Source organism: Geobacter sp. AOG1, assembly GCF_019972315.1.
GTDB lineage: Bacteria > Desulfobacterota > Desulfuromonadia > Geobacterales > Geobacteraceae > Geomobilimonas.
This window is the reverse complement of sequence record NZ_BLIZ01000001.1, coordinates 1-114,435: the sequence shown is the minus strand read 5'-3', so window position 1 is coordinate 114,435 and position 114,435 is coordinate 1. Positions and strand designations below refer to the sequence as shown.

General features: G+C 59.7%; 102 protein-coding genes, 1 pseudogene and 1 riboswitch. Of the genes and pseudogenes, 33 read left to right on the top strand and 70 right to left on the bottom strand.

All coding sequences use genetic code 11. The features are described from left to right. Positions 1–619 precede the first annotated feature (619 nt). The 15 genes from LDN04_RS00515 to LDN04_RS00445 form a co-directional block, all read right to left on the bottom strand. Positions 620–784, bottom strand: a complete 165-nt coding sequence (locus LDN04_RS00515; RefSeq protein ID WP_223905276.1) for a hypothetical protein — start codon at positions 782–784, stop codon at positions 620–622. A 104-nt stretch (positions 785–888) separates the two neighbouring features. Next, positions 889–3,858: a hypothetical protein gene (locus LDN04_RS00510; protein WP_223905274.1), complete on the bottom strand. Its 2,970-nt coding sequence runs from the start codon at positions 3,856–3,858 to the stop codon at positions 889–891. Positions 3,859–4,016: 158 nt separating this feature from the next. Next, a riboswitch (cyclic di-GMP riboswitch) is annotated at positions 4,017–4,095 on the bottom strand. 197 nt (positions 4,096–4,292) lie between these two features. Continuing rightward, complete coding sequence (locus LDN04_RS00505) at positions 4,293–4,454, bottom strand: hypothetical protein (protein ID WP_223905272.1); 162 nt, start codon at positions 4,452–4,454, stop codon at positions 4,293–4,295. Positions 4,455–4,467: 13 nt separating this feature from the next. Further along, the gene (locus LDN04_RS00500) at positions 4,468–6,078 is read right to left on the bottom strand and encodes an ankyrin repeat domain-containing protein (protein WP_223905270.1); all 1,611 of its coding nucleotides are present in this window, start codon (positions 6,076–6,078) and stop codon (positions 4,468–4,470) included. A gap of 10 nt (positions 6,079–6,088) precedes the next feature. After that, positions 6,089–6,979, bottom strand: a complete 891-nt coding sequence (locus tag LDN04_RS00495) for a hypothetical protein (protein ID WP_223905268.1) — start codon at positions 6,977–6,979, stop codon at positions 6,089–6,091. Beyond that, a complete protein-coding gene (locus tag LDN04_RS00490) occupies positions 6,976–8,211 on the bottom strand; it encodes a hypothetical protein (RefSeq protein ID WP_223905266.1) in 1,236 nt (411 codons plus the stop codon). The genes LDN04_RS00495 and LDN04_RS00490 overlap by 4 nt, the downstream gene beginning before the upstream one ends. 372 nt (positions 8,212–8,583) lie before the next feature. Then, positions 8,584–8,931 carry an ATP-binding protein gene (locus tag LDN04_RS00485; RefSeq protein ID WP_223905264.1) on the bottom strand — a complete coding sequence of 116 codons (348 nt, stop codon included), beginning with the start codon at positions 8,929–8,931 and terminating at the stop codon, positions 8,584–8,586. Between the two features lie 82 nt (positions 8,932–9,013). Beyond that, positions 9,014–9,478: a cystatin domain-containing protein gene (locus LDN04_RS00480; RefSeq protein ID WP_223905262.1), complete on the bottom strand. Its 465-nt coding sequence runs from the start codon at positions 9,476–9,478 to the stop codon at positions 9,014–9,016. 30 nt (positions 9,479–9,508) lie between these two features. Then, positions 9,509–10,273: a mechanosensitive ion channel family protein gene (locus tag LDN04_RS00475; protein WP_238482217.1), complete on the bottom strand. Its 765-nt coding sequence runs from the start codon at positions 10,271–10,273 to the stop codon at positions 9,509–9,511. 251 nt (positions 10,274–10,524) lie between these two features. After that, complete coding sequence (locus LDN04_RS00470; protein WP_223905260.1) at positions 10,525–11,313, bottom strand: CBS domain-containing protein; 789 nt, start codon at positions 11,311–11,313, stop codon at positions 10,525–10,527. A gap of 90 nt (positions 11,314–11,403) precedes the next feature. After that, on the bottom strand, positions 11,404–12,066 hold the full coding sequence (locus LDN04_RS00465) for a VacJ family lipoprotein (protein ID WP_223905259.1): 663 nt from the start codon (positions 12,064–12,066) through the stop codon (positions 11,404–11,406). A 119-nt stretch (positions 12,067–12,185) separates the two neighbouring features. Next, positions 12,186–13,463, bottom strand: coding sequence for an alpha/beta fold hydrolase (locus tag LDN04_RS00460; RefSeq protein WP_223905257.1), 1,278 nt, complete (start codon positions 13,461–13,463; stop codon positions 12,186–12,188). A 143-nt stretch (positions 13,464–13,606) separates the two neighbouring features. After that, entirely contained in the window at positions 13,607–18,034 is a 4,428-nt protein-coding gene (locus LDN04_RS00455; RefSeq protein WP_223905255.1) for an efflux RND transporter permease subunit, read from the bottom strand. 26 nt (positions 18,035–18,060) lie between these two features. Beyond that, entirely contained in the window at positions 18,061–19,287 is a 1,227-nt protein-coding gene (locus LDN04_RS00450) for an efflux RND transporter periplasmic adaptor subunit (protein WP_223905252.1), read from the bottom strand. A gap of 130 nt (positions 19,288–19,417) precedes the next feature. Then, positions 19,418–20,050 carry an FMN-dependent NADH-azoreductase gene (locus LDN04_RS00445; RefSeq protein ID WP_223905251.1) on the bottom strand — a complete coding sequence of 211 codons (633 nt, stop codon included), beginning with the start codon at positions 20,048–20,050 and terminating at the stop codon, positions 19,418–19,420. A gap of 194 nt (positions 20,051–20,244) precedes the next feature. Between LDN04_RS00445 and LDN04_RS00440 the strand changes: the two genes are divergently transcribed. Next, entirely contained in the window at positions 20,245–21,843 is a 1,599-nt protein-coding gene (locus LDN04_RS00440) for a sigma 54-interacting transcriptional regulator (RefSeq protein ID WP_223905249.1), read from the top strand. A gap of 55 nt (positions 21,844–21,898) precedes the next feature. Here LDN04_RS00440 and LDN04_RS00435 read toward each other — a convergent pair whose 3' ends face one another. Both LDN04_RS00435 and trxB read right to left on the bottom strand, forming a co-directional pair. Next, on the bottom strand, positions 21,899–23,428 hold the full coding sequence (locus tag LDN04_RS00435; protein ID WP_223905247.1) for a YifB family Mg chelatase-like AAA ATPase: 1,530 nt from the start codon (positions 23,426–23,428) through the stop codon (positions 21,899–21,901). 74 nt (positions 23,429–23,502) lie between these two features. Continuing rightward, positions 23,503–24,453, bottom strand: coding sequence for a thioredoxin-disulfide reductase (trxB, locus tag LDN04_RS00430; protein WP_223905245.1), 951 nt, complete (start codon positions 24,451–24,453; stop codon positions 23,503–23,505). A gap of 146 nt (positions 24,454–24,599) precedes the next feature. On the opposite strand from trxB, the gene LDN04_RS00425 reads away from it, so the two are divergent. From LDN04_RS00425 to ilvA, 3 genes are all read left to right on the top strand, one after another. Beyond that, on the top strand, positions 24,600–25,349 hold the full coding sequence (locus LDN04_RS00425; RefSeq protein ID WP_223905243.1) for a hypothetical protein: 750 nt from the start codon (positions 24,600–24,602) through the stop codon (positions 25,347–25,349). Positions 25,350–25,387: 38 nt separating this feature from the next. Next, complete coding sequence (locus tag LDN04_RS00420; protein ID WP_223905242.1) at positions 25,388–26,386, top strand: cation diffusion facilitator family transporter; 999 nt, start codon at positions 25,388–25,390, stop codon at positions 26,384–26,386. Between the two features lie 169 nt (positions 26,387–26,555). Continuing rightward, on the top strand, positions 26,556–27,764 hold the full coding sequence (gene ilvA, locus LDN04_RS00415; RefSeq protein ID WP_223905238.1) for a threonine ammonia-lyase: 1,209 nt from the start codon (positions 26,556–26,558) through the stop codon (positions 27,762–27,764). Between the two features lie 46 nt (positions 27,765–27,810). Here ilvA and LDN04_RS00410 read toward each other — a convergent pair whose 3' ends face one another. From LDN04_RS00410 to LDN04_RS00395, 4 genes are all read right to left on the bottom strand, one after another. Beyond that, positions 27,811–28,497: a TIGR04282 family arsenosugar biosynthesis glycosyltransferase gene (locus LDN04_RS00410; protein ID WP_223905236.1), complete on the bottom strand. Its 687-nt coding sequence runs from the start codon at positions 28,495–28,497 to the stop codon at positions 27,811–27,813. Positions 28,498–28,738: 241 nt separating this feature from the next. Beyond that, positions 28,739–29,509: a GTP cyclohydrolase FolE2 gene (gene folE2 / locus LDN04_RS00405; RefSeq protein ID WP_223913311.1), complete on the bottom strand. Its 771-nt coding sequence runs from the start codon at positions 29,507–29,509 to the stop codon at positions 28,739–28,741. 74 nt (positions 29,510–29,583) lie between these two features. Next, a complete protein-coding gene (gene queC / locus LDN04_RS00400) occupies positions 29,584–30,270 on the bottom strand; it encodes a 7-cyano-7-deazaguanine synthase QueC (protein ID WP_223905234.1) in 687 nt (228 codons plus the stop codon). Next, positions 30,267–31,652: a DEAD/DEAH box helicase gene (locus LDN04_RS00395; RefSeq protein ID WP_223905232.1), complete on the bottom strand. Its 1,386-nt coding sequence runs from the start codon at positions 31,650–31,652 to the stop codon at positions 30,267–30,269. The genes queC and LDN04_RS00395 overlap by 4 nt, the downstream gene beginning before the upstream one ends. 312 nt (positions 31,653–31,964) lie before the next feature. On the opposite strand from LDN04_RS00395, the gene trmB reads away from it, so the two are divergent. From trmB to LDN04_RS00365, 6 genes are all read left to right on the top strand, one after another. Then, positions 31,965–32,585: a tRNA (guanosine(46)-N7)-methyltransferase TrmB gene (trmB, locus tag LDN04_RS00390; protein WP_223905230.1), complete on the top strand. Its 621-nt coding sequence runs from the start codon at positions 31,965–31,967 to the stop codon at positions 32,583–32,585. Positions 32,586–32,848: 263 nt separating this feature from the next. Then, positions 32,849–34,039: a tRNA pseudouridine(13) synthase TruD gene (gene truD, locus LDN04_RS00385; RefSeq protein ID WP_223905228.1), complete on the top strand. Its 1,191-nt coding sequence runs from the start codon at positions 32,849–32,851 to the stop codon at positions 34,037–34,039. A gap of 135 nt (positions 34,040–34,174) precedes the next feature. After that, entirely contained in the window at positions 34,175–34,501 is a 327-nt protein-coding gene (locus tag LDN04_RS00380; protein ID WP_223905226.1) for a DUF4212 domain-containing protein, read from the top strand. Continuing rightward, complete coding sequence (locus tag LDN04_RS00375) at positions 34,494–36,023, top strand: VC_2705 family sodium/solute symporter (RefSeq protein WP_223905224.1); 1,530 nt, start codon at positions 34,494–34,496, stop codon at positions 36,021–36,023. Before LDN04_RS00380 ends, LDN04_RS00375 begins: the two co-directional genes overlap by 8 nt. A 12-nt stretch (positions 36,024–36,035) precedes the next feature. After that, a complete protein-coding gene (locus tag LDN04_RS00370; protein ID WP_223905222.1) occupies positions 36,036–37,262 on the top strand; it encodes a putative nucleotidyltransferase substrate binding domain-containing protein in 1,227 nt (408 codons plus the stop codon). Between the two features lie 7 nt (positions 37,263–37,269). Beyond that, positions 37,270–38,064: a sugar phosphate isomerase/epimerase gene (locus tag LDN04_RS00365; protein ID WP_223905220.1), complete on the top strand. Its 795-nt coding sequence runs from the start codon at positions 37,270–37,272 to the stop codon at positions 38,062–38,064. Here the strand turns inward: LDN04_RS00365 and LDN04_RS00360 are convergent. Continuing rightward, positions 38,054–38,509, bottom strand: coding sequence for a universal stress protein (locus tag LDN04_RS00360; protein ID WP_223905217.1), 456 nt, complete (start codon positions 38,507–38,509; stop codon positions 38,054–38,056). The genes LDN04_RS00365 and LDN04_RS00360 overlap by 11 nt on opposite strands. A gap of 414 nt (positions 38,510–38,923) precedes the next feature. Here LDN04_RS00360 and LDN04_RS00355 point away from each other — a divergent pair, with 414 nt between their 5' ends. Further along, positions 38,924–39,706, top strand: coding sequence for an IclR family transcriptional regulator (locus LDN04_RS00355; RefSeq protein ID WP_223905215.1), 783 nt, complete (start codon positions 38,924–38,926; stop codon positions 39,704–39,706). 73 nt (positions 39,707–39,779) lie between these two features. Here the strand turns inward: LDN04_RS00355 and coaE are convergent, their stop codons facing one another. Further along, the gene (coaE, locus tag LDN04_RS00350; RefSeq protein WP_223913310.1) at positions 39,780–40,388 is read right to left on the bottom strand and encodes a dephospho-CoA kinase; all 609 of its coding nucleotides are present in this window, start codon (positions 40,386–40,388) and stop codon (positions 39,780–39,782) included. Between the two features lie 86 nt (positions 40,389–40,474). Then, positions 40,475–41,605, bottom strand: a complete 1,131-nt coding sequence (locus tag LDN04_RS00345) for an aminopeptidase (protein WP_223905213.1) — start codon at positions 41,603–41,605, stop codon at positions 40,475–40,477. Positions 41,606–41,841: 236 nt separating this feature from the next. Between LDN04_RS00345 and LDN04_RS00340 the strand changes: the two genes are divergently transcribed. Both LDN04_RS00340 and LDN04_RS00335 read left to right on the top strand, forming a co-directional pair. Beyond that, complete coding sequence (locus LDN04_RS00340) at positions 41,842–43,863, top strand: FAD-dependent oxidoreductase (RefSeq protein WP_223905211.1); 2,022 nt, start codon at positions 41,842–41,844, stop codon at positions 43,861–43,863. 116 nt (positions 43,864–43,979) lie between these two features. After that, positions 43,980–46,499 (top strand): molybdopterin-dependent oxidoreductase, encoded by a 2,520-nt coding sequence (locus tag LDN04_RS00335; protein ID WP_223905209.1) that lies wholly within the window; start codon positions 43,980–43,982, stop codon positions 46,497–46,499. Positions 46,500–46,576: 77 nt separating this feature from the next. Here the strand turns inward: LDN04_RS00335 and LDN04_RS00330 are convergent, their stop codons facing one another. The 9 genes from LDN04_RS00330 to LDN04_RS00290 all read right to left on the bottom strand — a co-directional run bounded on the left by LDN04_RS00330 (position 46,577) and on the right by LDN04_RS00290 (position 56,352). After that, positions 46,577–48,517 (bottom strand): response regulator, encoded by a 1,941-nt coding sequence (locus LDN04_RS00330; RefSeq protein ID WP_223905207.1) that lies wholly within the window; start codon positions 48,515–48,517, stop codon positions 46,577–46,579. Continuing rightward, positions 48,486–49,571 carry an endolytic transglycosylase MltG gene (mltG, locus tag LDN04_RS00325; protein WP_223905205.1) on the bottom strand — a complete coding sequence of 362 codons (1,086 nt, stop codon included), beginning with the start codon at positions 49,569–49,571 and terminating at the stop codon, positions 48,486–48,488. The genes LDN04_RS00330 and mltG overlap by 32 nt, the downstream gene beginning before the upstream one ends. A gap of 165 nt (positions 49,572–49,736) precedes the next feature. After that, complete coding sequence (gene plsY / locus LDN04_RS00320) at positions 49,737–50,324, bottom strand: glycerol-3-phosphate 1-O-acyltransferase PlsY (protein WP_223905202.1); 588 nt, start codon at positions 50,322–50,324, stop codon at positions 49,737–49,739. A gap of 79 nt (positions 50,325–50,403) precedes the next feature. Further along, positions 50,404–50,832: a MauE/DoxX family redox-associated membrane protein gene (locus tag LDN04_RS00315; RefSeq protein ID WP_223905201.1), complete on the bottom strand. Its 429-nt coding sequence runs from the start codon at positions 50,830–50,832 to the stop codon at positions 50,404–50,406. Next, positions 50,829–51,347, bottom strand: coding sequence for a rhodanese-like domain-containing protein (locus LDN04_RS00310; protein ID WP_223905199.1), 519 nt, complete (start codon positions 51,345–51,347; stop codon positions 50,829–50,831). The genes LDN04_RS00315 and LDN04_RS00310 overlap by 4 nt, the downstream gene beginning before the upstream one ends. Before the next feature lie 20 nt (positions 51,348–51,367). Further along, on the bottom strand, positions 51,368–53,764 hold the full coding sequence (locus LDN04_RS00305) for a heavy metal translocating P-type ATPase (protein WP_223905196.1): 2,397 nt from the start codon (positions 53,762–53,764) through the stop codon (positions 51,368–51,370). Continuing rightward, the gene (locus tag LDN04_RS00300; RefSeq protein WP_223905193.1) at positions 53,745–54,812 is read right to left on the bottom strand and encodes an AI-2E family transporter; all 1,068 of its coding nucleotides are present in this window, start codon (positions 54,810–54,812) and stop codon (positions 53,745–53,747) included. The genes LDN04_RS00305 and LDN04_RS00300 overlap by 20 nt, the downstream gene beginning before the upstream one ends. A gap of 2 nt (positions 54,813–54,814) precedes the next feature. Then, positions 54,815–55,861 (bottom strand): AI-2E family transporter, encoded by a 1,047-nt coding sequence (locus LDN04_RS00295; RefSeq protein ID WP_223905191.1) that lies wholly within the window; start codon positions 55,859–55,861, stop codon positions 54,815–54,817. 53 nt (positions 55,862–55,914) lie between these two features. Continuing rightward, a complete protein-coding gene (locus tag LDN04_RS00290) occupies positions 55,915–56,352 on the bottom strand; it encodes a UPF0158 family protein (protein WP_223905189.1) in 438 nt (145 codons plus the stop codon). Positions 56,353–56,459: 107 nt separating this feature from the next. Between LDN04_RS00290 and LDN04_RS00285 the strand changes: the two genes are divergently transcribed. Then, positions 56,460–57,182, top strand: coding sequence for a UDP-2,3-diacylglucosamine diphosphatase (locus tag LDN04_RS00285; protein WP_223905187.1), 723 nt, complete (start codon positions 56,460–56,462; stop codon positions 57,180–57,182). On the opposite strand, the gene LDN04_RS00280 is transcribed toward LDN04_RS00285, so the two are convergent. From LDN04_RS00280 to LDN04_RS00220, 13 genes are all read right to left on the bottom strand, one after another. Continuing rightward, entirely contained in the window at positions 57,173–57,418 is a 246-nt protein-coding gene (locus tag LDN04_RS00280) for a YkgJ family cysteine cluster protein (protein ID WP_374045116.1), read from the bottom strand. The genes LDN04_RS00285 and LDN04_RS00280 overlap by 10 nt on opposite strands. A 105-nt stretch (positions 57,419–57,523) precedes the next feature. Continuing rightward, entirely contained in the window at positions 57,524–58,882 is a 1,359-nt protein-coding gene (locus LDN04_RS00275) for a penicillin-binding transpeptidase domain-containing protein (protein WP_223905183.1), read from the bottom strand. Between the two features lie 95 nt (positions 58,883–58,977). Further along, positions 58,978–60,336 (bottom strand): YhjD/YihY/BrkB family envelope integrity protein, encoded by a 1,359-nt coding sequence (locus tag LDN04_RS00270; RefSeq protein WP_223905181.1) that lies wholly within the window; start codon positions 60,334–60,336, stop codon positions 58,978–58,980. Positions 60,337–60,414: 78 nt separating this feature from the next. Then, positions 60,415–60,729, bottom strand: a complete 315-nt coding sequence (locus tag LDN04_RS00265; RefSeq protein ID WP_223905179.1) for a YtxH domain-containing protein — start codon at positions 60,727–60,729, stop codon at positions 60,415–60,417. Positions 60,730–60,731: 2 nt separating this feature from the next. Beyond that, positions 60,732–61,124: a DUF948 domain-containing protein gene (locus LDN04_RS00260; protein WP_223905177.1), complete on the bottom strand. Its 393-nt coding sequence runs from the start codon at positions 61,122–61,124 to the stop codon at positions 60,732–60,734. A 209-nt stretch (positions 61,125–61,333) separates the two neighbouring features. Next, positions 61,334–62,209 carry a succinate--CoA ligase subunit alpha gene (sucD, locus tag LDN04_RS00255; protein WP_223905175.1) on the bottom strand — a complete coding sequence of 292 codons (876 nt, stop codon included), beginning with the start codon at positions 62,207–62,209 and terminating at the stop codon, positions 61,334–61,336. 78 nt (positions 62,210–62,287) lie between these two features. Further along, entirely contained in the window at positions 62,288–63,445 is a 1,158-nt protein-coding gene (gene sucC / locus LDN04_RS00250; RefSeq protein WP_223905173.1) for an ADP-forming succinate--CoA ligase subunit beta, read from the bottom strand. 273 nt (positions 63,446–63,718) lie between these two features. Then, positions 63,719–64,546 (bottom strand): RCKP-type rubredoxin-like domain-containing protein, encoded by an 828-nt coding sequence (locus tag LDN04_RS00245; protein WP_223905171.1) that lies wholly within the window; start codon positions 64,544–64,546, stop codon positions 63,719–63,721. Then, a complete protein-coding gene (locus LDN04_RS00240; protein WP_223905169.1) occupies positions 64,543–65,886 on the bottom strand; it encodes an acetate--CoA ligase family protein in 1,344 nt (447 codons plus the stop codon). Before LDN04_RS00240 ends, LDN04_RS00245 begins: the two co-directional genes overlap by 4 nt. Next, positions 65,883–67,067, bottom strand: coding sequence for a dihydrolipoamide acetyltransferase family protein (locus tag LDN04_RS00235; protein WP_223905167.1), 1,185 nt, complete (start codon positions 67,065–67,067; stop codon positions 65,883–65,885). The genes LDN04_RS00240 and LDN04_RS00235 overlap by 4 nt, the downstream gene beginning before the upstream one ends. A 146-nt stretch (positions 67,068–67,213) precedes the next feature. Beyond that, positions 67,214–68,176, bottom strand: a complete 963-nt coding sequence (locus tag LDN04_RS00230) for an alpha-ketoacid dehydrogenase subunit beta (RefSeq protein ID WP_223905165.1) — start codon at positions 68,174–68,176, stop codon at positions 67,214–67,216. Between the two features lie 87 nt (positions 68,177–68,263). Then, positions 68,264–69,322 (bottom strand): pyruvate dehydrogenase (acetyl-transferring) E1 component subunit alpha, encoded by a 1,059-nt coding sequence (gene pdhA, locus LDN04_RS00225; protein ID WP_223905163.1) that lies wholly within the window; start codon positions 69,320–69,322, stop codon positions 68,264–68,266. A gap of 197 nt (positions 69,323–69,519) precedes the next feature. Next, complete coding sequence (locus LDN04_RS00220) at positions 69,520–69,729, bottom strand: hypothetical protein (RefSeq protein ID WP_223905161.1); 210 nt, start codon at positions 69,727–69,729, stop codon at positions 69,520–69,522. A gap of 199 nt (positions 69,730–69,928) precedes the next feature. On the opposite strand from LDN04_RS00220, the gene dapF reads away from it, so the two are divergent. The 9 genes from dapF (at position 69,929) to LDN04_RS00175 (ending at position 77,108) form a co-directional block, all read left to right on the top strand. Then, positions 69,929–70,768 (top strand): diaminopimelate epimerase, encoded by an 840-nt coding sequence (dapF, locus tag LDN04_RS00215; RefSeq protein WP_223905159.1) that lies wholly within the window; start codon positions 69,929–69,931, stop codon positions 70,766–70,768. Between the two features lie 72 nt (positions 70,769–70,840). Next, positions 70,841–71,257: an HIT family protein gene (locus LDN04_RS00210; protein ID WP_223905157.1), complete on the top strand. Its 417-nt coding sequence runs from the start codon at positions 70,841–70,843 to the stop codon at positions 71,255–71,257. Between the two features lie 326 nt (positions 71,258–71,583). Beyond that, positions 71,584–72,435 carry a deoxyribonuclease IV gene (locus tag LDN04_RS00205; protein WP_223905154.1) on the top strand — a complete coding sequence of 284 codons (852 nt, stop codon included), beginning with the start codon at positions 71,584–71,586 and terminating at the stop codon, positions 72,433–72,435. A gap of 11 nt (positions 72,436–72,446) precedes the next feature. Further along, positions 72,447–72,965 (top strand): O-acetyl-ADP-ribose deacetylase, encoded by a 519-nt coding sequence (locus tag LDN04_RS00200; RefSeq protein ID WP_223905152.1) that lies wholly within the window; start codon positions 72,447–72,449, stop codon positions 72,963–72,965. Next, positions 72,962–73,408, top strand: a complete 447-nt coding sequence (gene dtd, locus LDN04_RS00195; RefSeq protein ID WP_223905150.1) for a D-aminoacyl-tRNA deacylase — start codon at positions 72,962–72,964, stop codon at positions 73,406–73,408. The genes LDN04_RS00200 and dtd overlap by 4 nt, the downstream gene beginning before the upstream one ends. Positions 73,409–73,417: 9 nt before the next feature. Next, on the top strand, positions 73,418–74,284 hold the full coding sequence (locus LDN04_RS00190; RefSeq protein ID WP_223905148.1) for a TIGR02757 family protein: 867 nt from the start codon (positions 73,418–73,420) through the stop codon (positions 74,282–74,284). Beyond that, on the top strand, positions 74,281–76,065 hold the full coding sequence (gene pabB / locus LDN04_RS00185; protein ID WP_223905146.1) for an aminodeoxychorismate synthase component I: 1,785 nt from the start codon (positions 74,281–74,283) through the stop codon (positions 76,063–76,065). The genes LDN04_RS00190 and pabB overlap by 4 nt, the downstream gene beginning before the upstream one ends. 12 nt (positions 76,066–76,077) lie before the next feature. Further along, on the top strand, positions 76,078–76,941 hold the full coding sequence (locus LDN04_RS00180; protein WP_223905144.1) for an NAD(P)-dependent oxidoreductase: 864 nt from the start codon (positions 76,078–76,080) through the stop codon (positions 76,939–76,941). Further along, positions 76,938–77,108, top strand: a complete 171-nt coding sequence (locus LDN04_RS00175) for a hypothetical protein (protein ID WP_223905142.1) — start codon at positions 76,938–76,940, stop codon at positions 77,106–77,108. The genes LDN04_RS00180 and LDN04_RS00175 overlap by 4 nt, the downstream gene beginning before the upstream one ends. Before the next feature lie 36 nt (positions 77,109–77,144). Here LDN04_RS00175 and LDN04_RS00170 read toward each other — a convergent pair whose 3' ends face one another. After that, positions 77,145–78,218 carry a GGDEF domain-containing protein gene (locus tag LDN04_RS00170; protein WP_223905140.1) on the bottom strand — a complete coding sequence of 358 codons (1,074 nt, stop codon included), beginning with the start codon at positions 78,216–78,218 and terminating at the stop codon, positions 77,145–77,147. A gap of 331 nt (positions 78,219–78,549) precedes the next feature. Here LDN04_RS00170 and typA point away from each other — a divergent pair, with 331 nt between their 5' ends. The 3 genes from typA (at position 78,550) to LDN04_RS00155 (ending at position 81,648) form a co-directional block, all read left to right on the top strand. After that, a complete protein-coding gene (gene typA / locus LDN04_RS00165) occupies positions 78,550–80,352 on the top strand; it encodes a translational GTPase TypA (RefSeq protein WP_223905138.1) in 1,803 nt (600 codons plus the stop codon). 139 nt (positions 80,353–80,491) lie between these two features. After that, entirely contained in the window at positions 80,492–81,247 is a 756-nt protein-coding gene (locus tag LDN04_RS00160; protein ID WP_223905136.1) for an outer membrane protein assembly factor BamD, read from the top strand. Further along, on the top strand, positions 81,247–81,648 hold the full coding sequence (locus tag LDN04_RS00155) for a nuclear transport factor 2 family protein (protein WP_223905134.1): 402 nt from the start codon (positions 81,247–81,249) through the stop codon (positions 81,646–81,648). The genes LDN04_RS00160 and LDN04_RS00155 overlap by 1 nt, the downstream gene beginning before the upstream one ends. Here the strand turns inward: LDN04_RS00155 and LDN04_RS00150 are convergent. Next, the gene (locus LDN04_RS00150; RefSeq protein WP_223905131.1) at positions 81,643–82,890 is read right to left on the bottom strand and encodes a sensor domain-containing diguanylate cyclase; all 1,248 of its coding nucleotides are present in this window, start codon (positions 82,888–82,890) and stop codon (positions 81,643–81,645) included. The genes LDN04_RS00155 and LDN04_RS00150 overlap by 6 nt on opposite strands. A 271-nt stretch (positions 82,891–83,161) precedes the next feature. Between LDN04_RS00150 and LDN04_RS00145 the strand changes: the two genes are divergently transcribed. Continuing rightward, a complete protein-coding gene (locus tag LDN04_RS00145) occupies positions 83,162–84,370 on the top strand; it encodes a hypothetical protein (RefSeq protein WP_223905129.1) in 1,209 nt (402 codons plus the stop codon). A gap of 179 nt (positions 84,371–84,549) precedes the next feature. Here the strand turns inward: LDN04_RS00145 and LDN04_RS00140 are convergent, their stop codons facing one another. From LDN04_RS00140 to LDN04_RS00110, 7 genes are all read right to left on the bottom strand, one after another. Then, positions 84,550–86,172, bottom strand: coding sequence for an ammonia-forming cytochrome c nitrite reductase subunit c552 (locus tag LDN04_RS00140; RefSeq protein ID WP_223905127.1), 1,623 nt, complete (start codon positions 86,170–86,172; stop codon positions 84,550–84,552). 193 nt (positions 86,173–86,365) lie between these two features. After that, positions 86,366–87,751 carry a NarK family nitrate/nitrite MFS transporter gene (locus LDN04_RS00135; protein ID WP_223905125.1) on the bottom strand — a complete coding sequence of 462 codons (1,386 nt, stop codon included), beginning with the start codon at positions 87,749–87,751 and terminating at the stop codon, positions 86,366–86,368. Positions 87,752–87,775: 24 nt separating this feature from the next. Further along, on the bottom strand, positions 87,776–88,456 hold the full coding sequence (gene narI / locus LDN04_RS00130; protein WP_223905123.1) for a respiratory nitrate reductase subunit gamma: 681 nt from the start codon (positions 88,454–88,456) through the stop codon (positions 87,776–87,778). Further along, positions 88,450–89,004: a nitrate reductase molybdenum cofactor assembly chaperone gene (gene narJ / locus LDN04_RS00125; protein WP_223905121.1), complete on the bottom strand. Its 555-nt coding sequence runs from the start codon at positions 89,002–89,004 to the stop codon at positions 88,450–88,452. Before narJ ends, narI begins: the two co-directional genes overlap by 7 nt. Further along, positions 89,001–90,452: a nitrate reductase subunit beta gene (gene narH / locus LDN04_RS00120; RefSeq protein ID WP_223905119.1), complete on the bottom strand. Its 1,452-nt coding sequence runs from the start codon at positions 90,450–90,452 to the stop codon at positions 89,001–89,003. The genes narJ and narH overlap by 4 nt, the downstream gene beginning before the upstream one ends. A gap of 4 nt (positions 90,453–90,456) precedes the next feature. Continuing rightward, complete coding sequence (locus LDN04_RS00115) at positions 90,457–94,032, bottom strand: nitrate reductase subunit alpha (protein WP_223905117.1); 3,576 nt, start codon at positions 94,030–94,032, stop codon at positions 90,457–90,459. Next, positions 94,033–94,821 (bottom strand): c-type cytochrome, encoded by a 789-nt coding sequence (locus LDN04_RS00110; protein WP_223905115.1) that lies wholly within the window; start codon positions 94,819–94,821, stop codon positions 94,033–94,035. Positions 94,822–95,131: 310 nt separating this feature from the next. Between LDN04_RS00110 and LDN04_RS00105 the strand changes: the two genes are divergently transcribed. Continuing rightward, on the top strand, positions 95,132–95,668 hold the full coding sequence (locus LDN04_RS00105) for a DUF4337 domain-containing protein (protein WP_223905113.1): 537 nt from the start codon (positions 95,132–95,134) through the stop codon (positions 95,666–95,668). Between the two features lie 102 nt (positions 95,669–95,770). On the opposite strand, the gene LDN04_RS00100 is transcribed toward LDN04_RS00105, so the two are convergent. The 12 genes from LDN04_RS00100 to LDN04_RS00045 form a co-directional block, all read right to left on the bottom strand. Next, positions 95,771–96,244: a dihydrofolate reductase gene (locus tag LDN04_RS00100; RefSeq protein WP_223905111.1), complete on the bottom strand. Its 474-nt coding sequence runs from the start codon at positions 96,242–96,244 to the stop codon at positions 95,771–95,773. A 37-nt stretch (positions 96,245–96,281) separates the two neighbouring features. Then, positions 96,282–96,941 (bottom strand): phosphatase PAP2 family protein, encoded by a 660-nt coding sequence (locus tag LDN04_RS00095; protein ID WP_223905109.1) that lies wholly within the window; start codon positions 96,939–96,941, stop codon positions 96,282–96,284. 28 nt (positions 96,942–96,969) lie between these two features. After that, positions 96,970–97,365, bottom strand: coding sequence for a hypothetical protein (locus tag LDN04_RS00090; protein ID WP_223905107.1), 396 nt, complete (start codon positions 97,363–97,365; stop codon positions 96,970–96,972). A gap of 91 nt (positions 97,366–97,456) precedes the next feature. Beyond that, positions 97,457–99,817, bottom strand: a complete 2,361-nt coding sequence (locus LDN04_RS00085; RefSeq protein ID WP_223905105.1) for an endonuclease MutS2 — start codon at positions 99,815–99,817, stop codon at positions 97,457–97,459. A 207-nt stretch (positions 99,818–100,024) separates the two neighbouring features. Then, positions 100,025–100,423 (bottom strand): peptide chain release factor-like protein, encoded by a 399-nt coding sequence (locus tag LDN04_RS00080; RefSeq protein ID WP_223905102.1) that lies wholly within the window; start codon positions 100,421–100,423, stop codon positions 100,025–100,027. 124 nt (positions 100,424–100,547) lie between these two features. Beyond that, a complete protein-coding gene (locus LDN04_RS00075) occupies positions 100,548–100,913 on the bottom strand; it encodes a polymer-forming cytoskeletal protein (protein ID WP_223905100.1) in 366 nt (121 codons plus the stop codon). A gap of 32 nt (positions 100,914–100,945) precedes the next feature. Continuing rightward, positions 100,946–101,782 (bottom strand): M23 family metallopeptidase, encoded by an 837-nt coding sequence (locus LDN04_RS00070; RefSeq protein ID WP_223905098.1) that lies wholly within the window; start codon positions 101,780–101,782, stop codon positions 100,946–100,948. A 232-nt stretch (positions 101,783–102,014) separates the two neighbouring features. Then, positions 102,015–103,082, bottom strand: a complete 1,068-nt coding sequence (gene lpxD / locus LDN04_RS00065; protein ID WP_223913309.1) for a UDP-3-O-(3-hydroxymyristoyl)glucosamine N-acyltransferase — start codon at positions 103,080–103,082, stop codon at positions 102,015–102,017. A gap of 384 nt (positions 103,083–103,466) precedes the next feature. Further along, positions 103,467–105,059 (bottom strand): glucose-6-phosphate isomerase, encoded by a 1,593-nt coding sequence (locus tag LDN04_RS00060; protein ID WP_223905096.1) that lies wholly within the window; start codon positions 105,057–105,059, stop codon positions 103,467–103,469. A 223-nt stretch (positions 105,060–105,282) separates the two neighbouring features. Then, positions 105,283–106,242 carry an arsenosugar biosynthesis radical SAM (seleno)protein ArsS gene (gene arsS / locus LDN04_RS00055; RefSeq protein ID WP_223905094.1) on the bottom strand — a complete coding sequence of 320 codons (960 nt, stop codon included), beginning with the start codon at positions 106,240–106,242 and terminating at the stop codon, positions 105,283–105,285. 78 nt (positions 106,243–106,320) lie between these two features. Beyond that, positions 106,321–107,007 carry a TVP38/TMEM64 family protein gene (locus tag LDN04_RS00050; protein ID WP_223905092.1) on the bottom strand — a complete coding sequence of 229 codons (687 nt, stop codon included), beginning with the start codon at positions 107,005–107,007 and terminating at the stop codon, positions 106,321–106,323. Positions 107,008–107,009: 2 nt separating this feature from the next. Then, positions 107,010–108,536, bottom strand: a complete 1,527-nt coding sequence (locus tag LDN04_RS00045; protein ID WP_223905090.1) for a mercuric reductase — start codon at positions 108,534–108,536, stop codon at positions 107,010–107,012. A gap of 139 nt (positions 108,537–108,675) precedes the next feature. Between LDN04_RS00045 and LDN04_RS00040 the strand changes: the two genes are divergently transcribed. Both LDN04_RS00040 and LDN04_RS00035 read left to right on the top strand, forming a co-directional pair. Further along, positions 108,676–109,152: a MaoC family dehydratase gene (locus tag LDN04_RS00040; protein WP_223905088.1), complete on the top strand. Its 477-nt coding sequence runs from the start codon at positions 108,676–108,678 to the stop codon at positions 109,150–109,152. Between the two features lie 125 nt (positions 109,153–109,277). After that, the gene (locus tag LDN04_RS00035) at positions 109,278–109,622 is read left to right on the top strand and encodes a hypothetical protein (RefSeq protein WP_223905086.1); all 345 of its coding nucleotides are present in this window, start codon (positions 109,278–109,280) and stop codon (positions 109,620–109,622) included. A gap of 74 nt (positions 109,623–109,696) precedes the next feature. Here LDN04_RS00035 and LDN04_RS00030 read toward each other — a convergent pair whose 3' ends face one another. The 3 genes from LDN04_RS00030 to LDN04_RS00020 form a co-directional block, all read right to left on the bottom strand. Further along, on the bottom strand, positions 109,697–110,980 hold the full coding sequence (locus LDN04_RS00030) for an O-acetylhomoserine aminocarboxypropyltransferase/cysteine synthase family protein (RefSeq protein WP_223905084.1): 1,284 nt from the start codon (positions 110,978–110,980) through the stop codon (positions 109,697–109,699). Positions 110,981–111,137: 157 nt separating this feature from the next. After that, the gene (locus LDN04_RS00025) at positions 111,138–111,395 is read right to left on the bottom strand and encodes a hypothetical protein (protein ID WP_223905082.1); all 258 of its coding nucleotides are present in this window, start codon (positions 111,393–111,395) and stop codon (positions 111,138–111,140) included. A gap of 220 nt (positions 111,396–111,615) precedes the next feature. After that, entirely contained in the window at positions 111,616–111,816 is a 201-nt protein-coding gene (locus LDN04_RS00020; protein ID WP_223905080.1) for a hypothetical protein, read from the bottom strand. 250 nt (positions 111,817–112,066) lie between these two features. Between LDN04_RS00020 and LDN04_RS00015 the strand changes: the two genes are divergently transcribed. The 3 genes and pseudogenes from LDN04_RS00015 to LDN04_RS00005 form a co-directional block, all read left to right on the top strand. Further along, complete coding sequence (locus LDN04_RS00015; protein WP_223905078.1) at positions 112,067–112,519, top strand: PAS domain-containing protein; 453 nt, start codon at positions 112,067–112,069, stop codon at positions 112,517–112,519. A gap of 44 nt (positions 112,520–112,563) precedes the next feature. After that, positions 112,564–112,896: a cupin domain-containing protein gene (locus LDN04_RS00010; RefSeq protein WP_223905076.1), complete on the top strand. Its 333-nt coding sequence runs from the start codon at positions 112,564–112,566 to the stop codon at positions 112,894–112,896. Between the two features lie 391 nt (positions 112,897–113,287). Further along, positions 113,288–114,435: pseudogene (locus tag LDN04_RS00005) on the top strand (CxxxxCH/CxxCH domain-containing protein); the annotation flags it as partial.

Sequence of the window (114,435 nt, the reverse complement as noted above, 5' to 3'; positions counted from 1 at the left end):
CGTGGACAAGACAACGTCGGTGGCAAATATGCTGACGATTGACAGACCGGGCAGAACTATAATGACAGTCTCGATGTCAAGAATCGTGCTGCCGACGACTGCCACGATCAGTCACGTCGGTTGCCTGAGCGACCGACCATACGTCTTAATTCAGCAGGGACTTCCGGGTACTGATACAACCTATGAGGTTACATCAACGTTGGATTTGTTTCAGGAAAGGTTCTGCGGAGGGACAACAATCCTGTCCATAAGCCGTGGCAGTGCAAGATGGGGTTCATATGGCGGTTGCTTGGCTGCCAAGTCGGCAGAGGGGATTTCTGGGAATGGGGGTAGAGGAACGTGCCCGGCGCAGCAGCAGGTCGTTTCGCAGTAGTCTGAATCGTGGTCGAGCATACTATCACTGGAAGCATCAGGTGCAATAGTACTAAGGTGTGAATTAGATGAAAGCGTCTCACACGGGTGCGCGAAGCAGATTGCAGGTAGCAAGAGATAGGAGATTATGAGAATTACGGATATGATTTTCATAGTGTGGCTCGCGACCACGTTCTTAGCATAGACGCCCAGGAGTGTCAATTTCTATAAGGATGCATTATGGAATAATGGGGACAGAAATGATAGATCACATGGTCTTCCTGTCCAGGCTCCGGTACTGGATCGCCTCGGAGATGTGGTTCTCCCGGATGCCGTCGCTCCCCGCCAGGTTGGTGATGGTGCGTGCGACCTTGAGGATGCGGGTGTAGGAGCGGGCGGATAGGCCGAGAAGGTCAGTGACCAGCTCCAGCATCCGATGGCCTTATTTGTATAGTTGCAAATTACACTTCAGAAACAAATAAGCCATGAAAAAGGGCTTGGCAATTGCCAAGCCCTTTACGGCAGTCATTGTTTCTTTTACCAGTTCCCAACCACCGGGACCGCGTTCGGCACGCCGATGCCGAAGACGCCATAGGTGTCGGTTGGCTCACCGTCCCAGGCCCAATTGTTGTTCTTGTCCAGGTACCAGTTCCCATCGCTGTACACGCCGATCTTGGCGATGCCATCGCCGTTCCAGTCTCCGGTCACCGGGACCACGTTCGGCAGGCCGTTGCCGAATACGCCATGCGTGTCCGTAGGCTCGCCGTCCCAGGCCCAGTTTCTGTTCTTGTCCAGATACCAGTGTCCTTCACTGTACACGCCGATCTCGGTTATGCCATCGCCGTTCCAGTCCCCTACGACGGGCTTGGCATTGGGAAGGCCGAGGCCGAACACACCCCGCACATCTATCACTTCGCCATCCCAGGCCCAGTTCCGGTTTACGTCCAGGTACCAGATGCCGTCAGCATAAATACCGATCTTGGTCTTTCCGTCACCGGTCCAGTCTCCGACCACGGGGATTGCATTAGGAATTCCTGTGCCGAACACCCCCCGGACGTCGATCCCTTCGCCGTCCCATTGACCGTTGCCGTTCATGTCGAGATACCAGATGCCGTTAATGAACACACCAATCTTGATCTTGCCGTCACCGTTCCAGTCCCCGACCACCGGGATTGCTCCGGGAATGTTCAGTCCGAATATGCTGAGAGTGTCCGTGGGGGGACCATCCCAGGCCCAGTTGCGGTTTGTATCGAGGTACCAGTAGCCATTGCTGAAGATGCCGATCTTGGCGGCAACTGCAGAGACGAGAGGCGAAGTGGCATCAAGGTTTATCAGCGCCGGGTGGGGTGTGATTTTCACCGCGACCCCCAGCTGGCCGTTGCCGTTATCCCCGCAGGCCCAGACCGTGCCGTCGATTTTCAGCGCAACGGTGTGCATACCACCCGCGGCGATGGCGGTTATGCCGGAGAGGCCGCTCACCTGCACTGGCGTCGTGTGGGTGGTAGTGGTGCCATCCCCCAGCTGGCCGGAACTGCTACTCCCCCAAACCCAGACCGTGCCGTCGTTTTTCAGCGCCACGGTGTGGTACATACCTGCGGCGATGGCGGTTATGCCGGAGAGGCCGCTCACCTGCACCGGCGTAAGGCGGTTGGTAGTGGTGCCATCCCCCAGTTGGCCGGCACTGTTATCACCCCAGCCCCAGACAGTGCCGTCGTTTTTCAGCGCCACGGTGTGGGATCCACCCGAGGCGATGGCGGTTATGCCGGAGAGGATGCTCGCCTGCACAGGCGTCGTGCGGGTGCTGGAGGTGCCATCCCCCAGCTGGCCTTTGCCGTTATACCCCCAAGCCCAGACCGTGCCGTCGTTTTTCAGCGCCGCGGTGTACGAAAAACCTGCGGCAATGGCGGTTACGCCGGAAAGGCCGCTCACCTGCACCGGAGTCCAGCGGTCGGTAGTGGTGCCATCCCCCAGCTGGCCGGAGACGTTATACCCCCAAGCCCAGACCGTGCCGTCGTTTTTCAGCGCCACGGTGTGGGATCCATCTATGAATCCACCTGCAGCGATTGCGGTTATGCCGGAAAGGCCGCTCACCTGCACCGGAGTCCAGCGGTCGGTAGTGGTGCCATCCCCCAGCTGACCGTTGCTGTTCCAGCCCCAGGCCCAGACCGTGCCGTCGTTTTTCACGGCCACTGTGTGATACAGACCTGCGGCGATGGCGGTTATGCCGGAGAGGCCGCTCACCTGCACTGGCGTCGTGCGTATGTAGGTAGTGGTGCCATCCCCCAGCTGGCCGGAGCTGCTACTCCCCCAGGCCCAGACCGTGCCGTCGTTTTTCAGCGCCACGGTGTGGTACATACCCGCGGTGATGGCGGTTATGCCGGAGAGGCCGCTCACCTGTACCGGCGTCCAGCGGGCGGTAATAGTGCCATCCCCCAGCTGGCCGTTAATGTTACCCCCCCAGGCCCAGACCGTGCCGTCGTTTTTCACGGCCACTGTGTGATACAGACCTGCGGCGATGGCGGTTATGCCGGAGAGGCCGCTCACCTGCACCGGCGTCCAGCGGGCGGTAGTGGTGCCATCCCCCAGTTGGCCGCTGCTGTTCAACCCCCAGGCCCAGACCGTGCCGTCGTTTTTCAGCGCCACGGTGTGGTAATTACCCGCGGTGATGGCGGTTATGCCGGCGAGGCTGCTCACCTGCACCGGCGTCAGGCGGTCGGTAGTGGTGCCATCCCCCAGCTGGCCATCGCTGTTCCAGCCCCAGGCCCAGACCGTGCCGTCGTTTTTCAGCGCCACGGTGTGGGACCAACCCGCGGCGATGGCGGTTATGCCGGAGAGTCCGCTCACCTGCACCGGCATCCAGCGGGCGGTAATGGTGCCATCCCCCAGCCGGCCGTACATGTTATACCCCCATGTCCAGACCGTGCCGTCGTTTTTCAGTGCCACGGTGTGGGACATACCCGCGGCGATGGCGGTTATGCCGGAGAGGCCGCTCACCTGCACCGGCATCCAGCGGGCGGTAATGGTGCCATCCCCCAGTTGGCCATCGCTGTTCCAGCCCCAGGCCCAGACAGTGCCGTCGTTTTTCAGCGCCACGGTGTGCATATCACCCGCGGCGATTGCGGTTATGCCGGAGAGGCCGCTCACCTGCACCGGTGTCAGGCGGTTGGTAGTGGTGCCATCCCCCAGCTGGCCGTAGCGGTTATACCCCCAGGCCCAGACCGTGCCGTCGTTTTTCAGCGCCACGGTGTGGTACCAACCCGCGGCGATGGCGGTTATGCCGGAGAGGCCGCTCACCTGCACCGGCGTCCAGCGGTCGGTAGTGGTGCCATCCCCCAACTGACCGTTGTTGTTATACCCCCAGGTCCAAACCGTGCCGTCGTTTTTCAGCGCCACGGTGTGCACACCACCCGCGGCGATCTGGGGAGTGACAGCGGCCTGTGCCGGGTTCGACAGCGCGAAGCCAAGAACCAGTAAGACGAAGCAAATCAGGGTGTAGACAACTTTCATCCTGGGTAACCTCCTTTTAAGCAGCAATAGAGAATGTATCGTAAGGTAGTGATGTCGCTGTTCCAGGCGTTATGAACGAAAACGCCCGTCTCCCTCTCGCCAGTAAGAAAAAAGCCCTCCGTCAAAACGGTGGGCTTTCATTCACTTCTCCCAGCCATTTCGACAGCCCCGCTATCCAGCAATAACTGGATGGTAGCTTTGTGTCCCACGGTTACCCGTGGTTTACCCTTTCGATGGCAATACCAGAAAACAATTTGTAAATTATGCAAATTTCATTCCTATTTTATTAACTGTCGGGAATACCTGTTCCCCTGCGACTACTCTTGATTTTATAGATAATTCATTAGCATTATTAAATAGATAATGAATTGTCATATGGCAATTTACCGGCCATTGCACGGTTGATTCCCGCGGAGCAACGCTTCCCCCCCCTCTCACGTCTTCCGATCCAAACTCCGGTACTGTATCGCCTCGGAGATGTGGTTCTCCCGGATGCCGTCACTCCCCGCCAGGTCGGCGATGGTCCGGGCTACCTTGAGGATGCGGGTGTAGGAGCGGGCGGAGAGGCCGAGACGGTCGGTGACCAGCTCCAGCATACGATGGCCTAGTTTAGCGCGTCCTGGCTGCCTGGTCCCGCTTGTATTCCAGCTTGTAAATCATGTCTTTTACCGCCTGGGCATCGCCTGCCGCAGCCGCGAGCCGCAGGTACTCACGCAGGTTCTGAATCGCATCGCCGTAGGCTCCCGCCTTGTCCTGGACGAGCCCCAGGTTGTAGTAGATCTCAGCTGTGTCGGGGGCGACCCTGCGGGCGATTTCGTACTCCTGGATAGCGTTCTGATAATCCGCCGGAGTCTGGGCGGTCTCCACGGCTGCCTGCGCCCTGAGCATCTGACGACGGAGCACTTCCGGCCGGATGAGGGCCGTTATCTCCGGCAGGTTGACCTTCGGGTGGTAGGTGTTGCCGCCGCGGGAGAGGATTACAGCAGCGGCGTCCGGCTGGGCGCCCCGGTCGAGCAACTCCTTGACGGTGGTGGTGTCGGTGTAGGCGATGGCGTACATCAGCGCTGAGAAGCCGGAAGGATTCGTGGCGTTGACGTTGGCTCCCCGGTCGAGCATCAGCTTGACCATAGGCCGATCGTTCTTCATCAGCGATATGAAAAACGGGCTGATGCCGCTGTCATTGGCGAGGTTGGGGTCGGCCTTGTTGTCCAGCAACAGGTTCGCCATGGCCAGGTCTTTTTTGTAGACGGCATAGTTCAACAGGGGCGAGTTGTAGCGGTAACGGGAGTTCACATCAGCCTTCTGCGCGACGAGGGTAGCGATCTTGTCCCGGTCGCCCATAAGGACGGCGACGAGCAGGTCGTCCTTGACCTCGCCGGTATAGGACATCTTCACGCCTGCCATAGCGAATGCCTTGAGCGTCTCCGTCTGGTTTTCCATTGCGGCATGCATCATGGCGGTCCAGCCATCGCGGTCCAAATCATTGGCATCGGCCCCTTTTCCGAGGAGCTGCGCCACGACATCGGGCCAGTTGGCGTCAACGGCGGACGTGAGCAGATGACGGTCTTCCTCGATCTCACTATTGGGATCGATACCGGCTGCGATGAGTTCAAGCACCTTTCCCTTGTCTCCCGCGATCGCGGCGATTACGACGTCCCTGTCCGCTTTTCCCGTATAGGGTACTGTCGCACCAGCCTTACGGAACACGCCGAGAACGTCCAGTTTCTTGTTGTCGGTGGCATAGTAGACCGCGGTCCTGTTGTCCTTGTCTTTCGCTGTCAGACTCGCGCCGGCGGCGATAAGGAGTCGGGCCATCTCGGCGTTGCCGTACTCGCCGCATATCATGAGCGGCGTGGTCCCGTAAACAGGATTGACGTGGTTCACATTGGCACCGCGCCCAATCAGGAACCGTACTAATTGGGTATGGCCTCGCCAGATGGCAGTCTCAAGCGGTATCACTCCGTCATCTCTCTGCGGGTTGATCGGCGCACCGTTATCCAAGAGAAATCGGGCCACTGGCACCTCGCCCCTGTATGCCGCATCGTCTAACTCCGAGTAGCCGTAGATGCGCTGGGCGTTCACGTCGACACCCTGCGCCACCATGGACTGCAGCCTCGCAAGATTGCTGTTTGAGACCGTATTGTTGACGGCGCAGCTTGTAAGGGAACCGCAGCCGGTCGCGGCAAAAAGGATAACGAGCAAAGCTTTCCTGACGCGCATATTAGACTCCTTATTTGGGTTGTTCGAGCATGTTGTGGATACCGTCGAGCCTGAGCACGCCGAGGCTCTCGGTCATAAAGAGATAGAGCGCGTCGCCCCGAACCGCAACCTGGGTCCAGTTGGATTTGACGAACTCAAGGCCGTTAACCGCCCCGATTCCGCGGGCAGTGGCGTAAAACGGGCCGGCGCCAGTGCCACAGGCAAGGCCGGTAATGTTGTCCAGGGGATGGGCAAAGATGACCGCTGCCTTGTTATCCTCCGGGCGCAGGCGGTAGACCGTCCGTCCGGCCGCGATATACAGCGTCTGGCCGTCGACGCAGACATCGGCAATCTTGTCAGCGGCAACAAACAGCTTCCGCCAGCCGGAAAACCCCTTCAAGAGCTCAAAGAGGGCGTAGCCCTTAATCTGTGGGTCGTAGCCGTAGGCAAAAATGATGTCCTTGCCGTCGGTTGCAAGCATACACTGCTGGGCTGGCAGGTTGACGACCGGCTGGAAGGGAACCAGCGGCACCTCCGGTGCCGCCGCCTTGTCTGCTGTGAGCGGCGGGATGATGCCGATGGCGGTCTCGCCGGCGAGAAATAGCGCGCCGTTATCCAGCCAGATGAAATCGTTGATCGGTCGGGCCAGGGAGAAGCTGTGGCCGGAGTCGAGGTCAGTGATGGTCTTTTTGCCGTGCAGCATCCAGGTTGCGGCATGACGGTCGAGGCGAAAGCGCTGGCCGGTGAGGCGGGCGGCGGCGACCTCGTCGGTGGCCAGCGGCGGGGCGACCCAGGCGGCCTGCACCTTGCCGTTTGCCGGAAGCACGAGCTCCAACTCGGCGGGGAGGATGAAGTTATCTGCGGCGCCAAGCGCAGCGGTCGCGGTGCTGACGAACAGGCAGAAGGTGATAAGTAGTCTCATTTGAACTCCCCGGCGCCGACTCGGTCCAGGGCTGCCTTGGTCCATTCGCCCTGGTCGGCGTACCAGCCATTCCATTTCTGCATCGAGAGCTCTCTGGGGTTCGGAACATACTCGCTGCCGCTACTGGCCTTGGCCGCCCAGTAGCGGACGAACCCCTGGCGGACGACGGCGCCCCCCGCGTTAACGCCAGCATCGACAACGGTCGTCCAACCCGGCGCCTTGGTCAGCGCGAAATCGCCCAGCGCCACTACCTTGCCGGCAGTGGTTTGGGGATAATCCGCCGCGGTTTTGCTGGCGGACAACAGCTCGTCATAGCCGTGGATGACGTTTTGCGCCTTGAGGTAGCCCTTGCCTTTCTCCTCGACAAGTGCGATGGACAGAGTCGTCGCACCGGCCTTTGCCCCGGCGGTTGCCAGGTCGAGGTAGAGGTCTGAGTAGCGCTCCTTCTCAATAAAAGCGCGACTGTCGATCATGGGGTGGTCGTTTTGCGGCCCGGGCGCGACCTGCGTCCGGATAAAGAGGCGCTCGCGCTCCTCTTGAGTCAGGCCAGATTTGCTGATTGCCTTGAGATAAGCATCCTTGCTCAAGAGCCCTTCGCCTGCCCCGACCTGCGGCTCGCGCAACAGCGCCACGCTCGGGTTGGCGGCCCCAGACTGGCCGAAAAATGCGTTGTGGACATCGCCTGCCGACGCTGCTGTCGCTGCCGGAGGAGCTGTGGGAAGGCTCTTCAGTGCCAGTCCGCCCGTCGTGACAACGTTTCTGTCCTCGACGTAGGTCGTGCCTGGCCCGCGCAGCCGGCCGGTCAGTTCCGACTTGGAGCGCAGGAATGCCTGGTGCCGCCGTTCGTCCTCGATACGCTGTAGTTCGGCACGCTGCCGTTCAGCCTCGATTTCCGCAGGAGTTGGTCCGGCAGGGGCCGGTGGTGGCGCGAAGAGCCCCTCGAGCAGACCGCCGACGATACCGCCGATGAGGGCCGAACGGACCATCGACGCCGTGCTGGGGACGCTGACCTGCGGCGCCTTCACGGCGGGCGCGCGGTTTGGCGTCTGTTGGTCATTGCTGCCGGAAGTTGTCGGGCTAACCCGCCCGATGCCGGTCGGCATGGGGACGTTGCCGCCGGACCCCACTTCTATGCAGCGTCCGTTGCCGTCAAAATCTACACAGACCGCAAAACAGGCGTTTGCGCTAAGAACGAGTGAGGTGACAACTGCGGAAGCAAAAAATAATTTCATGTCTACTCCAATCTTTGCGTACCGCAATTGCTCTTTTCTCTATGATGGCAGAGCCATCAGTTGCGGCCAGTTGCCTTGTCTCCCAGGACAGACCTGCAAAACTGATTCATTAAACACATAAACGAAAACTACGTCATAGTGCGTGACAACATGAGTCGTTTGACGAAGGCTGGATATAAATCCACTGACAGACATCCATGTGTGTAGCTTATGTTGCATGCATTGTTAACTTGTTGAAATTACGGTGCAATTTTGTTGCCAATTAATAATTGCTGAGAAATTGCGGGGTGGGGGTAAAAAACTACCAGTTCGACTGCGTCGAAAGCCAGCTTACGTATGCATTTATGGAACAATGGGGACAGAAATGATAGCTCACATAGTCTTCCGGTCCAAACTCCGGTACTGTATCGCCTTGGAGATGTGATTCTCCCGGATGCCGTCGCTTCCCGCCAGGTCGGCGATGGTCCGGGCCACTTTGAGGATGCGGGTGTAGGAGCGGGCGGAGAGGCCGAGCCGGTCGGTGGCGAGTTCCAGCATCCGGTGGCCGGCGGCGTCCGGCTCGCAGAACTTCCGGATGAAGCGGGGGGGCATGTGGGCGTTGCAGTGGACTTTCGTCCCCCGGAACCTTTCCCGCTGGATCTCCCGCGACTGTTCCACCCGTTCCCGGATCGCCGTGGAGCTTTCCCCCTCGCGCCGGTCGGCCAGTTCGCTGTATTTCACCGCCGGCACCTCAGCCAGACGATGATGGTAGCGACCATGAAGAACAGTTATGACTATGAACAGGTTGTTGGTTATCTGACGGTCACTGCCAATTCCACGATGTCAACTGATAAGGCTCGGGCTTTCTCCATGGCTGCCACCAAACGACTGCTTCCGCGTCTTTCTCGACGCCATCGACCTTCACCTTGAGCCTGAGCCGGTAATTCATCCCTGCAACGACTTGTTGTTCTGCCTCTACGATAGCTGTCAGCTCCAACTTCGCCGGCGGCTCTCCCTCTGGACGTTGCATAACTTTCTGCTGAATTTTGACCGCGAAGACTGCCGCATCTGTCACCTCTTTGTTGGTTACCGCTAAAGCGGTGTACCCGCCCACCATCGGGTGTTGCGCCAAACACCCGAGCAGACCGGATGTGGCAAACAAAACGCATGCCGCAATAAGTGTACGCCTCACTTCTCTATCCTTTTGCGAGGAGCCATGCTCGCTGTAGAAATGATCATTCTTGCCCGCCTTTCCCCCACTCGGGAAATCCTCTCTGAGCGGGGCCATCTCTGCTGATCTGATTTAGACATTGCTCATTCACCGGTGCTCTGTATTTGGGTCATGCGCATACGTCGGCGGCTTTGCCCTGGTTCCGCGCTTACCCTCGGTGACATTGCTGTAAGAGCGCGACGTCGGGTATGCGAAATCTATATCATCACATTCGGCAAATCTGGCAAGCACGTCTTCCCATATCTCTTGAGTGCTCTCCCGCCTGTGGCGGGATCGACAAACATGACGCACAGTCAGGAGTATGCCGCTTGCCTCGACGGTGGTGAAGACCATCGGAGTCAGATCGACCGGTACTACCAGGAAATCCCGCGCATACTCCTTCAGTTTGCTTTCCGCGGGCTTGGCCAGATGCCCGGCATGGTTGACTGCTATCTCATTCAAGATATCCTTGGCTCTCTTCCAGTTGCTTTCGAAGGTAACGAGGACGGCAACCTCGTTCCAGATGAAGTCGTGCATCCCCCTGCTATAGATTGCCAGGGGTTCGACGAACACTTTGCCGGTGGGGATATGCACGATTCGCCCGGTGATCTGGTCCGCATGGACCCAGTTGCCGATCTCCGCGAGGGTAAACCGGGAAATCGTCAAGTCCATAACGTCTCCCGCGTGAATGCCGATCTGGATGCGGTCCCCCACGACGAAGGGCCTCCGCCAGATAATTAACATCCATCCCACCAGGTTCACCAGGGGGTCTCTCAAGGCAATTGCAATACCCGCCGTCAAAAGCCCGAGAAATGTAGCCGCGCCGTGAAATCCCTCGAACACAACCCGGACCACCAGCACTACGGTCAGCAAGAACGCAGCATAACTGGAGATTCTCCGCCACTGGTAACGAACCTGCAAATTCTCCGTTTGCCACCATACCAACTTCAATATCAGCCATCGCAAAGACCAGAGGAATGCAATACATGCCAGCGAGCTGAACATAAGGATGTAAAGTCCGACAGAAACACCGGTGGCTTTGCTAAGCCATACAACGAGATTTTGCAATATTTCCCCAAACTTTCCCATGGTTCTATCTTCCTCAACTGTCTGTGTGACCTTACTTAAACATTTATTACATCAATAATATGTAGCCTCTGAAGGAAGCGGGCAAACTCACGAAGTGTTGTCAAGTCCTTTTCGGGAATTCCGTCCGGGTCAAAATGCATGACGTCATTTCTGATTCTCCGTACATTCTCAAACTTCTCTATACAGGTTTTACGATCAACGGTAATGTTCAGCTTGTCCCATCGTTCCGGGTTTTCAAGCAACCTTATGTACTCTCCGTAAGTAAGATCTGCAACGGAGGTTACTACGCGTTTCGAGTCTGTCGGGTCTTTTGCAGATTCTAACTCTGTGGGAGTAAACCGTTGGCTGATAACTCGTCGCACGTGGTTTTCTATTTCTCCAAGCAACAGGAATGGCTCTGCCAGTTGTTGAAACTGTAAGCTCAGATCACTTGCTGTCACGATGCCGGTAATCTTCTGATCGTGTCCACGAACCAACACATACTGGTGTTCAGCGATTATACTGATTGCAGAAAAAAGCGATGCATCAGAACGAATCTCATGGTGTTGTTCCATTACTTCGCGAGCTACGGAACAATTCTTGCCCATAGCCAGGCGACTACCGATAGATGTCCACGTAATCACACCTTTGACGTCTCTTCCACTCGTCATCACCGGCAACTGAGAAAAGTCATTTGTGAGCATATGAGTGACAGCTTCTTCCAATTTAGTGTCAGGTGATACGGAAAGAGGCTTGCGAGCTGAAGAAGCAAGTTTGCTAATGCGATATATCGGGTCGGCGTATGCTGAAGGTGACACCTTTTCTTCTCCCCTTCCACTTTTCATGCAGATCACTCCTTATTCCGCGATTTCATTTCCCACCCGTACCTACAGACACACAACGAACGAAAAGCTTACGTGGAATTCGGCTGCCGTCTACCTGATGGTTGTCAACTCTCGCCGCTCACTGAAGATGTAGCGAACCATGTAGTATTCGAAGGGATAGTCGCTGTCGTAATACCGGAAACTTTCCCGGTAACGCAGATCCACCGTTTCAAGACCGGTTATACCTGTTTCGATCTCAGTGGGAGCCCCTGTCCCGCCGAAGGGATCGATAGCGTTGGCGATTGCCCAGCGGACCCCACCGTCGACCGCAAATCCGCCCGCGCTCCTTACCGTATTGGGACCAAGAATGGGCAGAACCAGATACGGTCCGGTGCCGACCCCCCAGCTTTCCAGGGTCCGATCGAAGTCTTCGTGCTCCCTCCTCATCCCGAAGGCGGTTGCCGGGTCAAAGAGCCCCCCGATCCCGATGGTCGAGTTCGTCACAAAACGCCCGAGGGTCACAAGTGACTTCTTTCCTTTTGCTTGCAGGATACAGTTGTAAAAGGTCCTGATCTCACGGAGGTTGCCGAAAAAGTTGCTGACACCGGTCCGGGCAAACCCTGGGACAGCTTTTTCGTATCCGGTCACAACCGGAAGCAATACGAACCGGTCCACTTCATAGTTGAACTTGTACATGCTCCGGTTGAGGCCTTCCCATGGATCCCGAGTGCGCGAAACATTCTCGTCGTCGCTGAATTCGCTCACTGTGTGCATTGGAGGCACCTCGCCCGGGAGGAGAGCGACTCTACCGGCACAGCCGGAAAGTAGCAGAACCTGAAATGTGATGATGATCAACTTAATCGCGTTGCTGTACATACCGTCCCCCACTTTACTTACCACGTTGATGAGCGCAGCCGATCGATCAGAAAGGCCATGTTATCCCGATATTCGAGATTGCCGAGGTGTCCGCCCCGGGGATAGACCTTGAGACGGGGGCCGAAAACCCGGCGCAGATAGTCGAGTTCGCCCGGAGCCAGGATGAAATCATCTTCGTTGGTAATCACCCCTATCTTGGCGGAGGAGGCGAGGTAACTTTCGATGCTCTTGAGGCTCAACGCTTCGAGGAGTTCCTCTTTGGTGAGGCCGGGGCGCCTGTTTTGCAAATAGGGGATGAAATACTCGTTGAAGTAGTCCAGGAAGGAAAGATGTAGACAGGTCCAGAAGTAATCTTCAAGCAAATCGCTGTTTTTCAACTCCCTGTTTTTCGGCACCACGTAGCCGCCATGGGTCATAACGTCGGAAGCGAAAATCATCCCGGCGGAGCTGATGCGGAAAGAGACTGCAATCATCCCCCCGGCTTCGTCCCGGTTCAGGATCTGAGCCTTGTACGCTGCAAAAAGGAAATCGTCGTCGATGGCAACAAAGTCACCCTTGCGATAATATTCGGTGCTTTTCTCCATGACGCGGTTATAAAAAGCTCCGATCCTTCTGGGGCCTCCGGGGATGCGCTCCAGCAAGCCCTCTATCCTCGAAGCGGAAGTGTAGAGGCTTACCGCCGGGTTGAGCATCAGCACCCTGCGGAAATCGAAGACCTTACGCTCCTCGTCCAGTCTGGCGATGAAGGCGGCCTCGGTCCCGCCGAGACTATATCCGGCAAGGGAAAAATCGGTGACGTCGATGCGCCCCTTTGATTGGCTCCAGATCTGCTCCATGACCCGATAGAGATCATTTGCATCCTCGGGCAGATTTCCCGGGACATGGGTGGTAGAGGCATTGATGATGAAGTTGGAAAAGGTCGGAGAGGGAAGCGCGATTACGTGGAACCCCGCGTGGTACAAGTTTGTTATGAGGGCGACTATTTTCGCCGACTTGCTGCTGCCGCCGGTCCCCGCAATGAGGAAGATCAGAGGAGCCTTCCGGTCCTGAAACGCCACTGTGTAGCGCAGCCCCCGGTCGTAAAAGAAGATCTCCGGTTTTTTCTGGTCCGTTTCCAGGACCATGGTCTTGACCGGAACCTCAACACGAGTATCCGGCCTCAAGTTCTGCGGAGTGCCCAGAATCGTCGCCGCGTAGGAGTCGTCGATCGGGTAACGGTAAACAGCATCGTCGGCCCATGCAAAAGCTGGCATAAGCAGGAGGAAGACAATGAGGACACTTCTTGCAATTTTCATAGGTAATCCCTTCTCTCAGCTGACCACGCCGTTATCAACCTTGGGCACTTTGGTTGCGATTCACCTTCATTCGACGATTTACCTTCCACTTCTGTCTCCAGTCACTACGTGGCATGCCTCTTCGCCTCACTCAGCTGATATCCCTACCGTCTTGATGCGAGCATGCCTGTGATGCGGTCGAGTTCGGCCCGGGCCAGCCGGTATTCCAATGAAGCCTGCAACTCCTCCATCTCCGCCTTTCTCAGTGCAGCAACCGCTTCGGCATGCTTTGCTGTCGTGACAGTCCCCGCCTTGATACCGTTTTCGCTGAGCCGCGCATTCTCCTTCGATAAGGAAAGCGCCTCATTGGCGACTTCCACCATCTGTTTCGAGCGCTCCAGCTTCCGGTACACCTTGTCAATTTCGATTCCGATCCGCTTGTCTATCCGGGCCAGGTTCTCTTTCGCCTGTGACTGTTGGGCAACCCGCTGGCCGATTTCGCCTTTCCGTTTCCCCCAGTCGAAGATGTTCCACGTCAGTTCAGCCCCGAAGATGCCGACGTTCTTCTCGACAAACGGCGCTCCATCCTGGTAGCCGTGTTTGGCAAAGATCGTCACGTCGGGAATGTACTCGTACTTTGCCGCTCGCACGGCGTGGCGCGACTTTTCCAGCGTTTCACGAGCGGAAAGCAGTTCGCCGTTTCTGGCCCGCGCCTCCTCATAAGACTGGTCCTTTGCCAGTGCCGTCAACTCCGGCAAACCTGTCTCGGTCACTTCAAGGATAGCGTCGCTTGGCAGCCCCAAGAGATCGTTGAGCTCCGAGGTCACATCCGAGATGCGGTTCTCAGCCGCAATGAGCGCCTGTCTGCCCTGGAGATGATTGGCCTTCGCCGAGATTACTGCAACATCGAGCACGTTCCCCGCCTTTACCGCCTCCCCGGCCTCGCGCAGGTTCTCTTGTGCCGCAGTCAGTGAGGCCTGGGCAGCATCCCTCTCCTTGTGCGCAACCAGCAAGGCATAGTAGAGCTGGTGCACTGTAAGAACCGTCTCGTTTGCCGCCTTGTTTAGTTCGGCATCCGCAATGCCCCGATCTGCCCGGGCAATCTGATTGGCCTCATGTATCTTGAGCAGCTGCGTTATCGGTTGAGCGAGGGTCGTTTCGCTGTAGAGGACGGAAGAGCGGCTCTGGCTTAACTTCACATCGTTGCTGGGAAATTGCCCGCCTCCGACATTTCCCAGGCTGCCCGCCGGTATGTTTATCTGCTGTTTGTCGGACAACGCCATGAACTTCGTGTTGTTGGAAAGTTGAGGGAAATACTGCGACCGTGTTGACACGATTTTCTGGTCGTTCTCCGTCACCTTTGCCCGGCCGATTTTGAGCACCGAGTTCTGCTTAAGAGCCAGTTCAACCGCCTGCGACAGCGTCAGGGATTGCTTCACCGGCTCTGCCGAGGCCTCCCCTCCCGTTGCGAGAAGGGCACATAGTGCGATCACCGCAATGACGGCAACCGCCGGCTTGCAGTCCCCACCCCTGGCAGAGCGGGATTTAACGACCACGAAGATGACAGGGACGACCAGGAGCGTGAAGAACATCGAGAAGATGAGGCCGAAGGCGATGACGCTTGCCAGCGGGCTCCAGAGGCTCGACCCGGAGATGATCATCGGGGTCACCCCCACCGCGGCGGCCATGGTGGTGAGGAAGATCGGGCGCAGCCGCCTGGTCCCCGCGTCCCGTGCCGCCTGCTCCAGGGTTTCTCCCTCGGCGACCCGTTCGTTGCAGTAATCCACCAGGATTATGCCGTTTCTCACCACGATGCCGCACAGGCTGATGAGACCCATGAACGCGGTGAAGCCAAAGGGGTTGTGGGTGATGAGGAGCCCGAAGATCGCCCCGAACAGGGTGAGCGGGATTGAGGCCATCACCACAAGCGGGTCGGAAATATTCCTGAACTGCACCAGCAGCACCAGGAAGATCACCACCAGGCTGATCCCAAGGGCGCCGACCATCTGCGGGAAGGTCTCGTCCTGGTTAAATTTCTCGCCGCCGTAGTCGATCCGGTAGCCAGCCGGTAATTCCAGCGCATTGATCTTCGGCATTGCTTCCTCCAGTATTTTCGAGGCGTAGTGCCCAGGCTTTGCGAAGGCCCGGATCGTCAGGGTGCGTACGCCGTTCCTGCGCACGATCCTGCTGGTCTGCCACTCCGGTGCAAGTTGGGCAACGGCGCGGAGCGGGACCCTGGCGCGGGTCAGTTCCGAGTTGAGATAGGTATTGCCGATATCCGAGAACTTCGAGCGGGAGGACTGATCCAGCCGCAGTTTTATGCTGACCGGCCGATCCCCTTCCCAGAAGGTGCTCACCGCACTGCCGTCGAATGCCCCGGCCATGGTCTGCGATACCGACGCGTCCGTGATGCCGAGACGGTTGGCCAGTTCGTCGTTGACCTTCACGTCCACCATGTACGAGTCGTTGAAGTAGTCGCGGAACACATACTGTGCATTCGATACGCCCTCCAGAATTCCCTGCACCTGTTCCCCCAGCCGCTTCAATTCGCCGATGTCATCGCCGGAGATGCGCACCTCGATGGGTGCCTCCGTCTGGGCTCCCTGCTGGAGCTCCTTCACGATCACCATCGCCTCCGGCGCCACTTTCGCCAGCGCCGGGCGCAGTTCCTTCACAAGTCGCGTGGTGTCCTCTATCGAGGCGGTATTGACGATGAACTGTCCGTAGGCGCCGTCGGGCTGTTGGGGGTTGACGTTGTAGTAGAATCTCGGGGAGCTCTGCCCGACGAAGGTGGCGTAGTGGGCGACACCTTTGCTCGATGCAAGAGTTTTTTCGATCCGCCCCATGACCGCGTCGGTGGCCTCAATCCTCGACCCCTGGGGCATCCAGACATCGATCACGAACTGGTCGCGCTCGGCCGAAGGGAAGAACTGTTGCGGCACCAGGGCAAAGAGCATGATCCCGAAGGCGAAGGCACACCCCCCGAGGGTGAAGGCGAGCCACTTCCTTTTCATGAAGATGTTGATCCAGACCCCGTAGGTATCCTGGAGCCGGTCCAGCAGGCTCTTCTTCTCCTTGCCGTGGGTCTCAGCGGCATCATGGTCATGCAGCCCCTTCTTGATGAAGAATCTGCAGAGCAGGGGGGTCAGCATGACCGCCACGATGAAGGATACCGCCAACGCGATCGCCACGGCGATGGGAAGCGCCATGATGAATTCGCCGGACGAGCCGGTGATGATCAGGAGTGGCAGGAAGGAGGCAATGATGGTGATGGTCGCGGTAAGGACCGGGACAAAGACATCGCTGGCGCACCGCCAGGCCGCCTCGGCCTTCGGCACCTTATGGTCCAAAAGTTCGACGTAGTTGTCGGCAATGACTATAGCGTCGTCCACCACGATCCCCAGGACCATGATGAGCGCAGCAATGGATACCTGGTGCAGCGCAATCCCCACCGCGCTCATGACGCCGAGGGTGCCGCACAGGGTCACCGGTATGGCCAGCGCGGCGATGAGAGCGACCCGCAGCGGCAGGAGTAAGATGGTGACGATAACCACGGAAATGATGGCCAGCAGGAATTCGTGGCTCAGGTTCGTGATCCGTTCCTTGACCACCCCCGGCTGGTTGGCGACCAGGTCCAGCTGCACGTCGGGGGGAAGGAGCACCTTGAGGCGCTGGAAGACCGTATCCAGCTGTTCACCCAGTTCGACAATGTTCTTCCCCTTCTGCATCTCGACGGAGAGGAGCAGGCACGGGTCGCCGTCGTAGCGCACCATGAAGGTCGGGTCCTGATACCTGCGCTCCACGTTGGCGAAGTCCTTGATATAGAGAGGGTGGCCATCCTTGGAGACGTCCACGAGCACGTTCCGTATCTCGTTTTCGGTATTGAAAATCCCCGTGGTCCTCATGGGGATCTTCGACCGGTCGGCCTCGAAATTCCCTCCGCTCTGGATGGCGTTTCGTGCTCTCAGGGCGTTCGCTATCTGGCGCGGATCGGCAAAATACTGCGAGATCCTTTCCAGGCTGCCGGTGATCAGGATCTCTTCCGATTGATTCCCGTTGGTGACAAGTTTCCCCACCTGGCGGACGGTGCGCATCTCATCGTGGATCTTGTCCGTAAAGTCCTGCAGTTCCCGATATCCGTACCGCTTGCCATGGACGGCAACCAGCATGGCGACCGTATCGCCGAAATCGGAGTCCACCACCGGCCCCATGACGCCGGCGGGGAGTTCGGTGCTCTTCACCACATTCAACTCGTGGCGCAGCTTGGCCCAGAAGACGTCGGAGTTCTTGACGTTGTCCTCCAGTTCCACGTTGATGATGACCACGCCGGGACGGCTCGTGGAATAGGTCTTTTCCTTCCTCACCTCGGGAAACTTGAAGATATGCTTCTCAAGGGTCTTCGTGACCTGTTTTTCCACCTGCTCGGAGGTCGCTCCAGGATACATCGCGGCCACCAGCCCGGTTCTGATGGTGACCGTCGGATCTTCAGTCCGTTGCATTTTCAGGAAGGCATGAATGCCGACCATGACAACCAGTGCCGTCAATATGAGGGTAACGGCGGGATAGCGAAGCGAAAACTTTATCGGTTTCATACAATTAATCCTCTCGCTATTGCGGTTTATTTCCGAACCGTCTGTTCTGTTGCTGTTACGGTCAGCCCATTTCTCAGTTTGCTCTGGCCGGCCAGAACAATCAGTTCATTACCGGAAAGCCCGCTCTTTATCTCGACGTTCCTGTTGACTGCCGCTCCGATTTCCACGCGTTTGGCGTACACGCGCTTCTGGTCGGGGTAGTAGACGTACACCTGCGTTGCTCCCTGCGGATCGCGTACCACGGCATCACCGGGGAGGGTCACCATGGACACCATTTGATCACCGCGGATGGTTGCTTCCGCTACCATCCCCACCCGCAGGGAGTGTTCTGGATTCGCCACTATGACCCTGGTCATGTAGGTGCGGGTGCTGGAGTCTGCGGAAATATTTATGACCCGTACCGTCCCCTGAAACGTCTTCCCGGGGAGGGCAGGAACGGTTATGTCCGCTTTCTGGCCGATCCTGACGAGGTGCACATCCGTTTCCGGCACCCCGACGTTAACCTCTACCGGGTCTATCTGCACGATCTCGAATACGGGACGCCCCGGAGCGGCGGTATCGCCAGGCTCCATGGACCGTTTTGCTATGTAACCGCTGATAGGGGCACATAGGGTTGCATCGGATAGCGCTTTTCTGGCGACCTCAAGATGAGCGGCAGCCTGGTTGTAGCTCGCTTTCGCCAGGGCCTTGTCTTCCTTCTGCCCTCCGGCCTTGGCCTGCTCGTACTCCTGTTTTGCGCGCTCATAGGCGGCCTTGTATTTCTGGAAGTCATTCGGAGCCAGGCTCTTGGAGTCGTACAACATCTTCATGCGCCGATACTCATCCTCAGCCCGTTCAAAGCCGATACGGACCTGCTCCAGCAACTCAGGCCTTGCGGAGTTCATTGCCTTTTCCAGAACTGCTTGAGCGGTGGCCGCCTGAGCTGCGACTCCCTTTACAGAAAGGTTAAAATCGGTGGGGTCGGTTCGAGCCAAAACCTGCCCCTTTTTTACGTATTCCCCTTCGCGCGGGCCCACGAACACGACTTTGCCGGAAACAAGAAACGAAACGCTTGCCGGAGAGTTTTGTGTGGAGACCGTCCCGCTTACGGAGATCGTCTCCCGCTCCTGAATCTTCTGGACCCTTCCCACGGCCACGGGGACTGCATCGCTGCTCGCTTCCTTCTTGTGCGGCTCACCGGTGCAGGCAGTCATTGAAACTCCCAACAGTGACAGGCCTACGGCCTTGAGAACGGAAGTAAGATTACTTTTCATTGCTGATACTCCTTTTCCTGAATTTCTCTATTGCTTCGACAACTATTTGTGCCAGTCCAAAAGCGATGATTACGACCAGAAGCCCTATGATAAAGGTGGATCAAACGACAAATCCCATTCCGTGCTCCTCTCAGAAACGCCGGGCCAGTTCCAAAAGCCTGTGCCGAACCGCTTCGTACTCCTCATTCGACCCTTGTTCCGGGTCGTCCCCCTCAAGGAACACCGTTTCATGATGTGCCACCCCGAGAAAACCGAGCACTGAGCGCAGATAGGGTGCGCTCAGGTCATGCTCCTGCCCGAACTTGAAAGGCGGACCGGCATGCAAATGCAGAGATTTCCTGTGCCGGTCGGAAAGTATTCCTTCCGCCCCGCCAGGCGTCAGACGATAGGTCCGATCGGGGATACAGATCGCATCAATGTACATCTTGAACTCGGCCGTGAACCAGAGGTTGAGGCTGTGGGTCACAAAGACATATTTGTCGCACCGGCCGAACTGGTCGGCGAGACGCCAGAGCCGGCTCATCTTGCGCCGCTCTTCTTCCGAAAGGAGGAGAACGTAGTCCTTGCCTTGCTCGATTCGTCCCAAGGCGTTGAACACGTCCTGATCGACGCGCTGGATACCATCGCGGTACAGGTCGAGAAGTTGCACCTCGTCACGTGGATTCCTGCGCAGATATTCATCAAGGAATTCGTACCCCAACGAAAGGGAACGAGATCTATCCCGAGGTCTGACATTGCAGGTGACATAGAGCAGATTGGCCATGATGTGCTCCTTTGTATTGATAGTGTTCTCGTAATAGCGATATGCGTGCCAACCAGTTTAATTGCATTATTTCAGGTAGTTACACAGCGAGAGTTTACATGTCTGCGATATTTCATGTTTTGGTATTGCGAAATATCAAGGAAGACTGGTATAATGCGAAATGTCGTGGATTTTGGCGGGAGGTCTAAAAGCAGATGGGGACAATAACGGAAGGAAGGGGAACCGCCAGCGTGGAAAGCGACATGGGTATGGTCGGCCGCGACGAATTTATCAGGGAGATAACCCTCAGAATCTGCAGCAGCCTGGAAATAAAAAAATCGTTGCTCAGTGCCTTCGAGTATCTGAAGGAGCAATTCCCCCTCGAAGCGTTGGTCCTCTTCATCATAGACGAGCGGCTGGGAGCGATCCGGCGCATTGAACATGCCTCTGAAAATGTCGCTCTTCCTCCCCAACTCGTCCCACTGCCGGAAGGGATGCTGCGGAAGATTGCCGCCCGGAACTTTTCAGAGCCATTTATCGTGGACATCGAAAAGGATGAGATTCTTGGCGCGCTCGCACCAATGATGAAAGTAGAAGGGAACACGCACTTGATCGTCCCTTTGCGCATCAGGGGGGAGCTGGTCGGGGGGCTGACCCTGCACGCATCGGGAGAGGGACGCTACGGTGAAAAACATCTTGAGCTCGCCGGCTGCCTTGCGGAGCCGTTTGCTATTGCCCTTGCCAACACCCTCGCTCACGAGGAGGTACTCCGCTACCAGGCCATCCTATTGGACGACAAGCGCTTCCTGAACCGGGAGTTGTACGGTGACGCCGCGGACGGGATCATCGGCGGCAATACGGGGCTGCGCAATGTAATGGAGATGGTGCGCCAGGTGGCGCCGCTCAACAGCACCGTGCTCATCCTTGGCGAGACCGGGACCGGCAAGGAGATGATCGCCAACGCGATTCATTTCTCCTCGCCGCGCAGGAATGGACCTTTCATCACGGTGAATTGCGGCGCTTTGCCGGAAAACCTGATTGACAGCGAGCTCTTCGGGCATGAGAGAGGGGCATTTACCGGGGCGGTGGCCGAGAGCCGGGGGCGTTTCGAGCGGGCCGATGGCGGGACGATCTTTCTGGATGAAATCGGCGAGCTCCCGCCGAACGCACAGGTACGGCTGCTACGGGTGCTGCAAAACCGCGAAGTGGAGAGAGTTGGCGGAAAGCGCCCGATCCCCGTCGATATACGGGTGATCGCGGCAACGCACCGCAACCTGCAAAGCATGGTGGTGGAGGGGAGCTTCCGCGAGGACCTCTGGTACCGATTGAGCGGCTTTCCCATCATAGTGCCGCCGGTGCGGCAGCGGAAAGAGGACGTGCCGGCCCTTACACGCCACTTCGTGACGGTCAGGAGCATGGACCTCGGCATCGGGGTGCCCCCGTCAATCGCGCCGGGGGCATTGCAGCGGCTCATGGAATACGATTGGCCCGGCAACGTTCGGGAGTTGGAGAACCTGGTCGAGCGTGAGCTCATTCTACATCGTGGCGGACCATTGACCTTCAGCACGATTCTGCCAGTCTCGGAACACAGGAATTTGCCGCTCGACGCCGGCAATAACCGCTCACTTTATCCACTCAACCTGGACGAGGCAAACGCAGTGCATATCTCTGAGGTACTTAAATTGGCAAAAGGAAAGATCGATGGTCCCGGAGGCGCGGCTGAGATGCTGGGCATCAACCCAAGCACACTGCGTTCGCGCTTGGACAAACTCGGCATCAGCTATCGTCGCCGGGGCCGGGAAAGCAAGGGATGAAGACTTTGCAAGGGTTGTGATGGGCCTAGATAAAGCGCAAGTTTACATGAGAAACTCAATAACTTTTCCGGTCCAGACTCCGATACTGTATCGCCTCGGAGATGTGGTTCTCCCGGATGCCGTCGCTCCCCGCCAGGTCGGCGATGGTCCGGGCTACCTTGAGGATGCGGGTGTATGAGCGGGCGGAGAGGCCCAGTCGTTCGGTGACCAGTTCCATCATCCGGTGGCCGGCGGAGTCCGGCTCGCAGAACTTCCGGATGAAGCGGGGGGGCATGTGGGCGTTGCAGTGGACTTTCGTCCCCCGGAACCTTTCCCGCTGGATCTCCCGTGACTGTTCCACCCGCTCCCGGATCACCGTGGAGCTTTCTCCTTCCCGCCGGTCGGCCAGTTCGCTGTATTTCACCGCCGGGACCTCGATGTGGATGTCGATCCGGTCCAGCAGTGGCCCGGAGATACGGGAGCGGTAGCGCTGGATCATGATGGGGGTGCAGGAGCACTGGTGCTGGGGATCGCCGCTGTAGCCGCAGTGGCAGGGGTTCATGGCGGAGACGAGCATGAGGCGGGACGGGTAGGTGATGGACATGAGCGCTCGGGAGATGGTGACTCGTCCGTCCTCCAGGGGCTGGCGCAGAACTTCAAGGACGTGCTTCTTGAACTCGGGAAGCTCGTCGAGGAAGAGGACGCCATTGTGGGAGAGGGAGACCTCCCCCGGCCGCGGGGTATTGCCGCCGCCGATGAGACCGATATCGGAGATGGTGTGGTGGGGGGCGCGGTAAGGGCGGTTGGCGATAAGGGCGCGCTCCCGTTCCAGGAGCCCCATGACGCTGTAGATCTTGGTGGTTTCCAGCGCCTCGTCGAAGGACATGCGCGGCAGGATGGAGGGGATGCGGCGCGCCAGCATGGTCTTGCCGGAACCGGGAGGCCCGAGAAGCAAGATGTTGTGGGCCCCGGCGGCGGCCACCTCCAGTGCCCGCTTGGCGTGCTCCTGCCCCTTCACCTCGGCGAAGTCCTCGCTGTAGTCCGAATTCTGCCGGAACAGCTCCTCCACATTCACCGTGCAGGGGGGGATGGCCCGGGTGCCGTTGAGAAACTCCACCACTTCGGCCAGTTCACCCACGCCGATGACCTCCACCCCTTCCACGACCGCACCTTCGGGGGCGTTGTCCCGCGGGACGATAATGCCGGCGAAGCCTGCCCTGCGGGCGGCAACGGCCACGGGGAGGCAGCCCCGGACCGGCTTGATGCTTCCGTCCAGGGAGAGCTCCCCCAGGATAAGGTAGTCGTTCAGGCGCGGACTCTTGATGACGCCGGTGGCGGCGAGGATGCCGATGGCGATGGGGAGGTCGAAGGCGGTTCCTTCCTTTTTCAGGTCGGCAGGGGCGAGGTTGACGGTGATTTTTCGCTGGGGGAAGTCATAACCGGCGTTCTTGAGGGCAGACTTGACGCGGTCCTTGCTTTCCTTGACCGCGCCGTCCGGGAGGCCAACGGTGGCGAACTGGGGAAGCCCCTGGGCGATATCCACCTCCACGTCGACCGGAATGGCGTCGATGCCGAGCAGGGCGCTGCTTAAGACCTTGGCGAGCATGTCACCTCCCTGAAAATAGTGAGAGGCGGCTAATGTACACTAGCGTGGGTGGTTTGCCAAGGCTTTTGTATTCGTCAGGGCTTGAGCATCTCCAGATAGCGGTCAGCGTCGAGGGCTGCCATGCAGCCGGTGCCGGCGGAGGTGATGGCCTGCTTGTAGAACTGGTCTTGGACGTCGCCGGCGGCGAATACACCCGGGACGCTGGTGGCGGTAACGTTGCCTTCTGTTCCGCAGAGGGTGCGGATGTAGCCGTTATCCATGTCGATCTGGCCGTCGAATATCTGGGTGTTGGGCTGGTGGCCGATGGCAATGAAGCAGCCGTGGACCGGGATGTCCTTGGTGGAACCGCTCGAGTGGCGAATTCGGACGCCGGTTACGCCGCTCTCGTCGCCAAGCACTTCATCAAGGGTATGGTGCCATTCGATGGTGACGTTTCCCCCCTTGGTCTTCTCGATCAACCGGTCGGCGAGAATCCTTTCCGCCCGGAACTTGTCGCGGCGGTGGATGACGGTGACGTGGCTGGCGATGTTGGCCAGGTAGAGAGCCTCCTCCACCGCCGTGCTTCCGCCGCCGATGACCGCTACCGGTTTCCCCCGGTAGAAGAAGCCATCGCAGGTGGCGCAGGCCGATACCCCTTTCCCCATGAATGCCTTTTCAGAGGGGAGCCCCAGGTAGCGGGCGGAGGCGCCGGTGGCGATGATGAGAGCGTCGCAGGTGTAGATCCCCGCGTCGCCGGTCAGGACGAACGGCCGCTGGGAGAGGTCGGCCTTGCCGATCTGGTCGAGAATGAAGGTGGTGTTGAAGCGCTCGGCGTGGCGGCGCATCCGCTCCATGAGATCGGGCCCCTGGACTCCGTCCGGGTCGCCTGGCCAGTTGTCCACCTCAGTGGTGGTCATGAGCTGTCCCCCCTGTTGAAGACCGGTGATGAGGGCGGGTTTAAGGTTGGCGCGGGCTGCGTAAACGGCGGCGGTATAGCCGGCGGGGCCGGAACCGAGGATGAGCAGGCGGTGATGGGTTGTTTCCATGGGGTGTCCTCCGTGATGTGTCGTGTAAAGATAGCAGCAGGGGATGCAAATTGCAAGACCGCTCCGCCGGGAAAGGATTGACCCGCGGGGAGCGGTTTGATACACTCCAGGCAGTATTTGCAAACAATTAGTCCTGGAGGGAATTTATGACGAAAAGAGTTCTTGCGGCCCTTGGTCTGACCCTGCTGATGGTCGGTCAGTCGCTGGCCGCCGATATCAGCTTTACGTCCGCTATTGAACAGGGGGCCTTCAGCAGCCTCAGCAAGGAAGCCGGCGTCGCCCTGGCCTACAAGAATGTGGCGCCGCCCCATCCCCTGGGGATCACCGGGTTCGACATCGGCGTGGAGGCGGAGGCGGTCGATATCAACAAGGAGAGTACCTACTGGAAAGCGGCGTTCAACAACGACGCTCCGTCCTACCTCGTTCTTCCCAAGCTGCGGATTCGTAAGGGGCTTCCCTTCGGGATTGACATCGGCGGGATGTACTCCAATGTCTCCAACACCAACGTCCAACTCTACGGTGCCGAAGTGAGCAAGTCGATCCTCGACGGTGGCGCCGCGACCCCCGCCCTCGGCGTACGGGCCACCTACACCAGGCTGGCCGGCCTGAAGGACCTGGATATCCAGACCTACGGGGTGGACGCCTCCATCGGCAAGGGGTTTCTCTTCCTGACCCCCTATGCCGGGGCCGGCTACCTCTGGATCAATAGCAAGGCCACGGGTGACCTGCAGCGGCTGGCGACTGTCGCCGGCGCGCCCCTCAGGGCTGAGAAGCTGTCCCAGGGGCGTGTCTTCGCCGGACTTGAGATCAAACCGCTCCCTCTGGTCCGGATCACCGGTGAATTCGAGTATGCCCTCCGGCCGATCTACTCCCTGAAGGCGGCCATAGGGTTCTAACAATAGGGTGCCCCTCTGCGGGTGCCCGGAGTTAACGCATGCACGCTGAAGCACACCTGGACAGGAGTATTGCCGGCCGTTTCAAGTACGCCATCGTCCTGACGGCGCTCACCCTGGTGGCCGAGGTGATCGGCGGATTCTGGACCAATTCCCTGGCCCTCCTTTCCGACGCGGCCCACGTCTTTCTCGACCTGTTCGCGCTCCTCCTGTCGCTTGTGGCCATCAAGCTCGCCGCCTATCCGGCGTCCGACACCCGCACCTTCGGCTGGCACCGGGCCGAGGTGTTCGCCTCCTTCATCAACGGTGCATCGGTCTTCCTGATTGCCGTCGGGATATGCTACGAGGCGTGGGGAAGGCTCTTTGCGCCGGAAGAGGTGAAAAGCCTTCCCATGTTCATCATCGCCGCCATCGGCCTGGTCATGAATCTGGTGGCGGCATCGGCGCTCCACAGCCATTCCCACGACGACCTCAATGTGCGGAGTGCGTTTCTCCACGTCATCGGCGACGCGGCCGCGTCAGTAGGGGTCATTGCCGGCGGCATCGTCATGTACTTCACCGGCTGGTATGTGGTGGACGCCATTATCTCGGTGGGGATCGGCGTGGTGATTTTCTGGGGGGCTTGGCGGGTCCTGCGGGAGTCGACCCATATCCTGCTGGAGGGGGTGCCGCGGGGGATGAGCACCGCCGACGTGGCCGAGGCGATCCGCTCCGTCGAGGGGGTGAACGACGTCCACCACCTCAACCTCTGGACCATCTGCTCCCATATCCTTGCCCTTTCGGCCCATATCGACGTCGAGCCCGAGTACAAGGGGAAACAGGCGATGGTGCTGCGGGAGATCGAGGAACTGCTCCTGACGTCGTACCATATTTCCCACACCACCCTGCAGGTGGAGTGCACCATGTGCATCGAGACCCCTGTCCTCAAGGAGTTGCGCCACCGGCCGCGCAAGGGGCTCCATGGGCATGGTCACGGCCATGGCATGGGTCATGGCCACCATGATCATGACCACGACCACGACCACGACCATGAAAAGTGAAAAGTGAAAAGTGAAAAGTGAAAAGTGAAAAGTGAAAAGTGAAAAGTGAAAAGTGAAAAGTGAAAAGTGAAAAGTGAAAAGTGAAAAGTGAAAAGTGAAAAGTGGGCCGTTGCGTGCAACGTTTCTACGGATCTGAATCCATGACCAGGGGATCTTCCCCGGAGAATTCATGCTTGACTATTCCCTCATCCAGGAAGCAGCCGACCGGCTGAAGAAGCGGGTGCGCCGCACCGAACTGATCCATTCCCACCACTTCAGCGATACACTCGCCTATCCCATCTATTTCAAGTGCGAGAACCTGCAGCGCACCGGTTCGTTCAAGATCCGCGGAGCCCTTAATTTCATGACCTCTCAGCCGCGGGAATCCCTGCGGAATGGGGTGATTACCGCTTCGGCCGGCAATCACGCCCAGGGTGTGGCCTTTTCCGCCGACCTGCTGGGGGTGAAGGCGACGGTCTACATGCCCGAGGCGACCCCCCTGCAAAAGGTGCTCGCCACTCGTGACTATGGGGCGGAGGTGGTCCTGACCGGGAAAAATTTCGACGAGGCGTATGCCGCGGCAGTGCAAGCCGGCAAATCGAGCGGTGCACTGTTCGTCCACCCCTTCGACGACCCGCTGGTCATGGCGGGGCAGGGGACCATCGGCCTGGAGGTGCTGGAGGAAATTCCCGACCTGGCCAACATCCTGGTTCCCATCGGCGGCGGCGGGCTGATCGCCGGGATCGTCTCCGCCATCAAGGAGACCCACCCCCATGTGCGGGTGATCGGTGTGGAGTCGGCAGCGGCCCCTTCCATGCACTATTCCCTCAAGAAGGGGAGCATCATGACGGCCCCCCTGACGGTGACTCTGGCTGACGGCATCGCGGTGAAGCGGGTCGGGAAGAAGACCTATCCCATCGTGCGGGATCTGGTGGACGAGGTGGTGCTCGTGGAGGAGGAGGAGATCGCCCAGGCGATCGTGGCGCTCCTGGAGCGGACCAAACTGCTGGTGGAAGGGGCGGGGGCGGTGACCCTGGCGGCGCTTCTGAACCAGCGGGTCAGGGATATCGCCGGCAAGACCGTCTGCGTCCTGTCGGGGGGGAATATCGACGTCAAGACCATCGCGCTGGTGGTGGAACGGGGGCTGCTGGCGGCTGGGCGCTATCTGAAGCTTAAGGTGGAGCTGGACGACGTCCCCGGCTCACTGGCCCGCCTCTCGGCGGACATCGCCGAAACCCGCGCCAACATCTCCCTCATTACCCATGATCGGCGTTCCAAAGCGCTCCCCATCGGTCGGGCGGAAGTCCTCCTTGAGCTCGAAACCCGCGGTTTTGACCACATCCAGCAGGTAGTGGGTTACCTCAACAGCCAGGGGTACGAGGTCGAGGTGATGAAATAACACAAGGCAAGGGGCGATAGGTAATAGACGATAGGCGGATTTCCCCCTAAAGCCCAGCGCCTCGTGTGCCGAGCCTGCTTTCGATGAACTCCCTCGTCAGGGGGGCGTCGTTTGCCCCATTCCGCAATTCAGGCCTCTGCAGGTCCTCAACCGTATCCACGTCGTACCAGCCGGGGAGGAGTGCCACCCGGATACCCGCTTCCGCTGCCTTGCCAAGACTCCTTGCCAGTACATCATTCCGTGACCATTCGATCCCGTCGAACAGTTCAGCGTGCATCTGCCCCAGGGCGACGAGATAGTACCCGCCGTCCTCGCTCGGGCCGAAGACAGCCTCCTCGCCGTTTGTCAGGTGGGCGAAGGCGTTTTCGATGAAGGCGAGGGGGAGGTCCGGTGAGTCGCTGCCGATGATGGCCACATCCTGGTAACCGCGGGCGAAGGCGGTGCTGAAGGCACTTGCCATGCGTGCGCCCAGGTCCTCCCCCTGCTGGGGAAAGAGGGGTATCCCGGGGGCAAGCCGGCGGAAGTAGGTGGTCGCGGCAGGTTCGTCCGTGTTGAAGATGAGCCGGTCCATGCCGGTCAGCCGCGAGGTCCGGCGGAGGATATCCCGGAGCATGCATTCGTAAAGCCTGGCGGCTTCAACGGCGGTCAGGGGGGGGATGAGACGGGTCTTGACCCGGCCGGGAACGGGGCGTTTGGCGAAAATGATGAGGGCCTGCTTGCGGGGTGAGTGCATAAGATGTTGTTTTATAAGGAAATGGTAATATGCTGATAAAAGTCCGTAAAGCCGCTGCTGTCAAGGTTTTAATTGGGGGGTGGGAAGCAAAAAGCCTAGCGTTTTCCACAATTTCGGAGCTTTTCAACAGAGTTTTCAACAGGTGCTGTTGATCCACGGTTGATAACGGACTACGCACTGCGGCATCCGTTTTCCCCCGTTGTGTCGGTAACTCCGAGGATTCATTGCCGTTATGCCGCTGTTACCGCTTATCCCGCTCCACTGCCGCATAGGCTGAATGGTTGTGGATCGACTCGAAGTTTTCCGCCTCAACCGAGAACCAGCTGATGTTTTCGTCGGCGGTGAGGCGCAGGGTCGCCTCCCGGACCATGTCCTCCACGAACCGGGGGTTTTCGAACGCCTGCTCGGTGACAAATTTCTCGTCCTGGCGCTTGAGCAGGGAATAGACCGGGGAACTGCCGCAGGTTTCTATGAGCGCGATCAGGTCCTCGATCCAGAGAAATTGCCGGTAGCGGACCTGGACGGTCATGACGGAGCGCTGGTTGTGGGCGCCGTAGCGGGAGAGCTCCTTGCTGCACGGGCAGAGGGAAGTCAGCGGTACCCGCACTTCGAGAAGGAAGTCAAAGACATCGTTCATGCTTGCCCGGAAGGCGCACGTGTATTCCATGAGGCTCCGGGCGCCGGAGACCGGTGCCCGCTTCTCGATGAAGTAGGGAAACTCGATTTCCAGGTGGGCGCTGGAGGCCCCCAGTTTCAGCTTCATCTCTTCCAGCATGATTTCCATCTTGTCCAGGGCGATCTGTTCCCGGTAGCTGTTGAGGATCTCCACGAACCGGCTCATGTGGGTCCCCTTGAACTGGTGGGGAAGGTCGACGTACATGTTGACCCGGGCCACGGTGTGCTGGACCTTCTTCAGCTTGTCCATCACCACGATGGGATAGGAGATGTCCTTCACCCCGACCTTGTTGATGGGAACCCGGCGGGTGTCGCGGGATTTCTGCACGTCACTCAGAGGCCGGGACTCGGGCCCAAGAGGCGGGCCTGAAGGATTCGGGACTCGGGACGGCGGGGTTGTGCCTTTACTTTTCACATTTCACCTTTCACATACTTCACCGGGTCCGTAATCCCCGCCTCTGCGAATCCCTTGAGCCGCAGCCGGCAGGAATCGCAGCGACCGCAGGCGAGCCCCTCCGGGGTCGGGTCGTAACAGGAGTGGGTCCGGCCGTAGTCTACGCCGAGGTCGATTCCTTTCCTGATGATCTCGGCCTTGGTGAGATGGATGAGCGGCGTGCGGATTTTGAACCGTCCCGTACCTTCCACTCCCGCCTTGGTGGCCAGGTTGGCCATCTGCTCGAAGGCGGCGATGTATTCCGGTCTGCAGTCCGGATAGCCGGAGTAGTCCAGAGCGTTGACACCGATGAAGATGTCGTAGGCGCCGAGCGCTTCGGCCCATCCCAGGGCGAAGGAGAGGAAGATGGTGTTGCGGGCCGGCACATAGGTGACCGGGATGTCGCTTCCCACCCCATCCTTCGGGACAGCCACGTCGCTCGTCAGAGCGCTCCCCCCCACCTGCCGGTAGTCGAACTCCACCACCAGGTGCTCAATCGCACCGGCCCCCTTGGCGTTTCGCCTCGCCAACTCCAACTCAACGCTGTGCCGCTGGCCGTAGGCGAAGCTCATGGCGTACGGCTCATACCCTTCTGCACGGGCGATGGCCAGGCAGGTGGTGGAGTCGAGACCGCCGCTGTAAAGGACCACTGCCTTTTTCGTCATGCCGGAGCCCCTTCACCAGCCGGCTTCTTCTTTCGCGGCCGGCGGCGTTTCTTCTTTGCTTCCCCTTCACCCGCTTCGGCCGGCGGGCTGGCTTGAGTCGCCGCCGGTGCCGGGGAACCCTTCTTCTCATGCCGAGTTCGCTCGCCGCTCCGGTTCCGGTCGCTGCCGCGTCCCTGCCCGGGCTTTCCCCTGCCTGCCGGCTTCTCTGCCCGCGGTCGCGCCTTGACCCGGACGTAGTCGTGGACGAACATGTCGTCCTCGGCCCATTCGACCGGGACCTTGTGCTTGATGTACTCCTCGATCGCCTCCAGGTAGAAAGCGCCGTCCTCGTCGGCGAGGGATATGGCCATCCCCTCGGCGCCGGCCCGGGCGGTGCGGCCGATGCGGTGGACGTAATCCTCCGCGTCCTGGGGAAGGTCGTAGTTTATGACGTGGGAGACCCCCTCGATGTGGAGTCCGCGGGACGCCACATCGGTGGCGATCATGATCGGAAGCTTGCCGCTCTTGAAGTCCTCCAGGATCTTCAGGCGTTTTCTCTGTTCCACGTCGCCGGAGATGACCTTGGCCGGGAAGCCGTTGGCGTTCAGGCGGTCGTAGAGAAATTCTCCCTCCCGCTTGGTGTTGATGAAGATCATGGTCCGCTCCATCCCTGTCTTTCTCAGGAGACCCAAAAGAAGCGGGAACTTCTCCTTGCGGGAGGCGTGGTAGAGGACCTGCTCCACGTTGTCTGCAGTCATCTTCTCCGGGGTGACCGAGACCTTGGTAGGCGCGTTCATGAACTCGTAGGCCAGTTCCATGACCCGCTGGTTGAGGGTGGCGGAGAAAAGCATGTTCTGTCGCTGGTCATAGGGAGGGAGGCGGCGAAGGATGAAGCGGAGGTCGGCGATGAACCCCATGTCGAACATCCGGTCCGCCTCGTCGATGACGAGTGCCTCGACGCTCTTGAGGTCGTAGACCTTCTGCTTCAGGTAATCGATGAGCCGTCCCGGCGTGCCGATGACCACGTCAGCTCCTTCCTGGAGGGCGTTTTTCTGGAGCATGTAGTCAACCCCACCGTAGATGGCCTGAATGGTGAAACCGGCATGTTTGCCGAGAGCCTGGGCGTCTGCTTCGATCTGCACCACCAGTTCCCTGGTGGGGGCGAGGATCAGCGCACGTGGTTGGCGGTCCTTTCCTTGCCGTGGTCGCTGGAGGAGTTTGGTGAAGAGGGCGATGAGAAAGGCGGCGGTCTTGCCGGTGCCGGTCTGGGCCTGGCCGGCCACGTCCTTGCCGGCAAGGGCGAGGGGGAGAGTCTGTTCCTGGATCGGGGTGCAGTCGGTGAAGCCGGTTTCAGTAATCCCCTGCTGTACCGGTTCCGGCAGGTTGAGTTCGCTGAATTTCATGAATGACGTTTCCTTTATTTCGTTATTTCAAGAGGATAGCTATATCACAGCGGGCGGGAAATAGCAAGCCGCGCCGGGCCTTTCGATGGGTTCCCCTCATCATGTAAATTAACCTGATATCAGTAGATTGCCACTGCAGCCACGAATAAATGACGAATGTTTTGGAGGCACGAATACGTGCCCATTCGTGAAAAATACGTGACTAACGGATTTTCTCCAGTTTTTTCTCCCTGCCAACACTTCCGGACTTCCGCTTTTCCGCACAGTTGTGCTATGGTACGCCCACAAATAACATGTTATAAGGACGCCGAGATGCAATCCTTCATCCACATCGACTCCCCCAACTATCTCCGTGAGGAGCAGCTGCCCGCGCCGCTGGACTGGTCGGCGGTATTCGGCAACGACCACCCCATTGCGCTGGAGATCGGCTGCGGCATCGGCGATTTCATTGTTAAGACTGCCCTCGAAGCGCCGGAGCGGAACTTCATCGCCATCGACTTCTACAACAAAGGGTGCTACAAGACCTGCCGCCGTATCGACCGCCACGGGCTGACCAACGTGCGGGTACTGCGGGTCGAGGCGCGCCAGTTCATCCAGGAGCGGCTGTCGAAGGGTCTTTTGGCGGCGGTTTACATCAACTGCCCCGATCCCTGGCCGAAAAAAAAGCACCGGAAGCGGCGGCTGGTGAACCGCCAGTTTCTGGAATTCCTCCGTGACTACCTGGCGCCGGAGGGGGATTTCTTTTTCGCCACGGATTTCGACGATTACGGTATTGACGTGGCGGGGCTCCTGCCGGGGATAGCGGGGTACGGAAACTGTCTTGCTCCCGATCTCTACCGCCATGAGCTCGAAGGATACCACCTCTCCAAGTACATGCGAAAGTTCATGGCAGAGGGGAAAAGAATCTACTTCGTCCATTATCACAAGATATGAAACGCCGCTTTTTCCCCCAGGCTGCGTAAGTCTTTGCCTCGCTCTTGTGGACTCGGCCTGCGGCCGCCCCCTTCGGGGCGCCTTCGTGGTCCAATTTCGCAAGTGAAATTGTGCGGCGTAGCGCTGTTTATGCCCGATGTTTGGGTACTACGCCTCCGCGGTTCGGCTCGACAGCCTTGCCTGGAGAAAAAATCAACGTTTCTTGGGATAACTTACATGGCATTACTTCGTATGTCCGTGGCGGATTATAAAGAAGGTTCACTGTGAATTCATATCTGACAGCCCACATCCCCGGTACCGGCGGGACTATCAAGGAGACGCCGGAGGATTTCCAGGTGACGGAGATTCCCCTGTACCACCCCTGCGGTACCGGCGAGCACACCTACGCGGAGATCGAGAAACGCGGAGTTACTACCCTGGATGCCCTGCGGCGGATCGCCCGGGCTCTGGAGGTGTCCGACCGGGACATGGGGTACGCAGGGATGAAGGATGCCCGGGGGATTACCCGCCAGACTGTCTCCATTCCGCGGGTGGACCCCCAACGGGTGCTCGACCTGGAACTGCCCGGCATCAGGGTCCTGGCGGCGGTGCGCCATACCAACAAGCTGAAGCTCGGTCATCTGGCCGGTAACAGATTCCTCATTCGACTGCGTAATGTTGAGCCCCTTGCCCTGGAGCGGGCCGGGGCGGTGCTTCGGGTCCTTACGGAGAGGGGGGTCCCCAACCGGTTCGGCGAACAGCGCTACGGCGCCCAGGGCAATTCACATCTGATCGGCGGCTCCTGGCTGCGGGGGGATTACCGGGGGGCGGTGGATGCCCTCATGGGGGAACCGGAACTGGTGCGTGACGAACGGTGGCAAACCGCAATCGCGGCCTACCGGCGGGGGGAATTGGAGGAAAGTCTGCGGCTCTTTCCCGGCCACTGCCGAACCGAACGGGATGTTCTGCAGCGCCTGGTCAAGAATCCCGGGGCGTGGGGCAAGGCCCTCAATGCGGTCCACCCCCGCCTGAAGAAGCTCTACCTCTCCGCGTACCAGTCCTTCCTGTTTGACCGGCTGCTGGAAACAAGGCTGGCAGGCTTTGACCGGGTCATGGCCGGCGACCTGGCCTTCAAACACGACAATGGTGCCTGTTTCCTCGTTACTGACCCGGTGGTGGAGGCGCCCCGTGCCGAACGCTTCGAAATATCGCCGAGCGGGCCGCTTTTCGGCTGCAAGATGACGTCTCCCGAGGGAGAGCCGGGGGCCATGGAAGCATCTCTCCTTGCCGGGGAAGGGCTCACTCCGGCCAGCTTCGACCTGCCAGGAGGAATGCGGCTCGAAGGGGAGCGGCGATCCCTGCGGGTGCCGCTACGTGAACCACTGCTGAAGGGGGATGGGGCTGATCTGGTCCTTGAATTCTCCCTTCCCAAGGGATCCTATGCTACGGCGGTTCTGCGAGAGATTATCAAATAGGGCCGTATGGAAATGTGACACTTTCTTGTTAGAATCAGTAAGGGAAAACCGTGGGTTTGTCCCTGATGGAGGCAACCATGGCGGGCGATCACGGGGATCGCTCCTGCAGAGCCGAGTGCTCTTGGAGGCTTACGCATGAACCGGCATGAAGAGAACTACACAGTCAACCTGTTCAATCCCAAACAGGGGTACATGCGCGGCGAGGTGGTGATCATCCTGGCCATCCTCGTCGGCTGGGGTGTGATGAACTTCGGGTTCCAAGCGGTACTCTGGCTTCTGGCCGAGAATCCCCTTGGCGAAGGAATTTTTACCCGGCTCACTTTTTTCAACCTCCCCTACCATTTCTGGTTCACCGCCCAGTTTCTCCCCCTCTGGTTCATTATTCTCTGCGTGATTTTCAACATCTACCTCGACCGTCTCACCGAGCGCCACAGCAGAAGGAGAGACAGGACCTATGAGTAACGATCCGGTTAAATTCTGGCCGCTCCTTATCGTCACGGGAGTGCTGGTCTCCTTCGTAGTGGCCGGCCTGCGCGCAAAATCCAAGGAAATGTCCGATTACGGATTTTCCGGTCGCTATATCGGTCGTATCGGCGGCGGGGCAGCAATCGCCAGCAACTGGATGAGCGCTGCCAGCTTTCTCGGCATGGCCGGCCTTCTCTATCTCCAGGGTTACTTTGCCCTTGCCTACGTCATCGGCTGGACCGGCGGCTACGTCCTGCTTCTGGTGCTCATGGCGGGTCAGATCCGGCGATTCGGCAAATATACCGCCCCCGATTTTGTCGGCACCCGTTACGATTCCGACGTCGCCCGACTCCTGGCGGCGCTCATCTCCATTACCATATCCGTCATATACTGCGTCGCCCAGTTCAAGGGGATCGGCATGCTTTTCGGCTGGCTGTTCGGCATCGACTACGGGCGGGGGGTCGTCCTCGGCGGGATAATAGTTGTCTGTTACGTGGTGGTCTGTGGCATGCTCGGGGTGGCCCGCAACCAGCAGATGCAGTACTTCGTCACGATCGTCTCCTTCATCCTCCCCCTCATGTTTCTGGCCCACCGGTTCGGCTATTTCTGGCTCCTTCCCCAGTTCGGCTACGGCGAAGGGATTCAGGATCTGGCGACGGAGTTCAATATCAACTTTTCGGCCCCCTTTGCCAACGGTTCCCTGTTTCAATGGGTCGCCCTCTGCTTTACCCTCATGGTCGGCACGGCCGGGCTCCCCCATGTCCTTTCCCGCTTCTACATTCTTCCCAATGTCCGGGATGCGCGGTGGAGCGTGGTCTGGGGGCTTTTCTTTATCGCTCTCATCTACTGGTCCGCGCCTGCCTATGCCGTTTTCGCCCGCCTTCTGGAAGCCCGGGGGGGGTATATCCCCGCGCCGGAGGCGGCCCACAAGATGGCCGACATCATGGTGCTCAAGACGGCAGTCATGGGAGGTGTGCCGGTATGGCTGACCGGTTTGCTGGCCGCCGGCGCTGTAAGTGCCGCGTTCTTCACGGTAACAGGGCTCCTTATGACCGGTGCCGCCTCTCTTTCCCATGACATCTACTATCGGCTTATCAACCCTCGTGCTTCGGAGTCGCGGAAAATGGCGATTGCCAAGGGGGGAACCCTGGCCCTGGCTGCCCTGGTACTCATCATTGCGCTCAAGCCTCCAGCGCTCATAGCGGAAATAACGGCGGTCGCCTTTGCCCTCGCCGGCAACACCATATTCCCCGCTTTCCTGCTCGGTATCTGGTGGGGGCGTGCCAACCGTCACGGGGTCATTGCCGGCATGGCGCTGGGGGTCATAATAACCTTTGCTGCACCCCTCTGGGGGAATGTCATCCCCTTGGTTGCCACACTCTTCCCGATTACGTCGTCGGCCTTCTGCGGGGCGCCTCTGGTGGTACTCGTCATGGTGGTGGTGTCGCTACTTACTCCACCTCCCCCGGATGAAATGAGACGTTTCCTGGCAGAGCAGGTCCACGGCCATCTCGATTAGGAGGAGTATTCCATGTCAATGTTTCCGGTGAACAGGGGGGGGGACATTCTTGCCTGGCGTGACACGGTGGAACTGGTTGATGGGGTGAAGCGGCAGCTGTCTCAGAAGATGGCCTATCTCCTCGACGGTGACGAGCTTGTTTTGTTACGTGGGCTGCAGGAGCGGCTCGGGGAGGAAATGGCTGTCGAGTCCCGGTTTGCTGAGGATGTTGAGCAGGTCCTGTCCGCACTGGAGACGGCAGGCTCGGCAGACGAGATGGCTGCCGGTTATCGGCACGGCAAGCAGCTGGCGGCCGACTATTTCGAACAGCGGGGGTCGGTTCTGGTGGTACAGTCGTTCTGCTCTACCCTGCAGGATCTACTGATCCGCCGTGCGCTGGTCCTTGCCGGCGAATGGATGGCGCGGAGCGGGTTTGGCTCGCCTCCCGTACCCTATTGCTGGTTTGCCTTCGGAGGGGCGGGGAGAGCGGAAGGGACTATTGCCGGTGAATGCGACGCCCTGCTCGTACATGGCGAGCTGAATGGAGAGCATGCCGCGTATTTTGCCGGGTTTTCCCTGCGGGTCATTGCCATTCTCGAAAATTGTGGCGTCAAGAGTGTGGCCGGCATTACGCCGGTCCATCCGTCCTGGCGGGGGAGCATAAATGAATGGCGATCACGCCTGATCGAGGGAGCGGCGGGGGAAAAGATGCTTGAAGACCACTCGTTCCTTGCGCGATTTGCCGATCTGCGCCTGGTTAGTGGAGATTCGGCCCTCTATGGGGAGACGATGAACCTGATTCGCAGTCTGTTCGATTTCAATCGTCGTGGCTTCGACGAGGTAGCCCGCGGTGCGGCGGAAATGGCGACAGGGCTCGACTTTTTTGGCCGTCTCCGGGTAGCGAAGGGGGGGGAGCATCGAGGGGAATTCAACCTGGAGCAGCTTGCCCTGGGGCCGCTGGTGGAAAATATCAGGATTCTGGCGGTGCGCGCCGGTCTGCCGGAAACCGCCACCGTCGAGCGGATCAAGTCGCTTCTGGGAAGAGGGGAGCTTGATGTCGATTTGTCCCAGCGACTGCTGCGTGCCTACCACGACTTTGTCAGCCAGAAGCTGCGGTTGGAAATTCGTCGCAATGGAGAGGGTGCGTTCTTCAAGCCGGAAGAGCTCGATGAGGCCAAGATCGAGTCATTGAAGGAGGGTGTGGAAGCGGTGGTGAACCTGCAGCGGATAGTCTACCAGCGCTGCGTCGTCAACGGCTAGGAGAACTATGCGGATATCCATCTCGTCAGGAACCCTGTTCACCTACCCGCTCCAGAAGGTGTTCGAGATCGCCCGCGATGTCGGCTTCGACGGACTGGAGCTGATCATCAACCAGGATTTCCAGAAGGTCAATCCGCGTCTGGTGGTTCGGGAGCTTTCCCAGATCCTCCCCGTACTTTCCATCCACGCACCATTTATGCCGCTGGACGGCTGGGGGGGGCCGATCGACTCCGTCAGGCGGTCTGTGGAGATTGCCGCAGACTGTGGCGTGCCGCTGGTCAATTTTCATCCCGCATCCTGGCTCGGATTCGAGCTCAAGTTCTGGCGCTGGATGTACCGGATTCTCGATTTTCAGAAGGAGGTGGGTGAAGAGGGGGTGACGCTCACCCTGGAGAACATGCCGTGGGTCGGGAGGTTCAGGATCAACCAGTATATCCTCTCCCACACCGGCAAGATGATCGATTTTCTTGAGGAGCGGAATCTCTACATGACCTTCGACTGCACCCACATGGGGTCGGGCAAGACCAACTTCATCAACGATTTCTACCTTTGCTACAATACCGGCCGGATTCGCAACGTCCATTTCTCCGACTATGGTCACGGCCGTGAACACCTTCTTCCTGGTCACGGGATCCTGCCGCTGACCCGTTTTCTCAATCACCTGCGCAATACCGGTTACAACGAGACCCTGACCCTCGAACTGTCTCCCCACGAGTTTCCCCGTGACGAACGGATCATGGTGGAGAGCCTGAAGGAAATCCTCCAGTATCTGAGGCGGGAAACCGCGATAATTACCCCCTGACCACGTAGACCGAACATTTTGCGTTCTTGACGACCTTGTTGGATACGCTCCCGAGCAGGTTCCGCTTGAGAAAACCCTTTCCTGTACTCCCGATAATGATGACGTCGATCTCTTCCCGGTCGGCAAAGGCGATGAGTTCATCGGCCGGGTCACCGTAAACCACTTTTGTTGTCAGGGGGATATCCAACTCCCTGGCGTTCTTCTCGATAACGTAGAAAATGCGCTGCCTGCGCTCTTCCCATTCCTTTGCCTCGGTGATGGGAGGGGCGGGGACGAAGTCGGTGAAGGTGGTACGCGGTGCGTTGGGGAGGACCAACATGGCGTAAATGGTGCTTTTGAACTGGCTCGGATTGCCGGCTGCCATTCGTACCGCTTCTTCCGCCGCCTTGTCGGAGAGGGGGGAGCCATCGATGGCAACCAGTATTTTTTTCGGCAGATTAAGCATGGAACGTTCTCCTTGGGGGTTGTGTTGTGAAGTATAGACTCTTTTGGGTCGAAGCACCAGTTTCGTGCTATCGAATCAGGCGAAAGAGCCGTGCAGGGTGTTGGGGTGGGCGGTGTAAACGAATTATAACCCCATAATATTTCTTTCTTGACAATTATAAAACATTATTCTATATTTTTTGAAGTAATTTTGCATAATTTTTCAAAGACATCAACTGGGTTGTTATTTTCGTTCCCCTATCTAGAAAGTACAACAACTATTTAATAGAACACTAATCACGTTGTTTTTTTCTTAGGATGAGAATTAGTTTGGAACAGGCAGGCTCTTTTTTTCGTGCAGCAAGAAACCCCTTGACTTATTCGGCCGAAAGGCATATTAAAAGCGGTTGGAATCTAACTAATTACAGGTGTAACCATGGCCAAAAAAGAAAAATCGGAGTACCTTATCCAGGCTGTTTCCCACGCTCTCGACCTTCTGGAACAGTTCCATGACGACATCGACGAGCTTGGCGTAACTGAACTTTCCAAGCGTCTCAAGCTGCACAAGAACAATGTTTTCCGGTTGCTGGCGACTCTTGAGTCGCGCGGTTATATCGAGCAGAACAGGGTGACCGAAAACTACCGGCTGGGGCTCAAGACCCTGGAGCTCGGGCAGACCTTCATCAAGCAGATGGGACTTCTCCGGCAGTCACGCCCCGTCCTGGAGGCTTTGGTCAGTGAATGCAACGAAACCACCTACGTGGCGATTCTCAAGGATTTTCACATCGTCTACCTGGACGTGGTGGAGACCGACCTCACCGTGCGCGTGGTCCCACGGGTTGGTGCACGCCTTCCTGCCTATTGCACCGCTGCCGGCAAGGTACAGATCGCCTACATGACCGATGAGGAGTTGGAGAACTACCTGCCCACCAAAGAACTGAAGCGCTTCACTCCCAACACGATCACCGACCGTGATGAGTTGAAGAAGCACCTCAAGGTCATCGCCGAGCAGGGGTACGCCATGGACAACGAGGAGTTGGACATCGGCGTACGTTGTGTCGGGGCGCCGATCCGCGATTACACGCGACGGATCATCGGTGCAGTGAGCATTTCCGGTCCGTCCATGCGCTTCACCGACGAGCGGGTGGACAAGGAGCTGATCCCGATGGTGAAGCGGGCGGCGGAGGAAATTTCCACCAAGCTCGGGTATCACAAATAGAAAATTAGCTACGCGAATGAAAAGGCCTCCGTAACCGGGGGCCTTTTTTTGTTGCCGTCGTCGAAAAAAGTCGCTATCCCCGGTTTCCCCCCAGGATGTCCCGCTCCCATATCTCGCGTATCTGCCGGGCCATCTCTGCTTCCGCCCCCCGGTTGTCGATGACCACCCGTGCCAGTTCCCGCTTCTCCTCCATCGGCATCTGGCTGGCGATCCGTTGCAGGGCATCGGTCTCGCTGAGCCCGTCCCGCTGCATGAGCCGCCGCACCTGGGTTTCACGGTCCACGTAGACCACCCATATTTCGTCGACCCGGCTGGTAACCCCGGCTTCGATAAGGAGGGGGGCCATGTAGACGACCAGGCGGGTTCCCTGGCGGCGCAACTCGGCCAGTGTTTTTTCCGCCTGTCGGGCGATGGCCGGATGGGTGATGGCTTCCAGGCGCTTGCGGGCTGCCGGATCGGCAAAGACGATATTCCCCAGGGCAGCACGGTTGATGGTTCCGTCTTCGTTCAGCACGCCGTTTCCGAAAGTCGCGATGATCTCCCGGTGGGCCGGTTCGCCGGGACGGACCACGTCCCGCGCCAGCTGGTCGGCATCGATCACTACCGCACCCAGTTCAGCCAGAACCCTTGCCGCCGTGCTCTTTCCCGAGGCTATTCCACCTGTTAGACCGATGACCCGCACTGTTTTACCTCCGCGGCCAACTTCCCACAAATCCTCGCACCTGTCAATGACCGAAAGCCGCCCTACCAGCAATGGTCGACCACTCATCAGATCACCAGCTTGCCGTTCTCGATCAGGACAAGTCTGCTTCCGTCGGCCATGATTGCCGTCAACGTAGGGTTATAGAAGACGTAATCCTCGTGGAACGGAGTCTGGATGGTTCCGCCGAAACCTGAATTGTCCCCAAGGGCGATGTGGATGGTGCCGAGAATCTTTTCCGCCTCGAGAATGTTGTCCGGCCGTGAGGCCCGGTCGTTGGTGCCGATTCCCAGTTCGGCTATGTTCCGGTTGTCAGGATTTTCGGCGAATTTCTGCTCAAGCTTCCGGCGGTGCGGTTCATCTCCCTGGATCTCAACGACTCGACCGTCGGCGACAAAGAGCGTCAAGGGGGACGACAGTCTGCGCGTCGGCGCATATTCGAGCACCATCACCCCTGAGCTTGTCCCCTCAAGGGGGGCAAGATAGACCTCGCCGGCGGGAAGATTGCCGAAGCTCCCGGGCTGTGTCAGCATGCCGTCATCACCCTTCGCCGTTCTTCCCTGTTTGCCGAACCGCATCCGGGTGCCGTTGGGGGTTTCCACCTCGACCTCTGCAGCAAGATTCACCGTCGCCGCCAGCCTGCCGGTCCTCTCCGCAAGGGCCGGCCAGTCAACCCTCATGGAGGTGAAAAACATGTCAGGGTCGAAGGTGGGAAGACTTGCGAATCGCCCCCCTGCGCCATTGACGAGGGCGCGGAACCGGGTATGGCTCGTGGAGTTATTGGAGAGGGCGACAACAACGTCCGCAACATCCTCTTTTGCTTCCATGACTATAGCGGTGGCTTTCAGCAGATCATTTCTGTCTGCAGTCTTGGCCAGCAGACGGCTGAAGATTCCCGATGCGATAAGCCGGTCAACGGCGTTCTCACCCAGAGTGGCGCGCCAAAGAATCTCCGGCGGTTCTGCCCCCGATGCTGTAGTTGCTGGAAACGAGACAAAACTGGCGTTACCGTAGGTGTCGTGGGCGAACTGTCCCGCCTCTCGCGCCACCCCCAGCAACCGCTTGCGCCGTTCCTCATCAGCCGGCAAGGGTGTTTCGTCGGGGCGGATGGTGTCGCCGAACACCACGATCCGTTCTCCGCTCCTTACGCCCATGTTGATGGTGAACAGCGATGCGTATGCTTCATCCAGTTGAGTCATGGTTTCTTCCTCCCGGGTACCGTATTCCCTTCCTCGTCTTCCTTGAGATATAGCAGAGCCTCCACTCGTTTACAATCTTTAGTAAAATCCAATTAGTGTATTTTTCCCTTGATTTCACGGGGATGGTTGTGTTAATTATTGCATACTGTATACAATTGTAGTAAGCAGATTTGTTCAATAAATGCGATTGGTTAGCCGTGTTTTGCGGTTGTATTCCAGTTCGCGCGGAGGCTGAAGTGGCACAGGTGGTTTTTTCCAGCTGGGGTAGAAATATTGTCGATAACCGCAAGGGTGGCGAGCCGCAGGACGCGAGCTTCCGCCTGCCGACGACGCTGGATGGCGAGCGTCCCCTGTCCGCTTTCATGGGGTGGGACGGTATCATCCTCTACAACCGGGAGGTGGACGTTCCGCTCATGGCTGCCGAATACATGAAGCGGGTTCAGACCCAGTACGTCTGCGGCAAGTGTACTCCCGGCAAGAAGGGGACCAGGGTTATCATGGACGCACTGCAGCGGATCGTCGCCGGGCAGGGGAATGAGGCCGACCTCGCTACGATTGAGGACCTTGCGGAACTCCTCAAGAACTGCAAGTGCACTCTTTGCCCCAGTTCGTCGGTGCCGGTGCGCGACGCCGTCGAGCACTTCCGCGACGACTTCCTTGCCTACATCGACGGCAATCGTACGCCTGCCGTCGACAAATTCCGGTTCATCGACAAATATACCGCTCCTTGTCAGGACAAGTGTCCCGCCCACATCGACATTCCTGCCTACGTCGAGGCGGTCAAGGAATACCGTTTCGAGGAGTCCCTCGCCGTTGTTCGCGAGAATATGCCGCTACCGTCGGTCTGCGGCCGTGTCTGCCCCCATCCCTGTGAGACCGCCTGCCGTCGCAAACAGGTGGACGAGCCGATCAGCATCATGGTCCTCAAGCGCTCCGCCTCCGACTACGAATGGCAGCACCAGCACCAGCCCCCCATGCAGCCGAAGCCGCGCAAGAGCAAGAAGGTGGCCATCGTCGGCGCCGGGCCGGCCGGCCTGGCAGCTGCCTACTATCTGGCTTTGGAAGGGTACCCCTGCACCATCTATGAGGCGCTCCCCGAAGGGTACGGCGGCGGCATGATCGCGGTCGGCATCCCCCCCTACCGGATGCCGCGGCACATCCTCCAGCGTGACATCGACATCATCTCCGCCATGGGTGTGGAGATCATCTACAATACTCGTATCGGCAAGGACATCTCCCTGGCCGAACTGAAACAGAAATTTGATGCCGTATTCCTGGCTCCCGGGGCCCATCGCTCCAAGCCGATGGGTGTTGAAGGGGAAGACAAGGGGTACAAGGGGTTCCTCAAGGGGGGGATCGACTTCCTCCGGGATGCCTACATGGGCAACCCGACCGGCATGGGGAAAAAGGTCTGCGTGGTCGGCGGGGGGAACACCGCCATCGACTGCGTCAGAGTTGCCCTGCGTGAAGGGGCCGAAGTTTCCACCCTCCTTTATCGCCGTTCCCGCAAGGAGATGCCGGCGGACGTCTGGGAAGTGGACGGGGCGGACGAGGAAGGGGTCACGTTCGAGTTCCAGGTCCTGCCGACCAGGATCATTGTTGATGACAATGACCAGATAACCGGCGTGGAAAGCGTCAGGATGGCTCTGGGTGAACCTGACGCCTCCGGCCGCCGCCGCCCGGAACCGATCCCCGGCAGTGAATTCGTGGTGGAGTGCGACACGGTCATCCCGGCCATCGGCCAGGACCCGGACCTCTCGTTCATCCCTCCCGACCTGGGGATCGACATCACCAAATGGAACACGGTGGTCACCAAGTACGTGCCCCTGAAAGATGCTGCGGGGAAGGACCTGAAGGACGGCATGGGGAATCCGCTTGCCCGGACCCTCATCACGGACCTGGATGGCGTCTTTGCTGGCGGCGATGCGGAAATCGGTCCGCTCACCGTCGTCGCCTGCGTCGGCAATGCGCACCGGGCCGCCAAGGTTATCCAGCGCTGGCTTGAGGAAGGGAAGGCATACCTTTCCGACGATGAACTCATGGAAGATATCCTTACCAACCTGCCGGTCTATGACAAGAACGAGCAGGTTCCATGGCTCGATTCAGCCTCGCGTGCCCACCAGGCGGAGGTCCACGGCAAGGAGCGGGCAAGTCTCAAGAACTATCAGGAAGTCGAACTCGGCTTTGCCAACAGCCAGGCGGTGCGTGAGGCCGAACGGTGCCTGCGCTGCTACCGCGTTGCAATGGCCGCTATCTGAAAGCACACAGTTAACGATACCATCTCGGAACGGGGCTGAGAGTTGAGGATTCGCGGGCACTGCGCCTTGAATCTTTTGCCTTCAGCCTTTTGCCGGGTTTTCAGGGGTGAAATCATATGGTCAGTCTGACAATCGACGGCAGGAACGTAACGGTTCCTGCGGGCACCACCATTCTCGAAGCTGCCAACCAGCTTGGCATCAAGATCCCGACCCTCTGCTGGCTGGAGAAGGTTTCTCCGACGGGGGCCTGCCGGGTCTGTGCGGTGGAGGTCGAAGGGGTTGACCGCACCATGACCGCCTGCAACACGCCGGTCAAGGAAGGGATCAAGGTCACTACCCAGTCGGAAAGGCTCTTTGCCATCCGCCAGAAGGTGATGGAGTTGATGCTCGTCAACCACCCCCTCGACTGCCCGGTCTGCGACGCTGGCGGCGAATGTGATCTGCAGGATTCCTGCTACAAACTGGACGTGGCGAAGCAGGAGTATTCGGCGGTTCTGGAGCGGCGGCAGATTCGCTATGACTGGTCCCTTCTGGAAAGCGATCCGAACCGCTGCATCCTCTGCGAAAAATGTGTCAAGGTCGACCATGAGATCGTCGGCTGTGATGCCATCGCCGTGGTCAACCGCGGGGAAGCCACCATTATCGACACGGTGGACGGCAAGTCTCTCCAGTGCGAATTCTGTGGTAACTGCATCGCTGCCTGCCCGACGGGAACGCTTATCAGCAAGCCGTTCAAGTTCCGCGGCCGGCCCTGGTCGTTCACGGTAACCAAGAGCGTCTGCGGATTCTGCTCCACCGGGTGTCAGATCGAGTACCACTCCCGCAACAACCGCGTGGAGCGGGTTACCAGTGACGACAGTACCTACAACAGCGGCAATCTCTGCATCAATGGCCGCTTCGGTTACAGCTATCTGAACTCTGCCGGTCGGCTCAACGTGCCATTGGTCGGCGGCGCCAAAAGCGACTGGAACGGGGCCATGGCCTTTGCCGTTGGCAAGCTGCAGGAAATCGTCAAGGCCCACGGAGCGTCTGCTGTTGCCGGCATCGGTTCTCCCCGGGTGACCAACGAGGAGAGTTTCCTCTTCCAGAAGCTCCTGCGAGAGGGGGTCGGCACCGGCAATATAGACTCGGAAGCCCGTCTCGGCTATGCGCAGACCAAAACGATCCTTTGGGAGCGCCTCGGCAGCAGCGGGTCCGGAACGCCCATCGACCGGCTCGACCGTGCCGGTGCCATACTGGTGCTGGGATGTGACCTGAATGCCGAGTCTACCGGTATGGAGTACCGGGTTATCAAGGCTGCCACCAAGAATGACGCCCGACTGGTGCTGGCCAACTCGCGTAGCGTGAAGCTGAAGAAGTTCGCCAATATACACCTTAACTATCGCCCCGGCACCGAAATTGCCCTGGTTGCCGGACTTGTCAAGGCCATTATTGCCGAAGGGCTTGAGAACAAGGACTTTATTGCCACCCGGACGAGCGGTATCGACGCTCTGAAAAACTCCCTGGCGGGCCACTCCCTGGCAGATCTGGCTGGCGCAGCGGGAGTCACTGAGGCTGAACTGCTCGATGCCGCCCGTTATCTGGGAGGGAAGACCGACGTGGCAATCGTCTTCGGCGCCGACGTTATCCGTGGTGCTGCCTGCAGCGACGCGGTCCGTGCCATTGCCGACCTCGCCCTGGTTCTCGGTGCGCCTGCCGGTGAGCGGGGGGGCATTTTCCCGGTAGAGCAGAAGAACAATATCCAGGGGATGCTCGACATGGGGGTCAGTCCCGACTTCCTCCCCGGCTACAAGCCGGCCGCCGCTCCCGGCAAGGACCTCTGGCAGATTGTCTCGGGAATCGAGCAGGGGAGCATCAAGGCTCTCTACCTGCTGGGCTGTAACCCCCTCGTGTCTTTCCCGGAAAATACCCGTATCCGGGCTGCCCTGGCGAAGCTCGATCTGCTTATCGTCCAGGATATCCAGGGCAGCGACCTCACTTCCATGGCCCATGTGGTTTTCCCCGGTGCTGCGGCCGCCGAGAAGAGCGGTTCGTTCACGACCCCCGACAACCGGGTCCAATGCCTGAACCGTGCCGTTACCCCTCCGGGCGAAGCACGTGAGGATTGGGACATTCTGGCAGAGGTGTACAGCCGCCTGACCGGCAAGCCTCATGCCCGCAACGTCGCCGAGGTTACTGCCGAGATGAAGGACGTGACAGGTATCTACGCTGGCAGCTGCCAGATGCGCGACGGCCGTTGCTCGGGGCTTGTCAAGACCATGCCGCCTGCGCCTTCTGCCTACGATTTTGGCTCCTTGCAGTCGATTCCGGCGGTTGGCAAGCAACCTTTCACCCTGGTTGTCGGTGCCATCGGCTTCCACAACGGGACCATGTCCACGGCCTCGGAGAACAACCTTACCGTTTCGGCCGAGGGATACATTGAAATCGCTGCCGGCGATGCTGACCGGATCGGTATTGCAGACGGAGCCAAGGTGAAGGTCAGCTCGCCAGTCGGCAGCATGAGTGGTCCGGCTAAGGTGAGCAGCAGGCTCCAGTCGGGGATCCTCTTCGCTCCCCACCACTTCACCGACCTGAACGCCAATGCACTTCTCCCGACAGGTACCAACTTTGTCGGCGTCACGGTGGAGAAAGGGTAGATCGGGGTAGATGCCCGTGAAATGAAAAACCCCCGGGCAGTCATGCCCGGGGGTTTTTTGTTGAGTGGATTCGATACTCAGCCGAAAATTTTCCGGAAGAACCCTTTGCTTTCCGCTTCCCGTTTCTCCGTAATCTGCCTGATCCCCTTGCCTGCGTAAGAGTCCTTGGGATTTATGCGGAGTGCCTTCTGGAACTCCCCCTCCGCCAGCCCATCCCGACCCTCGTCGAGAAGCATCCATCCACGGAAAGCGAATGCCTCGGCGACTTTGCCGATCTGGACTGACTTTGCCAGAAGCATGCGGGCTCTTTCCTGTGCTGCCTTGGAGTTTTTGCTGGCCGGATTGTTGTAGATCGCCCAGGCAAGGTAGGCACAGTGCTGCGGGTTGTCCGGCTCCAGGGTGAACGAGTCCTGAAGTGCCTTCTGGGCGTTTTCGAATTCCCCCATTTCCAGGAAAACCTTGCCCGACTGGAACTGGATCTTGGCCTGCAACTTGTCGTCCTGGCGGCCATCGAGTCCCACCCTGTCGGCATTGAGCATCTCGTCGTAGCGCTCTTTTGCAACGACGCTGGAAAGGGTATTGTAGGCGTTGGCGTAGACGGCGAGTACATCCTGGGCTAAGCTCTGGGTCGCTCCCGACAACTCCATGAATTTTTCCGGCGAATACTGGCGTGTCTTGGAAAAATAAGCCTCTTTCAGGGCATTGAAGCTGAAGCTGTTCGAGGAGAGGCCGAACAACTCATAGTAGTTCTTGTCCTTGATGAACGCATGGTCGCGCTGTACGGCCTGTTCGAAGCCGATCTCGTCGCTTGAGAGAGGCGAGGCCATTCCTTCGCTCCCCACCGCCAGTTCGACGGTGTCCGAGAGTTCGTCCACCAGGTCATCGAATCCTACAGCTTGTCCGTCTTCGGCGGTGATTTCTTCCAGAGGGCGATTGAACAGGTCCTTCTGGGGGAAGTCGGCAGTGGCGTTGGTGGTCGGTTTCTCGTGTATGGCCAGCATGCCGAGAGAATGGAGGAAATGGAAGAAGGCGGCTGCTTCATAGGCGACCGTTCCCCTGGCAATTATCTGTTGCAGGGTCTTCTGTCCGTCCATGAGTTCCAGAAGCTCGATGTCTCCCTTACGCATGGTGACAAGGTTGGCGCGCCTGAAAAATAGCGGCGTGCGTGCCGGATAACAGCCCGCGAAGCGCTCCACGAAGGCCTGCCCATGCAACTGGTTGCCACGGCTCTTGCTTGCTTCGTAGATAAGATGGGGAATGGAGATGGGAACGAGGGGGACCTCCAGTGGCGGCATCCCCTCGCTGAAACCGATGCCGCTCTTAACGTCCAGTGCATCTACCAGTTTCTTGGTGAGAAAGAGACGGGATTCCTCAACGAGTTCGTCATAGGTGAGGAGACCTGCTTGGGTGAGGAGCAGCCGTTCTTCATCTCCGGCAAGAAATGCATTCCGGTCAGCTAGGGTGATTTTGCCCCGTGCCACGAGGTGGTCCCGGAAGTCCCCCTTCCCCTCTGACACGAAGGAGACCGGCTCCCCCTTGAGGAACGCAACGGGCGAACCCTGGGGGAAGGCAAGAACTCCGCTTTTGCCCGTTTCGTAGATCTCTACCAGAAGATCGCGCAACGTCGTTGCATCCTTCGTGGGGGGGGAATCCTGCAACGTCGACTGCACTGCGTTTATGAATGCCTGCTGGGTGAACGGTTTTTCAAGGTAATGCTTCACGCCGAGGCGCCGGGCTGCTTCGGCGTACTTGTCTCCCTTGTAGACGCCGGTAATGACGATTACCGGGAATTCTGCCCATTTCTCCGACTTGCGGAGTTTCTGCAGTACGTCTGCACCGCTCAGTCCCGGGAGGCGCAGGTCGAGGATGAGGAGGTCAAGACTGCCGGCAGTAAGGGACTGCAGGACTTCCAGTCCGGTCCTGACCGCAACCACCTCGTATCCCTGCCCAGCCAGGAACTTCTGGAGCATCTGGGACAGGGATTCGTTATCTTCTGCCAGTAAGATTCGGGCGGTCATTCTGATACCCTGCAACTGACCCGGAGGATGGGGAATTTGGGGCCGCTGCCGATTTGAGATACCTGTTTACGGCGCGATTATGTTCAGCGAGGGTGGCGGAAAAATGGTGACTGCCATCCTTCTTGGCCACGAAATAGTAATAGGCGGTCTGGGCCGGATTGAGTACCGCCTCTATGGCGTCGCTCCCGGGGTTGCCTATGGGGCCGGGAGGAAGCCCCTTGATCAGGTAGGTGTTGTAGGGTGATACGCGCTGGATGTCCCGCCGACTGACGGAGCCGGCAAAGGCCCGGACCCCGTAGACGGCGGTCGGGTCACTCTGAAGCGGCATCCTGCTCCGGAGCCGGTTGAGGAAGACCGAGGCGATGAGGGGGCGCTCTTCCGGGATGACGGCTTCTTTTTCGATCATGGACGCCATTGTCACCAGTTCTCCCTTGCTCAAGCCGGCAGCACCGACCCGCGACGCGAACTTTTGCCCAAAGACCTTGTCGAACTGTTCCACCATCTGGCGGATGAGTTGCGCCGGGGTGGTGCCGGGGGGTATGTTGTAGGTGCTCGGATAGAGGTACCCTTCGGCGCTCCGGGCGGGAATTCCCAACTCCGCCAGGAACTGGCGGTCAGCGCATGCCCTGAGGAACTCTCCCTTGGGAAACAGCCGGCGGCCTTCCAGCAGTTCGGCAATCTGGTAAATGGAGTATCCTTCCGGCACGGCGAACCGCTGCACATAGACGTCACCAGTTACCATCCGGTCAAGAATCTCCCCGGGAGTCATGCCGTCGCTCACCTGATAGGGGCCTGCCTGGACCTTTGCGGTGGCACCGCGCAGCCTCGCAAGGAGCACGAACAGTCTTCCGCTGGTTATGATCCGCTTTTCTTCCAGATCGGCGGCGATGCGTCGGAAGGGCGCCCCCGGTGCCAGTTCCACCACTTCAACGCGCTTGCCGGTGCCGGCCGGAACGAACACAAACATCCCAAAGCTGCACGCCAGAGTGAGCAGGACGGCCGCCAGTATGCAGATTGCCAACCGTTGCCGTTTCTTTCGCCACGATGCTTTCATTGACAGGGTAACGTAATGCAGTGTTTCAATGCACACCAGAATAAAAGAGATATTTCGTATCCATATCTCTAGGCCATAACGCGTCCCATGTCAAGCCTAAATCCCCGGCTGGCGCGATGGTGACTTCATCCTGGCCAGTGATTTCACGGCAGGAAACCGGTTTTGTCAGGACTTGAATTTGCTTTCGGTGCCGCTTCTGAGGCGGTCGATGTTTTCACGGTGTTTGTAGATGACGAGGACTGCAATCAGCAGGGTCATGGCAACGACGGGGAGGGGACTTCCCAGAAGAATGATGCCTACCGGCATGGCTGCCGCGGCGGAGATGGAGGCGAGGGAGACGTAGCGCCATTTGAGGAGAACGGCGATGAAAACGGCGAGCGCACAGAGCACTGCCAGGGGTGCCATGGCAAGGAAGACCCCGAGGGCGGTGGCAACCCCTTTGCCTCCCTTGAAGCCGAGGAAGATGGTGTAGACGTGACCGAGGAAGGCGGCTGCACCGACTGCCGCTACCCATTCGACGGGGAGTCCCAGCTGTTTGGCAATAACGACGGGGATGACCCCTTTCAGGCAGTCCCCCGCCAGGGTCATTATCCCGACCTTCTTCCCCAGCGTGCGATAGACGTTGGTGGCGCCGATGTTGCCGCTGCCGGTGGTCCGGATGTCGACACCGCCGAACGCCCTTGCCAGCAGCAGGCCGGTCGGGACCGAACCGACCAGGTAGGCACCGATGATGAGAAGTATGTCTTTCAGCACGTGAGGCTCCGTAGCGGGCGTGGATTAATGAAAACGGCCCGCATCCTACACCATTTCCCGCCAAACTTCAAGTCACCGCTCAGGGGGATCGCCGGCGACCTCGCCCAAGCAGGGAAAGTGCCATGGCAAGGAGTACGACGTCGCGCCCCAGGGCAGACCAGGCGGAGGTCTTGTCTCCCCCCTGCTGAAAGCAGCCGCAGTCGATGTCCAGCCCTCGCAGGACGGCCGAAGCGAGGGCGATCATGAACACCCCGTTCAGGATACAGATAATGGCGGCCGCGCTTCGTGCTCGCCAGCCAAAGATCAGCAGCAGGCCGCAGATGGCTTCCAACCAGGGGAGAGTGGCGGCTACCAGGTAGTTGCCGAAGTAGGGGAGTATTCGGTACGCGGCGATGTTGCCGGCGAAGGCGGTCGGGTCGATAATCTTCAGGACTCCCGCATAGAGGAACACAAGCCCCAGGACAATGCGGACAATGGTGGAGAGATATTTGCCGGCGGTAGTGGTCATGGGGTCCCTCCTGTTACCGGGTAGCCGGCAGACTGCCATTCGGGAAAACCCCCTTCAAAGACGAATACTGTCGGGTAGCCGGCAGCGATGAGCTTGTTGGCCAGGTTGTGGCTGTCGTGGCAGTCATAGCCGTTACAGTAGACTACCAGCAGGGTGGTGGAGGGGTAGCGTTTTGCGAAATCGGCCAGCCGGCCAGCCGCCTCGCCGAGGGGGAGTGAAACCGCGCCGGTTATGTGGCCGGCGGCAAAGGCAGCTTTGTCCCGGGCGTCCACGATGACCGCTTCCTTCCTGTCGAGGAACTCCTTTACCTGCATGAGGCCGAGGGGGAGCGGAACTACTTGTTGCTCCTGTCCCGATTGGCCCCTTGGTGCCGATGCCGGTGCGGTGGAGCCGGGCGGAGCGTTGCCGGTCCGTGCGTTGTGGAGAAGCTGGTGGTTCCAGGCAAGCCCGATGGCGATCGCCACGAGGCAGATGCCGGCCATTTCCCGCAGAAGTCTGGTGATGCCCTGGTGCATGGGTTCGTTTCCTTCCCGGCCTACCGGTCATCCCTCAGATGCCGGCCAACCCGCTTGAGAAGGAGCGAGTTGGCGACGACCGACACCGACGAGAAGGCCATGGCCAGACCTGCGAATTCCGGTTTGAGGGTGATGCCGAAGGGGTAGTAGAGAGCGCCTGCGGCGACGGGGATGCCGAGGATGTTATAGAAGAGCGCCCAGAAAAGGTTCTGCTTGATCCGCGCCAGGGTCGCCTTCCCCAGACGAATGGCAGCCACCACGTCCATGAGGTCGTCCCGTACCAGGATGATGTCGCCGGTCTCCTTTGCCACGTCGGCGCCGCCGCCGATGGCGATTCCCACATCGGCCTGGGCCAGGGCGGGGGCGTCGTTGATGCCGTCACCTACCATGGCGACGTAATACCCCTTCTGCTGGTATTCCTTTACCACCTGCTGCTTGCGGCCCGGCAGCACCTCGGCCTCGAAGCCGTCCACCCCTGCCTGGCCCGCTACCGTCTCTGCCACAAGTCGGTTGTCCCCCGTAATCATGTACGTGGCGATCCCCATCTGCTTCAGTGCCGCCACCGACCGGATGGAACTTTCCCTGACCTGGTCGGCAAAGGCTGCCACCCCTGCCAGCTTGCCTTCCACGGACACGTAGATGAGCGATTTACCCGCGTCGGCCAGCCGGTCAGCCTCCGCTGCGAAGGGGCCGATGGTGATGCCCGTCTCTTCCATGAACCGGGCGCTGCCGGCAAGGACCCTGTTGCCGTTGTAGGTGCAGGAAACGCCAAAACCCTCCCGCTCCTCGTAGCCGTCAACGGAGCCGGGCCGTATCGCTCTGGCTGCGGCAGCTTCCAGGGCGGCCTGGGCCAGGGGGTGGTTGGATCGGGATTCGGCCGCTGCCAGGTATTCCATGAGCCGGTCCGGTTCCCCCGACGGCACGGCCAGCAGGTCGGTCAGGGCGGGCCTGCCGCTCGTGATGGTGCCGGTCTTGTCGAGAAGGACCGCCTGCAGGCCGGCGATGTTCTCCAGCACCGAACCGCGTTTGATGAGAATTCCACGGGCGAGTCCCACGCCGCTCCCGACCATGATGGCGGTCGGGGTGGCCAGCCCCATGGCGCAGGGGCAGGCGATGACCACCACGGCGATGGCGAGCTTGAAGGCAAAGAGGAATTCCTGGTGGAGTGCTAGGTACCAGAGGATGAAGGTCAGGAGTGCAAGGGCGATGACCACCGGCACGAAGACCCCCGATACCCGGTCGGCAAAGCGCTGGATCGGCGCCTTGTCCGCCTGGGCCTCGCGCACCATCCGGACGATCTGGGCGAGCATGGTCGCCTCGCCGACTCTGGTCGCCTGGATCGTCAGGGGGCCACGGCCGTTGACGGTGGCGCCGGTGACGGTGGCGCCGGCGGTTTTCGCAACCGGCAGGGATTCACCGGTCACCATCGACTCGTTGACGCTGGAGTTCCCTTCGAGGACGGTGCCGTCCACCGGGATGGTTTCTCCCGGCCGGACCAGCACCACATCTCCTGTCTTGACCAGAGATGCGGGGACTTCCCGTTCCGTCCCGTCCACCAGGAGCCTTGCCTTGTCGGCCTGGAGCCGGAGAAGCTTCTTGAGTGCCTCTCCCGCCTTCCCGCGAGCCCGCGCCTCCAGGTACTTGCCGAGACGGATGAAGGCGATGAGCATGGCGGAGGTCTCGAAGAAGACTTCGCCGTGCCCGCCGAAAGCGCCGAAGAAGGCGGCCAGCGAGTAAAAGTAGGCGGCCGAGGTGCCGAGTGCCACGAGGACATCCATGTTGGCGCTCTTGTTTTTGAGGGCATACCAGGAGCCGCGGTAAAAGGTGAGCCCCGCGGAAAACTGGACTGCCGTGGCGAGGACGAGATTCATCCAGCCGATGGCCCGGTTGCCGTGGAGCCCCATTGTGAGCATGATGGGGAGGGACGCGGCGAGGCTGGCGATGAACCAGTTTCGCTGGCTCCGGAACTGGCTGGCGGAATCATCGGTTGCCGCCGGTTCCACCGGCTGGTAGCCCGCATCGGTCACCAGGGCGAAGATCTCTCCCTTGCCGAGCCGGGCTGCGTCGAAGCGGACAAAGGCCTCTTCCTGGGAGAGATTGACCACGGCGGTGGAGACTGCCGGGTGGGCGAGGAGCTTTTTCTCCAGGGTTGCCACGCAGGAGGCGCAGTGGAGGCCACGCACCCCGAACCGGAGTTCCCCCGGTTCCCCACGCGGAACGATGCCGTAGCCGAGCCCCTTGACCAGCGTCTCGATGGTTTCCCGGTCGAGCGTCTCGTCGTAATCCACCGTCAGCTCTTCCAGGGGAAAGTTGACCACTGCCCGTGTAACGCCGGCGGTGCCGGCCACCCCCTTTTCAATGCGGGCGGCGCAGTTGGCGCACGACATGCCGGAGATGCTAAAGGTCGTCGTTTGCATGGTTGTTCCTCGTTGCCATGATCTGTCGTACCCCGGTCGAGCAGACCTTGACCACGGCGGCACAGGGAATGGCGAGCACGATGCCCCAGAACCCCATGATCTCTCCAAGGGCCATGACCGAGAAGATGACCGCCAGGGGGTTCAGTCTCAGGGTGCCGCGCATGACGAGCGGTTTGATGATGTACCCGTCAACCACCACGTTGATGAGAAAATAGATAGCGCACACCTTGGGAATGATGAGGATGTCACCGCTCTTGGCGTAGCCTATCAGAGCCGGAGGAATGACTGCCACCATCGCGCCGACAAAGGGGACAATGGTGGCAAAGCCCGCGAACAGTCCGTTCAGGAGGGGAAACTCGATGTCGAGAAGGGCCAGGGATGCCGCACAGAGGATGCCGACCAGCAGGCAATCAACGACCATGGCGAGAACATAGCGTTCCAGGGTCCGGTTGATGCGGTTCCCCAGTTGTTTCAGTTCCTCGCGTACCTCCCGGGGGGTGATGCGGATCAGTATCTCCTTGAACTCTTCCTTGTAGTAGAGCATGAAAAAGATCAGGATCGGGGCAAGGAGAAGGTCGAACAGGGCAAACATGATCCCCTTGAGCTGTTCGTATCCGAGACCGGAGACATCCGTCACCAGCTTGTTCAGGGAACCCTGCACCTTGGCCATGAGCCAGTCGAGATCTGCGGTGCTGTAATAGGGGAGGAGTTCGTCTTTCCAGTCGTCGAGGGCTCGCTTGATCCCCTGGACGTAATCGGGGAGGGAGGAGGTGAGGGCGTTCAACTGGTGGCCTATGTAAGGGATGAGGAAGAATGACGAGTAGAGCGCTCCCAAGGCTATGATGCCATAGATGAAGGTAATGGAGAGGGAGCGGGAAAACCCCCGCTTTTCCAGGTACTTCAGGAGGGGGTTGAGGAGATACGCAAGGGCCAGGGAGGTGAGCAGGGCGGAGAAGGTGTGGCGAACGAAGATACTGGCCAGGAGCGCCAGAGCGAAGCAGGCGGCCAGGAAATAGTACATGCGCCCCTTGGCGCCGACGCTATCCATGATTACCCCTCTTCGGCAAATTTCCCCTGCCGAATGTACTGTGCGACGATCTTGCAGGCAGCGGCGATGGGTATGGCCAGCAGTATTCCCCAGAATCCCATCAGCTCGCCGAACGCCATGACGACGATGACGGTGACGAGCGGATTGAGATTCATCGCTTCCTTGAATACCAGCGGTTTTATGACGTATCCTTCCAGGAAGTATATGACGGAGAAGGCGGCGATCACATTTAACATGGCAATGCCGCTCTGGAACTTGACGTAGGCGAAGAAGAGGGCGGGAAGCGTGGCCAGGATGACGCCGATGAACGGGAGGATCGAGGCGAGGCCGGCAAATATGCCGTTGAAGAGGGCGTAGTCCACATCCAGGGCAAACAGGGCGATACTGGAAAGTACCGCCACAATGGCGGATACCACGAACTGGCCCCGGATATAGCCGCCGATGCTGCCGTTGATCTCCCGCCCCAGGGCAAGCAGCGTTTCCCGCCGCCGGACCGGCAGCCAGGAGGTGATCCCGTCCATGATCGTCTGTTTGTAGAAGAGCATGAATAAAACGAGGACCGGCGCCAGCACCAGGTTGAAGAGATTGAAGACCATCCTGGTCAAAGCCGCATAGATGCCGCCGCCGATCTTGCCAAGGAGCTTGTCGATGTGTTCTGTGGCCGATTCCACCAGCCAGCGCCATTCCTCGGCGGCTGCGGAGGGGAGAAGCTGGGACTTCCATCCCTGGGCGAGCAGTTGAATCTTCTGCAGGTAGCCGGGAAAATCGTGGAGCAGGCTTTGCCAGCGCAGGGTCAGGAAGGGGACGAAAAACATGAAGAATATGACCGAAAAGACTGCGAGGATGATGTACAGGATGGTGATGCCGTAGATGCGCCGGACCCTGTTCCGCTCCAGATAAACCAGGAGCGGATCGAGCAGGTAGGCGAGCACGAAGGAGAGGAGAAAGCAGGAAACCGTATGCCGCAGGGCGTAGCCGGCGGCAATGAGGATTACCGCAAGCATCAGTAGAAGCAGGTTTCGGATGACAGCCGGCTGAGCGGGCTTCATGGTGGTCTTCTCCGGGTGAGTGTCGCGGTGTGGACTATGTTCCCCAACGGCGGTCAAAACGGTTCGTGGAAGGGGAAAATATCGTGTTCTTCAAGCCACTGTTTGATCCGCTCGGTGGTCAGTTCCTCTTTCAGGGCCAGCAACCGCTCCATTTCCTCGGGATAGAAGGAGAGTATCTCGTCCATTCGCCCGTAGGGACGCTTGCCGATGAAGGCTCTCTCCAGGAGGTCCTTCAGGCTGGCGTTGTGGATACCCTTGATGAATTCGTTGAGCAGGTGCCGTTCCTGGTCGTAATCGTAGCCGGGGATCGGAAGGAATCGCTCCTCGTCTTCTTCCATTTCTTCCCAGAAGGCATCATCCTCATAGTCGACCGGGACGAAAAACACTTCCCCGGTATCCCGGTCCAGAAAATAGATCAGTTCCCCGTCCGGATTTTCAAACGCGTCCAGGAGGTCGTCCCAGACTATTTCCACGTCCCGCATTACACCCATCAACGTAACACCCTGATCGGGCAGAGGTCAAGACGGAATGGCAGAAGGGTTTTCTTCCCCCTACCTCTACCTTTACCTTTACCCGCATTTCCTATATAGTTGCCGCCATGCGCACAGTGTTCATTGCCGATGCCCACCTGCAGGATCCGGCCGATGCCAATTACCGGCTGTTGTTGCGTTTTCTCGACAGCCTGGCGGGGAATACGGCCACGCTCTTCATCATGGGGGACCTGTTCGAGTTCTGGCTCGGCTACCGGTCCAACCCCTTTCTCCACTATGTCCCGATCCTCGACAAGCTCGCTGAACTTCACGCCGGCGGGGTGGAGATCGTCTATTTCGAAGGAAACCACGACTTCCACCTGGGGTCGTTTTTCACGGAAACTCTCCAGGCCCGTGTGTTCCCCGGTCCGGCAAGCCTGGAACTGGCGGGGAAACGCTTCTATCTCTGCCATGGCGACCAGATCAACCGCCGGGACTACAGCTACCACCTGCTCCGGTTCATCTTTCACAATCGCCTGACCCGCGCCCTCGTCCCCCGCGTGCCGGCCGCCGTTGCCATCGCAATCGCCGAGCGATTGGGGAAGCGCAGCAAGGGGAGCCATCCCCAACGTCAACAGCGCTGGGACTACCCGACGATTCTGCGTGAATTCGCCTCGGCCCGGTTTCGGGAAGGGTATGATGCCGTTATCGCCGGCCACTTCCATATCCCGCTTCTGGAGACGGCATCCGATGGCAGCGGCAAGGTCCTCCTCTGTCTCGGTGACTGGCTTACCCACTTCACCTACGGTGAGTTGGCGGACGGCCGATTGACGCTCCACACCTACCGCTGAGTGCGCCGAATTTCCTCTGCCAGGCCGAACAGTTGCACGTAGTTGGTCACACGTTCCGTTAGGGTCGGGGCGTTTATCTGCAGGCAGATTTCATCGGGGCGGTAGCTCCGGCAGACGGCCGGTCGCGTCGCATAAATCTCGCACAGACCGTCCGCACCCAAATGCGGACACTTCACTCCCACCGGCTTCCGCAAGGTGCTGATATCCGGCGCCGTGCAGCATGTCCCGCATTTCATGCACTCCACATTAACTCCAGATAAAACAGGCACCAGACGAAGGGCAAGAATGTCAGTACTTCCTTGCTCGAAACCCCCGCCTCGTGCCTATTGCCCTCGTCCGCCTTACTTGAAGAAAGCTTCCAGCGCCTGTTCCCCCACATACGACGCCTTGATCCGCCATTTATCGCCATTGACGACGAGCGCCACGAGGGCGATCTGCGGGTCATTGGCGGGAGCGTAGGCGGCAAACCAGTTGTAATGGCCGGTGGGATTGGTGCCGTTGATGGAACCGGTTTTGGCGGCGATGTCGATGGTCGCCAGTTTCGGCCGGCCCCGTCGGTCGTGGAATGCCTTTCGCGACGTGCCGCTGTTGACGGTCGAGGAGAGCATTCTTGTCAACTCGGAAGCGCTTTCCGGCGAGACGAGACGTCGCATGGCTTGGGATTTGGGGCTGTAAATCTCCACACCTTTGCCGTTTCGTATCTCTTCCGTCAGGTACGGTTTCATGAGCGTGCCGTTGTTGGCAATGGCGGCCATGAGCGCCGCAGCGTGGAGGGGGGATATCTTCACCTCCCTGCTGAGTCCCGCCCCCATCCGTCTGAGGTCGAGGTTGTCCCGGGGTTCCTGGGCGACGCTCGGGATTACCGGTGTTTCGGGGAAGAGCGGCTGGTTGAAGCCGAAAAGAACGGCAGATGCCATGAGCGAATCACGTCCGACCACGTCACTGGCCAGTCTCCCGAAGACCGGGTTGACCGACTTCCCCATGGCCATGGTCAGGCTCATCTGTTGCCCCGGCTTCCCCCTTCGGGAAGGGGGGGCATCCCAGTACTTGGGGTTTTCCGAGGTGAGTCTTCCGTTAAACGGGAGGACCGTGGTCGCATTGACCTTTTTCTGCTCAAGGGCTGCTGCTGCCGTGACGATCTTGAAGAGGGATGCCATCGGGTAGAGGTTGTAGCAGGACTGGCTCGCCCAGGACGGATCGGTTGCAGAGTAGCCGGCCATGGCGAGGATTCGACCGGTTTTCGGTTCGATGGCGACAAAGGCCCCATAGGGGACATGGAAGCTTTCCAGAACCTTCGTTACCCGCGTCTGCAGCTCCTGGTCGAGGGTGTAGACCATCTTGCCGCCATCGGGGAGAGACGCAACCAGGTGCTCCCCTTCGTACCGGGAAACGGGAAGCGCTTCGGAACCCAGGCGAAATGACTGCCCGTCCGTCAGTTCCCCAAGGGGTTTGGCTTTGGTGGCCGGTGGCGGCGTTTTGTTGACGCTGGAAGCGGCATTCCGTGCGCTGAAGAGGAGACTTCCCACCGGGTAAGCCGCAAGAACGACGGCCAGAAACGGCAACAGGTAGCGAAGCCATTTTTTGTCCGGTTTCGGCTCGACCAGCTTCCTGTAGGAGTTCAGAGAGGTCGCGTGGTGACGGCCGAACAGCCGGAGCCTGATAGGGCGCTTTCGTCCCGATATATGTTTGAAATCCCGCATGATTTGTGTCTTGCAAGTGCCTGTTTTTAGGCTCACTATATGCGATTCATCCCGCTTTGTCAACGCGCAGCCTGCCGCTTGAAGGTTATAAACAGTTAATCCTGTGGAATCGAGTCGGCGGGTATGGTGGGATGTTGGGTGGCGACCAGATCATGGAGGGTCATACCCGCCAGTGCGTCCTCTCCTCCCGTTTCCATCCGGTCAAGGACTTCCCTTAACCGCTGTTCTCCACGGGTGAGGCGTGTGATGCGGCATCCGCTGCCGTGCTCCTTGATGGTTTTCAGCACGTTGTGCAGAGGGATGCATTCCAGGTCTCTGGCCGGTTGCCAGGCCGGTCGGGTACCGGCCGTTTCCGTCAGATAGCCGGAGGTTGCCAGAAGGTCGAGCAGTTCCCGCACCACCCGTAGCGGCACATCCAGGTCCTCGGCAAGCTGTTCGGCCGTCCAGGCGTCGCGGCCGGTGTGAAAGGCCGCAGCAATGTCCTGGAGTATGGCCAGCGTCAGCAGTTCCCTGACGCTGTGGCTCATGGAGCCGGCACGCTGCTCACGGAGAAAAGTCCGCAGGTTCTGATGGGCGTAGACCACCTCCACGCCGAACAGTACGATCAACCAGCTGGTATAGATCCAGACCATGAGCACGGGAAGAACTGCCATAGTTCCGTAGATGGCGTTGTAACGGGAAACGCCGACCTGGAAATGGAGGTATCCCCATTGGGCAATCTCCCAGGATGCGCCCGCCAGGACGCCGCCGATCAGGGCCGAGCTGAAACGGACATTTGTGTTGGGGATAAAGATGTAGAGGAAAACCAGGGCCATCGCGGCGCTTAAGTAAGGGACAAGGTGGAAGCCGAACAGGAGGATATCACCGAGGTAGCTGGTGCTGATGAACCATTTGACGAGGGTCTGGCTCTGCAGGCTCGTAGTGATGCTGGTGGCGGCCAGAAGAAGCAGCGGACCGCTTATGACGACGCTCAGGTAGTCACTGAACTTGCGATAGAGGGAGCGGGTCTCCCGTACCCCCCAGATGACGTTGAATGCCTCCTCGATGCTGGCCAGCAGGGCTATCACGGTGACGACCAGTGACACCAGGCCGATGGCCCCCATGGAGGTCATGTTGGTGTTGTTGATGTAGAGAACGATCTTGCTGATCATCTGCTGGGAGCCGGCCGTCACCTGCTCGAGGATGAGGGGCTCCAGCTTGTTCTGGACTCCCAGCCCCTTGAGGACGGAAAAGGTGAGGGCAAAGAACGGCACGAGCGACAGAATGGTGGTAAAGGAGAGGGCCGCTGCCCGTAGCGGGCACTGGTCCAGCCAGAAATCACGTGCAACGAGCGCAATGATCTGCAGGTATCTCAGTCCGTGCCGGCGTAACCCGCGGTAGTGGTCGGGCTCAAGTTCCCACAGGGTGGTGGAAAAGAAGGCCAGTAAGCCTTTATGGTGATCGCTGGTTCCCATGAGTTCTTCCGGTGGTCGTCAGGCCCGTGACAAAAAAAGCCCACGCGAAGTGGGCTTTCGTACGAACAAAGGGGCGTCTCAAGCTTCCTTGTACTTTTCCTTTTCCCGTTCCATCGCCTCTTTACCAGCTTCGATCGCTGTGGAGAGAATGGACTTTTTTTCCTTGATGATGTCTTTCCCCTCTTCAAGGGTTGACTTGACTTTTTCCTGTGCTTCCTTGGTGTACTCCTTGATTTTGTCGACCGCATCTTCGGCCAGGTCCGAGATCTGCTCCCGCAGTTCCCTGCCCGATTTGGGCGCGTAGAGGAGCGCCAGCCCTGCGCCTACCGCCGCGCCGGCCAGAAAAGAAAGCATAACAGTACCCGCGCTTACCCCGTTTTCGTTGTCTGACATGGTTATTTCCCTCCCTTCCTTGAGATTCTTTCGAGAATGAATTTACCGGCTACCCTGGCGCCGGTGAGCCACATGGAGGAGCTTGCGAGCACTCCCGAGACCGACCCCACCACGCCGTTGATGGTCCGCAGGTTGCGTCCCGCATCCCCCAGAGCCTCCATGAAGCACTTGACGTCGTCGGTTCGCGTCGATGCCTCGCCGGTGATGGCTTTTAGGTCAGCAAGGGTAGATTGCAGGTCCCTCAACAGTGGTTTCAGTTCACTGCCCGTCCCGGTGACGAAGTCGCGCAGGGCGGAGGCGGTTTTTCTGATTTCTATGACGGCCGGGATCAGGAAGGCGGCCAGAACCACCAGGGTTAATGCCACGATAACCGCGGCAATGCCTACAATGTCCATAGGGGCTCCTTGCAGAGTAAAGTCACTCCAGTATATACGAAAATTAGAGGAATGCAACCGCCAAGGCACGAAGAATCCCGTTGTGCCGGCAATGGGTGTGCCGGATGCAGAAAAAAGCCGGAGGATGGCTCCCCCGGCTTGGCTTAATCTGTTCTGGCAGGCGAATCGGGGGAGTCCCCGATTCCTTTGTATCTCACGGAATCAGACAGTCATTTTTTCCCCAGGGCGGTCAGCATCGCTTCTCCCATGCGGGTCGGACTTTTCGTCACCGTAACGCCGCATTCTTCCAGGGTCTGGATCTTGTCCTCGGCCTTTCCCTTGCCGCCGGTGATGATGGCACCAGCGTGCCCCATCCTTTTCCCCGGGGGGGCGGTGACGCCGGCAATGAAGGAGGCAACCGGCTTCTTCATGTTCTCCTTGATCCACCAGGCGGCCTCCTCCTCCGCTGTGCCGCCGATTTCCCCGATCATGAAGACCCCTTCGGTCTTCGGGTCCTCGTTGAACAGCTTCAGGCAGTCGATGAAATTCATGCCGATAATCGGGTCGCCGCCGATCCCGACGCAGGTGGACTGTCCCAGTCCCGCTTCGGTCACCTGCTTGACCGCCTCGTAGGTGAGGGTGCCACTGCGGGAGACGATGCCGATCTTCCCTTTTTTGTGGATGTAGCCGGGCATGATTCCCACCTTGCATTCGCCGGGGGTGATTATGCCGGGGCAGTTGGGGCCGATGAGGCGGGTCTTGCTCTCCTGGATGATCCGCTTCACCGGGACCATGTCCCGAACCGGGATTCCTTCGGTGATGCAGACCGCCAGGTCGATGCCGGCTGCTGCTGCTTCGAGAATGGCGTCGGCGGCCCCCGGAGGTGGCACGAAGATCATGGAGACGTTGGCGCCGGTGTAGCGGACCGCCTCCTCGACGGTATTGAAGACGGGAATCCCCTCGATGTGGATCCCCCCCTTGCCGGGGGTGACGCCGGCGACAATGTGGCTGCCGTAGTCACGGCACTGTTGGGTGTGGAACAGGCCGCTCCGGCCGGTGATCCCCTGCACGACGATCTTGGAATCCTTGTTGATCAGTATGGACATGCAAGCTCTCCTAAAGTTTAAGATTCAAGGTTATGCGCATTGCAACGTTGAACCTTGAACGCTGAACGTTGAACTGGTTTATCCCAGCATCTTGACGATACGTGCCGCCCCGTCCCCCAGATTGTCGGCGGTCTGGACGTTGAGGCCCGATTCCGCCAGGAGCCGCTTCCCTTCCTCAACCTGGGAGCCATCCATCCGCACGACGATGGGGAGGGTGCAGTGGACCTCGGATGCCGCCTCGATGATCCCCTGGGCGATGACGTCGCAGCGCATGATGCCGCCGAAGATGTTGACGAACACCCCTTTCACGTCCCCGTCCTCCAGGATGATCTTGAACGCCTCGGCCACCTTCTCCCGGGTGGCTCCTCCCCCCACGTCCAGGAAGTTGGCCGGTTCGCCGCCGCACTCCTTGAGCACGTCCAGGGTGGCCATGGCCAGACCGGCGCCGTTCACCATGCAGCCGATGTTGCCGGCAAGCTTGATGTAGGAGAGGTCGTACTTGCCCGCGTTGATTTCCAGCGGATCGAGCTGGGAGTAGTCCATCATGTCCGGATATTCCCGGTGGCGGAAGATGGCGTTGTCGTCGAAGGTGATCTTGGCATCCATGGCCATGAGCCATCCCGCCTTGGTCACCACGAGGGGGTTGATCTCCACCAGGGCACAGTCCTTTTCCAGGCAGACCCGGTAGAGGTTGAGCATGAGTTCCACGCAGTCTTCGCAGAGGGTCCCGGTGAGCCCGAGTGCCAGGGCGATCTTGCGGGCCTGGAAGGGGCGCAGGCCGGTGAACGGGTCGATGAAGAGCTTGTGTATCTTCTCCGGCGTTTTCTGGGCCACTTCCTCGATCTCCACCCCTCCCTCTGCCGAGGCGATGAGGCAGTAGCGGGAAGAGCCCCGGTCGAGGGTGATGGAGAGATAGAATTCACGGGCGATCTCCACCGCCTCCTCCACCAGGATGCGGCGCACCTTGAGCCCCTCCGGGCCGGTCTGGGGGGTAACGAGGCGCCGGCCGAACAGATCCTTGCCGTAATCCTGGGCCTGCTCCGGATGGTGGACCAGCTTTACCCCGCCGGCCTTGCCGCGTCCGCCGGCGTAGATCTGCGCCTTAACCACGCAGCGCCCGCCAAACTCCTTCGATGCCCGTTCCACCTGGTCCGAGGTGAGCGCCACCCGTCCACGGGGGATCGGGATGCCGAAGGCATTCAGAATCTCCTTTGCCTGGTACTCATGGATGTTCATGGTTGCTCCGTTTTTAGTGAAAGTAAATTTTTTTACTTATATCATATTGAAGGCAAAATACAATGACAATTATGACCCGTGAGGGATGGGTGTTCCGTTGTGCTCAGAGTCCTCTCGCACCGCCGCTGTACAGCTCATTGAGCGCCGACCGATCGACTCACCCCGACGGGTTCGAACACGATTGGTCGGCTTTGCTCAATTTCGCCTACAGCGACTGGAGCTCGGGCACATTCGCTCCACGGAACACCCATCCCTCACGGATTCAGGTTAGTTTCACTCAGCTTTCTCGAAATTCCCCTTCGACTGACACTGGGGACACTTCTGGGGCTTGCAGCGCCCTTCCTTGGTGAAACCGCAGGTTGTGCATTTCCAGGTTGCCATATTCCTTTCCTCCTTTATGGGGTTATGTGCAGCTTCAACGGGCATATCTCTGAAGCGCAGCTTCGCATCGAGCACCATGGCGCCGGCGGGAGAGAGCGTCACCGGGTTGAGGTCGATTTCTTCCACCAGACCGGTGGCCATCAGCTCCGAGACCGTGACCATGACCCGCGTCAGTGCCGGAAGATCGATGGGCTGCCTGCCGCGGAACCCCGTCAGCAGCCGGGCTCCCTTCGGCTGGCGGGCGAGGCGCAGGGCCTCCTCTTCGGTCAGGGGGGCAAGCCCGAAGGCCACATCGCGGTAGAGTTCCACCAGTACACCACCGAGGCCGAACATGACGATGGGGCCGAACTGGGGGTCCCGGCTGCCGCCGACGATTACCTCCACTCCCGCGGGCACCATCTCCTCCACAAGCACGCCGACGGCGCCGGGAATGGCGGAGAGTTCTCCTGTCGCCCGCGCCAGGTCACGATGGTTTCGGAGGTCGGTACGGACTCCCCCCACATCGCTCTTGCCGGCAAGACCGGGGACAGCCACCTTGGCCACGAGAGGGAAATCCAGTCCGGTCGTTTCCGGGAGCGGCTGGCCGCGGGGAAGAAAGCGGCCGCGGGGAACCGACAACCCCAATTCCCGCAGCATCCCCTTTATCTCGTGTTCCAGGCAGGAACCACGACCGAGAGCGGCGGAGCGGAGTGCCAGAAGTTGTGCATGTGCCCGTTTCATCCCTCTCCCCCCAGAAGCAGCATGATCCCCCGTGCTGCACGCTCCGGCGTCGGGAAAGCCGGGATTCCGGACTTCGCCAGGAGGGTTTCCAGCTTGCCTGCCAGCTTCCCTTGAGCCACATGGGCAACGAGGGGTTTGGAGGTTTCAACCTTGAATCTCCCGAGAATGTCAGCCAGTCCGAGGGTCACCCCCGCTACGCCGGTCAGGGCGATGACCAGGAAGGCGTCATAGTGGTCACCGAGCGCTACAAGAGCTTTGCCGTAGTCGGCGTCCCGCACCTGACCGGTCAGGTCGAGGGGGTTGCCGACGGCATAGAAGGGGGGAAATAACAGGCGAAGCCCTTCCTGCACATCACGGGGAAGGGGTGGGATTTCCAGTCCTCCCCGCATGCAGGCATCGACGGCAAGCACTCCTGCCCCCCCGGCGTTGGTTATGATGCAGACTCTCGTGCCGGAGACTTGCCGTTGCATAGAAAGGGCGTGGGCTCCGTCGAGAAGCTCTTCGAATTCGCCAACTTCCCGGAGGCCGGTTTGCCGGAGAATGGAGCTGAAGACTTCGTAGCGTCCCGCCAGGCGGCCGGTGTGCGAGAAAGCGGCGCTCTGGCCGCTCCGCTCCTTGCCCGCCTTGAGAAGGAGAAGCGGCTTGCGCCCGGCCAGTCGCCGGGCCGCCGCAATGAAACGACGGCCATCTCCCACCGACTCCAGGTAGGCGAGGACCACCGTGGTTTCTCCATCTCCAGCCAGGTAATCGTACAGTTCAGGGGCATCCAGATCCACGGCATTGCCGTAATTGACCGCACGGGAAACGCCTACCCCCATCTTGGCTAAGGCTTCCAGGAGAGAGACCAGGACGGCGCCGCTCTGGGAGACCACCGCCACGTTGCCCCGCCGGGGGCGCCGCATCCGGTCGGCAGGGAGGAAAAAGGTGTCGAGCCGCCGGGCGGGGTTGAACACCCCGAGGCAGTTGGGGCCGAGGAGCCGCACCCCAGCATCCCGGCCGGCCTGAACCAGTTCTTCCTGCAATTCTCCCCGGCCGGTCTCGGCAAAGCCCGCACTGACCACGATGGCAAAACGGCACCGGTTGCGCAACTCCGCTACAATAGCCGGCACGTCGGCAGCGGGGCGGAGAATGACCGCAAGGTCGACACCTTCCGGCAGTGCTGCCGGTTTTGGATAGCAGGCCAGTCCGCCGATTTCCCGGTGGGCAGGGGTGACGGGGTAGATATCCCCCCGGAATCCGGCGAGATTGTGCAGCAGTATCCCGCCAAGACTGTCGGCGCGGGGGCTGGCACCGATGATGGCGATGTTGCGGGGCGCGAAGAGTCGGTCGAGGGGACTCATACGCTTTCGAGGAACAGGAGACCCGGGTCCTCCAGGTACCGCACCACTTTCCGGAGGAACCGGGCTGCGTCCACCCCGTCGGTCACCCGATGGTCGAACGTGAGGGAGAGGTGGAGTATCTTGCGGATGAGGATGGCGCCGCTCACCACCCAGGGGCGTTCGGCGATCCGGCCGCAGCCAAGGATCGCCGCGTCCGGGTAGTTGATGATGGGGGTGGCATAGGTGCCGCCGAAGTGGCCGTAGTTGGTGATGGTGAAGGTGCTCCCCCGCATCTCATCCAGGGTTATGGTGCGAGCCCTCGCACGCTCCCCCAGCCGGTCCAACTCTTCGGCCAGCTCCAGCACCGATTTGCGGGCAACATCCCGGAGGACCGGTACCATCAGCCCGTCGGGAGTGTCCACGGCGATCCCCATGTTGCAGTACTTCTTGAGGACGATTTCGTTGGCCGTGTCGTCGATGGAGGCGTTGAGATAGGGGTGTTCCAGGAGGGCGTGCTGCACCGCCTTGATGATGAAGGGGAGGAAGGTGAGATGGATCCCGCGCTCGTGCGTCTCCCCCGTTTCCCGGACACGAAGTTGCCAGAGTTCGGTGATGTCCGCCTCTTCCATGCCGGTGACGAAGGCGGTCTGCCGCTGGGATGCGACAAGGTTGCGGGCGATGGTGCGGCGCACCCCGCGAAGCGGGATTCGTTCCACCGGGCCGTAGATATCCGGGGGGGAAGACGCTGCCCCTGTCGACGTAAGGAGGTCCTCCCGCGTAATGCTCCCCCGTGGCCCGCTCCCGGCGATTCCCGACAGGTCGACCCCCATCTCCCGGGCGAGTGCCCTGACCGCCGGGGTGGCGAGCACACCTTTCCCGACCTCGGGTCCGACCCTTACCTCTTCCGCCTCGGGAAGTTCCCCCACGATTCCCACCGACCGTGGGCGCGGCGGTGCTTCCTCGCCTTCGATCCCAATGGTGAGGAGCGCCGCGCCGACCGGCACCAGTTCCCCCTCTCTCCTGAGAAGGTGTTCGATCCGGCCAGCCTTGGGGGAGGGTATTTCCACCACCGCCTTGTCTGTCTCCACCTCGGCGATTCCCTGGTGCTCGGCGATCAGGTCACCTTCCTTGACCAGCCAGCGGCGCAGTTCCGCCTCGGTGATCCCTTCACCAAGATCGGGGAGTTTGAACTCAAAGGGCATGGATGACTCCTATGTATTACAAGAAAAATCAAAAACGAATTAACGGGGATGGACAGGATATTCAGGATAATAGGTCAACTGCCAACGCCAGACTCCATAAAAGGTTTTATCCTGATTTTTCTGAATATCTCTGTTAAAAGTCTATGTCAGTACTTAAGCACCTCGTCGAGCGCCTTCCTGATCCGTTCCACCGACGGGATGTAGTAATCCTCCAGCTTGGGGAGTGGCATGGTCACGTCGAAGCCGGCGACACGCAGGATGGGGGCGCGCAGGTGGAGGATCGCCCGGGCTGCTATGGTGGCGGCCAGTTCCGCTCCGAAACCGCAGGTCTCGGCAGCCTCCTGGACGATGACTACCCGGCCGGTCTTGCGTGCCGATGTGAGGATGGCCTCTTCGTCGAAGGGGGAGATGGTCTGGAGGTCGAGAAGGTCGACACGGTACCCCTCCGTTGCCTTGAGGGTCCGCTCCACCATGCTCCCCCAGGCGATGACGGTGACATCACCGCCTTCCCGCGCACATTTCGCCTTGCCGAGGGGGACCGTGTACTCCTCGGCGGGGACTTCCTCCCTGATGAGGCGGTAGAGGCGGGTCGGTTCCAGGAATATGACCGGGTCGGGGTCGCGGATGGCGGCGGTGAGGAGCCCCTTGGCGCTGTAGGGACCAGACGGAATCACCACCTTGATCCCCGGCATGTGGCAGAAAAGCGCCTCGGTGCTCTCCTCATGGAGCTCCGGCGCCTTGATGCCGGCGCCGTAGGGGGTGCGCACCACCAGCGGGCAGGTAAAGCGCCCCCGGGAGCGGGAGCGCATACGGGCAGCGTGGGAACAGAGTTGGTCGAAAGCGGCATAAATGAATCCCATGAACTGGATCTCCGCCACCGGCCTGAGACCATAGAGGGACATGCCGAGGGCGGCGCCGACGATCCCCGACTCGGCCAGGGGGGTGTCAATGACCCGGGCGACGCCGAATTCTTCCTGGAGCCCTTCCGAGATCCGAAACACTCCCCCGTCCCGACCCACATCTTCCCCCAGGAGGAGCACATCCGGGTCCCGTGCCATCTCCTGGCGAAGGGCGAGGTTCAAAGCCTGTACCATGTTCATCTGGGGCATGGGAAATCCTTCAGCGCGGAAATCGGAAGCCCGGAAGGCGGGAAGGGATGCGGTGCCTCTGCACTTCTTTTCTTCCGCGCTTCCTCACTAACCGACTTCCTTCCGCTGTCGTTGTTGACGCGGACTCAGCTCTGCATTCGTGTAATCGAATATCTCCGTCGCTGCAGGTTTCGGGGCGCTCTCCGCCCGGTGCACCGCTTCGTCAACAGCGGCCGTTGCCTCTTCCTGTACGTGTCGTTCGTACGCCTCGTCCCACAGGTGGCGTTGGGTCATGAAGCGGCGGAGGCGGAGAATCGGATCCTTTTCCCGCCAGTCGGCTACCTCCTCGGGGGGGCGATAGCGGCTGGCATCGTCGGCGGTGGTATGGTCGGCGATGCGATAGGTGTGGCATTCGATGAAAGTCGGACCACCGCCGTTGCGTGCCTTTTCCAGGGCTGTGCGGGTGGCTCGGTAGACGGCGAAGATGTCGTTGCCGTCCACCTGAATCCCTTCGAAACCGTACCCCCAGGCTTTCTGGGCCAGGGAGGGAGCGGCGGTCTGCCGGTCGAAGGGGACCGAGATGGCCCACTGGTTGTTCTGGCAGATGAAGACCACCGGCGCCCGAAAGACCCCTGCCATGTTCAGCCCTTCGTGAAAGTCTCCCTTGGAGGTGGCGCCGTCGCCGAAATAGCAGACCACGGCGTTCCGGTCTCCCCGGTAGCTGGCGGCCATGGCTGCTCCCACCGCGTGGGGGATGTGGGTGCCGACCGCCACGCAGATGGGGAGGATGTTCAGGCCGGTGGGGGTAGCGAGGCCGCGCTCATCGCCGGCCCAGTACTGATAGAGAAGATGCATCGGGTAGCCGAGGGTAATGTGCATCCCCATTTCACGGAAGGAGGGGAAGACCCAGTCACTCTTTTCCAGGGCGAAGGCGCTTCCGACCTGGGCAGCCTCCTGGCCGAGGATGGAAGGGTAGGTGCCGAGCCGACCCTCCCGCTGGAGCGCCAGCGCACGGCCGTCGAAGGTGCGGGAGAGGACGAGCAGTTCGTAGAGGCGGCGGATATCCTGTCCGTTCAATGGAGGAAGGAGGTTTTCGTCTGCGTTACCCTGTGGATCCAGGATGTTCAGGCGCTTGACGGCACAGGAGCCGATGATTTCCTCGGGCATGAACGGTTATCCTTCCCTGATAGGGTGAGACTGCTGTTTGGGAAGTTTACCGAACTGCAACCGGCTGTCAACGGCGGGTCGCTAAAAGGGGAGCATAGGGGACGGAGTCGAGAAGGGGATGGCGGTGCTTGTCTGCTGGCAGGGGGGTAGTGTCCGGGTTTGCGCCGAGGGACACGCAAACCCGGTGTGTCGCTGGCTTACCAGTGTCTCTCGGGAGGAGCGACCCGCTCCAGAAGGAGTATCTCGCCGTCTCTGACCTCGAAGACGTTGCCCACCTGGTTGATCCACCGGTCTCCTTCTTCCAGGGGGTAGGGGACCTCCCGCTGGCCGAGATAGACCTCCGCATCGTCGATGTAGGCGTACCACTCAAGGCTGCCGGTCATCCATACTCTGTTCTTCAGTTCCATAGGAAAGTCTCCGCTTTTGTGTAGTGGTGAATTCGTGGGGGAATGAACGTCTCTCTCGAATTCAAGTTAGTACGTGATGCTGCATGATAGCGGAAAAGGTCCGGTCCGGTCAAGCAGGGCGGTTTTTTGTTGTTGCCTTCGGGAGTTTTTGCTATTACTGAAGCTTATTCTAAGTCCTCTGTGATAAAGGAGATAGAGCATGAAATTCACCAAGATGCACGGTGCCGGCAACGATTATGTTTATGTGAACTGCTTCGCGGAACAGGTAGGAGAACCGGAGCAGGTGGCCATACGGGTTTCCAACCGCAACTTCGGCATCGGTTCCGACGGTCTCATCCTCATCATGCCATCGGACAAGGCGGACGTGCGGATGCGGATGTTCAACTCCGACGGTTCCGAGTCGGAGATGTGCGGCAACGGCATCCGCTGCGTGGCCAAATACGCCTATGACCACGGCATCGTGACCAAAAAGGAGATATCCGCCGAGACCGGCGCCGGCATCCTCACCCTGCAGCTCTTCACCAACGGTGTTGACAAGGTGGAGAAGGTGCGGGTCAATATGGGACCGCCCCGTCTCACCCGTGCCCAGATCCCCATGCTTGGCGATCCCCAGGACAGCCAGGTGGTGGCCCTTCCCCTCAACATCCTCCACGAGACCTTTGCCATCACCACCGTCTCCATGGGGAATCCCCACTGCGTCATCTTCGTGGACGATGTGGAGCACTTCCAGGTGGAGAAGTACGGGCCGCTCATCGAGAACCACCACATGTTTCCCCGCCGCACCAACGTGGAGTTCGTTCAGATCATCTCCCGCACCGAAGTGCGCCAGCGGACCTGGGAGCGGGGCGCCGGCGAGACCCTGGCCTGCGGCACCGGCGCCAGTGCGGTCTGCGCCGCCGGCGTCCTCAACGGCCTAACCGAGAAAAAGATTCTCAATCACCTCTCCGGCGGCGATCTGGAACTGGAGTGGGCGGAGGACGGCAACGTGTATATGACGGGGCCGGCGGTGGAGGTGTTTTCCGGCGAGATCAACCTGTAACCATGCAGGGGCAAACCTAGTGTTTGCCCTTTTTTTCGGGCGATCACGAGGATCGCCCCTACGAGGTTTACCATGACTGACTGCCCGATGTGCAATAAATGGGAAGTCGATTCCGACCTTCGTATTGCGGAGCTGGAGTACTGCCATGTTCTCCTCAACCGAGACCAGTTCTTTGCCGGCTATTGCTTCGTCTTCACCAAAGACCACGTCACCGAGCTGTTCCACCTGGAGCGGGAGGTCCGGACGGCCGTCATGGAAGAAGTGACGGCTGTGGCAGCCGCCCTGTACAGGCTGTTCCAACCGGCTAAAATTAACTACGAGCTCCTCGGTAACATGGTCCCCCACATGCACTGGCACCTGGTTCCCCGCTTCACCACTGATCCCCTCTGGCCGCGTCCCATCTGGTCCGAGCCCCACACCGAGGTGCACCTCACCCCCGCCGAGTACGCCGAGCGGATCGAGGCGATCTACAAATCACTTAAAGCCTGATGCAGTTGGTAAAACCAACACATCGAATTAACAGGGATATTCAGGATAATCAGGATTAAGATCAATCATGATTTAAATCTGAAAGAAGCGTTTGGGACACGGAAGAGGCGGAAAAATCGGAATAACTGCGGATTCAGGCTACAACTTCAACGAACCTTTAGGGTGAAATCTGAATCTGGAGTTCATCCGTCTTAATCAGATGTTTTCCGCTTTTTCCGTGTCCAATTGCCTTTTTGGGGTACATGGTTTTGGTTTTATCCTGAATATCCTGTGCATCCCTGTTAGATAGATTTTTGTTTTTCTTCGTGGATAAGAAAGGATCTTGTATGGATTATCTCGGTGCCCACATGTCCATCGCCGGCGGTATTCACCTCGCCCCTGAACGGGGGGCGAAGGCCGGTTGCGGCGTGATCCAGGTATTCACCCAGAACTCCAACCAATGGCGGGGGAAGATGCCTTCAGCCGCCGAGGCGGCGCTGTTCCGGGAGAAATGGGCCGCCTCCGGGCTTCACGAGGTCGTCTGCCACGACATCTACCTCGTCAACCTGGGGGCCGCACCGGGTGAGGTGCGGGACAAGAGCCTGGCTGGCTTCGCCGAGGAGATGCGGCGCTGCGAATGTCTCGGCATCAGGAAGATCGTCATGCATCCCGGCTCCCACAACGGTGATGGGGAAGAGGTGGGGATCAAGCGGGTCTGCGCCGCCTTCGACGAGCTCTTTGCCCTGGTCCCCGAGTTCACGGGGAAGGTTCTCCTGGAGACCACCGCCGGCCAGGGGACCAATCTGGGGTACAGTTTCGAGCACCTGCGCGCCATCATGGACGGCACCTCCCACCCCGACCGCTTTGCCGTCTGCTATGACACCTGCCACACCTTCGCCGCCGGCTACGACATCACCTCCGACGCGGGATACCGTCAGGTCATGGCAGATTTCGACCGGATCATTGGTATCGGCCTGCTCCAGTGCTTCCACATCAACGACTCCAAGAAGGGGCTCAATTGCCGGGTAGACCGCCACGAGCACATAGGCCAGGGGGCTATGGGGCTGAACGGTTTCCGCTTCATCATGAACGACCCCCGCTTTGTGAAGATTCCCAAGATACTGGAGACCCCCAAGGGGGACAACGACGAGATGGACGAGGTGAACCTCGGGGTTCTGAGGGATTTGGTGAAACCGTAAGGGGTAATGCCATGAAAGAAAAAATCGAAATCATCCAGGCTGACATCACCAGGCTTTCCGTGGATGCCATTGTCAATGCGGCCAATAATACTCTCCTCGGCGGCGGCGGGGTGGACGGCGCCATCCACCGGGCGGCGGGGCCGGAGCTGGTGGCGGAATGCGCTACTCTTGGCGGTTGCGCCACGGGGGATGCGAAAATCACAAAGGGGTATAAACTGCCGGCGCGGCATGTGATCCACACGGTGGGACCGGTCTGGCACGGGGGGAACGAGGGGGAGCCGGCACTCCTGAGAAGCTGCTACCGCCGCTGCTTTCAGGTTGCCCACGACAACGGTCTCACGTCCCTTGCCTTCCCCGCCATCAGTGCCGGGGTCTTCGGCTACCCCATGACGAAGGCGTGCGAGGTCGCCCTGACGGAGGCGAAAACGGCGCTGGCCGCCAACCCGGAGCTGGAGCGGATCGTGTTCGTCCCCTTTAGCGCCGAGGCGCTGGCCATCTACCGGGAAACGTTCGAAAAGGTCTTCGCGTGAAAGCGGTTATCCAGCGGGTTACCGAGGCGCGTGTGGAGGTGGACGGCGCGACGGTGGGTGCTATCGGTCGCGGCATGCTCGTGCTGCTCGGGGTGGAGAAGGGAGACGGGGAACGGGACGCGGCCTGGCTGGCGGAGAAGATCGTGGGGCTGCGCTTCTTCGAGGACGCCGGCGGCAAGATGAACCTGGCGCTTCAGGAGGTCGGCGGCGCGATGCTGGCGGTCTCCCAGTTTACCCTGGCGGGGAACTGCTCCAAGGGGCGACGCCCTTCCTTCGATACCGCTGCCCCTCCCGATGAGGCGAACCGCTTGTATGAGCTGTTCGTGGCGAAGGTGAAAGGACTCGGGGTGCCGGTCGCTACCGGCATCTTCCAGGCGGAGATGCGGGTGCATCTTGTCAATGACGGGCCGGTGACGTTTATCATCGAGAGCCGTGAAAAGTGAAAAGTGAATGTGAAAAGTGAAAATCTGAAAACCATCCTTGACGGCCTTTATGCCGCCCGCTCGCCGCGGCACCTGGCCAACGATCCCCTCTCCTTCTGCCACCGCTATCCCGACCCGGCGGACCGGGAAATTGTCGGCTTCATCGCCGCGGCGTTTGCCTACGGCAACGTGAAGATCATCCTGAAAAACCTGGAGACCGTCTTTGCCGCCATGGGAGGGTCGCCGCGCCGGTTCGTGGAGGAATTCGTGCCAGGCGCGGGGCTGCGGATCTACGCCGGCTTCAAGCACCGCTTCAACGACCATCGCGACCTCTGCGCCCTGTTGCTGGCGGCCCGCACCATGCTGGAGGAGGCCGACTCCATCGGCGACTACTTCCTCGGCTGTTACGACGCAACGGCGGAAGATATCACCCCGTCCCTCATCGAGTTCACGGCGGCGCTCCTTGCCATGGACTACTCGCCGGTCTTCGGCCCCGCAGGCATCCCTGCCGACTCCTACTTTCCCTTCTTCTTCCCGTCGCCCGCTGCCGGGAGCGCCTGCAAAAGACTCTGCATGTTTCTGCGCTGGATGGCCCGTCCTGCCGACGGGATCGACCTGGGACTTTGGCGTGAAGTCTCCCCGGCCAAGCTCGTCATTCCGGTGGACGCCCATATCCAGCGGATAGCGCGCAACCTGGGACTCACCTCCCGCAGGCAGGCGGACTGGCGCATGGCCCGGGAAATAACGGCGGCCCTGCGGAAACTCGACCCGGCCGACCCGGTGAAATACGACTTCTCCCTCTGCCATCTCGGGATATCGGAGGGGTGCGACGGAACGGTTCGCCCGCTCTGCAGTGAGTGCCCGGTGACCACCATCTGCACGGAAAGAGCGCCATGAGCACGACCCCCCTCGTCCTCCTCGATTCATTTACCACGCGCCGTAACTCCGCTTCGTACCGGTTCGACGGTTTCGTGGAGGAGATCGTCGCCCATGCGGCGGATGAGGTCCTTCCCGCGCTGCGTCGGGTAGAGGCTGCCGTGGCGGAAGGCCTGCACGCCGCCGGCTTCGTCTCCTACGAGGCCGCACCGGGGCTTGGAACCGGTCTGACGACCCATCCCCCCGGCTCCCTTCCCCTGGTCTGGTTCGGCATCTTCCGGCGGCGGTACGGAGCTGCTTCGCGCCTGGACGGTGTGGGGGAGAGGGAACATGTCACCGGCTACGAAACGACGGACTGGACCCCGTCCCTCAACCAGGAAGCATACGGTGCGATGGTCGGACGGGTACGGGAGTACATAGCCGCCGGCGACACCTATCAGGTCAACTTCACGCTCCGCCAGCATTTCCGGCTGGACGGCGATCCCCAGGCGTGCTACCACGACTTCTGCCGCTCCCAGAAGGCATCCTACTGTGCTTTCATGGATACGGGGCGCTGCCAGATACTTTCCGCCTCCCCCGAGCTCTTCTTCGAGCTGAAACAAGGTGTCATCACCTGTCGCCCCATGAAGGGTACGGCACGGCGGGGGCGGTGGCATGGTGAGGACGAGACGGTCAAAGCGCAGCTGAAGGAGAGCGAGAAGGAGCGAGCGGAAAACCTGATGATCGTCGATCTTCTGCGTAACGACATGGGGAAGGTAGCGGAAATCGGGTCGGTAAAGGTTGAATCGCTCTTCGACGTGGAGACGCTGGAAACGGTTCACCAGATGTGCTCGACCATCACCGGCCGGGTCAGGGATGGCGTGGGGCTTGTGGAGATATTTCAGGCCCTCTTTCCCTGCGGGTCGGTGACGGGGGCGCCGAAGAAACGGAGCATGGAGATTATCCGGGAGTTGGAGGAGGGTCCTCGCGGCCTGTACACCGGCTGTATCGGCTATGTCTCGCCACCGGCGGATAACGCGGGGCCCTGCGAGGCGGTGTTCAGTGTTGCTATCAGGACTTCCGTCTTGGACACCGCAGCGAGGACGGCTGAACTGGGGATCGGCAGCGGCATCACCATCGGTTCCAGTGCCGATGCCGAGTACGACGAATGCTTGGACAAGAGCCACTTTGCCCGGCATGTGATCCCGGATTTCCAGCTTGTGGAAACCATGCTCCATGAAGAAGGGAAAGGGTATTTTCTCCTGGAGCGACACCTGGCCCGCCTGTCCCGCTCGGCGGACTATTTCGGGTTTCCCCTTCGCCTGGGGCAGATTGCCCTGGTGCTGGAGCATCGCGCCGCCCCCCTCACCGGTCTCACCAGGGTCCGGCTCCTCCTGAACCGGAAGGGGGCGTTTACCATCCAGACGGAAATGCTACCTCCATCTGCAACGGAAGAGCCGGTTCCGGTCGCCCTTGCCCCGGCGCCGGTGGATTCGACGGACCCGTTCCTCTACCACAAGACTACTCATCGTCACTTCTACCGGTCGGCCCTGGACCGGCACCCCTATTGCGGAGACGTGTTGTTTGTGAACGAGCGGGGGGAGATGACCGAAGGTGCGAACCACAATATTGTGGCCCGTCTGGATGGTGAACTGGTCACCCCTCCCCAGACGAGTGGTATTCTTCCCGGCACCTTTCGGGCGGAGCTTCTGGCGAGGGGAGAGATACGGGAAAGGGTCATCACCCCCGTGGACCTGGCACGGGCGGAGGAGCTCTGGCTCATCAATTCGGTGCGGAAATGGCGACGAGCCAAACTGCAATGAAAGGAGTTGCGTATGCAGACATTCGGCTTTATCGGTCTTGGCATCATGGGGAGTTCCATGGCGAAGAACCTGGTCAAAGCGGGATTCGGAGTGACGGTCTGGAACCGTTCTGCGGAGAAATGCCGGGAGCTTGAGGCGCTTGGCGCCACGGTTGCGGCAACACCGCGGCAGGTGGCGGAAGCCTGCCAGGTAACCTTTGCCATGCTGGCCGATCCGGCTGCTGCCCTGGCGGTCTTCGATGGCCCGGACGGGGTGCTGGCGGGGATATCCGCGGGGAAAGGATACGTGGACATGTCCACGGTCGATGCAGCCACTTCTGGTCAAATCGCCGCCGCCGTCACCGCCCGGGGCGGCCGGTTTCTGGAGGCACCGGTATCGGGAAGCCGGAAGCCGGCCGAAGACGGGACCCTCATTATCCTTGCTGCAGGCGACCGCTCCCTCTACGATGAAGCCCTTCCCGGTCTTGAACGGATGGGGAAGAAGATTCTCCACTTGGGAGAGGTGGGAAACGGCGCCCGGATGAAGCTGGTGGTGAACATGGTCATGGGGGGAATGATGACGGCCTTCTGCGAGGGGCTTGCGCTGGGGGAACGTGCCGGTCTCCATCAGGCCGACATCCTGGAGGTCATCGACGCCGGCGCCATGGCCAACCCGATGTTCAGGCTGAAGGGTGGGCAGATCGGTCAGGGGAGCTTCGCTACCGCCTTCCCCCTCAAGCACATGCAGAAGGATATGCGGCTTGCGGTGGCCCTCGGGGACGAGATGCAACAGCCGCTTTTTTCCGCTGCCACGGCCAATGAACTCTTCAAGCGGGCCAGGGAGATGGGATTCGGCGACGAGGACTTCGCGGCCGTCTTCAAGGCGATCCGTGCATGAAGGGAGCGCTGCAGTTCCTGTCGGTCGTTCTTCTTACCTGGTCCTTTCTCTATCCCCTTCTTTACGGCGGTACCGGCCGGCGGGTTGCCTGGGGGTGGGTAGCCTGCATGGTTGCGGGCGGCGTGGTCTGCCTCTATCTTCTCGTCAGGTATCGGCGGCAGTTGTAGCGTTACCGTTACTCATTTCGTCAACCTGAGTTGCCGCTATGTTGTGGCCTCTCCTTCAGTATGCACGGTAACCCGGTTCTTCCCTCCCTTTTTGCTCACGTACATCGCCTCGTCCGCCTTCACGATCACCGTCCGGATGTCGGCACCATCCTCGGGAAAGGCTGCAACGCCGGCCGATATGGTGGTGGAGAGTTGCGTTCCGTTGAAATCAAAGGGGGTAGAGGCCAGGTTGGTGACAATGCGGCGGACGGCTATGAGGCTTGATTCCTTGCTGGTGCCCGTGAACATGACGAGGAATTCGTCTCCGCCGTAGCGGGCCGCGATGTCGCTCGAACGGATATTCCTGGTGATGGTACGGGCGACATGCCGGATCATTTCGGTGCCGGCGAAATGGCCGTGGCGATCGTTGATCTGCTTCAGGTTGTCGGCGTCCAGCATGCAGATGGTCAGGGTCGAACCATTCCGTTGTACCAGTTCCTTGTGGGCTGCTGCCAGGTTGAAGAAATTGCGCATGTTGTGGAGGCCGGTGAGCTCGTCGGTAAGGGATAGTTGCTCCGCTTCCTGGCGGGCGCCTTCCGCCTCACTGGAGAGCATGGCCCCCAGATGAGCGATGAACATGAAAGGGAGTATCTCCAGGATATTGGAGACGAAGGTCTGTTCGAAGATGTTGAGGGAAACCTGTTCAGCAGCGAGGAAGATGTAGGATGTCACCGCCAGGGCGGCCATGAAGTAAGTGGTTTTACGCCCCTGGGTCAGGGAGGTTGCCATCAGGATCAGGTACATGATGGAGGTGAAGGGGCTCGCCACCTTGCCGGTCAGCCAGCTCACCGCGACGGTGAAGGAGAGGAAGATCAACAGGTCGATGAAGGTCTTGGTGGGGCCTGATTTCCCTGGATGTATGACATGGCGGGCCACCAGGTTATAGACCAGCAAGAAGCCGCAGAAAAAGACAAGGTAGCCTGTTGTGGCAGCACTGGAAGGAAGAAGCGCGATATCCAGGGCAACCAGGGCAATGAGGAACCAGGAGATGTACCCCATAATCCGGTCGTACCTGGCGTAGCGGGATTGGGTCCCCGTTTTGGGCCTGTTGTAGGTGTCGAAATCTTCCATGCTTGCCAAGTGCCCTTTTTTCAGCGGTTCCGTGCGTGTGCTGGATCTTTGCCGTGCAAGGCGCGGAATGTACTGTACAATAAATTGCGTAATTTTTCAGCGTAAATTATTGCGTTTCACAGGGGATCGTGTGGTGCACAGCTTTATGGAACCTTGGACGGCATTTAATTTGGATGTGTGATAAAAAAGCTTGTTATTGTGCGGGTAAATGGGCATAATAACAGATTGTCAAGGCGGGCAACAGCCCGTCTTTTTCTTTTCAACCGCTCTGTCCTTCGCCCTGCCGGCGTCGGCTTGCCATTCAGCAGTTCGTCAAAAGAGGAGAATGTCTATGCAGGAAAGCATCAGAAATATCGCCATCATTGCCCACGTCGACCACGGTAAGACCACCCTGGTGGATGCCATGCTGCGCCATGCCGGGGTATTCCGTGAAAACGAGCAGATTACCGAGCGGGTAATGGATTCCAACGATCTTGAGAAGGAACGGGGGATCACCATCCTCTCCAAAAACCTGTCGGTCCACCATGGTCGTTACAAGATCAACATCGTCGACACCCCGGGCCATGCCGATTTCGGTGGCGAAGTGGAACGGGTCCTCAAGATGGTGGACTCGGTGCTGCTCCTGGTGGATGCCCTGGACGGTCCCATGCCCCAGACGCGCTTCGTTCTCAAGAAGTCCCTCGACCTGGGTCTGAAGCCGATCGTCGTCATCAACAAGGTGGACCGTCCCGGTGCTCGTCCCGCCGAGGTGGTGGACATGGTCTTCGATCTCTTTTGCGAACTGAACGCCACGGACGAGCAACTCGACTTCGCCATTGTCTACACGAGTGCCAAGCTGGGGTACGCCATGCTTGACATGGGCGCTGCCTCTACAAGCATGGAGCCGCTTTTCGCGGTGATCGAGTCCAATGTCCGGCCGCCTGCCGGCGATCCCAAGGCCCCGTTCCAGCTGCTGGTCACCAATATCGATTACAACGACTACATTGGCCGGATCGCCACTGGCAAGGTGTTCAACGGCAAGGTCACCGCCGGCGAGACCATTGCCCACGTCAAGCGGGACGGGAGCGTGGTGAAGGGGCGGATAACCAAGCTTCTCGGCTATGAAGGGCTTAAGCAGGTCGATGTGCCCGAGGCCTGCACGGGGGATATCGTCACCCTGGCCGGCTTTGACGAAGTGGGGATCGGCGAAACCCTTGCCTCGGCGGAAAACCCCATCCCGCTCCCCTACGTCTCCATCGACGAACCGACCATCTCCATGAACTTCATCGTGAACAACTCCCCCTTTGCCGGCAGGGAGGGGAAGCTGGTCACCTCCCGCAACATCCGTGAGCGCCTCGACAAGGAACTCCGCACCAATGTTTCGCTCCGAGTAGAGGACACCGCCAATGCCGATACCTTCAAGGTCTCCGGCCGGGGCGAGCTCCATCTCTCCATCCTCATCGAGAACATGCGTCGGGAAGGGTTCGAAATGGCGGTCTCCAAGCCGGAAGTGATATTCCGCGAGGTCGACGGCAAGAAGCTGGAGCCGATGGAGTACCTGGTAGTGGACGTGCCGGCCGAGTACCAGGGGGCCATCATCGAGAAGATGGGGCCGCGCAAGGGGGAGATGGCTGCCATGAACCCCATGGGGGAGACCATCCGGCTCGAATTCATCATTCCGGCACGGGGGCTCATCGGCCTGCGGGGAGAAGTGCTCACCGAAACGCGCGGCACCGGCGTCCTCACCCATACCTTCCACGACTATGCCCCCTTCAAGGGGGAGATTCCCGGCCGGAAGAACGGTGTCCTCATGGCCATGGAGCACGGCGAAACTACTGCCTACTCCCTTGACGGACTGCAGCCGCGGGGCATTCTCTTCATCGGTGCAGGCGTGGAGGTCTACGGCGGGATGATCATCGGCCAGCATGCCAAGGACAACGACCTGGACGTGAATCCCTGCAAGGGAAAAAAGCTCACCAACGTCCGCGCCTCCGGTTCCGATGACGCCATCAAGCTGACCCCCCCTCGCAACCTCACCCTGGAGCAGGCGCTGGAGTTCATCGACGACGACGAACTTGTCGAGGTCACCCCCAAGTCCATCCGCCTGCGGAAGAAGGAGCTGGACCCCAACAAGCGGAAACGGTCGAACAAGTAGCTCCCACTAGGGTATAACGGCACGGAAAGTTGAGGCGGAGAGGAAACTCTTCGCCTTTCTTGCAGGGGTAACTTTGCATTGACATTACCCCCTGTTTCCACTACTTTTTCGGTAATAATAATGCACACCAGGGGAAACAATGTCCTACAACAAATCACGCAGACTTACCCCCGTCCTTTTTCTGGGCTTCATCATTGCCCTTGCCGGCTGCGCCTCCGCTCCCCAGCCGAACAAGACTCCGGAGACCTATCTCAAGGATGGAGACGCGTTCTATGCCAATCGCCACTACGAAGATGCCATCGCCGAGTGGAAGAGGGTGAAGGAGAGCTATGCCTCGCCGGAGATCACCATCGAGGCGGAACTGAAGATCGCCGATGCCCAGTTCGACAACGGCAATTACATCGAATCGGCCGCCTCCTACGAGGAGTTCCGCAAGCTCCACCCCACCAACGAAAAGGCCGACTATGCCCTCTATCGGCTCGGCCTCTGTAATTACAACCAGATTACCGGGATCGATACCGACCAGACCCCGGTAAAAAACGCCGTCACCCTCTTCGAGTCGTTCCTCAAGCTCTATCCGAAATCGTCCTATGCCGGAGAGGTACGTGACAAGCTCGACGTCTGCCGGATGAAGCAGGTCCAGTACGAGATCTACGTCGGACGGTTCTATCTGCGCAACGGCGACTATAAGGCTGCCATCAAGCGACTCGAAGAATCCCTCGCCACCTTTCCCAAGTCTCCCTTAAACGACGAGACCCTCTTCTATCTGGGAGAGGCGTACCTGCGGGCCGGCAACCGCGACAAGGGGCGGGCGGCCTTCACCCGGCTGTTCAGCGAATTCCGTACCAGCAAGTATGTGGACAAGGCCCGCAGCGTCATGGACAGCTATTACTGATGGGGCGGGTTTCACTCCTCCTTTTCTCTCTCCTGTTCCTTTTCGCCTGTAGCAGCAACGCCGACCGGGATGCGGTCCTGGCCGTTGCCGTCAAGCGCCAGCAGGCACTCACCAGCAGGGACATCAACCGCTACCTTCCCCTCCTTTCCCCCCACTACCAGGACAAAGGGCGTGACTACGCCGCCAAGTCCCGGGAACTGGCGGAGATACTCTCCTCCTTCGACCGGATCGACTACCGCTCCCGCGGTCGCCGGGTGGAGGTCCATGGCGACCGGGCCACCATTAACGGCAGCTATGAACTGCGGGTGACGACACGGGGAAAAGAGATGGAGCTGGCGGGAAAAGAAGAGCTGCGGTTTCAGAAGGAGGGCGGGGAATGGAAGATCGTGGGCGGGTTATGACGGGTTTCCTCTGCTTTCGCTCTGTCGGGCGGCTTTGTCTTCGTACATCAGTTCGTCCGCCCGTTGCCATGCCTCGATGAGTCCTTCCCCGTCCGGGGCGGTTGCGCAGCCGAGGGAAAGGCTTAAGACCGGCCTGCCATCCTCGCCGAGAATGGCCGCCAGGCTTTTCCTGATACGCTCGATCACCTCCTGGGCGGCAGCCATGGTGGTTTCGGGGAGGATCACGGCGAATTCGTCTCCGCCGATCCGTGCCACTAGGTCCTCCGTCCGGAACGCCCCTTTCATCACCTGCGCCGTCAGTTTCAGGAGTTCATCCCCCGCCGCATGCCCCTGCCGGTCATTGACCAGTTTAAGCCGGTCCACGTCAGCCACCACGATGCTGACAGGAAAGGTCCTGCCGTTCTTCAAACGTTCCAGTTCCTCGTCGAAGTAAGCCCGATTGTACAGGCCGGTCAGCATATCGTGGGTGCTGAGGTAGCGGAGCTTGGTTTCCGTTTCCTTTCGCTCCGTGATGTCCAGGATAGCTCCCGCCACTCCTCCCACCGACCCACTGCTGGTGAGATAGGGAGCCTTGTAGAAGACCACGTCATGGCGGGTTCCGTTGGCGCAGACCAGGGAGCTTTCCTGTATCCGGACCTGTTTTGCCGCCATGATCTCCTTGTCCGTCTGCTGGAAAAAGTCCGCCTGCTCGCGGGAAAAGAGTTCCCGGTCGGTCCTGCCGACAATCTGCTCCTTGGTGAGGCAGATATGTTCCTGAAAGGCGTGGTTGCAGCCGATATAACGCCCGTTGGCGTCCTTGTAGAAGATCGGTACGGGGATGGTGTCGATGAGTGCCCGGATGAACTGCAGATTGTCCCGCATGGTCTGTTCGGCACGCCGGCGGTCGGTGATGTCCCGCACGACGCAGATGATCCCGCCCCCTTCGAGCGCGGTAAGGGAAATTTCCTGGGGGAAGGTGCTGCCGTCCTTCCTGAGCCCTCTTGCCTCTCCCCGCCATTTCCCCATTGCCAATAACAGCGGCATGATGGTGCTATCGAACCGTTCCAGTTCCATATCGTCATAGAGGGTGCGCCAACTCCGGCCGATGAGTTCCATCGGTGAATCGTAGCCGTAGATGCTGGCATGGGCCTGATTCAGGTAGAGATAGGCGCCGCGCTCGTCGAGGATGGCCATACCGTCCATGGCTCCTTCCATGGCGGCAAGATGGGTGCGGAGATCGATTTTCGGCGGTGGTTTTTTCACTGACTACCTTTCGAATGGCTTCGTCATGGTGCGTTGCACATTGCATTAATCATATACCATTTGGCTGGTGCTGCAACCGTGAGGTCCGTGGCGGGGGCTAGTATTCGTGGGACAGCAAGATGTGGTTACCGATGGGGAATTTGCTCGGCAAGTGAATTGCAATAGACTCGTTTAATAAAAACCTGTATATGATTCTGCAGGGCACTGTTCGTTATTGTCGTAACGAGCTGATCACAAGTTGAAACCTGACCCCTCTTTAGTTGTGCTTGAAATGAAAGAAGACGATATGAAGATTACTTACCAGTCAAAACAGAGCGTTCTAAAAAAGGTACAAATTGGCACAGCAGCATTGGCAGTAGCAATATTATTATTGAGTTCAAGTGACTCATCAGCGGTCGAATTTAGTCCAGGAGAATACAAGCTTGAATCCTACTTGCCTGCATATGATATGGGACGAAGCAAGCAAGTTATCGATAAAAGATGTAAGCACATAAACACGATTGGCTGGAGAATGCTTAGCAAGCCTGAATGCGAGCTTCTGTCATCGACTGAAAAAGACAATAAACTGAGTTATGAAGTCAAATGTAGTGGTGAGACGACAGGAAATCAAAAGCTAAGAATTGAGTTCGTTGTTTATAAAGATAATTTTGAAGGCGAAGTATGGTTTTCTGATAAGGACAAGATGATAATTTCCGGCAAAAAAGTTTCAAGTTGCTCAACAGGCGACAATCTTACTACAAATGAATCTACCTCAGATGAACCCGAAGGAACCTTCCTTTCTTACGTAAAGAGAAAGTATCAAAACCTTGATCTAAGAGTGACTTCATCAGATGTAGTATCAACAAAGGATGGGAAATCCGGTCATTTTTCACTAAGTGGAGATATCGTTCCGCACAAAAAGCCAGAGATAGATTTGTCAGCAGAACCGAACAGAGATGTGCGAGCTAGGGAGATAGCCAAGGCTTTTTTAGAGGATGAGCAGGTGTTGTTTGATATAAAAAATCTGAATGAAATATCAGAATTTAATGTAAGCACAGATAAAATGCCGCACGGTGAATATACACACCTCAACTATAAAAGACAAATAAATGGGGTAGAAGTTGAGGGAGCTTATATCCAGATTGTTGTTGGGCCTTCAGAAAATATAACTAGTATTCAAGCAAACCTAGTAGCCATTCCGAATGAAGCTTATGAAGCAACAACCAAGAGTTCACTTTCGGAAAGGGAAATTGTATCTATCGTTGAAACCGACCAAACAGAACAAGATATTAAACAGTATCCTAAGAATGACATTGTGAAGACATTTAGGAAAATTGTAGTAGCTAATGATCCTTACGTGCTATGGGACGTGCATTATCGTTACAAATACAGAATCAATGCCTTTACAGGTGAGTTATTGCAAAAAGACAGGCCAAGACACAAAGGTCCAAAAAAACTTACAAAGCCTAAGGATGCATCAGCTGCCAAGGATGAAAAATAAGGTAGCAACACGAAACGTGGTTTCAACCAAGCGCAGCAGCAGTCTTCGCTCACGCTCCGCTGCTGTGCTCTCCCCCGTTGGCGAGGTGCACCGTTGTAACGGATAACCATCCAACAGGAAAAAAGCCCGGACCTCATGGAAAGTCCGGGCTTTTCTTCATGCGTCATCCAACTCAAGCACTACTTAGCAGCAGATGCTCCTCCTTTGGCGTCGATCGCCTTGTTGAGGAGTGCCACCCCTTCTTTGGAGATGGCGACCGAGTGGGTAAGGGTGTCGCGGGCCAGTTCGGGGTTATGGAAGCCGTCGGAGTTCTCGGCGGTCCACCACTCCCAGAGTACATGGGCTTCCTCGTGCTTTTCTCGCGCCTTGGCCAGGGTCGCCTCGTCAACCCCCATTCGCTTGGCGGTGGCGTAGGTATCGATCAGCTGGCCGAGCCAGTATTCGGCCTTGCGCATTTTCCCTTTGCTGTAGTTCTGGATCGAGGTGATCTGGTAGAGCTTCTGCTCGGCGGTGAACTTGGGATGGCAGCGGAGGCACGCCTCCTTGACGTGGTCCTTCGGCTTGATGACCATGTGGGAGGTAAAGGTCTTGCCCTGCTTGTTCTTCAACACCGGCATATGGCAGTCCTTGCAGGTGACTCCCGCCTTGTCGTGGACGCTTCCGGCGAAGGTCTCCGCCTCCGGATGCTGGAGCTTCACGAGCCGGGCGCCGGTGACCGCGTGCTTGAAGTCGTAGAAGTTCTGAGTCTTCTTGTAATGCTCCAGGAGCTCTTTCGGTCCGGTGAGGGGGAAGTGGTTGGTGCGCTGGTCGTCGTAGCCGACAGGGTTGCCCGTGCTGAACTCGAATCCCTTGCCGCAGGCGTATTCCACGTGGCACTGGGCGCACATGAGGCGTCCATCTGCCTTCTGCATCACGCCGATCTTCCGGAAGCCGTCGCGGAAGGAGATCACCTTCAGGTCGGTCTTGCCATCCTTGCCGGCAAACATCTTCGAACCTTTTTCGATTCCCTGGATGAGGGCATCGCGCACCACACGCGGCTGGGTGCCGTGGGGGTCGTGGCAATGGATGCACCCCACCACGTGATTGGTTTCCTTGGCCACGGCGATGACGTCAGAGGTCCGGTCCCACTGGGCCTTCGGGTCCTTGTCACCCATGAATTTCCACTTCAGGATATGATCGCTGGTCTTGCACTGGATGCAGGTGGGGTTGCCCGCCTTGGCGGTTTCGGCCATCTTGAAATCGGGGCCGTTGTCCTTCAGGACATCCCAGGTGTTGCCGGTCTTGTCCACATCGGTCCAGCCGTTCTTGTACTGGAAACGGCCGCCGGCGAACCGGTCAACCACGAACTGATCGGTCACCATGAAGGCGTGGCCGCGGGGCTCGTTATGCTCGATGGTGAAACCATAGGGGGCGAGGAGCTTGTCCATCATGGGGGAACGGCCGGTCGGCACCCCTTTCTCCTTGCGTGCCGGGGAGTCGTAATTTACCTTGAAGAGGCTCTCCATCTGGTCCTTGTGACATTTGCCGCAGAGTGCCTGGTCGATGATGGTCCCCGGTTTGGTTTCGCTGTTAGCCAGGTGCTCCTTCAGCTTGCTGTGGCAGACGTCGCAGGCCAGTTTGGCATGTTTGGAGCCTTCCTTGAGAGCCTTGACCTCCTCATGACAGGCGTAGCAGTCCTCCCTACCGTCGTTGACCTGTTTGGCTGCGGGCTTTGCCTTGGCGGCGGTGGACATGGCCGGCAGCGAGACGGCCAGCAGGGCGCCTACCACGACGGCCAGCGCCGCGATACTCTTTTTCCACATGGTTTCCTCTCCTTTCAGTCAGTAGTATCAGCTGCACTAAATCCGAAGCGGCACCTGCCGCATCTTATGTGTCACCGTAAAACCTAGCAAAATTGCCATGAATAGCAAGATGGGCAAATTCGATTTGTTTTCGGAGAACATCCGGTTGCATGGCGCACCATTTCCCGTTTCTCTCACCACGACGGGCGCTGGTTCAGCAGGGCACGTCGGCGTTTTTGCGCGCGTAGAACCACCACGTCAACGCGATGCAACTCACGTAAAAAACGACGAAGCCATAAAGAGCCGCATCCGGGCCGCCGGTCATGGTAATCGAGGTGCCGAAGCTCTTGGGAATGAAAAAGGCGCCGTAGGCCGCGAAGGCGGAGGTAAAGCCGAGCACGGCGGCTGCTTCCTTGTTGGCATCCTTGACCGCCTGCTCTTCGGCCGCTGCCCCCTTGCCTGCCGCATCGCGCTGGCGCTCGGTCAGGAAGATGACCGGAATCATCCGGAAAGTGGAGCCGTTGCCGATGCCGGTGGTGGCGAACAGGAGGATAAACATGGCGAGGAATCCCCAGAAATCACCTCCTGCACCACCGTGGGGGAGGAATGAAAGCACGCCGAAGACGGCAGCCGCCATGACGATGAAGTTCCAGAACGTGACCCTCGCGCCGCCGAGTTTATCGGCCAGCCAGCCACCCACCGGCCGGAGCAGGGCACCCACCAGTGGCCCGAGGAAGGCGTACTGGGTCGGGTTGATCCCCGGGAACTGGGACTTGGTCAAAAGAGGGAGACCTGCCGAGTAACCGATGAACGAGCCGAAGGTGCCCAGGTAGAGCCAGCACATGAGCCAGTTATGCTTGCGCCTGAAGATGATCGCCTGCTCGCTGAACGATGCCTTGGCGCTGGCGATGTCGTTCATGCCGAACCAGGCGGCCAGGGAGGCGAGTGCTATGAACGGTACCCAGATGAAGCCGGCGTTCTGCAGCCAGATGGGGCGGACTTCACCTTTGATGACGCACATCTGCGGGTCGCCGCAGAGGGCACTGAACACGCCGGTGGTGATAATGAGCGGCACGATGAACTGCATGGCGCTCACCCCCAGGTTTCCGAGTCCCGCATTCAGCCCCAACGCTGTTCCCTTTTGCGCTTTGGGGAAAAAGAAGCTGATGTTGGCCATGCTGGAAGCGAAGTTTCCCCCGCCCAAGCCGCACAGAAGGGCCAGTATCAACAGGGTCGAGTAGCTGGTATTCAGGTCACGCACGGCAAAACCGATCCCCATGGCGGGAATGAGCAGCGACGCGGTGCTGATGGCCGTCCATTTCCGCCCGCCGAAGATGGGGACCATGAAGGAGTAGAAGATGCGGAGGGTCGCCCCCGATAGCCCCGGTAGCGCCGCCAGCCAGAAGAGTTTGTTGGCGTCGAACTTGAAACCGATGAGGGGAAGGTTCACACAGACAATGCTCCAGACCATCCAGACGGCAAAAGCCAGAAACAGGGCGGGGATTGAAATCCAGAGATTGCGCGTAGCGATGGCCTTCCCTTCCCTTTCCCAGAATGCCTGATCTTCGGGGCTCCATGTTGTCAAGATGCGTGAGGACATCATTACCTCCTTAATGCTTTGTAGTTACTCGCCTTTCACAACCGGTGACCGCCAGCGGTAGAGAAGGGGCGGATCCTTGAGAAAGCCGATCGGCAGGAAAAGGAGGTGGACCAGCTTGGTAAACGGCAGAAGCGCCACGATCAGGAACGCCCCGGCCGCGTGCAGCTTGAGTATCAACGGGAAATCGGCCATGTAGTCGACTCGGGGGTTCAGGGCCGCCAGCGACCAGAGGTAGGGAACCGCCGTGTGGAGGTACCACTGGGAGCCCCACCGCATGAACGTGGCGATATACACGCCGCTTGCCGCCTGTAGCGCCAGCAGGATGAGGAGGATATAGTCGGAGGCGAACGTTACCCGTTTCAGGATCGGGGAGTTGATGCGGCGCGGCAGGAGCACCAGGCAGCCGAACAGGGCGAAGAGACCGAGTCCGAGCCCGACGCTCTCGAGAAGGACCAGGGTATCCCGATTGGCGAGGAATGACTTCATGGTGCCGGGGGCGATGATGCCGGCAAGATGGCCCGCCAGTACCGGGATGATGCCGTAATGCCAGGGATTTATCCCCCAGAACAGGGTCTTCCTCTCCAGAAACTGGGTGGAATAGGCCGACCAGGTGAGCCGGTTCGTCATGTAGCGGTAAGGGGTCACGAAGATAAGGAGCGCCAGCGCCACATAGGGGAGAACGATGAAAATGAAGGTGTTCAGCATGGTTGTACCTCCTCGTGGGGTGCGCTGTCAGCGGCGCACAGGAGTCGTGCCGCTTCGACCGCCGACTTCCAGGGAGAGTGGGGCCTGCCGGCGAACCCCGCGGCCAGTTTTTCGATGCCCGTCAAGACGCAGTCAGCGATGAACGAGCGGCGTTCGCTGTCGTTGTTCTGTTCCGCCAGGTGGGCGAGGAAGCCGAGCACCAATGGAAGGTGGTCGGGTAGTTCGTTGCCGGCGGGAGTGTAGCCGTAGCGGCCGAACTCCTGCTTGAGCCTGATCAGGTAGGCTCCCTTTTTCTGGTTATCGCCATGGAGATGGTGTCCCAGGTAGGGGGCGACCGCCGGGTTGAAATCGAAGGTGGCGACGTAATCCTCCTGGAGTTCAGCCAGGGTCGAGGTCGCAACGAATTCGGCGAAGGGGGCAAGTGCACCCTCCATGTCGTGTTCCTGCAGGAAACTGCCGATACCGGCGCTGGCCGCCAGGACCGTTTCTTTCTTCTCCGGATATTCGAGCATCCGGGCGAGGGATGCATAACTCTCGGCGATGGTCATTTCCCCCTCCCGGGCTTCTTCAGAATCCCGAAGCCGCTGGCTCCCTTGCGGGTGTGGGGTTCCTGCTCTTCCCGCTGCTGGGGCGGGATAATGTTCCGCTCATGGTAGCCCCCGATGGTAAAGAGGCGGTAGAGACGGTCGGCCGCAGCCTCGTCCAGCCCTGCGCTTGTGAGGATAGATTCATCGGCGGGCTGATTGAGGTTCTTGTCGCGCATATATCCACGCAGGGCGATGAGTTTTGCCAGCACCGACGTCACTACCTCCCGATTGCCCCCGGCCAGGAGGTTCGCCAGGTAGCCGATGGGAGCCCGCAGCTTTTCCAATGCCGGGAAGGTGCCGTGCTCCGCCAGTTCGTGGGTATCGTCGAGGGTCGAGAGGACCGGCGAGAGGGACGGGATGTAGTAGGCCATGGGCATGGTCCGGAACTCGGGGTGGAGGGGGAGGGCCAGACCGAATTCCTTGACCAGGGCATACACGGGTGATTTATCTGCTGCCTCCAGCCACTGTTCGGAGACGCCGTTTTTCCTGGCGGCAGCGCGGACTGACTCATCCCGCGGGTCGAGAATCACGGCGCGGTGAGCCTCCACGAGCTGGTCGTCGGGCTTGAGCAGCGCCTGCTCCACCTTCTCGGCGTCATAGAGGAGAACGCCCACGTAACGGATCCGGCCGACGCAACTGTGGGCGCAGGCGTTGCACTGACCCGTCTCGGTGCGGGGGAAACAGAAGATGCATTTTTCCGCCTTGCCGCTGTTCCAGTTGAAGTAGACCTTCTTGTAGGGACAGGCACTGGTGCAGAACCGCCACCCTTTGCAGACGTTCTGGTCCACCAGGACTACGCCGTCCTCGCCGCGCTTGTAGATGGCGCGGGAAGGGCAGGAGGCGACGCAGGCCGGGTTGAGGCAGTGGTTGCAGATCCGGGGGAGGTACTGCATGAACATCGTGCCGTATTCCTCGATGATCTTCTTGTCGTCGAGGTTGATGTCCTCCGCCGCATAGAGCTGTGAGCCGGAGAGGTCGTCGTCCCAGTTGGGTCCCCCCTTGATCTCCGCCATCTTCTCGCCGGAGATCTGGGAGAAGACCTCCGCCACCGGTTGGTCGTTTCCCTCCTTTGCCCCGTAGAGATTGCTGTAGTCGAAATCGAACGGCTCGTAGTAGTCTTCCAGTTTGGGCATGTTGGGCTGGAAGAACATGGAGAGGAGAGTTCCCCCCTTTCCCATGGCCCTGAGCCGCAGGTTCCTCCCGTCAGCGACCCAGCCACCCTTGAAGATCTTCTGGTCTTCCCACTTCTTCGGGTAACCGATACCGGGCTTGGTTTCCACATTGTTCCACCACATGTATTCGGCACCCTTGCGGTCGGTCCAGATGTTCTTGCAGGAGATGCTGCAGGCGTGGCAGCCGATGCATTTATCCAGATTGAATACCATCACCAGTTGTGCTCTCACGTCCATCGTCTCACCCCCTCAGCTTTCTGACCACCACGTAGCAGTCCCGGTTCACTCCGGTCGGTCCCCAGTAGTTGAAGTAGTAGCTGAACTGGGCGTAGCCGCCGAGCATGAGGGTCGGTTTCAGGCGGATGCGTGACAGGCTGTTATGGACGCCCCCCCGCTTGCCGGTCCTGTTGGATTTGCCGATGTTGAGGGTCCGCTCCGGCGCGTGGTACATGAACGCCGTCCCTTTCGGGATGCGCGCCGAGACAATGGCCCGGCAGACGACGACACCGTTGAAGTTATAGACCTCGATCGCCTCGTTGTCCTCGATGCCGGCGCCCGCCGCGTCCTCGTGGTTGAGCCAGACTACCTGGCCGGCCCGGGAGAGGGTCAGCATCCGGAGGTTGTCGCTGTAGGTGGAATGGATGCTCCACTTGCCGTGGGGGGTGAGGAAGTTCAGCACGAGCCCCGTCTCTCCTTCGGTCTCGTCCAGCAGCGCCGGATTGAGCTTCGGCTTGAAGGTGGGGAGCCCCTCGTGAAACTCGCCGTAGTAGGGGTGATCCAGGTAGAGGGACTGCCGGCCGGAGAGGGTGCGCCACGGTACCCCATGCTCCACGTTGAGGGTGTAGGGGGCGTAGGGGCGGCCGTTGTTGACCAGGCCGCTCCAGACCGGGGTACTCACATACCGTTGAGGCTTCTGGGTGATGTCTTCCCAGCTGATGCGCAGGTCGCGGCTGCCGGCGGCGATCTGGGAGAGGGGCTTGCCGACCCGCTTCTCCAGGTTCTGGTAGGCGCGCCAAGCGAGCTCGCCGTTGGTTTCCGGCGCAAAGGAGAGAATGACGTCGGCAACCACCTTTTCATCTTCCAGGTCGATGAAGGATTTCCCGTTCCAGCTGCGGGTCGGCATCTCCCGCAGGAGCTTCTCGTGGACGTCGTCAGCCTCCCAGCTGACCCCGTGGGCATTCAGATGCCCCATCTGCGGCCCGACCGACACGAAACGGTTGTAGAGGTTCACGTAGTCGCGCTCCACGATGGCCAGGTTCGGCATGGTCTTGCCGGGGATTGCCTCGCATTCGCCGAGCTTCCAGTCCTTCACCGTGCGCTGGGCGATCTCCCCCGGCGTGTCGTGGAGGAGCGGCGCGGCGATGACGTCCTTCATGGGGGTGGGGAGGTGCTTGGCCGACAACTCACTCACCTTCTTGGCGATGAGGCTGAAGGTCTTCCAGTCGGATTTAGATTCCCAGGATGGCGGCACGGCGGCGTCCATGCAGTTGACGAAGGAGTGCATGTCGGTGGTGTTGAGGTCCGACTTCTCGTACCAGGTGGCCGCCGGGAGGACGATGTCCGAGTAGAGGGTCGAGGTGTCCATCCGGAAGTTCAGGTCCACCACCAGGTCCATCTTTCCTTCGGGGGCCTTGTCGTGCCAAACGAGATCCTTCACCTGCCCCTTGGCCACTTCCTTGGCGGTGCAGTTGGCGTTGGGGGCACCGATCACGTGCTTGAGGAAGAACTCGTGTCCCTTGGCGCTGGCGGAGATGGCGTTGGCCCGCCAGATGAACCAGACCTTGGGGGAGTTTCCCTCTCCGTCCGGGTCCTCGATGGCAAAACGGGTATCGCCGCTCTTCAGGCGTCCCACGAGCCAGGCGCGGATCTCGTCGTCCGTCTGGGCACCCGCCGCCTTCGCTGCCTCCACCAGCCGCAGGGTACTGTCGTTGAAGTGGGGGGCAAAGGGGAGCCAACCGAGCCGGACCGCCTTGGCGTTCATGTCGGCGGCATGGAGCGGCATGTTTTCGCCGGTCTCGGGCTTGAAGTAATCGACGAAGGTCCGGTCGTAGCGCCACTGATCCGAGTGGATGTACCAGAAGCTCGGGGTGTTCTGGAGGCGGGAGGGCTTCACCCAGTCCTGGGCCATGGCGATGGAGGTCCAGGGGGCCAGCGGCACCACCTTCTCCTGCCCCACGTAGTGGGCAAGCCCTGCACCGTTGCGGCCGACGCTGCCGGTAAGGATCAGGGAGGTGATGGCCGCCCGGTAGATCAGGTCGTTGTGGTACCAGTGGTTGATGCCGGCACCGACGATGATCATGTTCCGGCCGCCGCTCTTTTCGCCGTTTTCGGCCCACTCGCGGGCGATTTTCAGCAGGGAGGCGGCGGCTATGCCGGTGTACTTCTCCTGCCACTTGGGGGTGAACGGCTTGTCGGAGTCGTAGTCCTTCGGGTAGTCCCCCCCCAGGCCGCGGGAGACACCGAACTGGGCCATGAGGAGGTCGAAGACGGTGGTGACGGTTATCTCGCCGTTCTTGGTCATGACTTTTTGGATCGGAATTTCCCGGACCACGTCTCCGTCTGCCTCGAAGCTGAAGCGGGCCTTGCGGGTCTCGCCCCCCAGGAAACTCAACCGGCAGTCGATGTCGGAACCGTCGACCATGTCCGCCATGTCCAGGTTCCAGTTTCCCTCCTCCTTGCTCCAGCGGGAACCGAGGCTCCCCTTGGGGATTTTCACCTCTCCCGCACCGTCCGCCACGCAGAGGGTCCAGTCGGCATGTTCGAGCCCCGCGCTCCGTTCCAGTTCTGCAGCCCGGAGGAATTCGCCCGGCTGCAGCGCACCGTCTTTTTCGACGAGTTTCACGAGGAAGGGGAGATCGGTGTACTTCCGGGCGTACTCCTGGAAGAAGGGGACCTGCCGGTCGGCATAGCACTCCTTGAGGATGACATGGTTCACCGCCATCCAGAAGGCGCCGTCGTGTCCCTGCTCCACCGGCAGCCAGTTGTCGGCGAACTTGGTCGCAATGTTGTAGTCGGGGGACATGACCACTACCTTGGCGCCGCGGTAGCGGGCCTCGGTGAGGAAATGGGAGTCGGGGGTCCGGGTCATGGGGACATTGGAGCCGCAGAGGACGATGTAGGAGGCGTTGTACCAGTCCGCCGACTCGTTGACGTCGGTCTGCTCACCCCAGACCTGGGGCGACGCGGGGGGGAGATCGCAGTACCAGTCGTAGAAACTCATGCAGACGCCGCCGAAGAGCTGGAGGAAACGGGTACCGGCCGCATAGCTGATCATGGACATGGCCGGGATCGGGGTGAAGCCGATGACCCGGTCAGGGCCGTATTTCTTCGCCGTATGGATGGTGGAGGCGGCGATCAGTTCCACTATCTCGTCCCACGCCCCGCGCCGGAATCCCCCCATGCCGCGCTTGCCCGTGTAGGCCTTCCGTGATTCGGGATTTTCTACGATGCTGGCCCAGGCATCCACCGGGTCGTCATGGCGTTTCCGCGCCTCCCGCCAGAGGTCGATGAGGGCGCCGCGCACGTAGGGGTATTTCACCCGGAGGGGGCTGTAAAGGTACCAGGAGTAGCTGATTCCCCGGGTACAGCCGCGGGGCTCGTGGTTGGGGATGCTGCCGTCGAACTGGGGGTAGTCGTTGGCCTGGAGTTCCCAGCCGACGATGCCGTCCTTGACGTGCACCATCCAGCTGCAACTCCCCGTGCAGTTGACCCCATGGGTGCTCCGCACCACTTTGTCGTACTGCCAGCGGTTCCGGTAGAACTCCTCCCAGTCGCGATCAGATCCGGAGCGGTCGTCTGTTATCCTGTCACGGGACATTTATCTGGTCCTCCTCTTGTAGAGAATCACCACCACGAGTAAACAGGCAAAGAAGCCGAATCCCGTCGCCGGGAAAAGCGCTGCGCCCCCTCCCGTCTTCTGGGCAGCCGCATCCTTGACGAAACCGATGATGGCGGTGACTTCATCGTCGGTCAGCGGTCGATTGGCGTAGATACTGTTCATGATCGGGAATTTCAGGCTCTTCAGCACGCCGCGCATTCCCTGTTCACCCATCCCTTCATAGAGGTCGGTGAGGTCGACCGCCAGGTTGCCACCGGCTACCCCCGCCGCATTGAATGGATGACAGGCGGCACAGGGGGCTCCTCCCTTGGCAAAGGACTTTTTCCCCGTGAACAGAGCCTTTCCCCGTGCGGTGAGTTCCGGAGTTACAACCGTTTCCGCCGGTTTCGCCGCTTCCGTCGCGGGTTGGGTGCCTGCCGCGGTGGTCCCCCCCTTGAGCCAGGCGATGATTTTCAGCGCGTCGTCGCGGCTGATGCCGAGTGCAGGCATCTCAAAGCCGTACTTCTTGATCAGCTCCGCCTGGACCGGGTCCTTGGCGGCCGTCAGCTTGCCCGGCTCGGTAATGAGCTTGACGAGCCACTCTTCCGGCCGTGTGCCGGCAATGCCCTTCAGGTCCGGCCCTCCGCTGTCGCCACCGCCGATGGTGTGGCAGGAGGCGCACTGCTTGTCGAAGAGGTCCTTGCCGGGGTCGGCGTAGGCCGACAGAGTGGTGGCCAGAAAAACCGCTACAAGGATGAAACAGTGCAAACGTGTGCGATGCGTGCCCATTCGTAGGTCCTCCTGTACTGCATCCTTATCTTGCCGTGATGAGTCGGGACATTGGTGCGAAGCCGGTTATAAAAGGTTGGTGATTGTTAATGGCCTGTTGATGTGAAAAGTGTATCTCAATCTCTTGGTGCAACAAGTTAAAACATCGTTTAATTAACAGTTCCTTGACCTGGGTCAAAAAACAGGAAGTTGATGCAATTCCTGGTGATGCACGTCGGGAGCGTGGCACGGAACTATTTACCGGCGGCCTGATTTATGGTAAAAAACGTATGCCGGTGTCATGCACTGGATCACAAGGTACGGAGGCTCCATGGCGGAAGAAAAGAAAGAATCCTGGCTCAACTACCTCGCACTCACCACGGTTATCCTGGCGGTCTGTGCCACCCTTTCCACCTTCAAGGGTGGGGGCTATTCCACCCGTTCGGTGATGAGCCAGTCCCAGGCGTCGGACCAGTGGGCATTTTTCCAGTCCAAAAGTGTCAAAAGCTATATCTACGAGATGCAGAAAGACAAGCTTGAGCTGGAGTTGAAGGGGTTCGGATCGAAGGTGCCGGCCGGCCTCGCGGAGGAGTACCGGAGCAAGATCGACGGTTACGGGAAGAAGATCACCAAGTACGAAGAGGAGAAGGGGCAGATCCAGAAGGAGGCCAAGCGCTTCGAATCCATACGGGACGAGGCCCAGAAGCACGGCCAGGCCTTCGGCATCGCCGTCATCTTCCTCCAGATCGCCATACTCCTCTCCTCCATCGCCGCCCTCATCAAGAAGAAGTATGTCTGGCTCCTCGGCTGCGCCATCGGTGTCGTGGGGGTCGTCTACTTCGTCGACGGGTTTTTCCTCTTTTTCTAGAATTTAGCATCCTGCCGGCCGCAACGACAAAAGCCCCGCCATAAATGGTCGGGGCTTTTGTCGTTGCGGTGCTTTATGACGGCCGGTTCCCGGCGGAATCGCTTACCGGCGGCGTTCCAGCACGAGCCAGCTGAGCGGGGGGGGGCCCGGATCTTCCGTCCGTCCCACTTCCTGGAAATTGTCCGGGAGGGGAGGGAACAGACGGTCGCCTTCGTATTCCTGGTGGATGACGGTGAGGTAGATCCGGGCTGCCAAAGGGAGGGCTGCCCGGTACACCTCTTCGCCGCCGCAGATGAAGACTTCATCCGCGCCGGTGCAGGCGGCCAGAGCCTCTGCCAGGCTGGCCAGGACTTCTATCCCCTCCGCCCGGAATCCCTGCGATCGGCTCAGCACCAGGTTGCGCCGGTCGGGGAGGGGGTGGCCGATGGATGCGAAGGTCGTTCGCCCCATGATGACAGGGTGCCCCGTGGTGAGTTCCCGGAAGTGCCTGAGATCAGCCGGAAGGTGCCAGGGGATAGCCCCCTTGTTGCCGATGACCCGGTTTTCCGCCATGGCGGCTATGATGGAGACGATCATAGCACTTCTCCTGCCGTTCGTTCCGAAGAGGGACGCTTCATCGGTTTTTTCCCGCGTCCGTGCGATCGGCGGCGAAGAACCGCTCCAGCACGCGGCCGGTTATGGCGGTGACGAGCATTCCCAGGTAGGTCCCGGCAATCAGGTCGCTGAGGAAATGATAGTCGGTGGCGATGAGGGCAACCGCGAGGAGAAGAACGGCAAGGGCGGAAAGAACGCGGTAGCGGGGGAAATAGTACCAGACGGCGGCGAAGAAGGCAGTGAAGACCAGCATGTGACCGGAGGGGAAGCCGCCATCTCCGCGAAGCCAGGTAAAACCGGAGGAACCGTGGTTGTGGAGCCAGTCCCGCGTATGCCCCCGCCCGAAAACTCCCTGGAGCACTGTCTTCAAAATATAGGCGAGGGGGGTAGCGGTGGCAGCGAGGAGCAGAAACCTTCTCTTTCCCCCGTCCCGTCCGCTCCGTTCCAGGAGGAAATAGTCGATCCACATGATGATGGTGGCACTACAGACGAAGAGCAGCAGCAGGTCGGGCATCTTCCTGGTGCCGAGGGATGAAAGGTGCCAGGTTCGCAGGAAATCCATGACGGCACGGGCAAGCCATTCGTCCACGTACCGGTAGCTTATGCCGACTGCCAGCGCTGCCAGCAGGAACAGTCCTGACTGATAGCAAAGGTTGGTGTACCGCCTCGGCCGCGTCACGAAACTCCCCCTTTTTCGTTCCCTCTCTTCATTGTGTGGCCGGCGGTGGGGCGGACTGACGGGGACCGGCCAGTTTTCTCAGCCAGTAACCTGTTCCGGCCGCGATGACGGATATCACGATGACGATGAAGAGGGTGCCGGCCGATTTTCGCGCGAGTTCGTTCATGATGAACTTGCCGTGGACGCCGGCCTGGCGCAGGGGGTCCCGCGTGGCCAGGTAGATGCCGAATATCTCTAGTCCTGCGGCCAAAAGGGCGAAGAGGAACAGCTTCAGCCAGCTCCAGCTGCGGCTGAAAGCGCCGAGCAGCCCGGCGACCAGTGCCAGCGCCAGTCGCTCCCCCCAGGGGATGAGCGCCATGGAGGCGAAGGCGAGCGCCACGTAACCGACAAGGGCGGCCAGGGCCGCCAGAATATTCCTTCCCATGCAATTCATTCCTCTATTTGTGAATCACTGCTTAACGAGAATCCGTGCGCGCTACGCACAACGGGACACCCATCCCTCACAACATTCAGGTTTAACGAAGCGTAACCACCGTCACGCCGCTTCCCCCTTCATACGGTTCACCCTCCCGAAGCTCCCGGACCAGCGGGTGGCCGTCCAGAAACTGCCGTACGCCGCGCATGAGGGCGCCAGTCCCCTTGCCGTGGACAACCCGTATTTCGACGTACCCCGCGAGGGAGGCATGGTTCAGGAATTGCTCCAGGCGGGGGAGGGCGTCGTCCACCCGACTGCCGACCAGGTTGATCTCCGTGGTCGGCGCTTCCTCTTCCGGTGCCGGCCGTTTCCCCTTAACGAGAGCTTTGGCGGCCTTACCCCGGGGCGGGGCGATGCCGTCGAGTGGTACCTCAATCTCCAGCGAGCCAGCGCGAACTCGCAATCTCCCCCGTGCCCGGTCCAGTGCCACCACCTGGGCGTCATACCCCAGGGACCGGACGTAGACCGTTCCGCCGACGGCAACCTTGTCGGGTGCCAGTTCCTCCTCCGGGTGGAATTCCCGAAGCCGGGCCTCAGCCTGTTCTTCCAGTTCGGCCACCTTCTGCCGTGCCACCTTGCTCTTCTCCCGCCGGGCCTCGTCCAGGATGGCGTTCACCTCCCGGCGGGCCGCCTGGATGATATCCTTCGCCTCACGGTGGGCCTTCTCCATGGACTCCCGTTTTTCCCGTTCTGCCACGGCCAGCCGTTCCTTCAATTGTGCCTCGCGGGCGGCCAGGTCCCGGTTATGGCGTTCCTGTTCGGCCAGGAGCAGGTCCTGGCGATTGCGCTGCTCCTGCAATTCACCCAGCAGGGCATGGAATTCCGATTCCATCCGACCCAGCAGCCCCTGGGCGAAGTCGATGAGGCGGTCGGGAAGGCCATAGCGCCGTGCGATCTCCAGGGCGTGGGACTGCCCCGGTTCACCGCTCTTCAGCTTATAGAGAGGGGTGAAGGTCTGCCGGTCGAACTCCATGGCGGCGTTGACCATCCCCTTCCGCTGGTGGACGAAGCCGACGATGTCGGTCAGGTGGGTTGTGGCGAGCACCAGTGCCCCCTGTTCCTGAAGCTCCTTCAGGACGGCACAGGCTATGGCCGCACCCTGGAGCGGCTCGGTGCCGGTCCCGAGCTCGTCAAGCAGCACCACGGTCCGGGAATCGGCTTTGCGGACGATGCCGGCGATCCGGTTCACGTGGGAGGAGAAGGTAGAGAGACTCGCCTCGATGGACTGCTCGTCGCCGATGTCCACCAGCAGTTGTGATGCCAGGGGGAAGACGGAAGTGGCGGCGGCGGGGACCGGGATACCGGTGAGGGTCATGAGGAGAAGGAGCCCGGCGGTCTTGATGGCGATGGTCTTGCCGCCGGCATTGGGACCGGTGATAACCATGACCCGGCTCGGCGTTTCTCCCGAAATTTCACTTCCCAGGTCCAGGTCGAGGGGCACCACCGCACGGCCGCTCTCACGCGCCTGCAGGAGGAGGAGCGGGTGGCGTGCTCCGACCAGTCGGAGGCCGGTGTTTCCCAGTTGCGGGACCTCCCCCTGCACCAGGTCGGCGAAGCGGGCGATGGAGTTGAGAAGATCGAGGGCGACAAGGGAAGCGAACTGGGCGGCGAGCGCCTCGGTCTCCTCCCGCAGCCAGCGGCAGAGCTCGCGCAGGATGCGGATCTCCTCCACCTTCTCCTCGGCGACCAGGTTCTCCAGTTCGTTGGCCAGGCCGATGATCTCCAACGGCTCCATGAAGGCGGTTTCCCCCGAGTTGGAAACGTCGTGCACCACCCCGGGAACCATCCCTTTGGAGTCCATCCGGACCGGGATCACCCACCGGCCGTTCCGCTGGGTAATGAAATCGTCCTGGAGGAAGATGGCGGTCTGCCGCTCCCGGACGATCTCCTCCAACCTTCGGCGTATCCGTTGGGTCAGCCCGCGTTTGCGGCCGCGCAGGTCGTGGAGGAGCCGGGAGGCGGTGTCCAGGATCGCCCCTTCGCTGTCGATGGAGCGCTCCAGAGATTCAAGCAGGTCGGGAAAGCCGGTGATGTGGCCAGCAAGCTCCTGCAGTCGGGGGATATCGGTCCGGTAGGCAAACTGTTTGGCGATGGCGGTCATGATGCGCAGAATCGGCATGAGCAAAGCCAAGTCGCGGGGATCGAGCACCGCCCCGGCGGGGCGAACCTGGGCCAGCACCGGCCGGATGTCGGCGAACGTGGCGAAGGGAAGGGTAATGCCGAGCTGGCCGAGGCGGCGAATCTCCTCGATCCGGGCGAAGCGGGTGCAGATCTCTCCCCGGTCGGCCAGCGGGGCGAGCCGGGCGATCTCCTCCCCCGTGGCGTCGCTGTGGGCGAAATCGGCGATGAGCCGGACGATCCGGAGAAATTCCAGGGTGCGGAGGGTTTCGGTAGTTATCATTGCGAACCTTTGTTCTTACGGGATGGACAGGATAAACAGGATTAAACCCCAAAAACTTTTTGCCCGAAAACGGCAATTGAACACGGAAAAAGCGGATAACGTCTGATAAAGGCGGATGACTCCCGGATTTCAGATTTCACCCGATAGGTTGTGGCCTAACTCCGCAGTTGCCCAGGTTTTTCCGACTTTTCCGTGTCCCGAATGTCTTTAAGGTTTCTCCTGATTATCCTGAGTATCCCTGTCAATGTCAGGTTTGGCGTATTTCGTCGTCGCCTTGCGCTTGCGCCGCGCCTTCTGCCGGCGGAGCTTGTCAGCTTTGTCGTCTTTCGTCGTGGGAAGGCCGTTGAACGCCGCCAGCTTCTCCGCCAGTTCCCGCCGAGCCAGAAAACGGTTCAGTGACTGGCTCCGTTCCGCCATGCATTTCACCTCAAGGCCGGTGGGGCGATGGCGGAGCCAGACACAGGTGGCGGTCTTGTTGACATGCTGTCCCCCGGCGCCGGAGGAGCGGACGAACCGTTCCTCCATGTCCTCTTCCCGGAGTCCGAGCTCGGCCATCCGTTCCCGGAGCCAGCGGTTCTTTTCTTCGCTGACGGCAAAGATTGTCATGATTCCTTGTACCACGAAACGGGAGATTGGGCCAGTCCCTGGCGCTCGTTAGTGCTCCTGACGCAAAAGAGCCCGCATTCGCGGGCTCTTGAATATGCTGTCGTTTCCCAGGTTACTGGCCTCTTCATGCCTCCGCAGGCTTGAATTCGATCTCCAGATTTTTCTGCATGGAGGAGCGCCCGTCGAACTGTCCTCCCTCGGCAACCGACAGGCGCGTGGTGATGATATCGCCATACACTTCGCCCTTCGGCTGCACTTCAACGCTCTCGCTCGTGCGGGCGTTGCCGGTAAGCTTTCCTCCGACGATAAGCGCCTTGGCAGTAACGTCTCCCAGGACAGCCCCCCCCTCGCCGATGATGATGCAGTCGGCGGAGAGATTTCCTTCGAATCTGCCATCGATCTTGACCGTTCCCTTGGAGGTGAGTTCTCCCTTGATGGTCGTTTCCGGGCCGATGAGAACCTCCAGTTTCGGATGCTTGGGGCTGAACATGCGGTCAGGCTCCTTTCTCTGCAGTGCGTCGTTTAGTTGCGTGCCTCGATGAACGGCTTCGGGTTCACACTCTGGCCGTTCTTCCAGACTTCATAGTGGACATGGGGACCGGTGGAGGCGCCGGTCGATCCCGAATAGGCGATGATCTCTCCCCGCTTTACGGTCTGTCCCGCGTGGGCCAGGTTCTGGGAGTTGTGGGCGTACACCGAACTGAAGCCGTACCCGTGCTCGATGACGACGATATTGCCGTTGCCGGCGTTCCGGCCGGCGAAGCTTATCACCCCGTCGGCGGTGGCATGGAGCGGGGTTCCCTTGGAAAGTGTGATATCGATGCCGGTGTGGAATCTCGGCTCACCGTAGATGGGATGTTCCCGCATGCCGAACCCGGAACTGATCTGTCCCGCCGCCGGCCACCCATGGGGGGTTGCCTGGTAGACGTCGTGCTGCTTGGCGAGGTAGGATTTTATCTCATGCACCGTTTCCATGGATTCCGTAACCTGCTTCTTGAGCGCCTCGACGTCGATGGAACCCCCGTCGTCGGTGGCAAGGTTGTTGAGGACCTCCTTGCGTGAGCCGAGGGAGAAAAGTTTCCGGAATTGGGACTCGGACTGCTTGAGGGACGCCATGGTGGATTCCATCTCGTTGAACTGGCGTGACATGGCGGTGTACTGCTTCTTCATCCGGTAATAATCGACGGCCTGCACCGTGAGGGAGGCTGTATAGACCAGACCGAGGCAGGAGAGTCCGCAAAAGGTCAGGGCAAGAATGAACGGGATACGGATGCTGCGCGTGCTGAAGCGCGAATGGGGCACCAGCATGATGGTGATCGGCGTGTGTATCTTTCTGATCAGCAGGCGAAGCTTGTGCATCGGCAACATCCTCGACCGTTCCGGGTCAGCCGCTCATTAAGATTGGAGGAAAAAAGGGGAGGCAAGTTTATCCCGTTATTGGGGTAAATTCAACAAAAAATCATGTAGATGGACGAGGATGGCGGCCGGCCGGAGAGGGGAGGTGGCTGGCGCGATGATTTCTTAGTTCCAATTGCACCTAAAAGAAAGGCCACGCTGGGCGTGGCCAATGAGATTTTTGCGCGTACACTTCTCAAACTACTGCAAGGGGAGCTATTCGGGGTGGCTCCAGTTGTTGTTCTTCTACCTTGGTCAATCGATTTCCCATCCTGGCAAGGGTTTTACGCATTTCAGGCAGGTGGGGGAAAACGGCGGCGGCCCTAAGCCTCGCCTGATGGGAGATGGCCGGAGTGCCGCTCAGGATCGCGCCGGACGCCACATTGCCGAAAACTCCCGACTGGCCGGAAATCATGGCATTGTCACCGATCACGGCATGATCGACAACCGCAACCTGCCCGCCGAGGGTTACATGCCGTCCGAGTTTGACACTGCCGGCGATGCCGGCCTGTGCCACAATGATGCAATCCTCTCCGACCAGGCAGTTGTGAGCCACCTGGACGAGGTTGTCGATTTTCGTGCCGCGCCCGATGCGGGTCGTCTCAAGGGCTGCCCTGTCCACCGCTGAATTGGCCCCTATTTCCACGTCATCTTCTATGACGACGTTTCCGATCTGGGGGATCTTGATCCAGGAATGGCCATCCGGAGCGTAACCGAAACCGTCTCCGCCGATGACCGTGCCGTTGTGGATGGTGACCCGGTTCCCGATGCGGCACCCCTCGCGCACCGATACCCCCGCATGCAGCGTAACGTCATCTCCCACGACGACACCTTCGTAGAGAGTGACATTCGGATGAAGTGTCACCCGGTCGCCTATCTGGACTCCATCGGCAATAAAGGTGCCGGGATAAACGGAGGCTTCCTTGCCGATGACGGCGCCATTGTCGACAAAAGCCCCATCCATGATCCCCTTGACAATTCTTGGCTTGGCGGAGTACAGGGCAAGCAGTTTGGCGAAGGCGAGGTAAGGACTTGCCACGACGAGTGCATTGCGGTCAAAGGGATCGGCGTTGGGAGGGATGATAATCGCCGTCGCCCGTGTTGTCTTTACCTTGAGGGCATATTTGGTGTTGGCAAGAAAGGTTATCTGCCCCTCGGTCGCCGTATCCAGCGTTCCGAGCCCTCCGATGCTGACCGTAGGGTCTCCTACAACGTGGCCGCCCAGATAATCTGCCAACTCCTGTAATGTTTTGTTCACGTGAATTCCTTTCCTTCAATTGACACGTTTGTGGGAATTTGAACGGATTCTGCCTTGCGGTGGCTTGGGACCATTTCTGCGTTTTGTTCCCCGTTCGAGGAGTCGGGGTGTGTGATCTTCGCTGACGTGGTTTCGGCGAGGCCGATGAGATGCCACCTCGGCCAGTTGGAGGCGGTGAATCTAGAGCGGAAAGTTTCCTGCTGGTATCGTCACTGATAGAATAGTTTAAACTTGATACGACTATGCATGGTATCAATAATGTTTGTAAAAGTATATTAAATAGACGGACGGAATTATTATATAAATTCAACACATGGCCCGTGATTCACGTCGGGCAAAAAAGCCCGCAGTTGCGGGCTTTTTCATGTACAGAAATGGATGTGACGGCTGTTAGCCCGTTGCCACAAAGCGGCTGGAGCAGAAAAGCTCTGACCGTTCCATCGTCACTCCGTGGTCAGGGTTGGCCGCCAGGTGGAGGAGAATGCGGAAGACCGTTTCCGTTTCCCCGGCTGCGCCGAGCTCTGTCGCCAGTTCCTCGGCCGTGAAAGACTTGCCCGCGACCTCGCGCAGGGTGGCAAGGATTTCCCCCTGCAAGGCCAGCACCTGTCCTGCCGCCTTTTTCCCCGCTTCCACTCCCGGCTGATGGTAGGCGTTGATGTTGACGAGACTGGCGTAGAGGCCAACGGCCCGCTCGTAGAGGGCGATGAGGGTACCGACGGTCCGGTCCTCGAGCTTCTCCGTGGTGATGGTCATGGACTCCCGGCCGTTATCGTAGAGGGCGGTGCGGGTCCCCTGGAGGAAGCCGGCCAGGTAGTCGCCGCTGGTGACGTCCGGCTCCACCAGGACCGATTTACCATCGCGGTTGGCGAGCACCTCGATGAAGGTGACGAAGAAGTTGGCAACTCCTTCCCGGAGCTGCTGGACGTAGGCGTGCTGGTCGGTGGACCCTTTGTTGCCGTACACCGTGAGCCCCTGGCTCACCACCTGCCCATCCAGGTCCTTCTCTTTGCCGATGGACTCCATGATCAGCTGCTGCAGGTAGCGGGAGAAGAGGAGGAGCCGGTCCTTGTAGGGAAGGACGACCATGTCCTTCGTCCCTCTGCCGTCGGTGGCGTGGTACCACATGAGCGCGAGGAGCGCCGCCGGATTAGCGCGGGTATTGCGGTTGCGGGTCAGCTCGTCGCAGAGCCGGGCGCCGGCCAGGAGCCTGTCGATGTCGACCCCCTGGAGAGCTGCGGGAAGGAGCCCCACCGCCGAGGTGACGGAGGTTCGCCCCCCCACCCAGTCCCACATGGGGAAGCGGGCAAGCCACCCCTCGGTGACGGCGTTCGAATCCAGCTCACTTCCGACACCGGTGATCGCGACGGCGTGGTTTTCGAAGGCGAGCCCTGCCCTGCGGTACGCCTCTCGGGCCTCCAGCATGCCGTTTCGTGTCTCCTTGGTGCCGCCGCTCTTGGAGATGACGAGGGTGAGGGTTTTCGCCAGGGCCGGCCCGATCTCGGCCAGCACCTGATCCATTCCGTCCGGGTCGGTGTTGTCGAAGAAGAAGGGGCGCAACCGGTCATGGGCCGAGCCGAGGGCGTGGGCCACGAACTGGGGGCCGAGGGCCGAGCCGCCGATCCCCACCACCAGGAGGCGGGTAAAGGGTCGTCCGTCCGGCGCGCAGACCTTGCCGGCGTGGACCTGGGCGGCGAACTCTTTCACGCTGGCAACGGTAGCCTCGATCTCCGCGGCGATGGCCGGAGTGGGGGCCAGGGACGGGTTGCGCAGCCAGTAGTGCCCCACCATCCGTTGCTCGTCCGGGTTGGCGATGCTTCCCTTCTCCAGGGCGGCCATGTCGGTGAACGCCTTCTGGATGCGGGGCTCCATCCGGTCGAAGAAATCAGGCGGGAAGTTCATCCGGCTGATGTCGAGCATGAGCCCCAGTTCGTGGCTGACGTAGAGGTACTCCTGGTAACGCTCCCAGAGCTGCCGTTTGTCCATGTATTCCTCCAGAAAAATCTTTTGTTAACCACGAAGATCAAAAAACCCAAAGAAACGAAGAAATCCCTACAACCATTTTCACGCAGAGACGCAAAGGCGCAGAGAGAACTAAAACCTTAAACCCGTTCAGCGATTAACTTTGAAGACTTGTCTTTTGTCTTTCTTTGCGTCTCTGCGCCTCTGCGTCAAAGCCTTTGTTTTCAGGCCATTGTGGTTGAGGAGACTATACCGCCAGAGCCCCGGTGCAGCTCGACCCCTCGCCGGCGGTGCAGCAGTAACAGTGCTGCGCCAGGAACAGGTCGGTTCCGGTCCGGGCGGCCGACTCCAGGTCGTCGACCTTGAGGATGCTCCCGTCGTCGCCGGTGATGGGGAGGCCGATGGCCTGGTTGAAGTCGCAGTTGTAGAGGAACCCCTTCCAGTCGACGCTCACCAGGGTGCGGCACATGATGTTGCCGGCGGCGTCGGGGTTGAAGCGGGTGGCGAGCAGGTTCAGGTAGCGGTCGTAGGCTCCCTGGGCCTCCAGATACTCCCGGAAGCGGCCGATGGGGGCGTTGGTGATGGTGTAGAGGTTGTTGAAGCGGATGCCGTAGCGCTCCAGAAGCTCCTTCTTGTAGGCCGCTTCCAGGTCGCGCTGGGCGCCGGCGACGAAATCGCCACCGGGATTGTAGACCAGGTTCAGCTCCAGCTTCTCACCGTACCCCATGGCGTTGAGCCGCTGCAGAGCGGCGATGCTCCGCCCGAAGGCCCCTTCGCCCCGCTGCCGGTCCACGTTTTCCTCCTGATAGCAGGGGAGAGATGCGACGATGACGAGCCCCTGCTCCCGGTAGAACTCGGGGAGCCACCCCATACCCGGCTCGGTGATGACGGTCAGGTTGCTCCGCACCATGCGGCGCGGGGAGAAGCCGGCGGTCGTCTCCACCAGGTGGCGGAAATGGGGATTCAGTTCGGGGCAGCCGCCGGTGATGTCCAGGGTGATCCCCGGCCGCCGGGAGAGGAGGGCGGCCACCGTCTCCATCACCTCCCGGCCCATGATCTTTTCTCCCCGGGGAGAGGCCCCCACGTGGCAGTGGCTGCAGGAGAGGTTGCAGCGGTTCCCCAGGTTGAGCTGGAGGGTCTGCAGGGTATGGAACTTCACGTAGACCGGATTGATCTGCCGAACACGTTCTTTGAAAGCGGCTACCATCGATGACTCCGTAAAAAGTAAAAGGTGAAAGGTGATAAGCATCAATCTCCGACACATGAGAGATGATGTACTCCCCGTTCACGGATCCCGGGTCCCGGCCTTTTTTATTTTACCATACAGCACCGGCACCAGGGCGAACAGACCGAGGAGGGCGAAGGAGCCGAGGACCCGTGGCGAAGCCACATCCCCCATCGAGGTGATGGTGGCGAGGCTGGCGCCGGCGTTGCAGTAGACAAATCCGCCGGGGATGATCCCCAGCAGGGTGCCGATGACAAAGGTCCGGAGCGGCAGGCGGGTGAGCCCCGCCGCCAGGTTGATGAGGAAGAAAGGGAAGACCGGTACCAGCCGCAGAAAGAGGAGATAGTTGAGCCCCCGTTCCTCCAGTTCCCGGTTGATCCTCTCCAGTTTCGGGCCGAACCGGCTGAGCACCGCATCCCGCAGCAGGTAGCGGGTGACGAGGAAGGCGAGGGTGGCACCGATGGTGGCGGCGATGACGGCGTAGACCGTCCCCATAACCGCACCGAAGATCGCCCCGGCGGTCAGGGAGAGGATCGCGGCTCCGGGGAGGGAGAGGGCGGTCTGGACGATATAAACCGCCATGAAGCCGACCACCATGCCCACCCGATGGTTTCTGTAGTAGTCGAGGAGCGTCTGACGGTTTTCCTTCAGCGCTTCCAGGGTGAAGAATCGCCCCAGGTCCAGGGATAAAAAAAGCACCAGGGCGGCAATGACGGCCAGGGCGATGGCGATCTTCTTCCCGTTCATCGTCACCCCCTCTGCCAGACGAGCCAGGCGGAGAGGATCCTTTTCACGAAGGGGGTGAGGCGGGTCCGGTTATGGGCGTCGGCCAGCTTCCTGATCGCTTCCGCCTGGGTCGGGTAGGGGTGGATGGTCCTGGCGATGGCCGAAAGGCCGAGGCCACCGGCGATGGCGAGGGAGAGTTCGTTGATCATCTCTCCTGCATGGCGGGCGACGATGGTGGCGCCGAGGATGCGGTCGCTCCCCTTTTTCAGGTGCACCCGGGCAAACCCTTCCGTCTCCCCGTCCAGCACGGCACGGTCCACGTCGGCAAGCGGCACGGTCAGGGTTGTCACCTCGATCCCTCTGGCCTCAGCGTCTCGCTCGTACATCCCCACGTGGGCGATCTCCGGGTCGGTGTAGGTGCACCAGGGGATGGTGAGGGCCGATGACTTCTGCCGCCCCATGAAGAGGGCGTTGGCGATGACGATCCGGGCCTGGGCGTCGGCGGTGTGGGTGAACTTATACGGGGAGCAGATGTCGCCGGCGGCGTAGACCCGGGGGTTGCTGGTCTGCAGGGTGTCGGACACCGTAACTCCCACCTTAGCATCATAGGCGATGCCACCCCGTTCAAGGTTGAGCCCCTCGACGTTGGGAGCCCGGCCGACCCCGAGGAGTATCCGGTCAACCATCACCTCTTCCGTGGCACCGTTCCGTTCCATGACGACGGCCATGTCGCTGTTCCGCGTTTCGACGCGTAGGATGTTCATCCCCAGCCGCAGATCTATTCCTTCCTGGACAAAGGTGGCATGGAGGATGTCGGCCCCGTCCCGGTCTTCGCGGCCAAGTATCTGGGGAGTCGCTTCGATCAAGGTGACTCGGCTGCCGAAGCGGGCGAAACTCTGGGCGAGCTCGCAGCCGATGGGACCGGCGCCGATGACCGCCAGCCGCGGTGGCAGCTCGGTGAGTGAAAACACCGTCTCGTTGGTGAGATATCCCGCTTCCTCCAGACCGGGAATGGGGAGGGCTGCAGCCCGGGCACCGGTGCAGATGGCGGCCCGGTGGAAGAAGAGCCGGGTGCCGGCAACCTCAATGCAGTCCGATTCCGCAAAGGATGCCTGACCAAAATAGACGTCCACCCCCAGTTCGTCCCGGAAACGCCGGGCTCCGTCATGGGGACTGATCTCGCTCCGGAGCCGGCGCATCCGCTCCATGACGGCGGCAAAGTCGACGCTGATCCTGTCCCCCCCCCGAATGCCGAACGCGGCGCCGGAACGGGCATCATGAGCGGCCCGGGCCGACCGGATGAGTCCCTTGGAGGGGACACACCCCACGTTCAGACAGTCACCCCCCAGCAGATGCCGCTCGATGAGGGCCACCTTCGCACCCAGCCCGGCGGCACCGGCTGCGCAGACCAGCCCGGCGGTCCCGCCGCCGATCACCACCAGGTTGTACCGACCGGTGGGGACGGGGTTGACCCAGCCGGCGGGGTGCACGTTGGCGGTGAGTGCGCGATTATGGCCGTCGTCAGGGAGAAGGGGGGTGGTTTTGTCCATGGGGGCTCCTGTCGGGTGTGAAGCCACATAGTAGCAGAATTGCCCCGATAATCAAGCCGGCCATGGGGGGATGGGTGATTCGGGGTGCAAACTACCCTGAAGCATGCTATATGATGGTGAAAACAGCCCTGGAGGTCCCATGTCCGCCGCTGACAATCTCATGGAATTCCTTGCCCCGCAGCTCGACACCGAGATTCACATCGGCCCCTGGCTCGCCATCGACCAGGAGCGGATCGACGGCTTCGCCGCGGCGACCGGCGACGTGCAGTGGATCCACACCGACCCGGAGCGGGCTCGGCGGGAATCCCCCTACGGGGCCACCATCGCCCACGGCTTCCTGACCCTGTCGCTCCTCCCCTACCTCACAGAGAGCAACCACCCCGACTTCTTCCCGCGGAATTATCCGGGGATGCGGCTGCGGGTGAACTACGGCCTCAACCGACTCCGCTTCCCCACGCCGGTTGTGGTAGGTTCCCGCATCCGGGCGCGCACCCACCTCCTTGCAGCGGAACGGATCGAGGGGGGAGTGCAGATCACCTATCGGTTTACGGTGGAGATAGAAGGGGGGGGTAAGCCTGCCTGCGTGGTCGAATCGCTCTACCGCGTCTACGAGTGAGTCCCAGCCGGGAGTCGCTCTAATCAGAATGATCCTGCCGATTAGCCGTTGACAGGGTACCATCGTCGGTATATCTTGACAGCAATTGATTCAAAAAATTGAATATGTCAGGTAAAGGAGCACCCATGAACAGAGTAGTCATCATTTTCCTCTTTATCGTCGCCATAGCCGTGTCGGTCGTGACCAATGCCGTCACTGCCACCTCTGCTTCGACTCCGACCGAAACCTCGGCGATGGTGGGAAAGTGTGCCAACTGTCCGCAGAAACAGATGGATTGCGCCAGCTGTCCGAATAGGACGACATGCGACTGTGCCAACTGCCCCGGTCCGAAGGATTGTCCGCAGATGAAGGGTGCGCAAGGGGGGATGAATTGCGCCAACTGTCCGCAGATGGAGTGTCCCAACAAGGAGTGCCCCCAGAAGGCGGCGACCGTCCCGTGTGACAAGTGCCCGAAAATGAGGGGCAACTGAGGGGCAACTGTCGAGTCTACATTAAAAAAAGCCTGCCGAAACCGGCAGGCTTTTTTTCGTTGTGACAGGCGGACTTACTTCTGGCTGGTCGCCAGGGCCTGGTCCACGTCGGCGATGATGTCGTCGATATGCTCGATGCCGACGGAGAGACGGATGAGGTCGGCGGTGACGCCGGAAGCGGTCTGCTGCTCGGGTGTCAGTTGGCGGTGGGTGGTGCTGGCCGGATGGAGGACGCAGCTGCGGGCGTCACCCACGTGGACCACGAGGGCGACGAGTCGGCACGCCTCCATGAACTTTTTCCCCGCTTCGGCCCCCCCCTTGATGCCGAAGGTGAGGACACCGCTTGCCCCCTTGGGGAGGTACTTTTGCGCCCGGTCGTTACTTGCGTGGCTTTTCAGACCCGGGTACTTGACCCAGGAAACGGCGGGGTGCCCTTCCAGAAATTGGGCCAGGGCCAGGGCGTTGTCGCTGTGGCGCTGCATCCGGAGCGGCAGGGTCTGGAGTCCCTGGGTGAAGAGGAAGGAATTGAAGGGGCTCGGCGTCGCTCCCAGGTCGCGCATGAGCTGAACCCGCGCCTTGACGATGTAGGCGCGGTTGCCGAAGGTCTTCACGTACTGGAGGCCGTGGTAGGATTCGTCGGGCTCGGTCAGCTCCGGGAAGCGGCCGTTTCCCCAGTCGAAATTGCCGCCGTCGACGATGATGCCCCCGACGCTCGTGGCGAGGCCGTCGATGTACTTGGTGGCCGAGTGGATCACCACGTTGGCCCCATGTTCGAAGGGGCGGCAGAGATAGGGGGTGGCGAAGGTGCTGTCGATGACCAGAGGTACCCCTTTTTCTTTGGCGATGGCGCTGAACTTGGCAAAGTCGAGGACGTTCAGTCCCGGGTTGCCGATGGTTTCGGCGAAGAGGGCCTTGGTGTTGGGGCGGAAGGCCTTGCGTATCTCATCGGCCGGCGCCTCCGGATCGACGAAGGTTACCTCGATCCCCATTTTGGGGAAGGTGCAGGCAAACAGATTGTAGGTGCCGCCGTAGAGGGTGCTGGCGGTTACGAAGTGCTGGCCCGCCTGGCAGATGTTGAAGATGGCGAGGGTCGTGGCTGCCTGACCGGCTGAGGTGGCCAGGGCTCCGACTCCCCCTTCCATCATGGCGAGTTTCTGCTCGAAGGCGTCGGTGGTGGGGTTGCCGATGCGGGTGTAGAAAAAGCCCGCCTCCTCCAGGTCGAAGAGTTTCGTCACGTGCTCGGCGCTGTCGTACTTGAAGGTGGTGCTCTGGCAGATGGTGACGACGCGGGGATCCCCCGGCTTGGGGTCGTACCCCCCCTGGATGGCCTGGGTCTCGATATTCCACGTTGGTTTCATGTGTGCTGCTCCTTTCGGCGGGATTCTGGCGGACGGCTCGGGCTTTCCGCAGCTGTCTGTGAAAAACCGGGACATAGTAGCAAATTAACCCTGCTTTGTCACACTCTTCAGCGTGGCCCAAATCTCCACGCAGGATCCCACTGAGCGGTCACGCCGGTCAATGGAGCGCAAGCACCGCGTCACCCACCATCCGGCGGATGGCACTTTCCTCTATGAAGTCGAACAGTTTCCCTCTGCCGAAGGCCACCTCCACCCCGTTCCGTCCACTTCGTACTTCCACTGCCACTTCGCTTACGCCGTTCCCGAGAAGACCGTAATAATGATGCTCGATGGCACCGGCCCGGCGGTGGGGTTCCCTCCTGCGCAGGTCGAAGTAGACTGCCTGGTCATGGTCGTCGTTGGTCAGATAGATCATGGCACACCTCCTGTTGTGTTATGGTGCCATGCTATCAGGGGCATGCGACAATATATGTCGCAATACTAAATTTGTGCGTGCAATTTATTGCCAATAGGTTGTTTGCTGGCTTTGTGAAAGAGGGGCTGCTGGGGAATGGACACCGGATGCACCAAGAGTCCGCCGTTTCAGTGAAGAAAGGGCTGGAAGGTGCAGGTGATTCAGCGGTACAGGGTAAGAGTCAGAGTGGTGCTACGGTGGCGATAAGGCGCCGGGTACTTTTCGGCGGGGGAGCTTCGTGGTGAGGTGCTGTCTTTCCGAGGTTGATCCACAGACCATCGCGGAGGAAGGCGGTGATCAGGCCGTCGCGGATGAGATCGGAGAGGCGGGATTCCAGAGCCGGGACACAGGTTTCGTTCGAACAGCGGACAAGTACGACCATGACGTTTTTCTCCTTGTGCATCGTGCTGCGGTTGATGATGGAAAACATGTCTAGTTCGCGGATGGTTCGATTAGGGAGTGCTAATATAACTAAATGTTGTGAGAGTGGCAAGAAAAAATTTTGCACTGAAAGAAATCTGTCCTGGAGGTTAGTTCAGGGGTGCTCGGCTAACTGGGCCCCTTTGACCTGGGTCAATTGCATTCCCGCCGTTGCGCTGTAGAGTAAGAGCATAAAATGACAGGAGGTATTCATGGCAGATTATTCTTTTGACCATCTCAGCCGGGAGATCATTGGTGGTTGCAGCGAGGCGGTGCTGTTTTCCGACCGTGAGGGGTGCATTCGGTTCTGGAACCATGGAGCGGAAAAACTGTTCGGCTTCAGCCGGGAGGACGCGATCGGTCAGTCCCTGGACATCATCATCCCGGACAAGATGCGGGAAAGGCACTGGGACGGCTATTATCGGGTCATGGATACGGGGGAGACCCGGTATGCCACTGAGCTTCTCACTGCGCCGGCGCTCTGCAAGGACGGCCGCCGTCTTTCAACCGAGTTTTCCATGGTGCTGGTGCGGGATGCCGACGGGACCGTACAGGGAGCCGCGGCAGTCATACGGGACGTGACAGCCCGCTGGGAGCGGGAAAAAGCGCTCAAGGAGCGGTTGGCCTCTCTGGAAGCACAGGCGGTACAGGCCAAATCCGAATAACGACACGTACCGGCATGCCGGAACACGAAAAGGGGAGGGTTACAATGAGTGAGGAAACGACGAATCTAACGGCCCGCGTGCTGACCATGACCGACCTGATCGCCTATCAGGAGGGGTCGGTGGTGAGCCGCACCCTCATCGACAAGAAAATCGGCACGCTCACCCTGTTTGCCTTCGGTGCGGGCCAGGGGCTGTCCGAGCATACGGCACCCTACGATGCCGTCGTCCAGATCGTGGATGGGGAAGCGGACGTCACCATTGCCGGGACGGTCCACCATCTCGTGGCGGGACAGATGATCATCATGCCTGCCAACCAGCCCCATTCACTGCGGTCCGATCAGCGTTTCAAGATGCTCCTCGTAATGATACGCGCCTGAAATAAAGCATCTACTGTTTCAGTAAAAATGCTTGGGCAGGCAATGATTTTTTTGCGAAAAAACACGTCATTTGCCGTTCGGCCGCCTTTCCGGGAAAACCGCGGGAAGGCGGTTTTTTTGTATGCGCTATCTATTCCAGGATTGGTGGCTGCAAACAGTCGGTAATCATTGCAGTAAATGAATAATGGGGTTAATGGCACATAACTTGCTGTTAATTAATAGGATTTTATTGTCTTTGCCCTGAACCTGTTATGGTGGTTTGTGTCAAAACCGATATGATTTGACATGGTTAATATATTTTATAATTAATTAATAGCTTCTTGGCAATGGCAGTCATAGCACGAGCACGACAGGTCATATAGCTGGTATAAAACCATACAGGAGCCAGACCATGAAAAGACACTGCGCATACATCCTTGGGCCGATGGTGCTGGCCCTGTTGGTTGCGACAGCAGTCTTTGCGGTCGACTATCCCCATAACACGGCCAACGGTTACACCTGCAGCGGCTGCCATCAGAGCCACAGCACCCTGGGGACCCAGGGGTACACCAACCTCTGCCTCACCTGCCACAACCCGGCCGACGGCAAGGCGGGGAACAAAGCCTTCGTGCCGGGCGACGCCTCCAACCCGTTCGGCAATGCCACCTCGGCACGGCCGGGCATCCTCTACCAGAGCTCCCACAACTGGAGCGGCTCGGACAACGTACCGCCGGCGGGAGCCTTGCCTCCCCTCAACCCGCAGATGACCAAGCCGAACATGGCGGGGACCATCAGCTGCGTCCGCTGCCATAACGTCAAGAATCCCCGCTCCTCCGCCTTCAACTCCGCGCCGTTTCTGCGTGCGCTCAACGAGCGGGACGAGATGTGCCTCGACTGCCACCGGCTGCGCAACAGCAGCAGCCACTTAAGTGGCAGCCACCCGGTCACCGTCAGTTACTCAGGTGCGGCCAAGGCGCGGCCGACCGCTTTCCAGGCCGTCCCGGCAAACAGCAACCCCGGCAACCCGAGCTCCGCCCTGAAACTGGTCAGCGGGCAAGTCCTCTGCTCCACCTGCCACCGGGTCCACTTCGCCGACTCCAACAGCGCCACCTACGACAGCGCCACCAGTGCCCGGCAGGGGCACCTCGCTCCCTCCGCGGGGAAACTGCTGCGAACCGACCTGCGGGGCGCCAGTGCCACGGCGCCCAACATCTGCAGCGACTGCCACGGGGGTAAAGCCTCCCACAACAACAAGGGGCAGAACGTCCAGTGCGGCGACTGCCATAGCGGGCACGTGGCGTACGACGCCAACGCGGTAACCGACCAGGAGAAACTGCCCAACGTCTTCCTGATCCGGCGGTACATGAACTTCTCCAGCAGTGCCGGAGCGGTACGCAACAAACGGGTCTTCTTCCAGTACACCGGCAGCGCGAGAAACTACGTCGATTACCGGGGCACCGGGGTCTGCCAGGGGTGCCACGCCGTGCCCCAGGGAGCGGGCTATCCCATCGAGCATACGAGCACCGATGCCAACGTCTGCGCCACCTGCCATGGCCACCA

Excerpts from the sequence above, each read along its gene's own strand:
- LDN04_RS00035 (WP_223905086.1), top strand. The coding sequence starts at position 109,278 with ATGAACAGAGTAGTCATCATTTTCCTCTTTATCGTCGCCATAGCCGTG.
- LDN04_RS00260 (WP_223905177.1), bottom strand. The coding sequence starts at position 61,124 with ATGGACATTGTAGGCATTGCCGCGGTTATCGTGGCATTAACCCTGGTG.
- LDN04_RS00380 (WP_223905226.1), top strand. The coding sequence starts at position 34,175 with ATGAACCGGCATGAAGAGAACTACACAGTCAACCTGTTCAATCCCAAA.
- LDN04_RS00420 (WP_223905242.1), top strand. The coding sequence starts at position 25,388 with ATGCACGCTGAAGCACACCTGGACAGGAGTATTGCCGGCCGTTTCAAG.
- LDN04_RS00345 (WP_223905213.1), bottom strand. The coding sequence starts at position 41,605 with ATGACTCAACTGGATGAAGCATACGCATCGCTGTTCACCATCAACATG.
- LDN04_RS00360 (WP_223905217.1), bottom strand. The coding sequence starts at position 38,509 with ATGCTTAATCTGCCGAAAAAAATACTGGTTGCCATCGATGGCTCCCCC.
- LDN04_RS00145 (WP_223905129.1), top strand. The coding sequence starts at position 83,162 with ATGAAAGAAGACGATATGAAGATTACTTACCAGTCAAAACAGAGCGTT.
- LDN04_RS00010 (WP_223905076.1), top strand. The coding sequence starts at position 112,564 with ATGAGTGAGGAAACGACGAATCTAACGGCCCGCGTGCTGACCATGACC.
- LDN04_RS00100 (WP_223905111.1), bottom strand. The coding sequence starts at position 96,244 with ATGATCGTCTCCATCATAGCCGCCATGGCGGAAAACCGGGTCATCGGC.
- LDN04_RS00180 (WP_223905144.1), top strand. The coding sequence starts at position 76,078 with ATGCAGACATTCGGCTTTATCGGTCTTGGCATCATGGGGAGTTCCATG.
- LDN04_RS00450 (WP_223905252.1), bottom strand. The coding sequence starts at position 19,287 with ATGAAAAGTAATCTTACTTCCGTTCTCAAGGCCGTAGGCCTGTCACTG.
- LDN04_RS00030 (WP_223905084.1), bottom strand. The coding sequence starts at position 110,980 with ATGAAACCAACGTGGAATATCGAGACCCAGGCCATCCAGGGGGGGTAC.
- trmB (WP_223905230.1), top strand. The coding sequence starts at position 31,965 with ATGCAATCCTTCATCCACATCGACTCCCCCAACTATCTCCGTGAGGAG.
- LDN04_RS00090 (WP_223905107.1), bottom strand. The coding sequence starts at position 97,365 with ATGGGAAGGAATATTCTGGCGGCCCTGGCCGCCCTTGTCGGTTACGTG.
- LDN04_RS00510 (WP_223905274.1), bottom strand. The coding sequence starts at position 3,858 with ATGAAAGTTGTCTACACCCTGATTTGCTTCGTCTTACTGGTTCTTGGC.
- LDN04_RS00285 (WP_223905187.1), top strand. The coding sequence starts at position 56,460 with ATGCGCACAGTGTTCATTGCCGATGCCCACCTGCAGGATCCGGCCGAT.
- LDN04_RS00505 (WP_223905272.1), bottom strand. The coding sequence starts at position 4,454 with ATGCTGGAGCTGGTCACCGACCGTCTCGGCCTCTCCGCCCGCTCCTAC.
- LDN04_RS00155 (WP_223905134.1), top strand. The coding sequence starts at position 81,247 with ATGGGGCGGGTTTCACTCCTCCTTTTCTCTCTCCTGTTCCTTTTCGCC.
- LDN04_RS00245 (WP_223905171.1), bottom strand. The coding sequence starts at position 64,546 with ATGAAACGGGCACATGCACAACTTCTGGCACTCCGCTCCGCCGCTCTC.
- LDN04_RS00045 (WP_223905090.1), bottom strand. The coding sequence starts at position 108,536 with ATGGACAAAACCACCCCCCTTCTCCCTGACGACGGCCATAATCGCGCA.
- LDN04_RS00015 (WP_223905078.1), top strand. The coding sequence starts at position 112,067 with ATGGCAGATTATTCTTTTGACCATCTCAGCCGGGAGATCATTGGTGGT.
- LDN04_RS00465 (WP_223905259.1), bottom strand. The coding sequence starts at position 12,066 with ATGCACACAGTGAGCGAATTCAGCGACGACGAGAATGTTTCGCGCACT.
- LDN04_RS00270 (WP_223905181.1), bottom strand. The coding sequence starts at position 60,336 with ATGGGAACCAGCGATCACCATAAAGGCTTACTGGCCTTCTTTTCCACC.
- LDN04_RS00460 (WP_223905257.1), bottom strand. The coding sequence starts at position 13,463 with ATGAAAATTGCAAGAAGTGTCCTCATTGTCTTCCTCCTGCTTATGCCA.
- LDN04_RS00355 (WP_223905215.1), top strand. The coding sequence starts at position 38,924 with ATGGCCAAAAAAGAAAAATCGGAGTACCTTATCCAGGCTGTTTCCCAC.
- LDN04_RS00170 (WP_223905140.1), bottom strand. The coding sequence starts at position 78,218 with ATGGAAGATTTCGACACCTACAACAGGCCCAAAACGGGGACCCAATCC.
- LDN04_RS00425 (WP_223905243.1), top strand. The coding sequence starts at position 24,600 with ATGACGAAAAGAGTTCTTGCGGCCCTTGGTCTGACCCTGCTGATGGTC.
- LDN04_RS00210 (WP_223905157.1), top strand. The coding sequence starts at position 70,841 with ATGACTGACTGCCCGATGTGCAATAAATGGGAAGTCGATTCCGACCTT.
- narH (WP_223905119.1), bottom strand. The coding sequence starts at position 90,452 with ATGGACGTGAGAGCACAACTGGTGATGGTATTCAATCTGGATAAATGC.
- LDN04_RS00235 (WP_223905167.1), bottom strand. The coding sequence starts at position 67,067 with ATGCCCTTTGAGTTCAAACTCCCCGATCTTGGTGAAGGGATCACCGAG.
- LDN04_RS00080 (WP_223905102.1), bottom strand. The coding sequence starts at position 100,423 with ATGACAATCTTTGCCGTCAGCGAAGAAAAGAACCGCTGGCTCCGGGAA.
- LDN04_RS00315 (WP_223905201.1), bottom strand. The coding sequence starts at position 50,832 with ATGACCACTACCGCCGGCAAATATCTCTCCACCATTGTCCGCATTGTC.
- LDN04_RS00070 (WP_223905098.1), bottom strand. The coding sequence starts at position 101,782 with ATGCACAAGCTTCGCCTGCTGATCAGAAAGATACACACGCCGATCACC.
- LDN04_RS00495 (WP_223905268.1), bottom strand. The coding sequence starts at position 6,979 with ATGAGACTACTTATCACCTTCTGCCTGTTCGTCAGCACCGCGACCGCT.
- queC (WP_223905234.1), bottom strand. The coding sequence starts at position 30,270 with ATGACGAAAAAGGCAGTGGTCCTTTACAGCGGCGGTCTCGACTCCACC.
- LDN04_RS00020 (WP_223905080.1), bottom strand. The coding sequence starts at position 111,816 with ATGGTCGTACTTGTCCGCTGTTCGAACGAAACCTGTGTCCCGGCTCTG.
- LDN04_RS00040 (WP_223905088.1), top strand. The coding sequence starts at position 108,676 with ATGTCCGCCGCTGACAATCTCATGGAATTCCTTGCCCCGCAGCTCGAC.
- LDN04_RS00295 (WP_223905191.1), bottom strand. The coding sequence starts at position 55,861 with ATGAAGCCCGCTCAGCCGGCTGTCATCCGAAACCTGCTTCTACTGATG.
- LDN04_RS00410 (WP_223905236.1), bottom strand. The coding sequence starts at position 28,497 with ATGCACTCACCCCGCAAGCAGGCCCTCATCATTTTCGCCAAACGCCCC.
- LDN04_RS00200 (WP_223905152.1), top strand. The coding sequence starts at position 72,447 with ATGAAAGAAAAAATCGAAATCATCCAGGCTGACATCACCAGGCTTTCC.
- LDN04_RS00305 (WP_223905196.1), bottom strand. The coding sequence starts at position 53,764 with ATGCAAACGACGACCTTTAGCATCTCCGGCATGTCGTGCGCCAACTGC.
- LDN04_RS00105 (WP_223905113.1), top strand. The coding sequence starts at position 95,132 with ATGGCGGAAGAAAAGAAAGAATCCTGGCTCAACTACCTCGCACTCACC.
- LDN04_RS00515 (WP_223905276.1), bottom strand. The coding sequence starts at position 784 with ATGCTGGAGCTGGTCACTGACCTTCTCGGCCTATCCGCCCGCTCCTAC.
- LDN04_RS00085 (WP_223905105.1), bottom strand. The coding sequence starts at position 99,817 with ATGATAACTACCGAAACCCTCCGCACCCTGGAATTTCTCCGGATCGTC.
- LDN04_RS00075 (WP_223905100.1), bottom strand. The coding sequence starts at position 100,913 with ATGTTCAGCCCCAAGCATCCGAAACTGGAGGTTCTCATCGGCCCGGAA.
- LDN04_RS00375 (WP_223905224.1), top strand. The coding sequence starts at position 34,494 with ATGAGTAACGATCCGGTTAAATTCTGGCCGCTCCTTATCGTCACGGGA.
- LDN04_RS00265 (WP_223905179.1), bottom strand. The coding sequence starts at position 60,729 with ATGTCAGACAACGAAAACGGGGTAAGCGCGGGTACTGTTATGCTTTCT.
- LDN04_RS00240 (WP_223905169.1), bottom strand. The coding sequence starts at position 65,886 with ATGAGTCCCCTCGACCGACTCTTCGCGCCCCGCAACATCGCCATCATC.
- sucD (WP_223905175.1), bottom strand. The coding sequence starts at position 62,209 with ATGTCCATACTGATCAACAAGGATTCCAAGATCGTCGTGCAGGGGATC.
- LDN04_RS00490 (WP_223905266.1), bottom strand. The coding sequence starts at position 8,211 with ATGAAATTATTTTTTGCTTCCGCAGTTGTCACCTCACTCGTTCTTAGC.
- narJ (WP_223905121.1), bottom strand. The coding sequence starts at position 89,004 with ATGACCATCGCCGAGAGTTATGCATCCCTCGCCCGGATGCTCGAATAT.
- LDN04_RS00310 (WP_223905199.1), bottom strand. The coding sequence starts at position 51,347 with ATGCACCAGGGCATCACCAGACTTCTGCGGGAAATGGCCGGCATCTGC.
- LDN04_RS00395 (WP_223905232.1), bottom strand. The coding sequence starts at position 31,652 with ATGAAATTCAGCGAACTCAACCTGCCGGAACCGGTACAGCAGGGGATT.
- typA (WP_223905138.1), top strand. The coding sequence starts at position 78,550 with ATGCAGGAAAGCATCAGAAATATCGCCATCATTGCCCACGTCGACCAC.
- LDN04_RS00025 (WP_223905082.1), bottom strand. The coding sequence starts at position 111,395 with ATGATCTATCTGACCAACGACGACCATGACCAGGCAGTCTACTTCGAC.
- LDN04_RS00275 (WP_223905183.1), bottom strand. The coding sequence starts at position 58,882 with ATGCGGGATTTCAAACATATATCGGGACGAAAGCGCCCTATCAGGCTC.
- sucC (WP_223905173.1), bottom strand. The coding sequence starts at position 63,445 with ATGAACATCCATGAGTACCAGGCAAAGGAGATTCTGAATGCCTTCGGC.
- LDN04_RS00175 (WP_223905142.1), top strand. The coding sequence starts at position 76,938 with ATGAAGGGAGCGCTGCAGTTCCTGTCGGTCGTTCTTCTTACCTGGTCC.
- narI (WP_223905123.1), bottom strand. The coding sequence starts at position 88,456 with ATGCTGAACACCTTCATTTTCATCGTTCTCCCCTATGTGGCGCTGGCG.
- LDN04_RS00160 (WP_223905136.1), top strand. The coding sequence starts at position 80,492 with ATGTCCTACAACAAATCACGCAGACTTACCCCCGTCCTTTTTCTGGGC.
- LDN04_RS00135 (WP_223905125.1), bottom strand. The coding sequence starts at position 87,751 with ATGTCCTCACGCATCTTGACAACATGGAGCCCCGAAGATCAGGCATTC.
- LDN04_RS00500 (WP_223905270.1), bottom strand. The coding sequence starts at position 6,078 with ATGCGCGTCAGGAAAGCTTTGCTCGTTATCCTTTTTGCCGCGACCGGC.
- LDN04_RS00300 (WP_223905193.1), bottom strand. The coding sequence starts at position 54,812 with ATGGATAGCGTCGGCGCCAAGGGGCGCATGTACTATTTCCTGGCCGCC.
- LDN04_RS00110 (WP_223905115.1), bottom strand. The coding sequence starts at position 94,821 with ATGGGCACGCATCGCACACGTTTGCACTGTTTCATCCTTGTAGCGGTT.
- mltG (WP_223905205.1), bottom strand. The coding sequence starts at position 49,571 with ATGAAAGCATCGTGGCGAAAGAAACGGCAACGGTTGGCAATCTGCATA.
- LDN04_RS00335 (WP_223905209.1), top strand. The coding sequence starts at position 43,980 with ATGGTCAGTCTGACAATCGACGGCAGGAACGTAACGGTTCCTGCGGGC.
- LDN04_RS00480 (WP_223905262.1), bottom strand. The coding sequence starts at position 9,478 with ATGGCCCCGCTCAGAGAGGATTTCCCGAGTGGGGGAAAGGCGGGCAAG.
- LDN04_RS00455 (WP_223905255.1), bottom strand. The coding sequence starts at position 18,034 with ATGAAACCGATAAAGTTTTCGCTTCGCTATCCCGCCGTTACCCTCATA.
- arsS (WP_223905094.1), bottom strand. The coding sequence starts at position 106,242 with ATGGTAGCCGCTTTCAAAGAACGTGTTCGGCAGATCAATCCGGTCTAC.
- LDN04_RS00365 (WP_223905220.1), top strand. The coding sequence starts at position 37,270 with ATGCGGATATCCATCTCGTCAGGAACCCTGTTCACCTACCCGCTCCAG.
- LDN04_RS00060 (WP_223905096.1), bottom strand. The coding sequence starts at position 105,059 with ATGGACAAACGGCAGCTCTGGGAGCGTTACCAGGAGTACCTCTACGTC.
- LDN04_RS00140 (WP_223905127.1), bottom strand. The coding sequence starts at position 86,172 with ATGTGGAAAAAGAGTATCGCGGCGCTGGCCGTCGTGGTAGGCGCCCTG.
- trxB (WP_223905245.1), bottom strand. The coding sequence starts at position 24,453 with ATGGAAACAACCCATCACCGCCTGCTCATCCTCGGTTCCGGCCCCGCC.
- pdhA (WP_223905163.1), bottom strand. The coding sequence starts at position 69,322 with ATGCCCGAGGAAATCATCGGCTCCTGTGCCGTCAAGCGCCTGAACATC.
- LDN04_RS00440 (WP_223905249.1), top strand. The coding sequence starts at position 20,245 with ATGGGGACAATAACGGAAGGAAGGGGAACCGCCAGCGTGGAAAGCGAC.
- LDN04_RS00470 (WP_223905260.1), bottom strand. The coding sequence starts at position 11,313 with ATGAAAAGTGGAAGGGGAGAAGAAAAGGTGTCACCTTCAGCATACGCC.
- pabB (WP_223905146.1), top strand. The coding sequence starts at position 74,281 with ATGAGCACGACCCCCCTCGTCCTCCTCGATTCATTTACCACGCGCCGT.
- LDN04_RS00230 (WP_223905165.1), bottom strand. The coding sequence starts at position 68,176 with ATGCCCCAGATGAACATGGTACAGGCTTTGAACCTCGCCCTTCGCCAG.
- LDN04_RS00370 (WP_223905222.1), top strand. The coding sequence starts at position 36,036 with ATGTCAATGTTTCCGGTGAACAGGGGGGGGGACATTCTTGCCTGGCGT.
- LDN04_RS00435 (WP_223905247.1), bottom strand. The coding sequence starts at position 23,428 with ATGCTCGCCAAGGTCTTAAGCAGCGCCCTGCTCGGCATCGACGCCATT.
- LDN04_RS00220 (WP_223905161.1), bottom strand. The coding sequence starts at position 69,729 with ATGGAACTGAAGAACAGAGTATGGATGACCGGCAGCCTTGAGTGGTAC.
- ilvA (WP_223905238.1), top strand. The coding sequence starts at position 26,556 with ATGCTTGACTATTCCCTCATCCAGGAAGCAGCCGACCGGCTGAAGAAG.
- LDN04_RS00115 (WP_223905117.1), bottom strand. The coding sequence starts at position 94,032 with ATGTCCCGTGACAGGATAACAGACGACCGCTCCGGATCTGATCGCGAC.
- LDN04_RS00290 (WP_223905189.1), bottom strand. The coding sequence starts at position 56,352 with ATGGGTGTAATGCGGGACGTGGAAATAGTCTGGGACGACCTCCTGGAC.
- LDN04_RS00050 (WP_223905092.1), bottom strand. The coding sequence starts at position 107,007 with ATGAACGGGAAGAAGATCGCCATCGCCCTGGCCGTCATTGCCGCCCTG.
- LDN04_RS00280 (WP_374045116.1), bottom strand. The coding sequence starts at position 57,418 with ATGAAATGCGGGACATGCTGCACGGCGCCGGATATCAGCACCTTGCGG.
- dapF (WP_223905159.1), top strand. The coding sequence starts at position 69,929 with ATGAAATTCACCAAGATGCACGGTGCCGGCAACGATTATGTTTATGTG.
- LDN04_RS00205 (WP_223905154.1), top strand. The coding sequence starts at position 71,584 with ATGGATTATCTCGGTGCCCACATGTCCATCGCCGGCGGTATTCACCTC.
- LDN04_RS00330 (WP_223905207.1), bottom strand. The coding sequence starts at position 48,517 with ATGACCGCCCGAATCTTACTGGCAGAAGATAACGAATCCCTGTCCCAG.
- LDN04_RS00445 (WP_223905251.1), bottom strand. The coding sequence starts at position 20,050 with ATGGCCAATCTGCTCTATGTCACCTGCAATGTCAGACCTCGGGATAGA.